Consider the following 115343-nt stretch of genomic DNA (forward strand, 5'->3'; position numbering starts at 1 on the left):
TTTAGTGATTCTGAAACGGTAGGGAAAGTGGTGCTTGTCCCTTTTGGAATATAGCTAAGAAATGCATAGTACATAGGATGTTCTCCAAAAACAACAACTGCATCATTACCTTTTTGGAAATGTTGAATGCCTTTTATATTATGAAATAATGACAATACTTCTTTTTCTAATTGAGTAGAGGATAATGCGTTCAATGAATTCACCTCACGTTTATAAATGTGAACATTGTTTGCAAGTAAATTCGGAAAAACCTTTCAATGGGAACAATGATTGGAAAGCTCTTATAGTGTATGATTGCATCTGTTTTAAGGCTTAAAAATCATGTATGATTAAGAAAAGGGAGTGAAAAGGATGAAATATAAGAAACAAGAAAAATACCCTCCTATGGAAAATAGTCATGCTATTTTAAAAGATAAAACCGTGGCTGTAGTGGGGTTAGGTGGATTAGGAAGTCATTCTGCTGCATACGCCGCTAGAATGGGTATAGGAACGATTATATTAATTGATGATGATGTGGTTGAAGAAACAAACCTCCCTAGACAGGGGCTATATACACAGAGGGATAGTGAGGATAATCTATTAAAAGCAAACGTTGCAGCAGAGCGATTGAAAATGATAAATCCTGATGTACATATTCAGAAATATGTTTTAAGATTAACAAGTGAAAATGTTTCTGAATTACTTGAAGGTGTAGATGTGGTTCTAGATGGAACTGATAATTTAGCGACTAGATATATCATTAATGATTATTGCTTTGCAGAAGATATTCCGTGGGTTTATGCTTCAGCAACAGCAGGTATCGGGACTGTTTCAAATTTCATTCCAGGAAAAACACCATGTTTTCGTTGCGTATTTGGAGATGAGACAGAAGAGGATAATGCAAGTTGTGATATAAATGGGGTTATTTTACCGGCATTGACAATGACGACATCCATTCAAGTAACAGAAGCTTTAAAAATTTTATTGGATAAGGACCCTTCCTTTGAAGAGATTCGATATAACATTTGGACGAGGGAAGAATCTTCAGTGGATATTTCAATTTATTTAGATGAAGAGTGTCGATGCCAAAAAAAACAGTTTCTGAAAAAAGAAATGGGTAGCACACGTATGTATATGATTTGTAATGGTGATTCCATACAAGTTCATACTACTTTTTCTTTGTCAGAAGCGGAATCCAAAATGAATCATTGGGGATTTTGTATATCCAGAAAGAATGACATGTTAGTGGAGGCTACTACAGGAGAAAATCAACGTATTGTAGCATTTAAGACAGGAAAGATGGTATTTTATCATATTGATAAACATACCATTCAGACGATTTTATAAAGGAGAAAAGAAAATGGAGAACATGATGCAGCTTAATATCGAAATTCAGGACCATACAGGGGACAGAAAATTAACGTTAAATTGGGAGCCAGGTGATAAAGAGGCTGAAGAGCATATGGAAGCCATGTTTTATGACTTACAAAAATCCGGTTATCGTTTTTATTCTGTCAAAAGAGTTCTGGGTATTTTCAAGAAGAAAGAAGAAGTAACACGTTATGACCCAAATTTAGGTGAACTTATTTACAAGAAACCAAAGAAACAGATTGATAAACCGCTTAATGAAGTGGCACCAGTTAAACAAGACCAATCAGATATCGAGAATAAAGAAGTTACGAAAACAAAAGAAGAAAGTGAAAAATCGCAAGGTTCCTTAAAAATGTACGAGGCAGAAAAAGAAAAGAAAACGAAATATGAAGACCATAAAAAGTACAATCCAGAAAAAGAATCATTAGATACTAGTCGTGATTATGTCGCAACTAAAAAAATGAGAGCTGGATAAGAGGGGAATACATAATGGAACAAGGAAAATTATATGAGGAACAAGTCCAGTACATAAGAGAAAATAAAGAAAAGATGTTTGCCTTTTTAAAGGATACAAAACTCGGATTTGGTTTAAATATTCCGGTTTACTTTTCAGCTATGGCTATATATGAACTAAAAAAGAAATACACTGTCGTTGCAAAAGAGATAGATACAGAAAAGTTTACTATTAAGGAATTCGGAACAATAATGGATGCTGTGACGGTAAAGCCAGAAGAAGATTATTCGCTGAAAGATGCTTTAAAAATTGAAGTGAAGATGAGTGTTATTGCAAGTTACATAAGAAGCATATATGGTAAAACTGTGTATCCTTCTGAGATTAGAAGAAAAGAACAGGCACTTCATAACACTATAAAAAGAGCTCAAAAGTGTATTGATGAATATTTTGAAACTCACGACGTGAATTATCGGGAGATAGCAGATATTATCGATATTTATGAATTACATGTTAGAGATAATGGAAGACAAGTTGATTTACACTTCGGTCATTTCGGTCTTTCTTTATGTAATGGAGCTACCTCAAATGACCTGATGCAGTACGTGACTAAGCAAAGAGTAGCATATAAAGAAAAATTTGAATTGGTTGTAGCAGGTAGTAGTAGAATCAAAAAGTTAGAAGAGGTTATTAGAAAAGCAAGCCAACATGAAAATGAACTTAAAACAATGCTTTCAACTCTTCAAGAAGAGTTACAGTTTTCGGAATATGCTATTCTTACTAAAACCAAAGAACAGCTGCAAACAGAAATGGAAGGCAAAGAAAAGAACCTAACCAGAATTTTTGAGTTCCAAGAGGAATTAAAGCATGAAAAGGTTTCTTTACCAAAACATGCTCATATAGATGTAAATAATCTAACTGTTTCCATTCTTAATTTTATATTTGAATTGGATAAGAAGCATGCTGCTGAATTTGTACAAGAATATCAAAATTACGAAAAGATAGCTGAATTTGTTTCAAATATAGAAGATGGTTTAAATAAAGATGAAATTAGGACGAAAGCACAATACAAAGATAACGTATTGCAAATAACTTCTCGCATTAAAAGTAAAACAAGAAATATATTAGAAGAAGGCAGACTAGGTTTGAAAAAACCTATCAAAAAGACAACAATGGTCTTGAATTGCGTGGACGGAAGGTTGTATCGACCATCAGGAGAAGAAGTGTTAACACCGGATGTTGTTTTATTTGAAATGATGGAAAAGATAAGAAACATCGATAAAACGTACCTAGAATCTGTTCAGAGAGCCAAGAAAATGCTTTTAACAGTTCTTTCGGAAGCAGAAGAAAAGTTGTTGTTAGAAGAAAATATGACCTTCTTAGAAGGCAAAGAAAACTATTATGCATTGTTAAATGCACAAACATATAATAACGTAGTGAAAATCCCTAAATTCATGAATGGTCCTGAAGACATTAAAGCACTGTGTATTCATCCAGAAGATTCACAAGTGCCAATGTATGATGGATTTGCTGCGATTGCTCTAGCTGTTAAAAGCGGGGACGAGGAGTACGTTTTAGAAAACAGTAATGAATTTAAGTTAGCAGATAATCTTAAAAAGAAAGTAATAAAAGTATTTAATTCTTTCATTCCAAATCAAAACTTGAGCATGGTATAAGGAATTGTTCATAAGGAAATATAACATGAAAATGCACCTGTATAATAAATAAATAGGTGCATTTTCATGTTTATAAACAATATATACATATTACATAACATGTATATACAAAGTATAAAAATAGTATATGTTTAGTATGTTTTTCATATGAATGACTTGTAATTCTTAGTTCAACATTCGATAAAAAGTATAAAAGCGGACTGAACAAAGTATTTTGAGGTATGAAAAAAAGTTTTTGTTGTTTTCACACCTTTTAAAAATGTGGTTTAAAATTATATGGAAAAATACTGAATGGAGTGGATATTATGGTAAATGAAAACTTAGAAAAAGAAAAAGTATATGGTGTTATTGGTAAGGAGTTAACACTAGACGATTTTCAAATATATCAAAGAAAAGGTTTTATTACTACGCAATCCAATTTGTTAAAATACAACGACAAATCATTTCAAATAGTGCGTTCGTTAACAAGTGATGAGGTTGATTTAATTTCGGCTCCGATGTTTAAGGTTCAATTTGAAGACGGATTTCAAACAGAAGCATTTATGGATGAAATCTTCGAAAGAAAAATCTTTGATGAACTAATTAAAGATGAAAACCTATTTCGCGACTAAAGGGAACATTATAGTATCATGACCATTACATTTCTAATGTAATGGTTTTTTTATAAAATTAATTTGTGTGGTAAAGAAAGTTACAAACTATGAAAAATAACCTAATTTAAAGAAAAAGAGCGTGTGAATAATAAGTTCACATGCTCTTTTTGAATTGTATTGTTTTTTAATATAAAGTGAAATATCCTATTCAGAATACGTAATTTTAGGTGAGAATAATTACTTTTTTAACATTTCTTCAGCTTGTCTTATTGTAATTTCATTCTTCTCATCACCGAATATCATTCTGGCAATTTCTAAAACTCGTTGTTCATCGGATAATTTAGTGACAGTAGATACTGTTCTTTCATCTTTAACAGATTTTCGAATTAGGAAGTGTTGGTTGCCTTTAGATGCAACTTGTGGAAGGTGAGAAATTGCAATGACTTGAGAATGTGTTCCCAGTTCATATAGTTTTTGTCCGATATGTCTACCAACTTCTCCGCCAATACCTTCATCTACTTCATCAAAAACAATCGTTTTGCCTTCTTCTGATAAGTTGCTAGCGATTTTCATAGAAAGAAGTACCCGTGATAACTCTCCTCCTGATGCGATTTTAGATAATGCTTGTGCGTCTTCTCCTTTATTTGCATTAAACAGAATGTGTACCTTAGAGTATCCAAATTCATTTAAATCCTCTGTTGTTTCTACGTTGAACATAAAAACAGCGTCTGGCATACATAGTTCTTTTAATTCTTTTAAAGTGTTGATTTCTAACTTTTTCGCTATAGTTTTACGATTTTCATGTAGTTCTTTGGCTAATACCAATAGAGACTCTCTCATTATCTTTTCTTCTTTTTGCATCCGAATAATATATTCTTCTTTGTTATCAAATGTATCTAGTTTTTCCGATACATCATCGAGATGCGCCAAAATGCCCTCAATCGTATCCGCGTACTTTCTTTTCATTTGCTTAATGGATTCCAAACGATAAATAACTTGATTTAAACGTTCTTCATCATATTCAATGCTTCCTACATAAGATTCTATTTCTCCCTTAATATCTTGTAATTCATAATAAGCGGATTCTATTCTTTCTGAAAGAGCTCCTAGCTTTTCATCATATTTCGAAGCAATCAATAAGCTTTCTTTTGCATCGTAAATTTCATCAATAACTGAAAGGGAATGAATAGAACTTTTTGCATTGCTAGATATTTGTTCAAAACTATTTAAAAATCGTAGTTCTTCTTCTAATTCATCATCTTCTCCAATTCTCAAATTCATTTTCTCGATTTCTTTTTGTTGAAAACGATACAAGTCTAAAAGTTGTTCTTGTTCTCTTCCTTTTGACATTAAATCATCTATGGATTTCCGTAATTCTTTGTAATGACTATATTTTTCTTGATAAGTATGCAATAAATCTCTATGGTGTTTATCAGCATGGTTATCAACCCAATGGAGATATTTATCCTCTTGAAGTAATTCTAAATGAGCTTTCTGTCCGCAGATTTCAATTAAATCCTGGCACATATCTTTAATAACCTGTGTAGATTGGATACTTTCATTTATTTTTGCGATAGAACGACCATTTGCAGAAATGATGCGCTGGATAATCACAATGTCATCAGGGGATTCAATATTCCTTTCTTTTAAAAGTTTGTCCATTTTTTCTGTTTTAAGAAAAACTGCTTTTAATTCTGCTTTATCTCTTCCTTTGCGTACGAAACTTTTACTTGTTCTTTCTCCAATGATGCTAGATAAAGCATCAAACAAAATACTTTTACCCGCACCTGTTTCGCCGGTAATTACATTGAAACCATCTTCAAAATTTATTATAGAATGTTCTATAATGGCAAAATCCTTAATTTCAATTTGAATTAACATGCTTCACCTCAGTAAATATAACTAGTTATCTATAATTCTATATCATTTTTATAGATAAATGTCTACAAATCTATCGTTTTTGGTTGGGGTATACCTGTATAAAGAGAGAATTGAAACCAACAGAGGTGATTATTCTGATTTTGCTTTTTAGTTATATTTTTATTTTTTTGAATAGGATTTTTACAAAACCTTTAAAAAATATAACTATCATGCGAATGCAAAGTCTTCAAAATAGATGATTCAATGTATTTTCAATCATCATTCGCTTTTAAATTAACTTCTGGGAGTGTTATTTTAATGAAAATTACATTAGCTCAAGCATTGCCGGTTCGTAACGCTATTTCTCGTCGTATCCAAGAACTTTTACAAGAACGCAATCGTGTTGCATTTGTAGAAGTAGAAAAAGGTGAGCAATACGAAAAACCGACTCGAAGCATTGAAGTTGTTACAAAAGAATTAGAAGAAACAAGAATGGATTTTAGAAGACTAGATGTGTCAGTTGCAGAAGAAAACTTACAAGCAACAATCCAATGGGACGGGGAAGAAATTTCACTTATAGAAGCTATTGAACTAGCAAAACAAATACGCGGCGAAGTGAAAGATTTAAAGAATTTCGGTAATCGAAAAAAACAAGAACGAAAAGCTTCTAATGGTTGGGGGAATACAGATGCAAATATTATTGTATTTGCAATGTATGAGCCAGAAGAATATCGTAAAAAAGCCTTGAAACTTGAGAGAGAAGTGACTCGTCTTTCGTTGGAAATCGAAAGAAAAAATCACTTTGTTGAATTTGAATTCGCAAATGCTGAACGGTATATTTAATTAAGTGCTAGACTGTTTGTGTCTAGCCGTAGGGGGATAACAAATACTTTTTCCCTCTACGGCTGGTCATAAGCCAGCAACCGCAGAGAAGTGTGGAAAACGCTTAGCTTTGTGCGTAACAAAAGCAGTTAACATTATTGTTATCAAATTAGTACATACCGGATATGTAAACTTGGGATGGAAACGGATAACGGTTAACGGTTAACAGGTTACGATGATTACGAATTACGGACGTTGGCATACGAAATAGGTTCTTCTTTTGTAAAAGAGATATTTTAAAATATAATTGCCCGTTCTCTGCTGGTTTTAATATGAAATTTAATTTTAAATTTAAAATAACATAGAGATTTATAAATAGATGACTGCTAAGAAAATTAGCAGTCATTTTTTGTTTGGTATAAAACGTTACAATTCAGAAAATGTTACACGAAAGCTATTTTGAACATAAATATTTTTTAAGTTGAAAATAAATTTTTGTATGTTATTCAGATTAAAAAACTAATTACCGTTACATTAATGTAATAAATGATACAGAAATGAAATGTTATGTTCATATTCAATTCATTTTTCAGATGTATGTTGAAAATGAATTTTAAGAAAGGGTGATATATTTGTTTTTAGCATGGAAAGAATTAAAACGAAACAAAATGCGCTATGGTTTAATTGCTGTAATGATGATTTTATTGTCTTTTTTAGTTGTGATGATTACCGGTCTTGCAAACGGATTATCGTATGACAATGCTTCTTTCATCAAGACAACAAAAATGGAGCATTTTGTACTCTCTGATGATGCAGAGAAAAAATTATTACGTTCTTCTATTTCAGAATCTGATGAAAAAGCAATGACGAAGGGTTTTGAAGAGAAAGAGTATGCACCATTACATATTAACATGAGTACATTAACGAAAGAAAAAGATGGAAAGAAAGTAGATGTAACGGTTGTCGCTGGACCAAACGTAACAAATGTAATTCCTGATATTACAGAAGGTAAAAATATTAAAGGAAATTCAGAAATTGTTGTAGATGAAAAGTTAAAGAAAAAAGGAATAAAAATCTCTGACAAACTACAAGACCCAATTTCAAAACAAGTATTTACGGTTGTTGGATTTACGAAAAATGCTTCTTTTAGTCATACAGGTATTGCTTTTATGAATAAAGAGTCATGGGATAAAATCGCGCTCCCAAATCAAAAAGAATTTAATACCATTGCTTTCACTAAACAACCATCAGTTAAAGATTCAAAATGGGAGATTGTAAGTAAAAAAGAATTGCTTCAGAATATCCCTGGTTATAAAGAAGAACAAGGGACATTAATGATGATAGTTGGTTTCTTATTAACAATTTCCGCATTATTAATTGCAACTTTCTTCTATGTAATTACATTACAAAAAGTAAAACAAATTGGTGTATTAAAAGCAATTGGAACAAGCAATCGCATACTAACTATGAGTTTGGTATGGCAATCTATTTTAATTTCTGCTTTTTCATTTGTAATTAGCGGAATTTCTCTATTTGGAGTACAACAAATAATGCCTGAAAGTATGCCATTTTTACTTGAAAATGCAACAATGCTTCTTTTTGGATGTGTCTTTGTTGTGATTTCTATTTTTGGAACATGCATTTCTCTTATTCCTATTTTAAAAGTTCATCCATTAGAAGCGATAGGAGGAAATGAGTAATGAATAGTATTTTAAGGCTTGAAAACGTAAGTAAAACATATGGAAAAGGGGATACACTTGTAACAGCTCTTCATCCTACATCACTAACGGTAAATGAAGGGGAATTTATTGGTATTGTAGGTCCTTCTGGTTCAGGAAAAAGTACATTATTATCAACATGCGGTGCTCTGCTTGCTCCAAGTACAGGAGATATCTGGTTAAGAGATAAAAACATTACGTCGTTTTCTCAAAAACAACTAACGGAAACCCGTTTAGAACATATTGGTTTTGTATTTCAATTTGCTAATCTTGTTCCTTTCTTAACTGTAGAAGAACAATTGAAATATATATTGAAATTACAAAACAAGTCTGGCGCGGAATATACAAAAGAAATTCAAGATTTACTAAAACACTTTGGATTATTAGAGCGAAAAAATCATTATCCAAATCAACTTTCAGGTGGAGAGCGTCAACGTGTTGCGATAGCAAGAGCATGCGTACATCATCCTGATTTGATTTTAGCCGACGAGCCAACAGCAAGCCTAGACTCAAAAAGAGGACAAGAAGTAATCCAATTATTATCGCACAAAGTAAAAGAAGAGAAAAAAGCATGTATGATGATTACACACGATGAAAAAATGCTAGCTTTATGCGATAAAGTATACACATTAAGAGATGGAACATTAGTGTAAAAGAGTTTCAGTAGCAAATTCTAAAAAATAATAGTAAAAATGACAGGTGAGCTAGAAATAGTTTATCTGTCTTTTTTTTGTTTATTTATAAAATCAGGAATTTTAATTCTGAATTCAAGAAAAGGAATTAAATAAAATGTTACAATTAACCCAGAAAAAACGAGGGGAAATTCAGAGGGATGACATTGAATAATAGCTTTTTACTAGATTATCCAGAACTAAAAGAACAATGGTGTTTTGATAAAAATCAAGGTTTAAATCCATATGAAATACTCTCAGGTTCTGATAAAAGAGCCTATTGGGTATGCGGAAAAGGGCATGTTTGGGATGCGTCTATTAGAAAAAGAACTATAAGAGGGCAAGGATGTCCGTATTGTGCTGGGCGTAGAGTTTCTGAAGATAATTGTCTTGCTACGGTTAATCCTGAATTAGCAAAAGAGTGGAATTACGAAAAGAATGAGGAATTAAATCCAGAATTAGTTACAGCAGTTGCGGGTAAAAAGGTATGGTGGAAATGCTCTTATAATCACGAATGGGAAGCTGCTATTAGAAATAGAAATAATGGTGCCGGTTGTCATTATTGTACAAAACAGAAAACGTTAAAAAAAGATTCAATTGCTTTTTTGTTGCCCGAATTGATGAAAGAATGGAATTATGAGAAAAACATTGGGATAAATCCAGAGGAAATACCGTTAAAGTCCACGAGGGTTGTATCGTGGAAATGCGATAATCATCATGAATGGGAAGATAAAATAATAAACCGCACTACTTATGAAAACAATGCTTGTCCTGTTTGCCAATCTCTTGCGTTTTTAAGACCGGATATAGCGTTAGAATGGGATTATGAAAAGAATTCATTGCCCCCAAATAATATAGCTGTAGGAAGTCATAGTGTGGCTTGGTGGAAGTGTTCAGAAGGTCATGAATGGAAAGAGCGAATCGAAAATAGGACCAAAAAACAAAACGCTAGCTGCCCTACTTGTGTATCTTTGTTTGTAAAGCATCCGGGATTATTGGAAGAATGGGATTTTGACAAAAATAAATTAAATCCAATGAAAATAAAACCAGGTTCGGGTAAAAAGGTATGGTGGAAGTGTATTTATAATCACGAATGGGAGTCGACAGTTGCCCATAGAGCACTTAGGGGACAAGGATGTCCTAAATGTAACTCACAAACTTCTTTCCCTGAACAATATATTGCTTATGCAATGGAAAAGCATTTTTCTGATGTTGAAAGCCGCAAAAAAGTGGATGGTGTGGAAGTAGATGTTTTTATTCCGTCTTTATCTCTAGGAATTGAATACGATGGCGTAAGATGGCATAAGGGCAAGTTAGAAAAGGACAAAAAAAAGGACCGTGTGTTTTCTTCAAAAGGGATACATATCATTCGAGTTAGAGAAGATGGTTTAGAAGAATTAGATACTTCTACAGTATTTAAAATTACGAAAGCACCAAAACCAGAAGATTTGCAGAATATGTACGTTCAATTAATACAGTACATAAATGAACGATTCTTTAAAAATAACAGAATTGTTCCTGAAGAACATATTCCGTACCATGAAGTATTAGAATACATAACCTATAAACAAAAAGAAAACAGCCTTGCGTTTACACATATTCACTTAGTAGAAGAGTGGGATTATGAAAAGAACGGGAATTTAAAGCCAACTCATTTTACACATGGCTCGGCTGTAGAAGTATGGTGGAAATGTGAAAGAGGGCACAGTTGGAAAAAGATTATTAATAAACGTTCAAAAGGAGAAAGTTGTCCCTATTGTTGCGGAAGAAGAGCGGATGAAATAAATAACCTGTCTGAACAATTTCCACACATTGCAAAAGAATGGAATGCAGAAAAGAATAAACCATTAAAACCACAACATATTACTCCGAAATCGGGTAAAAAGGTATGGTGGAAATGTGAAAAGAACCATGAATGGGAAGCTGTTGTTTCCTCTCGAACTTTATCAAAGTATGGTTGTCCATATTGTTCAAAGAAAAAATCTAGTGAAGAATATAATCTAGTGAAAACTCATTTTGAATTAAGTAAACAGTGGCATCCAACAAAAAATAATGGATTATTACCAGAAGAGGTAACACCAGGTTCGGGTAAAAAGGTATGGTGGAAGTGTGAAAAAAATCATGAGTGGGAAGCTGTTGTTGCACATAGAACAGGGAATAATACAAATTGTCCGTATTGTAGTGGCAGAAGGGTAACAAAGGAAAGAAGTCTATCGGTTAATAAGCCTCATTTGGTGAAAGAATGGAACACTGAAAAGAATAAGAACCTGACACCTAACGATGTCACCGTGTACTCCGGGAAAAAGGTGTGGTGGATTTGTAATAACAATCACGAGTGGGAAACTACAGTAGCAAATAGAAGCTATGGCACAGGTTGTCCGGAATGTTACAAAGAAAACAGAAAAAAATATACATAACTGAGTTAAACAAAAATAAGAAATACATTTTCTTTCAAAAACCATTGACTTAGTGTGAGGTTTGCTATGTCATAATCATATATAATTGCTATAACAGTAATACAAAATAACCCCTATCTCATAATTTTGAGATGGGGGTTTTATTGTCTTATAAATTCCGAAAGATAATCATTGCTGTGAACTGTTTCCCGTATTCTTCCCAATCGCTGTGATATTTAATATCCAAAATTTCTATGGGACGCATGGAAAGGCTTCGTATAAATTCGTTTACTTTTGTCTTAAGAACAGTAATGCTCTTTTCTTCGAAAAATTCAACTTCTAGACCTTTTGCTGAACCAAACATTATAATCAGCTCCCTTCATTTAAAGATGAATGGCTAATAACGTAAAAGAAATGAAAAATCAATTTTCCATGCAAAAGAAAATTAGAAACAAAAAAAGCACCGGAAAATTACCGATGCTTCGCCTTTATAATGTGAAATCTAAAATGCATATAATTATGCTTTAACTTTGATAGGAAGCCATATGGCTCAACAATAAAAGAGGTTACTTTTCTAACAATTGGCGTTGTAGTAAATAAACAAATTGTAATTACAAAAATGAGCAATAATCCGAAATCCCATATTGTTTCAACATCTTTTATAAAATGTTGTTTGTCCAATAAATAACGAATCCAAAATCCATGTAAAAGATATGTATACATTGTGTACGCGCCAAATTTACTGAAATACGTTTTTTTATGTGTAACAAGTGAAAAGAATGCTACACATGCTAAAAACATAACAACGAAATAAATAATTCTATATTCTGCTGCTTCTAACCCCGTATAACCATAATAGGAATAGGATTTACTAGCCCAAAGCCATCTCATAGATACATTGTGTGACAAATAAGTGTAGCTAAATAAGCTAATAAAAAAAACAACTGATAAAAATCGAATTACTTTATTTTTAAGATAGTCAAAATGCTGTTTCTTTAATAGATATCCCGCGAAAAAGAAAGGGAAAAATGTAAATGTTCGAAGCAAACTAAAATCTTTTCCTAATTCATCTACATAACCAGCTAAAACGGCGATTATAACAGATAAGATGAATGGAAAAGGCAATTTTGTAAAAAGAATTAACAACACATGCCAACAGAAAAGGCTCACTAAAAACCACATAATCCAATAAGGTGTAAAAAACGTTAATTCAAATTTTTCATGAAAAACGAATGAAACAAATACAGAATATATGGTTTCAAATACAAGATAAGGTAATAGTAATTTTATGATTAATTTTTTGTAGTGCCCAGCTTTTCGGAAATTTTTCGAAAAATATCCAGAAACCAAAATAAAGGCAGGCATGTGGAAAAAAAATATACCTACATACAATGAATTCAGCCATTCATTTGATTCAACAAAGGGTCTAATACTATGACCAAAAACAACTAAGGAAATTAACATGAATTTAGCATTATCAAAATAGTATTCTCTTGTTTTTGTGTTCATTTGTGTAACCTCCAATTGTAACCTCCAATTAAGAGATTATTAGTATTTTTATTTATTTTTCCTAAAAAATAGATAATTCAAAAAACAACAGTAAAAAACCTCTACTTAAACATCTAATGAAGTTTAAGTAGAGGATATAATTGCTATGTTAATTATCTTTAGAAGAACGTTCTTCTTGGTATTTCAATCCGAATCGTATTAATTCATATATCGCAGTAGACCGATTCGAAATCATTTCATCATTTTGGTATTTCTCCACTTTTTCTAGTAAATCCGTAGGGAATCGAAGCGGAATATTCTTTCTTTCCAAATTGGAGATACCTCCTTGTATTCTTTTTGTATATACATATTATATACTTAGTGTCTCCAATAAACAAGATATTAAACCAAAATATTCTAGAAAATCAGCATGGAAAGTAAAGGAAATACACATAAAAATTAAAATTTAAAGAAGAAATAAACATTCATTATTAACACTGAAAGAAGGCATTCTAATGAAAAAAATGGTTAGTGGTATTTTAGTTGCCGGTATATTGTGTTCCGGTTTAGCAACTCAAACAGTTAGTGCGAGTACAGATGTAAATCCAAATGGTTTAAAAGAAAAAAACGTAACAACCGCAAATAAATTGGTTCCAAATAAAAAAGATATTCAAATTATTATTGATGACATTGAATTTGTATTTGACTCGAAACCTATTATGAAAAATAACCGTGTCCTTATTCCTTTTAGACAAGTCACAGATTATATAGGAGGAGACACGAATTGGAATAACAAAACAAAAACAATGACTGTTGTATATAAACAAAAGAAAATTGTATTAGAAAATAACAAAAACGAAGGAACTGTAAATGGTTCGAAAAAGAAGCTAGATGTTCCCGTTCAAATTATAAATGGTAGAGTGTATGTTCCAATTCGTTTTGTTGCTGAAGGTTTAGGAGCGAATGTATCTTGGGATTCAAAAGACAAAAAAGTAAACATTGATATTTTTGAACAACTATACACGCATCATTTCTATTCAAATGCAAAAGGGGAATTGGGTACGCCTATAACTCCATATCAGTATGGTATAAGATATAAGCAAGGAATCGCAGAAGGACGAGAACTTGTAAGTGTTACAGATGTTCGCGATATAACAGATAATAGTGAAGACCATATGATTTTCCGAGATGGTGCGTTTAATATCGGAGGTAAGTTACAACATACATTTTTATCAATAAGAAGTAAGGTTGCAAATGGAAAAGCAACTCACGTTCAATATTATGTTAATGTTCTTGATGAAAAGGACAACATAATATTCGAAAAAGAAGGCGAACTTGCAGACGGTTCATTAGAGAAATACATGAATTATACTGGATTAAAGGTATTAGAAGATATAGGATATACAAAAACTCAAAAATAGATAACGTAAAAAATAATATAAAAAAAGCTGATATATGATATATATCAGCTTTTTTTCTACGTAAGAGTTAATTGATAATCAACGGAACCACGTATAAAACAATCTTTTTTGCAATTTGTTATACAATTTTTTCTTATCCATAATTCCCCTCCTCCGTGTCACGTAGAAGATTCACTTGCCTACATAGATAGAAATGCATCAATTTTTGCTGTAAGTTGAATTTTATCTGTATCTTCAAATTGAATACCGACTAACTCATTCATTGCCGTAATTAATTCAATTAGGGCTTCTTTTGTGTAAGTATAAGCAAAGAAACAACCAGATTCTGAATCAAATTCAATATCTTTGTGATTCGGAGAAAAAGAGAGTTTTACATCTAACAATTCTTCTAAGCTTTCGTGACTTGTAAAATCAGAATAAAGTTCACTAAAATCTCCTGAAATCATAAAGCGCTCTAATTTGTTATTTTGAATCCAAACACTAAAATCAATAATTCCAGCCATAATGTTAATTGATACAGATTTTGCATCTTCTTTTATTAGAACTTCATAATCTTTAATTGAAAACGCTTTATTATTTATTCTGAATTCTTCTAATTCAGTACGAGTAATAAGAGGACCCATTAAAAAATTAAGAAAAACCGCTGTTCTCAAAATTGCTTGTTGTGAACCTGTCCAAATTTTAAGTCGTTCTTCATCAGCATCTAAGTACAAAACATCATGTTCAGAATTAATTACATAGTCTAAATGGTCCCGAAGCGCTTCATTGGTTTGAAATCCATTAATTTTCCCATTAAAATTTTCTTCAATTATGAATTTCCCTTTTGGTAATAAAGAAGCAGATAGGGAAGGGCTAGGTATATGTATTGTTAATAATCCCAACTTTGCTTCATAGTTAGTATGAGTTGCCATGATATTTCCTCGCTTTCTGTGCGGTTCATTTCTAATAATAGAATACCAAAAACAAATTTTGAATAGGGAGAAAAAAGCGGTTTTTTTCTAAGATTTTAAACATTTTTAAAGTTCCTTGAGGAATAACTTAACTTTTATTTCAAACTTTGAAAAATAAGGGTTATTTTTGGGAAAGCATAGAAAAAAAGACTAGAAAATGCTAGTCTTTTTCAATAATAGTATATATTGTTTTAGGTTATGTATTAGCAATTTGTTGAATGCTTTCAACATAGTAACGGCAATACTCTTCATTCATTCGGATATTCGTTCTTCGTTCTAATTCAATTTGGTCAAAAATAAATAGTTCATTGCTTCTCCAACTAGCAGAATTGATTATATAACCTATACTCATACCAAACATTCCTGCTGCACAAATTACTTCTTCATGAATATAGTCATCTGTTTCTCCAAGCATATAATTAATTTCAGTTTTACTATACGACTTCTTTGGTTTGAGAGATAAAAGTAACTCACATAAAACATTAATAGCACATTCAAGTTTTTCCACGGAAGTATAATTCAGCTCGTGATATAGAGCATAGGGTTCGAAATTATTATATTCTTCGGGATTAATGCTTTTTTCAGTAAGTATTTTGTTCTGTTCTTTATCTACATAAAAGTTAAGATGTTTTGTTACAATTGGAGTTTCGGTTGCATGTAATGATATGTTATCTAATTCTTCTTGTTTCATAAATTCGTTAAACGATAAAATTTCATCTTCAATTAAACGATTCGATTTCCAACCTTCTGTTTCAATTAGTTTGGAAAAACCAACTAATAAAAACATTATCAAAGAAAATAATTCAGAATTTATTTCATTAGAGGATTGATTAAGTAAAAATAAAGAATGATGAGTTAGTTTCTCAATCATATTCTTTTGATATATCACTCCATCTTTTCTAGGAACAAAATAAAACTCCGTAATTCCGAATAATTTATCCATAAAGTCATTAGTAGGCATAGATAAAGAAAGGAATTTTTTGATTTCCATTCCTTGTTCTCGTCTTTGCTTCTTTTCAACATAGGTAATATTTTCTTCTAGAGTTTGATATCGATTAAATAAATATTTTTTAGACATAAGAAAAATTCTCCTTTGTAAAAAGGTTATTCGCCTTTTCATATTTTTATAAATAAAATCACAAAAAAGGTTGTTTGAGATGAAAAGCTGGTTAGGTTTTTCATTGCTATTCCTGAAAGAGGAATATACAGCTAGTTGTTGGTCAAAATGAAATATGAATAAACGAAAAGGGACAAGGTATTTCCTGTCCCTTTCATAATCAACCGATTGTTTGTTTAATTACGTATGTTATTTGCAATGTTGCATCATATGCTTTTGCTACATGTGTTAAGTGAGCCATAATTTTTTGTTGTTCAGCTAAGAAAGTATTTACTTCGCCGAATTGGAGTTTAACATTGAACTCGGCATCTTCCTTTGTAATTCCAAGTAACTCGATTTCTGTTTTCTCTTGGAATAGTTTTACCTTAGCGGTAATCTCATTAATGATTTTTCTGTTACGAATCATTTCGATTAGATTTTCACCAGGGAACAAGAGTTCACTTAATATCTCAATACTTTCTTGAGCATCAACAGTGCCATAAAGGGCGTCCGTGATAATCGATTTTACTTCTGTAGGTTCAGTTGCAGTTGCAGTGGCAATCGCAGTTGCATTACTCATTGTACATTCCTCCGTTAGGTATTATCAATTCAAAGCTATATGTGCTAACTTATGAGTTCATTATACGAATTTAAAACATAGAAGTGGGGGAATTCAAAAAAAACTTTATCAAATTCATAATTTTTTTTGAAAAAATTCAAAATTAAAAAGAAGAAAGGGGAAAAATGATAAAATCAATATGTATATGTCTCCAAATACAGAATCTCTTTTCTATATTATGTAAACAAAACGAGGAAATTCTACCTTTCTCTATAATTTTTTTAGAGAATACGTTTCATAGATATTAGTAATGGGGGAAATAATATATGAAAAATACAAAGAAGATAGCTTTTACAGTGCTTACTACAATTGGAATGGGGTTGGCTTTTACTCAAGTAGTTCAAGCAGATAGTGCACCTGGAGATGTTGTAGTTTCATTAGGGAAGGATTTAACGCCAGTCCAAAAAACTTCCTTATTAGAAAAAATGAATGTACCGAAAAATGCTATTTTAATAGATGTTACAAATGCAGAAGAAGATAAATACTTAGGTAAGCTGCTTCCGAAAACGACAATCGGAACAAGAGCAATTTCGTCTGTTAAAATTACAATTGGTAATCCTGATACTGGTATCAAAGTTCATGCTGATAACATCAACTGGGTTACTGAAGATATGTATAAGAATGCTATGATAACAGCAGGTGTTAAGGATGCTTCAGTGGAAGTAATGGCTCCGTTTTCTGTGTCTGGGACAGCTGCCTTGACTGGTATTTTCAAAGCATATGAAAAAACGACTGATGTAAAAATTACTGAAGACCAAAAAGAAGTTGCAAATGAAGAGCTTGTAAAAACTGCGAAACTAGGGGATTCTATCGGGTCTGAAAAGGCTGTTGAGTTCATGGAATTAGCAAAAGCGGCATTAGCAGAAAAAAATCCAGAGAATAAAGCAGAAATTGAAGCGATTGTTGATAATGCAGCAACTGAAACAGGCGTTCAATTGACGAAAGAAGAATCTGAAGGCGTAGTGACATTATTAGATAATATGAAAAATGCTGGTGTAGATTTTCAACATATAAAAGAGGGTTTATCAGTAGCTAAAGAAAAAGTGAACGCTATAATAAATAGCGAAGAAACAAAAAACATAATTCAAAAATTAGGTGACCTATTTAAAGCAGTCGTAGATGCAATTAAAAGTTGGTTTAATTAATACAAAAAATATTAGAGAATAGAATCATAAAGGTGGTAGATGGTAATATGATAAAAATAGTTTGCCGCGCATGTGGAAGCGATGATGTAAGATTAGTAAGTGAGGTATCTGGTTTGCAACATTTATATTTTCAATGTAATGAAGAAGGTTGCGAATACAATAAGGAATATGTTTTTACAGCAACTGAAGATTCTATAAAGGTTGAATGAAAAAGCAGTGAGTGAATCTCACTGCTTTTTCTATTATTGATTTTCGTTAAGGATTACATAATAGTTAAAAATCCAAACGAACTGATTGAAACAATTAAAGTTAACAAAGCGGCAGAAAATAATAATTCATTTTTGGATTTGAATTCTTTTTTCTTAGAAAATACTCTCTCAATGTATAGTAGGGGAGTGATTGTTTGAATAGAGCTGAAAAAAACCTTTTTGTCTTTTATATTCTTTAAAAAAGATGGGTGAAACGAGCAAATAGACAATCCATCTGGAGTTAAACATTCAATGGTTGTTGTTTTAGCCCTATTAATGTTTTTTCCCTTTGATACTCTATTGATTTGAATCCTCTTTATGTCCTCATAATAGATAATCTGTAGCCCTAATATGGAGCGAAGAACCAAAAAATCATCATAAAGGAATAACCTTTCGTATTTTAGTGTAAAGAAATATATGATTAGCACCAATGAAGGAAGACTCAAAAGACCGATGACTGTTTCTAAACTAAAATCGAAAAGTAAGAAAATAAACCCAATCACAAAAAGAAGAACGAATCCAATATGCGGTACTAATACATTCCGTTTGAATTCATAATTAGATTTCAAAAAAATTCCTCCTTTCGTTTCTTGTACAAATTGTGGTGTTTTAAATAATATATACAAATAAAAAAGTAAAGAAAAAATGAAATTAAATATAAGGTGAGTTTTTGTGTAAACAGAAAAATGTGTGGGGAATAATGAAAGTGCGTAAAAACAGTAATAATAACGGTTTTTACGCACTTTCATTTTCTTTATATGTTCTAATTAAGAACCACTATGAGTTGAACTAGAACCAATTCCTTTGCTAATTTTAGCAGAGCTAGATGTAGATGTACTAGATGAATTGGAATTATGTGTTCCAGAAGTAACGTTTGGATTTTTGTTTAGATTAATACCTGAATTTGAAGTTACAGGTTGTTTTACAATGTTAACTGTTTTAGGAGGCGTAGTTGGATGAATCGAATTTGTCTTATTCATAAAACCTGATTGATTTGAAATAGGGCTGCTACTACGATTTGACATTAAAAATAACCAATAAGGAAATGTTGAGCCATATGAATTTGTTGTACTAGTCGGTTTCCCGTTTTTATTTAGGTCGGCAATAAATGCTTCCAATTCTTTTTCGTTGTATTTACAATTGTTTTTTTCTAAATAATTTTCAACAGCCTTGATATCAACATTTGGATATTTAGCATAAAGATGGTCCAACTTTACTTCGCCGCAAGTATTTGTTTTCGTTTCCTTTGCTTGTTCGACTGTCTTTATGGGTTTTGTTGCTTCCTGTTGTGTATTATTAGTATTGGCACTGCATCCAACTGTAGTTGCTGTAAGAGCAGCTATAATGCCTGTCATCATCTTTTTCGTTTTCTTCATAGTAGACTCTCCCCTTTAGTAAATATAACTACATAATATTAATTAAATAGATAAATTTGTGAGATTTACCTATTTTTCTTGTTTTATCAGTAAAAAATATCGAAGTTTCCATATGTTTTTAAACAAATAAAATCATAATGGTTTACAATAGCTACCAATCAAGGAGGTGTTATATGAAGTTTTTGCGGTATATATCAATAATTTTAGGAACAATTGCAATATGTTTTACTGTTTCATATATAGTTATGCCTAAAACTATTTCAAAAAACGGATATCACATGGATTGGGAAGGAGAAAAAGGAAAGCCTATTTTGCGTATAACTACAAGTGATGGTGGAAATGGAGGCTGGATGGGAGCAATCGAAATAAAAACAAAAATACAAGAGGAAACTACCTACGTTTATATAAAAGGAATTTATAAAGGTGTTTCTTGGGAAGTAGGTCCTAATAGATATGAAGTTGGGATTCCTATCAAAAATAATAAAGTGAAAGTGATAGACAAAGATAATAAAACTCTTGCTAATTTGCACGTACCAATAAAGTTTAGAAATTAAGATTAATACTAATTAGGTGTTAGTCTTTTTTGTTGTTGGAGAGATAAAAGAGTGCTTTTACAAAAAAATAATTAAAATAAAAAACATGTTATAATTTGAAAAAGAAGCCACAGACTTTAGTTTTTATTTACAAAAACTAAAGAAAAAAGGAGAACTAACATGTACAGCTTAGAACAAAAATCACACGAATTATATAAAAATAACCGTTTTATGGACATCAACATTGAAGAACTAAAGTTATCTTTAGATGAAGTAAATCGGATGCATTTGGACGAAATGGTGGAATTATCTTCGGTTGTTGTTGGACCGCATAACGCCATTCCATTTGGGCGCAAATCGTTGGAATTGAATGGTCGTCATTATATCATGCAAAAAGTATTTGAAAACGAGGGACTTAATAACATGTCAGTTCCAGATATGATTCAAGAGCTTATAGAAGAAAAGGGAAAGGTATCAGACGAAGACATTTTGCAAAAGCATCCAATGTTATTTGATTATTTGGTTCATTATTTTAAAACACCAGAAAGGTATTTTAGAACTTATAAGATGGTCCGAAAATATGCCCATTGGAAACCTAGAAGAAAGCCATTAGTATTAATTTATTCGGAGCTAGGAAAGCGTTTCGAAGATTTAGTTGGTAAATTATTACAAGAAGTTAATATTTCCTTTACTAAATATAACTCTGGAATTAAGGGGTGTGAGCCGGATTTCATTATAGATGCATCGCATTGGATTGATGCGAAGCTAAGTGAACATACAGTTTTTCACTCAGAAACAATCAAAAAATATGAACCGCATATCGAAAAATTGACTATCATTTATCTCCGAAAAACTTCACAGTTGGAATATAGAAGAATGGTAACTCCAAAAACCGAATTAGTTCATATATCTCATTACATGGAGTCTTTATCACCAGAAAGACGCTCTTATTACAATGAGATTTTAAAAGATATAGAAGAAAAAACACTGAAACATCTAAAATAAATTCATAAAAAGGATGTTTTTACAAAGTTGGTTGCTTTTTTATTCTATTGAAAAAGGATATAATTGTTATTAACATATAAATTAACGAAATAGGAGAATAATATAATGGAATTAAAAGGTACATCGAAGTATAATATTGGAGCAGAAGTATATACAATTGAAGAAGATTACAAATACCCTCCGTGCAGTAAATGTGAAGGTACCGGTGAATTGGAATTGGTCATTGGTGGAACAGTTCCTTGTACTGATTGTTATGGTAAAAAAATCGATGAAAGTGAACATTTAGAAGTGATGTTCTATAAGCCGACAGAAAGAATCAAAATCGATACTGTTGGTATGCAAGTTACGGAAAATGAAACTGCTATAATTTATTGGGGAAAGAATGAAGAGGGTTATAGTGTGGGGATTGTTGAAAGTGAATGTTTCCCTTCATTAGAATTAGCGGAGCAAGAGTGTAAAAATCGCGGTGAAAAACTGACTGATGAATTGTAAATTGATGTAGTGAAAAATAAAGACGAATGCCTATTATAATTAATAATGTTTGTACTGAATTTACGAAAAAGTAACCATAATCCAAAAACATGGTATACTTTGAAAGTAACATAGATTTGGATTTTATCATACTATTGATATACCGAATTCATATAAAAATAAAACAAGAGAAAAAGGAGAATTAATATGAAAAAACGAACAAATATCCAGGATTCTTTTTTAAATGCGTGTAGAAAGTCTAAAACGCCTGTAACTATTTATACTACGAATGGGGTTCCTATGATGGGAAGAGTAGAAGCGTTTGATGACTTTTCAATTCTCCTAATTGATAAAGAAAATACCCAAAAACTTATATATAAGTCCGCTTTATCTACTATTGTGCCTAGTAAAGAGGTAGCATTAGTATTTAATGAAGATAAAAAACAGTGAATACAAAAAAGCAGCTTTTAAATTATAAAGCTGCTTTTTTCTTGTTTAAATTACTTTTTTAATTGTTCAATTAAGTTGTTTTTTATAATCTTGTCAGACATATCTAATCGCTTTAGTAGGGAAGGAAGAACTTTTTGACAAGATGATTTAGTAGTTTCTTTTAAAGTTTTTAAATCATAACATATTTCGTTTCCACCTCTATTATTGAAATAAAGGTCGTTAGAAACAAATCCCCCGTCCCTTAAAACAACATAGTGTTTAGAAGTAGTTAATAAATTTTCTCCAAACATATATTTTGGTTTTTCTTTTCCTAAAAGATGAAATAAAGTAGGAGCTGTATCAATCAATCCTCCAACCGTATCTACTTTTTTGATAGCATCTTTGTTTCCACCAGGAACATGAAAAATTAAAGGAATTCGTATATCTTCTAAGGATAATTCTGGACTATTTAATTCCATTCCTAAAAATTCTGCTACTAGCGGGGATTTCTTGATGAAAGTAGTATTGTGGTCTCCATATGTAATAAAGATTGATTTATCCCATAAACCACTTTGTTTTAACTGTTCAATAAATTGACCTATTTGGGCATCTACATAGTTAACAGCATGTAGGTAGTCTCCTAATTCGGTTCCTTCTAGTTTTCCAATTTCAATGGTGTTTTTGCTATTTGTAAAATTAAATGGATGGTGGCTAGATACACCAACAATAAAAGCATAGAAAGGTTGCTTCTTCTTAGATAAAATGGTTGCGGTTTGTTTTAATAAAGAACCATCGCTTAAAAAGGGTCCTAATACTTCATCGTTGTTCAATTCTTCAATACTATAGAATTTATCAAAACCTAAACTAGTATGTGCTAAATAGCGATTCCAAAATGATTTGGTATTGCCATGAAACGAATACGCTCCATATTCTTTGAGGTTATTTGCGGTTGAATCAAATGTGTTTCCAGGAAAACGAACATGAACAGAGCCAGTAGGTAGTGGATGCAGTGAAGCATTCACTAAAATTTCTGCATCTGATGTTCTTCCTTGTCCAGTTTGGTCAAATATATTGGAAAAATAGAAACTCTCTTTTGCTAATTTGTTTAGATTAGGCGTAATTTCTTGTCCATTGACAGTTTTGCCAATAACAAATGATTGAAGAGATTCAAATTGAAACACGATTATATTTTTGCCTTTTGCCATTCCATAATATGCATCTTTTGAATCGTTTTTTTGTTTTTTTGTAAACCAATTATCTATTTTTTGCAGTTCTTCTTTGCTAATGTGCTTTTTGTTTAGATAGTTTTCTTCAACATATTTCTTAATGTCCCATCCATGAAAGCCTACGATACCAGTTATTCGATAAACAGCAGCATTGGAATAAGATTGTTCAAAAATGTCACTACCATTTTTTTGTACATAAGAATGTACAGGGAGCCACATCATTGCTGCGCCTACGGTAAAAGAAAACCCAGTAAGCGATAATCGCTTTTTCCAATTGAGTGTTTTTTCTGTCTTAAATCGAGAATTAAAAATTAAACATAGAATCCAAAAAGGAATAGAAATAAACGCTGCCAAGTCACTTGGTTGAATTAAATATAAAATACTGTCTTTGATTCCAAGTGTTTGATTGGATTGAGAAAGTACGGGGATGGTAATAAAATCACCAAAATAGCGATAGTAAACTAGGTCACTGAAAAGAATCGCACTATAAAAGAAATCCATAATCAGCATTCCTAAAACTCTTTTTTGATTCTTAATTAGAAATAATACTGAAAACAGCAATATGGATGACCCTAAACTAATAAATATATGATAGTTGTTAGAGTATTTCATATTAAGTTGGTTTAAAAACCAATATTGCTTAGAAATCCATATGGCTACAAAAAATATACTGGTTATTACGGAAAATATCTTTGTTCTATTCATTTTTATCACCTAAAAGATGTTTTTATAAATTATTTATGAATTCCTTTTAGAGGGATTTCTTTGATATTTTCCAAAGAAAATGTATTGTGAAAGAGCAAATAATGATGAGGTGAGTTGTTATGAAATTAAATATTGAACAAATTAAAGAAATCATCCCGCACCGTTATCCTTTTCTTTTTGTAGATTCTATTGAAGAATTAGAACCGGGGAAACGAGCGGTAGGTAAGAAAAATGTTACAGCGAATGAAGAAATTTTTAATGGACATTTTCCTAATTACGCTGTGTTCCCTGGATGTATTACATTAGAAGCTTGTGCACAAACAGGCGCGGTTGCCTTATTATCGATGCCTGAGTATGCAGGAAAAATAGCATTTTTTGCTGGCGTTGAAAAATGTAGATGGAAGCGACAAGTAGGACCAGGAGACACTTTGATTATGGAAGTAGAAATGCTTTCAATCCGTCGTGGAATTGGTAGAGCTAAAGCAACTGCAACGGTAGATGGAGATTTGGCTATGGAAGCAGAAATGATGTTTGCTGTACAAAGATAACAAATCCAAAATTATTATGATAACTTTGGTATAGAAAAAATAAAAAGTATTATGGAGAATGGAGTCTAATTAGTAGGCTCCATTTTTTCTTGGTAAAAATCATTACGAACTAAAAGTTTTATATGGAAATTTGTTGGTTTATCATAAAAATATTCAGTGGATTTTTTGGGGTGAAAAACAGAAAAAATTAGTCGAAAAATTACACTTTTTTAGATTTTTATGTATTATCATAAGGATTTAAAAACAAGAGGAGGCTATAGCATGTCAAAAAAAGTTCTATTCGGCTTAGATAACGTGTTGATAGATAGTTATCGGAATAGAAATGGCGAAGTGGTTATCGAACCAAGACCAGGGGTATTAGAATTACTAGATAAACTACGTGAATTAAAAAAACAAAAAGAAGTTGAATATGTTTTGTTTACAGGTCTTCCAAAAAGATGGGTGAAAACCGAAGTTGATGTTTTGGGGGCGCAAAACTTTTTTGACAATATCGTTTCTAATGAAACGTATTTAGCAATTAAGCCGGGTTCTATAGAAGATAAAGTTTTTGGTATACATAGTGAATTCTACGGTTTAAAACCGTTTACTGTTATAGAGGGCGACCTTTTGCTTATTGAAGATAATCCTATTATGCAAAGAGCAGGAGAAGCCATTAAATCAGAATATGAAATGAAAGATTTAAATAGAGTAATTGATATTTGTAAGGTTGATTTTTATGAATCCATAGACAACAGAAGATATGACATAATTGATGAACTAGAGGAAACTCAAGAAAAAACGGCTTTTAATATAAAACGTATTCAAAAAATGAGAGAAAATCTAGATACAATAATGGAAAAAGGTATGCTCGAAATGGAGAAAATTTACGATAATATTGTTCAGTTTGCTTCTGATAACTTTGTTCCTTCACAAAGAATCAATAAATATCTTCCTGTAGAAGACCAAGATGATTTTGAGTCGCAGCTCCAGAGGTTGATAGACTTACATTTTTAATGAATGCCCTATTATGGGTATTTATTTTTACTTAAATGCTGTTTTTTTAACAAAAAAATCCAAAGCATGGTAGACTTTAAAAAAATTTTAGGAGGAACAAACATGTTTCATGAAGGAGAAAAGGTTTACCATAGAGGATTAAAAGAGAAGGGGACATTTGTTCGATACGATAAACTGGATACAGATACAGCGCATGTAATTTTTCTTGAAGATGGATATTACGACACAAAGAGAGTGAGTATCTCATTACTTGAAAAAGCAAAAGACCATAATGAAGTATTAAAAACTTCAAAAGGGTATATTTCCTATGTTGGTTTTATTGGTGGGGGAGATATGGCTATTAGTGTAAGATTCATAGACAACATTGATGATGCTAAGAGGTTTAAATCTTCATTTTTAGATGAAACTCCAGTTCGACTAGAATCAATTGAAGAACAAGCAGGAGAAAAAGTGCAACGTATACTTGTGAAAACTGTCCCAGTTGAAGAAGAGAAGTAAAACATTAGAAAGGTTTAACCTAGATAGAATTTTATCTAGGTTTTTTTAATTTCTGTATTTTAGTAATTAGGACAGTAAAAAAGAACTCGGTTTAATAACCAAGTTCTTTTGTGATTCATTGTCTAATTCTAATATAATTCTTCTCCATGAGCTTCTTTCCATCGAGCCCATAATTCTAAAGCACTTAATGTTGCTAATGCTTCATAGTTATTTTGAGTTACTTTATCAACATATTCTAAATCGTATAAATCATAGCAAGAATCCAATGATTGACATAGAGATTCTAGTGAATGATAGCGGCGAAGAATATCATTTTTTGATAAATTTGTTAGTTTCTCAGGTAAAGCCTGACTTCTATCATTTACCGTAGATTGAACTAAGTGGAGTGTATATTTGTTATCATGACCATCGTTTAATTCGATAAGATGTTCTGAACTACTAATAATTGCTCCTTGTGTACCAACTAAATTTTCTGCTTTCGTTTTTAACATTTCTTCTGCAAATGGTTTTTCATAATAAGTTTCAACGTTAATCTCTAATTTATTAGATTTTGATAATTTTGTTTCCTTTAAGATGAAAATTTTGTTATTTGGCATTTGTATGCACTCCTTAGTTTTTTATTATTATAAGAGAATTTTTTAATTTTAGGGAAAAATAGGTGATAAAGTTTATGCGGTTCTTCGGAAATTAAACAAAAAGAAACACGTTATATTTGCGTGTTTCTAAAATGATAAATTTGGTTTGAAATATCTTCAAGCTCGCTTTTATTAAGTAAAGCGTTGATATAACGAGTCGGAAGACTTTCATAACCACAATGTGTTCCATATAGACCTCCAGCAATAGCTCCTATCGTATCTGTATCGTCACCTACATTAGCTGCTCTAACAACAACTTCTTCGAAATCTTTAGACGTATAGCATAAGTGTAGTGCCCAAACCAAGGTATGCAGGACAAATCCATCTGAAGGAACAGAAGGGTTTATTAATTCTTCTTTGGGTAAATTTAATTGAGAGAAAGACTGTTCAATTACAATCTTAAATTCATTTCCGTTCAGAATGTTTGCTATGGCTTCTGTATAAATGGAACAACAATTAGCAGCAAGAACATCATAGTGAGTTAAACTAGATTGTTCCATAGAAATGTGCTGTGCCTTCTCTAAATCAGGTATTAATAATGGGATAGGAAGGGTCCTCATTAATGAGCCATTCCCGGCACTTTTGCCGTCTAAAGAATCATGTGCAGTTAAAGCGGCTTCTTTCCATGAATTATGCATTTTGTAGTATTTCAGTGCAATCCTTGTATTGATTCCGATATCTTTTGGACTTGAATGAAGCCAGTTCAAAAATTCATTTCCAATTTCTTCGATGGGATTGTCTTTGTTGTTTAAGATTCCTCGCGCTACGCATAATGACATAGCAGTATCATCTGTTGTTTCTCCGGGTTTCCAGTTAAACATACCTCCGCCTATCATTTCCGTAACCTTTCCTCCAAATTTATATTCAATTTGTGGTGGTTTGAGAAACTCAGTTGGAGCTCCTAGAGCATCACCAATTGCAAGCCCAAATAAACCACCTTTAATCTTATTTAGCATATGAAATCATCTCCCTCGACATAAAGTCTTGTTATTTATATACCAACAAAACAAATAGTTCCTTTAAAAAAGCTCCCCTGTATAAGGGAGCAAATATGAAATATTGTTTTATTCTTCGGTTGAAAATGGGACTTTTAATCCATCATGTAAAACAATGAATAGCTGTCCAGACTCTTCAACTATCTTGATTTGTGTTTCATTGTATTTTTCGATAAGGCTTTTGTGTTTCTCTGCTGCTTTTTCTTCGCTAAGAATAGCAAATAATTCTTTTATTTTTGCTAATAGCGGGAAAGAATACAACATATTGTTGATTAATTCGTCATACTTTTCGTCTAAATTTAAATCCCATAAATAATCCGTAAAAGAAAGACCATCTGTTTCATAAGCTTCAACCAGAGCACTATTTACTTTCCAATCACATATACTGTAGCTGCCTTGGTCATATATTTCATGGCAAGCTATAGTGAAATGATTTGGTTCTTCGAACTCTAAATCACCTTTAAATTCTACGCTAAATTCCCAACTAGTGAAAACCTTTGGATAAGAATGACCTCCTGTATCGATGTCAAATGTATCTTTAAAGATATTTGGTTCCACGAAATGTAAATGACTAAGAAAATCTACAACTTCCTCTGTGGAATTAGATAAAATCCAAAGTCTTTGTTGTTCGATAAAGTCTTTCCATTCCTTGTTAAGTCCCTCTAATAGTGTAGTAAATGTTGGTTTCATAATGATTCTCCTTAGTTTTTACATATTATAAAATAAATTCTGGATTAGGGTGATAAAAAAGTTAACATATAAATAAAAGCTGCGGGTTTGACCAGCAGCTTTACGTTTTCATTTAATTTCAATCATTGTGGATTAAAAAATAGCATAAGGATAATCAATATTATCAATGAATCCAATCTCTTTTGCCTTCTGGCGAGCTTTCATTGTGTTTTCATAACTATAAGCCCAAGTTTCTTTAAAACCGCCTAAAAAGCCTTTCTCACCGGTTACAATGAATTTCCTAAAGCTTTTTACTAAATCCCAAAGAGTTCCGCCGCCATTAAATCCTTCCATGCGACTATTTTGTTCGTCAGTGATATATAGTTTGTTACCACTGTAACTATCAACATAAAATAATTCTGTATCATAATCAAAATAGGCAATTTGATTTGTATATTGAGAATAAAAAAATCTTCGGTCAAGACTAGAAATTAACTTGATTAGCTCATTTGTATCATTCATACGTTTTAATATTTGTTCTGTTTTCATGCTCATTCTCCTTAAGTTTTCAATATTTTAACACACTGAATTCAAAATGGTGCAAACGTTGAAAATAAAAAAGCACAAGGATTAGTCATGTCCTTGCGCTTTTTTACTCTTAGTGAGGTATCTATAATTATGTCTATGAATATATTACCACAAAATAAATAGAAATCCTGAAAAAATGATTTTTTTTAATATTATTCAGAAGAAAATTATCGTAAGACAATTTAAATTAAAATAACAAAATATATGAAGTTTTAACTCGAAATGATTTAATAAAGTATAATTAGAAAAATAATAAAAAAGGGGAAATGAAAATGATGAAATTAAGTGAAAAAGCATATTATCAAGTAGTAGAGGAAATTGCGGACATTATTTTAGGTGTTCAATTTTCAGAAGAAAATATTAAAAAGTATGGATTAGCATCGGCTGCTATCTTTGTTTCTTATGATTTAGAAGGGAATTTTCAATGTACATCAATTTGTGGTGAAGGTTTGACAGTGGACTGGTGTTTAACAGATGAGGAGTTAGAACAACTGTTTCAACACATTGATAAAAATGGACTTAAGGATGAATTATTGAAGCAAATTAATTTAGTGGGATGAAAAATGGTATTAAAATAATATCAAAAACCAAAAGGAGAGAAATAATATGAAAGCAGTATGCCCAAAAAATAAAAACCATAAAGAATTTATTACAACAGCGCACGTTGTGCAAGAGTGGAAAGTAGATGCAGAAGGAGACTGGTTAAAAACGGTTGATAATTGTGTACAAGTGACCCACAAACCTAATCGTGATGACGTTTGGACATGTGCTGTATGTGGTGCGGAAGCAGAAGTAGAATAAAGTAAACTTATGATGAGCCTAATGAAAAATCATTGAGGCTATTTTTATTTTTAAATAAAAATATCTTAATTTGATACAAAGACCTAGGAATACAAGAAAGCCTTGTATTCCTCATATCATTAAAAAGCTTGCTACATTTTTTCATATATAATATGAAAAGAAACAAGTTTGAGTTTTTCTGAATTGGTGATTGGTTACTCATGTACTACCGTGCCAACCTCAACATGAGATGGACTAGACTGAAAATACATAGTTGTAGCCATAACGATTGTGAATAAAACGAAAAATCCCATAATATATTTAGAAATAGCCATGTTGTGTACCTCTCTGCTCTCTATTTTATGCTTTTATTCTATTATACAGAATGTAAATCCAAAATAAAATACCGAAAATATTTCCATTTTGAATTTAGAAAAAAGGGAAATGTATTTTTAAAGACAAATTACATTACAGTTAACTGTAATTACACTAAACTGTAAAAAGGATGATAGAAGTGGAACAAATTTATACAGCACAAGAAATAGCTGAAATCCTTCAACAAGAGGGAGATAAGGAAATGACTGTCCGAAAGGTTCGCCATTACGCAGAAATCGGATTATTGCCGGACAGGGCTATTATAAACGGAAGAAAAAGATTTACAGATGAGCACCTGGAGTATTTACGAGCTACGCGTACAATGAAAAAAACAGGTGAAAGTTTGGATAACATCAAAAGAACTTTAAATCATTTAGATGCAAATAATATTCGTAATATAGGAACACAATTAAATCATTACTCTTCGGAGACATTGATTAATACACAAACACATCACTTTAATTCAGATATTGCTTTTACATTTAGTAATCAAGTTTCATCAGAAATCAGAAGTGATATTATAGAAACAGTAACGCAAATTCTGAAATCAAATAAACTATTTTAATTTTGGTAAGGGGAATGGGAATGCTACAATTAAAACTTGCAAAATCAATGATGGAAAATGAAGAAGGAATGAATCATTTACATATTCGTGTGAATCCAGAAGAAACGTTAGAGAAAGTTGAAAAGCCAGTTGCTTTTTTTCTAGTAATAGATAGTTCATCAAGTATGAATGATTCAATAGATAGCAATGATAATAGACGTTATATAAATGGTGTGTTCAATAAGAATCATTATGAAGGAAATACAAAACTTGATTATGTAAAACAAGCTTCAGAAAAATTGATTGATATGATGAAAGATGGAGATATGTTAGGAATCGTATCATTCTCAAGCGTAGCAAGAAGAGAATACGACTTAACAGCATTAAACAAGAATGAACGATATGTAGCAAAAGATAGAATCCGTGCATTAGTAGCAAGTGGAATGACAAACGTGAGTGATGGATTAGAAGAAGCATATAAGCAAATTCCGAAAGAGTTAACAAAGACTCATCATATAAAAATCATGTTGGCATCTGATGGTGTAGCGAATTATGGCATTACAAATGATGATGGTATTGCTACGCTTGTGAATGAATACAGAAAAAATGGAATAAGTGTTTCTACAATTGGAGTAGGACTAGAATACAATAGTTATTTCATGGAGGTCATTGCGACAGCTTCAGGTGGAATGTTTTATCATTTAGAAAAAATGGAGCAGCTAAACGATATTTTAACAAAAGAATTAGAAACGCTATCGACATTGAATACGAAACAAGCAAAAGTGATGATTACCACAACTGAAGATATCAAAGTATCATCGAATTTAAATGGATATGCCGAGGATAAAAAGGGAGAAATTTTCTTAGGTAACTTATTTAATGGATTAGATGTGCTTATTGAATTATTTACAGAAAAAGAAATCGAAGTGGGCAATCGAATCGTAAATGTTCGTTATGAATACGTAAATGCTAAAGGCATTAAAAACGCTATTGAAAAAGAAATTGTTTTAAACGTTGTACATGAAGACGACATGGATGAAGTAGAAACAGACAAGGAAGTAGTGGAATTAGTTAAGAAATTGGTTGAAGCTAAAACCAAAAAAGAAGCGTTGCGTCATTATGAAGTAGGGAACATGGATATGCTGAGAGGGAACCTGCAAAATACATATAACAACATTTCGAAACTAAGTGAAAGTTACGGATTTGATGCTGAAAATATGGTATCGGATATGAAAAGCTTCGAAACAACTGTAATGACTCGCTCAATTAATAAAGCTGAAATGAAAACCATGTATATGGAAAATTATTCGTTGATGAGCAATAAATCCAAACGAGATGAGTAGAAGGAAAATAATTTCGACTATGAAGTTGTTCTAAAACAAACAGTGAGGAAGTGTATTATGTACACGAAAGAACAAAAAATACTTGCTATTGTAACGTATTTGACTGAGGGATGGGATGAAAAGGCATCAGTAGAATATCGAATTGAATATATGAAGAAAGAAGCAATGAAATATGCAAAAGGACATCCAGAGTGGAGCGACATATATGGGCATGCTTTAGCACCTATTGATGATGTTGGTATAAATGAATTAAGATGTTTAATTGATGAGATGATAACACTAGCAAGTAGTAGAACGGAATAAAAATAGAAAATTAAAACACAAGGTGTAAAAATAAAAGCCTTGTGTTTTTTTATAACTATCTTTTTTATAATGTAATGTAGTGTTATGTAAAATTGATTTTTTAATCATATATTACAAACTATTTAATGTATCTTTTTTTGTTGTGATATTTGTACGATAGAGGGGAAAGACTACGAAAATTTTAACTGTAAATGGATAAACAAGATATAATAGGTAAAAAACGAGGAGACTGAAGGATGAAAAAAGTATATAAATTTAAAAACTTAAGTGAAGATGCAAAGAAAAGGGCAACAGAGGTAGTGCATGAACAAGAAATGAATAAAGAGCAGGATTGGACTGTAGAGTGCCAAGAGATAACAGAGAACATTAAATATATTATCAATGAAGAAGTTAAATTAGATTGTGATGATATCAGTTGGGAAGAAAATTATGGTATATCATTGGATTTATCATCTGTATCGATGACTGAAGAGTATTTAAAAAAGGTATTATCCAAAGAAGAATATGATTTGCTAAAGGAATTAGAATCACTAACAGATAACTACACCGAACACAAATTATTTGATAATGATTACAACAAAAATGGATATGTTTTATTCTTTGATTATATAGAGTTTGATGAAACAGAAGCGATGGAGTTTATTATGAAGCATTCGGAAGTTGAAGAGATAAAAGTGAAATATAAATTCCCCCTTTTATTGGAAGCAACGTTATCATCTGAAGAATATAGCGAATTGGAGAATGAAGTGGCTGAATTAGGAGGAAGATTAGCAACCAAATTATCAGAAAAAGTAAATCCACATATTTCTGCTTTAGTAGATAGATTAAAGAAAGTCGTGCAAGAGGGATGTGATTACTTAGGTTCAGAAGAATATTATCATGACCAACTGGAAGCTGAGTGTTCCCCTGTAGATACCTACTTATTTAGCTATCAAGGTGAATTGATTTTAATAGATGGAGAGTATATTGATTCCAAATTTGAAGAAATTTATCATGATAGTGAAGTGTAAAAATAAACATTGTAATTAAAAAAGGCGCACATGCGCCTTTTTATTATTCGAAATTATGCTTGTATTAATTTTTCTTAACTAATACAGAATGGTCGCTAACAGTATAAGTTACATTTAACCCCATGTTTTCACTAATGAAACGAAGTGGAACAAATGTAGTGTTTTGTTTTAACTCCGGAGGAGCATCTATTTTAACATTTTTACTATTCATCGATGCGTATGTTTTATCAAGAGTTAATATAACAATAGTATCTCCATCTTTTAATGTTACTGTTTTGTCCTTCTGATTCCAAATTACATTCATGCCTAATTGTTCGCTTATCATACGAATAGGAACCATTGTTCTTCCGTTTTTGATATAAGGAGGGGATAGTAATTCAGCTAATTGATTTTTAGTATACACATCTTTGTTTCCTATAAATATTTTAACGTGTTCTTCGTTAGTATTTGATTTGTATAAAGCATCTATCTTTTCAAATGCGACCTTATTATCTGGTGTATATATCGTAATTTTAAATTCGTTTTTTCCTTCACGTAAATCTTCAGGTTTAACGCTTATATCATAAGGGTACTGATAAGATTCGCCTTTGACTTTCCCGTTGATTTGATATGTTACTTTGCCAATGTAAGGTACAAAAGTCTTAGCCCATGCCATGATTTTAATCGGTTCCGTAATTGCCTGTTTTTTATAATTCGTAACATATGTAGGAACAGTAGTTTCTTGTTTTGCAAACTCTCCATTTACAACTGAAGAAAGGAAATAATCGTCGCTTATCATGTCTTTGTAGCTTTCAAATACTTTTTTGTTATCCATAATACTATAGTCGGCTTTCTTTCTATCAGCGCTATTTGCATGTTTTAAGGTATTCATACTAAACCAGTTAATCTCTTTAAGCCTAGGGAAGTTTAACTTTGCCCCCTCATACAACATGTGCATTTTAGTGATAGCGAAATTAGACGCATCTTTTAAATCAGCAGCACTTAAATGACTTGCTCCGTATTCACTTAACATCATTGGTTTTCTATCTGAATACTTTTCATACACATATCGAATTTCTTCGATTGGATTTGTGTAATCATTAGGTGAATTTATATTAGCATTTTGGAAGTTGTTACTATAGTGATTAACTCCAACCCAATCTACATAATCATCACCTGGGTAATATTTATCAATTTCATTTTTTGGACTATCTGCTGGAGACCAAACCATAGCAACATTTGGTGCTTCTTCTTTCATCACTTTGGAAATCAATCTAAACTTCTCAATATATAATTTCGGGTTGCCATTCCATTTCACCCAATTTCCATTCATTTCAGATGCGAATCTAATGAAAATAGGAACCTTTGCAGCGTAGGCATCTCTAGCGAACTGTCTTAAGTATTGGTCATCCTTCACAGCCTCTAAACCGTTATTTGGTTCTAAAGCTAAATGAACAGCATTATTAGCATTAACATCCTTAACTTTGTTTAGCCAAGCAGTAGGGAAGTTCGTACCGTAATTATGATATGCGAAATAAACAGCGTGTTGTTTCCCTGTTTTTTGATTAAATTCTGCAAATCGATTTGAATAATTAAGGTTTTCTTCTTTCTCTATAAACGCACCAATATACATACCATTGGAAGGTTCATATTTTTGAAGTTGATAATTTTTAGGTTGTTTGTCTGTAGTCATATATAAATCCACGGAACTATTTAACGATTCTGCTATTCTTATTACGGCATAATAAGTATTCATATCGCCCATTTTATAATAAACATTAGCTTCCTTGTAATGCGTCTCTGATGCCTTTTGATATTGACCGTCCAGCTTATAAGACTCAGCTAACTTTCTTAGATAAGATGCATTAGGCTCTAAATTAACTGCGTATTGAAATTCCGTTATTGCATGTTTGTAGTCTTTCTTATTAAAGTAATCCATTCCTTTTTTGTAGTGACTATAAGCATATTCGATAGGTTTTGCATATGCCGTTGTTGCAGGAACTGTTAATGTACAAGCTAGAATAAGAAATAAAAAGTTTTTAAATTTCATAGTTACCTCCTTTTAAAGTGATTAATTGTTCTATACATAACATAGGCTTTGTAGAAATCAATGATTTTATCAATTTTGTTGTTTATCGTAAGAACAGAGAAATATAAAAAAGACCATCGATGGATATATCAATGGTCTCAGGAATGAATTGAAGAATTATGATTTGTATTCTTTGATTATGTCAGGTAAAATGATAATTTCGTCTTCATCTAGTCCAAGAAGTCTTTCTTTTCTAGGTTCCTCAAACAACATATCAAAACCGGTTTCATCATAAATATCCAAATCATATTCGTAATAATGCCCTTTGTCTCTAATTTCTACAATTACACAAGCGACATAATAAGTTTTAGCCTCATCAGTTTTGGATTGCTTTAAAAGAACCTTCTGTCCGGGAACTACAACTAATGATTCTTTGCCTCTTGCTTCGCATTTCATAGCCTCTTGTGGAAGGTTATAGTCTTTGTTACATATTTCACAGCTGAATTTTTGGATTGTTTCCATATTTTTTCTCCTTCGAATTATCTTTTTTTAACGTACATACATAATAGCAAATTATGATTTCAAAATTAGTAATAATTATTTTTTGTTTTAATAAAAAACAGCAGAATATTCTGCTGTAAAATTTGATTATATTTTTAACTATTTCCATGAAATGTGAATGCGGTTAATGAATTCATTTTTCTTTAAAGAAATGTAAAAGATAGGGTAACGATACTTCTGGTGTTTGTTCCACTTTTTGGATAAAATCTCTTTCAATATGTTCTCTAAAAGCTTTTTCAATCAAATTATGAAAATCATTTTGTGCATCTTTGTTTAGTCTTAATTCTTGTAAGGAGTCATCACCAATGGTTGTTGTATTTATATAATTTCTTTTCGAACCAGGTCTTAAAACAACGCGGCATTCCACATGCCTTACCTTTCCTCTTGGTTTGTTTTTAAAACATACATCAATAGTTGCATATATAACATCGGAATCTAGGTTAGAATCATTATAAAGAATAGGTTCAGTTTTAAAGGTATAATTAATGAATTCCATAGTACATTTCTCCTTTTTTCTTATATTTTACCTTAAAAGCTTTGTTAACGAAAAAACATTATATAAAAAATAAAACGACCCATAGTTAATATGGGTCGTTTATCTGTATGCTATATTAGTTTTTCTTTTCTTCCATGTGAGTATGATAAAGATTTGCTAATATGTGAGTTCTATAGCTTTCTAGTTTGCGGTCTTCATGTTTAGTGATACCCAGGGCTCTCAACTGTTGTACGTACCACCCTTTACTTCCAAAATATGCCATATGGTGATTCACTCCTTCAATTAGTATAACTAGTTATTTTTATAAAAAGAGAGTATTCCTTCTTGTTTAAACGATAAAACAAATTGTTTTTCGTAGGTTGAAACGCTTCTAATGACAAGAACTCATTTTTATTTAACCGTATTTTAAAGATGATGATAAAATAAAGGAAAAAAACAGGAAACAAAAGGAGAAATAAATATGTATATTAATTTTGCAACGAGAATAAGTTGGGTAAGAAAATTACAACGCGAGTTAAAAAAGAAAAAATTCTCTTTAACTTACAAACAAGATGACCATCATTTTAACGTGTATTTTAATGACCTGAAGTCTGGAAATCCGTTAAAAGTGGAATATGATTTTGGCGAAGCAAAACTACCATCTATTAAATTTTCTATTCCTAGTGCTAGGATAGAACTTATCAGCTTAAAAAGAAAATTGGCGATGGATACTGTGCTAGAGTCATTCAAAGATATGATAAAGGGAAGACATGGTGAAAACTTACAAATCTCTTTCTATTTCCAAACTTGGAATGTATCAGAAGAAGATATGGCAATCCTTAAAGAATGGATGTTGGAAAGAAAATTTGCTCCTATCTATCCAGGGAATGAGAAAATGTATATGCATGTAGATGTGCAAGAAAAAGTTACGCAACTATATACTATAAGTAAGGAAATAGCGAAAAAATTTAATGAGGATTATTATAACAAAGAGAATCCATTGATTCGTTTTTCGAGTCAAGAGTCGTATCCATATCAAGTAACATACAATTTGCAAGAAACTGTTGATAGAGAAGCAACTATTGTTTGGAGAGATAGAGAAAATGATTTTAGAATCAATTTCCGTTCACCTTATCATAGTAAAGAATTGATTGTAAGTGAATTTACATATCAAATGTTTATTGACGAATATGAACAGTTTGTTGCGGAAGATAAATTTAAAGAACTTGTCAATGACCCGAAAATGAATAAATCTATTGAAGGAAGATTAGAAAGAATAGGTCAAGATTTGTTGTATCCTAGAGTAGGTACAAAGGAATTGTTTGATTTCTTTATGGAACATTATTCAGTTGAGGAGCTAACAGAGCTATCAACAGGAATGAGTGATGTAAAAGTTTTATCGAAAACAGATTACACGGATTTCCTTGAAGCAGGGAAAGAGAAAATAAGAAAAACGTATGATTTACGAATCATACAATGTTTTGGTAAATGTCTACGTTACGAATCAATAAATATAAGTACAGAAGAAGAAAAACAGAGACAGTTTACTTTATATGACTCTTTTGAAGAAGCAAGAAAAGACCAAAAAGAATGGTTAAAAGAACAAATGTAACGACAGTAAAATTCGAGAGGCTAAGCAGCCTCTTTTTTCATTGACTAAAATGAAAAATATGGTATTTTTCAACAAAAACAAAGGGGTGTATGGAGTGGGAGAATTAGCGAAATTATATGCAGACATGTGGCAAACATACAACGAAGAAAGTGCTAATGTTGAAGAAACTATAAAAGAAAGATTACATGAAAGTGTGCTCGGAAAAGGATTAGCAAATAAAGTGGTAAATCTTTTTGGTGAAAGAGGTTCCGGAAAAATAAATATAGTTCAGAAATTTGCGCGAGAAAATAATCTTTCCTATGCTATTGTGTACGAACCTACAGAGCAAACAGAAAGTGATGTTGTGATTGTGGATGCAGAAAAAGTTAATATAAAAGAATTTTTAGTTTTTATTTTCATGAATTTAAAAAAGCTCATTGTTTTTTCAACAATTAATCTGGTAGAAGGTGTGGAAAATATAGAAGTTAAATATGATGGATACGCTGGATACAATATAATTTAAAGTACAAACATGATGAGGCAGGGAATCCTGCCTTTTTTGTTAAAGATTGTGTTTTTTAAAGGAATTGTAAAAACACGTTGAAATGTATTTAAGATTAAAACAAAAAAGCAAAAAATTAAATTTTTCATATGTATCTCCTCTGCAAAAGGGAGAGAAAATAAAAAGTCCATAAATATTATCGGCTTTTTATTTTTTTATTTTCTCGTTAAAACGGATAAAAGTTTTTCTTATTTTTCAAGTTTTCAAATTCTGAATTTGTTAGAATCTAACTATAAAGAATGAAGGAGGCAAGCAAGATATGATATTCACTAATTATATACTACCTGTTGTTGGAGTTGGTTTATCCATTGCTGCATATAAAGTAGTAAAAAATAAAAAGAAAAACAAAGAAAATAGTGCTATTAATACGGAAATTATATTTCCGACATATGAAATTCCGAAACATTTAGGGGTTCAAAAAAATCTAGATTTAGAAGAATTAGTAGAGCGTTTAGAAGAGTCCATGAATCCAGAGTTCATGCAAAGTGTGAAAGAAAGAGTCTTACGTGGGCAATTAATTGATGAAAGTCAGTATGATTGGTATCTGCTTGAATTAAAGCGTTTCTTTATCATGTCTAGTGTTTTAAAAAATGTGCCTATGTACAACGAAAAAGTCGATGAAATATGGCATGAAATGTTAATGTTTACAAAAAGTTATGAACGTTTCGGTCAAGAATTTTTAGGTGATATGATTCATCATGAACCTAATGTTGGTCAATCTATTAGAAACCCAGAATCTGAGCGAGCATGGTTTGAATATATTTATTCTGAATTGTTTGAAGTAGGAGAATATACCCGATTAATATACGGAAACTTCTTTCAATATCCAATAGATAAAGAGATTTTGAAGAAGATAGATACATTATCGGAAGATGAATTATTACATACATATTTTAATGCCAATACATATGAGGCAACAAATGTGTCTGTAAAACTTATTGCAAAGTTAAAAAAGAGAATTAGAAACATTACATATGAAACAAAGAACAGTGTTAATTCCAATGTTAAATACGGAAGCGACAGATTCAATACGAATTACCAGAAAAAAGAGTCAGACCAAAATTCAGATTTTTATACAAATAGTTTTTTATATTATTCTATGTTAACTTATGATAATGATTCATATAAAGAAGCAACCAAACATCATCATGAGGTTGATAATAACAAGGACACAGCAACTAATAAAGATTCTAGTTGTTCAGGTTGGTCATCTTGTCAAAGTACAACACCTGCTAAATCATCTTGTAAAAGTTGCTCTGGTTCACATCATTCATGCTCTAAATCAAGTTGTTCTAGTTGCTCTAGCTCTAGTTGTTCAAGTTCTAGTTGTAGTTCTTGCAGCTCATAAACGCCTAAGAATAGGCGTTTTTTTTAATTATAAAAAGGTAGTTGCAGTTATTTTGGAAATTCTGATACAAATACAACTTAACGAGGTGATGATATGAATAAAAAAATATTGTTGATGTTTGGTTCTTTCGCAGTTGCTTTAATCATTTGTATTTTTTATATAATGCAAAATAATTCGCAGCATTTCGATTCAAAAAAAGATATAATTCAGCATAAGGCATATGACATGGTTATCTATGGAGGAGGACCACAAGCTGTTGCAACTGCCATACAAGCATCTGATGTAACAAGTAACAAAAAGAAAATTTTGATGATAGTTCCTGAAAAAGAATTAGGTAGCATTCTAACAGCTGGGGCGCAAAACTTATATGATGTGCGACAGTATCAATCACAAAACTTACCTAAAGGTCTTCCTAAGAATTATCCTTGGGCACAAGGAGGTTCAATGGATACCTTTTATAAGGAGTCGTCTATTGTCTTCTCTCCAAAAACACTAACTAACATACTTAAAAACCATGTAGCAAAACAAGATAACATAACAGTTTTGTATGAACATGATATCGAGAAAGTATTTTTGGATAAACAAAAAAAGAGCATTAAATCCGTTATTGTGTATCCATTAATAAAAGATGAACATGACCGATACATATACAATACAAATCGAGCTATGAAAATTGATGCTCCTGTATTTGTTGATGCATCTGAAACAGGAAAATTAACATATATATCAGGATTGTTTCATGGGGTTGTTGGTAGGGAAGATATAAATACGGATAATAAACAAATGGTCGCAACATTGATGTTTAAATTAAAAGGTTTGGATATGGAGCATGTACAAAAACATCAAAAAGAAGGGGCTCCGTTTAAATTTTATTTTACTACTAAAGGTAGCCTTGGGATATTAGGTGGATATGAAATAAACAGTGACCCCAAGTTTAAGTCTTTTAACCAGCAGAATGAAATGTTTCGATTAAAACCATATAATGGTGGGGAAGATGGTTATTCGGGTAAAAATAAGCAAACAAACGATACCGAAATGTGGATGAATATGCTCTTGGTATATGATGTGGATGCAAGAAAAATGTGGCGTGATAATGTGATGGGAAATGGACATTATCCAAAAGATGGCGGGATGGACCCAGAAATCGCAAAGGAAAAAGCAATTGAAGAAATAAAATCAGACGAATTTATTTCCATGATTAGAAAATTGCCTGGTTTAGAAAAAGCTGAACTTATTTTTGATAACAATGGCAAACCGGTTGTTGGGGATATTATGTATTTACGAGAAAGTATTCATAGTATGAATGAAGATGGAACATTTGCATTAACTAAAAAGGATACGTTAGAACTAGGAGATGAAAAGCATTATAAACGCCGAATTGGTTTGGGTTTTTATAATTTTGATTCTAATACCTACAAAAAGGGTGAAGCCTTATCGGAACCTAGAACTGTAAGCCCCTGGTATGTTCCTTATGATGTTTTGATTTCAACACCTACCAATTTATTGATTCCTGGATATGCAGCTAATATGGACTCTTATACATGGAGAGCAATGAGGGTGTATCCAAACCTAATTGTTTTGGGAGATGCAGCGGGTGTTGCTGGAGGTCTTTATTTGGATGGAAAGTTTAATATTCAAAATCCTACAGAACAGCAAATCAAATTACTTCAAGAGGAATTAGAAAAAAGAAAAGTCATATTAAAAAAGTAGCATGGGGAGACCTATGCTACTTTTTTTTGAGGGAATATCCAGTGTAGTGCTAAATACATGAAGAAAAGGAGTGGATATAAATTGAATATTTATCGAGCTACATTTTATGGTTCTAATGGTGAAGCATTTAAAACCCTTATAAAAGCAAAAGACTTAACGTCTGCTAAGTCAGAGGTAGAAGGTGCTTTAGATAAACAAGGATACTTTGAAGTTGAAGGGAAAGGCAATCGATATTTTGTTGTTTCAAAAAACAACTTGGTGTTTGTTGAATATGAAGTATTGTTAAATGAAGATGCTTTAGGGTTCTTAGACTTAATGAAATTAGATAAGGAATCCCTTGGGAATATTTTGAATCAGATTTCGGACTTAACACTACTAGCTGTGGCTTTAAGTGATATAAAAAAATCAGAGCAAGAAATTATATTTGATGCTTTATCTTTAGATAAGCAAAAAATGTTGAAAAAGGCGATGGATGAATTATGGACAGTTTCTTTATCAGAAATATATATGGCACAAGAAATGATTTCAAATTTAGCAGCATTAAATGTGAAAAAAAGGGGAGCTTAATTATATAAAAACAAATAAAGGTGGGAAAGGATATATGCCTGGGCTGGTAGAAAAATTCAAACAAATTGAAGAAAACATCTGTAACTTTTCAGACAAAACAACAAAAAAAATACTTGAATATCATCAGACAGTTATCCTACCTGATGCAACTAAGGTTTACTATGTAATTAAAACAAATAAAAATTTGTTTAGCATAGAAGTAGTCCCCTTCAAACAACAAGATACAATGAATTCTCTCTTAAAACAAAGTGATGTCATTATAGAAAATGAAGAATTTATTGATGATATGATGTACTATCGACTTGGAGAATTAAAAAATGAATATGGAGAGATATTAGAAGGGATATTGCTAACAACCTTTACTAAGTGGTTTTATAAATGTTGGTCAAGTTGTTCGCAAATAATGCCTATACATAATTCATGTTATTTTACATGTACACAGAAAAAAGAATTGTATGATTTGAAAAACGAATACTGGGTGTTTTAGTTTTTTAAGACATACAGAATAAAAAAGAGGTTCTTGAACAATTTCAAGAACCTTTTTGTATTGTAATGACTTTTCGTAAAAAGATGAAAATTACATCTGGGATAGATACCATATAATTCGTATTATTCACCACTCCTAACTTATAAAAGCTCTTTGTTTTTTTCTCTTTCAATTAGATAATTTTCAAATCGAATAATGTTTGTGCCAATCATCGTTTGTTCTTTTAAGAAATCATCTGTAATGGTGATATCACAATTGACTTCGTATTCGTTTTGATAATATTCTTCGCTTTTGATTTTAGGAAGTGAATCGATTAAATGGACGATGTATTCAGCAGATTGAAAAACAATATTGCCTTGTTCCTCTTCTTGAAACAATAAATTAGTATCGAGTGATTGTTGAAGAAGACCTCGGTTTATTGGTTTTACAATCTCCCATTTGACCTTAATGTATTTGTCCTGTTTTTTGTACAGGGCTGCAATAATATTGACGTTTTGCTCTATTTGAAGTAGAGAAACATCTTTTGGTAATAAATTCCGTTTAATTCCCTCGCCAATCATGATGTATCACCTCTTGAATTATAGTTCTTTGATTGTCCAAACAATTATATACGAAGACTTCGAATTATAAGAAAATTCTAACGAAGCAAACGCACTTAGAAAACTAAGCTGCGTCTTTCGTAAATTCTTGTTCTTCTAATCGATATTTAGTTAAGTTACTATCAATTATATGAAACAGAACTACAAAAAATGTAATACAGACAGATTTTAAATATACGTTTGAAATGACTTGTGATAATGGAAAAGTAAAAGAGAAAATAAGTGAAACGAATAACATTATAAAAGATATTTTACTTTTACCTTCTTGATATACTCTTGCATATTTATCGCTAATCGAAAGAATTTCAGTTGGATTAAATTCTTTTGATTTTTGTAAAATAGCTGTTTCATTGCTTATTTTTGCATGTAATCTAATTCTTAGTCTCGTTTTCATTAAGTCAGATAATTTTTTCATAAAGAAAATCATCATAAGAAAAATTGTGAGAAAAGACAAAATGACGTTTTCTGAACTTATTATAGACAATAAGACAAGAAGTAAAAAAACAAGAGTGGCTGGAATAGTCATAATCCTTTTGAGAAGCATGGTAAACCTCCTTTATTTTCTAAATTAATTATACATGATTTTTCCTAAGAAAAGTAAATATAAGTTTTTGGGATTATCAAACTATTGTTTGATAAATTAAGTTATAATATTTTTGAATTTATTTTTACTATGAATATAAAGAATTGAATCATAAATTAGATTGAAGAAAATAGAGTATATACAACTCAAGGAGGAACATAAAATGAATACAATTATGGATAAACATTTAGCAGATGCTATTTCCGTAGAGGTAAATGTAACGCCGGAAAAAAGAGAAGAGATTCTTGCAAGATTTCCAGCGCCAAAATTACCTGAAAAAGAAACAGCATTTAATATTAATGAGAAAAAACCAGGTCAATATGCAGAAAAGGTTACTGTTTTACTAACTACACATAGCGTAGAACCAACTTCAAATGGTGGAAAGTGGTTAAAGATAGAATTTAGTAATAATAATGGTAAAATCGGCGCGAAAATGTGGGACAGAAATGGAAGTTTAAATAGAACTGTAGAGTTATTGGAACAACATTCCGTATTTCAAGTTAGTGGCAAAATTGAGCAATACCCTCCAGAAACAGGACCTAAATCAATTGTCATTGAAGGTATTAAGCCTTATTTAGAAGAGGTTAGCGCATTTGAATTGATGCCATCAACTGAAAAATCTATTGAAGATATGACAGTAGAGTTTGTTACATACCTTGAAGAAATACAAGAACCTTATCGTTCTGTGGCATTAAAAGGATTAGAAATGTATTGGTCAGAGTTTTCTATGAAACCTGCTGCAAAAGGGCATCATCATGCTTATTTAGCAGGACTGTTAAAACATACTTTAGGTCTAATTCGAATTACTCGTTATATACGCGACCAAAAAGCGAATCCGTTCGATGCGATGAATTCATTAATTGATATTGCATACAGAGAAAGCAGAAAAGAAAGTATTAATAATCTAAGTTTAGAAGTGCCTCTTAGAGATAGAGATATGGTTTGGCATGGCAAAGTAGAGCACTTGCGAACAGTATTCAATGACTTTGTAAGAAGAAAAGATGTAGAAGCAAACTTTGACCTTTTAATTCTAGCTGTATTATTCCATGATATGGGAAAAGCACTTGAATACTTTAACGCTGGAGAAAACTCAATTGAAAAATGGCGTTGGTTATATCCAAATGCTGATTTTAGCGCATATAAACCTAAACAATCAGGTATTGCTATGGACCCAATTGGCGGAGGAACAGGTCATATCATTCTTAGTACCATGTTATTGCAACGCGTATTAGTTCAAGAAAACATCGCAATGAAAATTGAGGATATTGGGAAATTAAATCATTGCATTGCTGCCCATCATGGTAAATTAGAATGGGGAAGTGCTGCTTGGATGGAACAACCAGAAGCATTTCTTATTCATTTTGTTGATGCGCTAGACGCGACTTGGGAAAAAGCAGACCCAATTAATTAGGGATTTAAATGCAGAAAAGGAAGAGTTCTTCATAATTCAGAACTCTTCTTTTTCATTTTACAAAGAAAAGTTTTACATAACTAAGAAATTAATGTGTATAATTTCAGAAAATAAAAAATGAGGTGTAAAGGATTATGAAATTGCAAACTTTTATAAAACAACTAGAAGAAAAAAATGCTAAAGGATATTTAGTAGGTGGGGCAGTAAGAGATAAGTGGCTTGGTAAAATACCAAAAGACTATGATTATTGTGTTACTGGTATCTCCAGAAAAGATTTTGAAGCACTATTCCCTTATGCAAAGATGAATGGACCGAAGAGAATTGTTATCATAAATGGAATTAAAAAAGAAATAGAATTTCCTGTATATCGAATGGAAATTCAAGGAGAAGTTTGTGAAATATCATTAGGTAGAAAAGATGTTCAATTTGGGGACTCACATAACGATGTGTATGCTATACCAGACCCAAATATGAGCATTGAAGATGATTTGGCTAGAAGGGATATTACAATTAACTCAATGGCAATCGATTTACATACAGGGGAGTTGATTGACCCTTACAGTGGTAAAGAAGATTTAGCAAAAGGAATTATTAGAAAAACAACAGATGCATTCAAAGAAGACCCATTACGTGTTTATCGAGCAGCTCGTTTTGCGAGTCAATTCGGTTTTGTGATTGAAAAAAACACTTTAAAAGATATGGGAGTTCTAAAAAATAAATTACACGCATTAAAGGTAGAACGTGTAGTTGGGGAAACCAATAAAGCATTACTATCTGATAATCCTTCGGTTTATTTTAGAAACTTAAAAACGGTTAATATTTTAGATGTTCATTTTCCTGAAATTAACGTATTATCCGAATATCCACAAAGCCCAGAGCATCATCCAGAAGGCGATGTGTTTGAACATGTAATGCAAGTTTTAGAAGCAGCTAGAGTATTTGCACAAAATATGCCAAATGTAGAAAATGAAACTCCTGAACAAAGAGAAAAACGTGAATTAATGGTTATGTATGGTGCTTTGCTTCATGATGTAGGCAAGGCAGTTACGAAAGGAATTCACAAAACGAAAGGAACGCCAACATACATCAGGCACGAAGCAGCTGGTGTACCTATTGCAGAAGCATTTCTTGATAGATTACATCTGCAAGGATTGAAAAAACCTGTATTGTTTGGCGTAGCGAAACATATGATTATGCACAAAGATATCGGAGTTATGAAAACTACAAAAGTAGTAGATTTCATAGAAGGAAAATTTGAACCGCGCAGTTTAAAGAATGATGAAAAAATCATGGCGGAAGATTGGTTAAAGGAAAAAAAGAAAAACGTTAAAGAACACATTGGTAAAATGAAAGTCTTTGAACGAGCTCAAGGATTAATAAACACTATGGGAATCGAAGAGTATATTGCTTTGTGTGCTGCTGATGTTGCGGGAAGAATAAGAGATTCAGAAAAACTTCCACAAGTATTAGATGTATTTCTACAGTTCTTTAAAATTTCAAAAGAAAGTAACTTACAACAATTAGATGTTATAGGAAATCGACTATTTGATATTATTGTTAATCCAGAAGAGGCTGAAAAGCTAAAAGACGAACTATATATTGTAAATAAACATAAGGAATTTCTGGAAGAGTATTCAAAAAAAACGAAAGAAGTAAAAATACTTGTGAATAAAGAAGAATTAGCGGCACTTCACAAGGGATACTTTGTAATGTCTCCAAAAGGGCAATCGTTTAGTATCCATGATTCAAAAGATATTGACTTGGGATATCAGATTCATGCGAAAAAGAAAGAAATCAGAACGAAAATTGTAGAAGAAATTAGAACGAAGAGTGAAAAAAATTAAACATATAGAAACAAATTGGCGCAATGAAAATTGCGCTTTTTTATTTATAAATACATAAAAAAATCGTTATTTATATAAAGCTGATTTAAATAGAAAAGAGGTTATCATATGTCGGTAGGAGTAACAGAACAAATATTTTATACAATAATATTCTTCTTATTAGGTCTTCTATTTGGCTCATTTTTTAATGTAGTGGGCTTAAGAGTGCCGAAGGGTGAATCTATTGCTTTTCCAGGTTCCCATTGTACAGTTTGCGACAGAGATTTGAAGTGGTATGAATTAATTCCTGTTTTATCTTATGTATTTTTACTAGGGAAATGTAGAACATGTAAAACTAAAATTTCACCATTATATCCAATTATGGAACTTATAACAGGTATTTCGTTTGCTTTTACTTGTTATGTTTTCGGTTTAACACTTACAACTGTATTTGTAATGTTAATTGCGTCCATGATGGTAATCATTACAGTATCAGATATTACAACTCAGCTAATCCCAAATAAAATTTTATTAGTGTTTTCTATTGTGTTAATTCCATCGTCTTTATACATTAAAAATGTTACTTGGCAAGGGGCTTTGATTGGTTTTGCAGCTGCTTTTGGAATTAATCTTTTTATTCTTCTAATCTCTAAAGGAAAAGGAATGGGAGGGGGAGACATTAAGTTGTTTTTATTATTAGGGACAATTTTGGGTTGGAAGGCATTTCTCACTCTGTTTTTTGTTTCTGTAATAATTGGGGTATTTGTTGGTCTAGGTTTCAAAATCACAAAAGGGGCAAAAGAATTTCCGTTTGGACCTTCTATAGCCTTAGGAACAATAATTACTATATTTTATGGGAACGGGATTATTAATTGGTATTTAGGATTAATTTTGTAAAAGTAGGATAAATCATTAATTATAGTGTTACGAGAATTTTTAATACTTTCATTAAGAAACAATTCCTGTCATTCAAGTTAATTTTAACGAAACAAAAAGGCGTGTTTTTGAGCTAATTTTATATATTTCTCCTCTAGTGTTAAGAATTCTTTTTCTTTTTTCATGAGGAAAACGAACTTTATTTAATAAAATAAGGAGAAAAGATAGCGGATAGAGTCATATATCTAAACGCTGTCTTTTCTCCTTTGTTATTTTAGGTTAAATGAATGTTGGTTTAACTTTTAAACATAAAAAACAGAAACGAGGTAGCATGTAAAGTGGACAAAATCCCCAAATTAACTATATAACAACTTATTCCGTCTTTTGAGAATTCGGAAAAAAATCATAGAAACACGAGGTTACGATTTTCCTATAAACGAAATTAATAAAATCTTTAGGAATATCACCTAAATATATAGATTAAACATATTTGATAAAGGCGGAGAAAGGTTCTGAAATAACAAATTCAGATTAACCCGAACTTCTAAAATAAAATTTTTAAAAACCCACAATAAACGTGCCTTTTTGCTATATTCATAGCTAGGCATAGGTAAATACCTTTTTTATTAGTCATGAGCTAAAAAATGGCTCATTTTGCAGTACATTACTTTAAGACAATTGAAGTTGTAGCGGAGCGCTCCTTGTGTGATTTGGTAGGCAAATCATAGATTGTATTTTGACGTAAAAGTTTTCCGTTGAGTGTCCCGTCCACTCCGGCTGTGGCTCACCCCCACAAGAGTAACCCGTTAGAAGGGTGTTAGTATATTCCCAGATGCAAAAGACCGTCCCTGTCGCTATTTAGCGAGGCAGAATAGAGTGTGTTCTTGTGGTAAGACGCTAGGTAAAGCAGGACCTTGGGCTAGTTGAAGTTTAAGTTTATATGCTTAACTTCAGCACTCTATAGTATTCGTACTCGACCGAAGCGCCAAAATGCTTTTAGTAAAAAACTAAAGGAATTTTATGCAGTAGGTATTTTTCTATACAATCTTTTTGTTTAAAAAGGTAGTTATTAATTCATTAGAAGAATTAATAACCCTTTTTTAGAAGTGAAATTTCACGAACAACTGTTCCTCTTAACAGGGGGCAGTATCGTTTCCCCTCTCTCTTCACACCAAAACCATTTTAATTTAATTTGTTTCATAATTTCTAAGTTATTTGTTTCAAAAAATTAATTATAAAAAACAAATAATAAATGAAACATGGGACAATTGATAATGTAACCTAAGAAACAGTTCATGATAAAATAACAAGAAACTATGTAAATAATAACCGTAACCAAATGTAGAATTTAATCAAAAATAACATTTTAAGAATATAATTCAGAAAATGTAGGAGTGGTAGATATGATACATGTTATTCCTGGAGGAGATTTATTAGAATCTGATTGCAATGTTATTGCTCATCAGGCTAATTGTTTTAGTAAAATGAAAAGAGGTTTAGCAAATAAAATACGAGTAAAATACAAAGGTGCATATGAAGCAGATTTACAGTACCCTTTATCTCCTGATATGAGATTAGGTAGAACAAGCTATTGGACAGATGAACATATGTATATATTTAATTTGTATGGTCAGAAAGGATATGGTACTGATAAACAGTACACAGATTATCGAGCACTGACATACGCTATGTTAGAAATGCTAGAGATAATTCAAAAAGTTGAATTAGAAAATCCGAATTTTAAAGCAAAAATCGGAATGCCTTATTTAATAGGTTGTGATTTAGCTGGTGGCGAGTGGTCGAAAGTAGAAAAAATCATCCATAAAATATTTGTAGAAATCGGAAATCGGGATATATTTTTATATGATGTAAATAATAAAAGCCGGTAGTACGAGGGGAAATCCGTCCATTTTGGGTGGATTTTTTTATTTTTAATTTTTTTCTGGATTTTTTATGTTTTTTGGATTTGAAACTGTTATTATTATGAATAATAAAAAGAATATGCTGTAGGAGAGAAATAATATGAAAAAAATCGTTGTATCATTCTTAGTGTTATCAGGAATAATGGCGGGTTGCGCAAACGCAACACAGGATAAAGCAGTCCTCAGTGAATATCAACAAAAACATAATGAAGAAACAAAGGTTGAAAAGAAAGAGATTATAGCAGTAACGAAAGAAAATGGGAAAGAGAAGCTTGAAAAAAAAGAAGTAGAAGTAAATGAAGAAGATGAAGGAAAGCGTGTAATGAAACGTGCCTTAGAAATGAAGAAATTCTTTGAAGGTAAGTGATTATACGTGGATGTGCTCTGTTAATAGAAAAGTATTAACGGTTAGAGCAACTGAATATAACTTAAATCAGGGTGACAAAATTAATTTCGACTTTCGTTCTTGTAAATAAGGAATTATGAATAAAAAAAGTAAAAGAAATAACAAACATCTCCTTGCCTTCGGTTCTAGCTGTGGCTGGGAGAATGTTTAATGTTTTATATCCAGTTTTGAAGAGTGTTTTTCAAAACAGGAGCTTGTCTAATGAGAAGACAGGCTTTTTTTTGCATATTTTTAAGAATGTTTTATTTTATTCGTAATCTTTATTGGAAGATACAGAGAAAGGAGATGAACATCGTGGTCACTCAAGTTATTGATGTATGTATTGTTGTAACGATAATATGTTTCATATACACGCTTATTAAAAAGACGGAAGCATTTAATATTACAATAGGATTACTTATTCTGTTTTTGATGTATTTCGTAACTGAAGCATGTGGTCTAGCATTAACAGCAACTATTTTCAAACGTATTTTTGAATTGAGTTCGTTTGGGTTGGTTTTAATTTTCCACCCAGAATTAAGGATGGTTCTAAAGAAAATAGGTGGCATTACTAGTATTCCTACAGAAAAAAAAGAAATTACATCCTCTATGGAAGAAGCTGTATTTTCATTAGCCAAAGATAAAGTAGGAGCCCTTATCATTTTCGACCCAGAGGAGAAAGTTACATTTCAAACAGATGATATGGTGAAAATAGATGCTGTTTATTCTAATGAATTATTAGAAACAATATTTTTCAAAAATACACCTTTACACGATGGAGCTGTTATTATTCAGAATGGAAAAATAGCTTATGCTGGATGCAAACTCCCTTTGACCGCGAAAAAGAGGGAAGATTATAGTAACTTAGGAACTAGGCATCTAGCAGCATTGGAAACAGCTGAAATGTTTGATGTAACAGGAATAGTAGTATCAGAAGAAACGGGTAATGTATCTATTGCAACCAATCGTGGAATACGAAAGGTAGAGAGCAAAGAAAAATTCAGATTGTTTTTTAAGAAACAAAAAAAGAACATGTTTAAGAAATTAACGAAAAAAAATTAGAATGAAAAATAAATCAAAAAGACCTTCTTGCTATGATATAAGAAGGTCTTTGTTTTTATCGATATTAGACTTCAACAGTTTCTACGGATTCATCTTCAATGGTTTCTTCATTTTCGTCGTTTGGCTCAAAGTTTGCTTCCACAAATGCTTTTATTTCCTCTATATCAAAGGAAGGTGTCCCGGTTTCGGTTAAAGCCCATCGTGCAGTAGACTTTTTATTAGGTCCTCTTTCGATTAATAGGGTATGGTCGAAGCTATCTTTTACGTGTTCGTTGTGACTTACTAATAAGATTTGCTGGAACATCCCATTTAAGCTGCGCAGCATTTCAAGCATGGCATCTTGACGTGTTTCATCAAAAGCAGATGTTACCTCATCTAAAGCAATCATATCAAAGATAGCTTGGGATGTTTGTTCTACAAGTAATTGGGAAACAGCAATACGTTGAAGTAAAGCAGCTAGTTTTTGCTCTCCGCCAGAGAAGATTTCTAGTGGGTGTTTTTCTCCATCACGATACAAGTAAATATTATAGAATTCGTCTAATTCTACAAGGTTATATAATCCATCTGTAGCAACTTCAATCATATCAGACATTTTATCAGCAATTTTTGGAGCCAATTCTGCAAGAGTATCCTGTTTGTATGCTTTATATAATTCGTCTAATTTTGCTAATTCTATAATCTCTTGTTGCTTATCTTTTAAAGCAATTTGCATGTTGGTATTCTTTTGCATTTCTTCCTGAATGGATTCTATAGAATTGGTGGTTTTATCAATCTGAGATTGAATAGTATAGCGATTATCTTTTGTTGTATCAATTTTGGAACGTATATCATCGATTTGTTTTGAAAGAGAATCATGATTTTCTTTATCGAAATCCAATTGTTCTCTTTCTGTGCATAGGTTATGTATATTTGATTTAATTTCCGAAAGTTGATTCAGAATATATGTAATGCTTTCTTCTAATTTCGAAATATCTTGAACCTGATTCTGAAGTTGAATGATTTCCTCGTAAATAGGTGTTAAAGATTGAATCTCTTCATATAATTTTTTATAACCTTCAGCATCAAACTCAACTGTTTCTGGATATTGATTTCTTTGTTGCTGTAATTCTTGTAAGGTGCTATTTTGACGTTGGATTTCTTGATTAGCAACGTTAATCTGGGATAATACGCCACTTTTTTCTCGTAATTTTAATCGATAGGATTCTAGTGTTTGTTTTAATTGGTCTAGATGCTGCTTGTCCTTTAAACCTTTTTCTAAAATTTCATCATAAAGAACTTTCATTTTGGCTGTTTCTTGAATGATTTCTTGGCGCTTTTCTTCTAAGTGGTGTAATTGATTCCCTAAATGCTCTCCTAAAGGTCTTTTGCAAGTTGGGCAGGGAACTTCTTCTCCAAGTTCTCCAAATTTCTGTTTATCGCTCATGATTTCTTTGTAAACATTTTTATTCACATTTAACATTGTTTGAAGTTCTTTTCCTTTATCCCTTGCAACAGCCAATGTATCCTCTAATTCAGTAATCTCTTGCTCTAGTTTAGTATAGGAAGATTCTACTTCATCAAACATAGCTAGTTTACTAGAAGCTTCTGAAGATAGATGTTCATAATGTTGAATGTTTTTATAGACCTCATTTATTTGTTTTTGTAAACGATGAATTGCTACAAATTGTTCTTTTGCTTCATTTAAATCATCTTTCTTTTGCAGAAGTGAAAAGTAATATTCTTTCTTGTGTGCAATTTCGTCTAAACGTTTTTTCTTATTTTGTAGAATTTGTAGATTGTTTTCTTCTGTTTTCAAAGAATGTTCTGTGAGAGTTGTTTGTTTTGTCTCCAGGTTAGAAATCTCCAAAGAAAGCTTTTGAAATGATTCAAAAATCTTATCGCTTTTTTCTTTTTCAAGAGAAATCTTATCGCGTTCTTTTTCTAAATTAAGAATGTCTTTTTCGACTGATTTTTGTTGTTTTTTTAATTCTTTTTCTTGTTCTTTTATTTGTTTAAGCTCTTCAATTAGTACGGCTTCATCTCGTAAATGACGTTTTGCTTCATTGATTTCAATTTCTAATTTTTTTCTATCATCTCTCGACTTTTTGGCAGTCTCATCAATAGTTTCGATTCGAAGTAATTTTGAAATCATCGCTGCACGAGGCGCGTCTTTCATTTGTGTTAGAGCATCGAAATCAAATTGTGAAGCGTAATAACAAACACGAAAGGCTTCTTGGTCCATTCCAAACAAATTGCGAATATAAGAATTGATTTGTGTTGTTCCTGTTGCTACACGGTTTTTATTTTTTTCTACATAGTTTCTAGATTTTGAATTAACTAAATCACGACGAATACGATAAAAATCACCATTAAAAATAATGTCCGCTACTCCGTATGTAGGTGCATTTTTAGGAGATTTATGCATTTTTAATTGATTTTGATTAACTCCTTTGTATTTTCCCCAGAGAATCCAGTCTAATAAATTAAATAAGGTAGATTTTCCGGCGCCATTTACGCCCCGGAAACCGATTAATCCAGAAAGAGGGAAATAAATTTCTTCGTTTTCAAATTGTCTATAATAAGAAAGTTCTAAACGTGCTACTAACATTCCGATTCCTCCTAAACAGGGCTTGTGTATTGTTATTAAGAATTGTTTTTCTCGTACATCTCCGCAAGACGTTCGTAACCGATTTTTGTTAGTTTTTCTTTATCGAATGTTCCATCGTCTTCGACACGTTTCATAAAAGTAAGGAAGCCGGCAAGGACCCCTTCGAATTTATTTTCGTTATCTTTTGAAGTACGAGTTCCAATACTTTTTTCGGTTTTATTTTTCAAATCTAATTTAAAGTATAGGCAGTCTTGAGTAAGTTCTTTTACGCTATCAACGTCAATTCCAAGCTTATATTCTTTTGGAAGGTTGGAGATTCGTAGGCGTACAATGGCACCAAATAAATCCTTAGATTGTAAACGTTCAATTATGAGTTTATTCACTTCTTCTAGTGTTTTCTCAGCAGCATTGATTTCTTTTAAATCATACATTGGTCTTACTTTTAGAGGGATATCACGAGTAATTACATCTTTTGTTTTTTTATGAATAGCTACCATAATAATTTGAGGCTTGTTATCTACTTCACCAAATCCTAAGCGGTCAGTGGAGCCGCTATATCGAATGTTATGTCCGAAATCAGTTGCTTTGTGATAATCACCCAAACAAAAATAGTCCATTTTGCAATTAATTAACTTATCGAGATGAGTAACTAATGTATTTTCGGAATGCTCAGCATAGTGAGGGATAGTTGTTACTCCTAGGTGAGTCATACCAATGTTGATTTTTCCTTCGACGGGAGCTATTGCATCAAGAGATTCATTCATTGCATCTTGGTCGTAGCTACTTGGTGCGCAATGAACAACAACATTATGTTCTGGAAGTTCTACGGATTCATAAATTCCTCGATATGCTGTATAAACTTCTGGTAACTTTCCGATTATTTCTAAATATGTACCCGTCGCGCTTTCTGTTGGTAAATTATGATTTCCTACGATTTCAACATACTTTATGCCATGTGGATTCAGTCGTTCAATTTGATTCATATAAGTTTTTAGCACGTATGCCTTTTTATAACCCCAAGAGTCCGTTCCATCACCTGCATGTAATACGGCATCTACTTTATACGCTATTGCAATATCTATTACTTGTGCCAAAGCTTTATCAATGTCATCTTGGCGTACATTTACGTCAAATTCATTTTTTTTATCAACACGTAAAGCGCTATACTCGTTGTATCTACTTGCATTCCCAGAATAACCGTTATGAGTATCTGCAACATGGATAAAAACAAAATAATCATCATTATTAAGAATATTATTGATGAAGTCTTCTCCGATTGTTTTGTCTAAAACAGTTTCAACGTATTCTTTGCTTAATACTTGGAAAGGAAATTCTACTAAATTCATAAAATTTAATTCTCCTTTTCTTGTTTATGTATTTAATTTCGGGATAAGTATAGCATTTTTAATGAATTCAAAATTGGAAAAACGTAAAAAGATATAGAGTACATGAAAGTAAATTGAGAATGATAAACTTAGAAAAAATAAAAAAAATCCAAAATCAAACAAATCATTTTTGAATTTTTGTATAATCAATGAAATAAGAATCATAGGTAGGTAAAAGATGGAGTTTGTATATGATGGTAGTCACCTAATTCAAAACGAAATAGATGAAGAAAAAATATTCAGTTACACTAATGGCGTTTCTTTGTGGATGATATTTAATAATATAGAGAATACAAGAAAATGCTTAATTAAGTTAGATGATGAAGTGATTGCTGAGTTTAAGAAAGTAACAGAAGGCGAAGCTTTTGTACAAGGTATGATTATGTACGCGGAAAGACAAGGTGAGTTTTTCGTTAAGGTGGATAAGCAACCGTTAGTTGTACAAGATTCAGAATTACAAGCTGAATTTGTTAAACTCAGAAATGAGATGGCTAAATTAAAGAACGAAAAAGAAAAAGCCCAAGCATTAGCAGGGAAGTTAATAAAGGGTATTATGAAAGATAAGGCAGAAAATACCGAGCAAAAAATAAGGGGTATACTTGAAAAACATGTTCAAGAAATATAGAAAATAGAGATTGTTAGTTTTTCTAACAAAAAATGAGGGAATTGCATTATGGAAAAGAAAGATGAAATTGTACAATACTTTGTAGTAAACAAAGAGTTAGAAATGAGTGCGCCTAAATTGGGTGCTCAAATTGCTCATGTTGCTACAATAATGACATTAAAATATCAAAATGAAGAAGACTTTCAGAAATGGATTAATGGTAGCCAAACCAAAATCCTGTTAGGTGGAAAAGAAACACAGTTAAACAAACTTATCGAACAAGGTTTCGATTTTATTATAGATGAGGGTAGAACAGAGATTCCAAAAAACTCCTTGACCGTTGTTGGGTTGAAACCTATGTTGAAATCAGAGGCTCAACAATATATTAAACGGTTAAGATTATATAGATAGGTTAATAATGTGGAGGGATTAAGTTGGAAATATGGCTCACAGCAGATTCCCATTTTTCACACAAAAATATTATTGCTTATGAATCGCGCCCATTTGTAAATACAGAAGAAATGGACGAAGGATTAATTGAAAGTTGGAATGCTAACATTAAAGAAAATGATTTGGTTTTCCACATGGGAGATTTATTCTTTGGTAATAAAGAAAAGCAATTTGAGATAGCTAAAAGATTGAATGGAAGAAAAATATTAATTTTAGGTAATCACGATAAATTATCTAACAAACGTTACATGGATTTAGGTTTTAACCCTTATAAACAATACATATTTGAAGATTATTTATTTACGCATCATCCGCAACAAGAAAGACCTTTAAGTGTATTAATTGAAAATACTCATATTAAAGGCAATGTACATGGACATATTCATTCGAAAAAAATGGATAATCAATTAATTTATTTATGCGTTTCAATCGAGCATGGCTATAAGCCATTTCATATAGATGAAGTAAGAGAACATTTCTTAAAAAATCAATTCGTTGCTTAACGCCTTATGCGTTTACATAGATAGAGCCATAGTCCTTCCGAAGCTAGATTAATAATCTAGCTTTTTTATTATTTCTAGCGAGAATCATCTCTCCTTAAGAGTGAAGTGGTAGGTGGGGGAGGAATAAAAGTTAAAACAAAAAGAACATCATATTATTAGATGTTCTTTTTGTTTCCTTAAATATTCAACTTTTCAGCACGAATAATGAAAGATTTATCTTCTGCGCTTTCAAGCGAAAAAGAATTTCCAATTCCATCTATTACATCAATCACAATTTGCAGATGTTGCCAATAAGAAAAGTTTGAGGTGTGCATATAATAGGGTGTGTCTAAAATTTTGCCTATTTGCTCATCGCGACTACCAAGATAAAATTCACCTGCTTTCATACAGATTGGCGAAGTTCCGTCACAACAGCCTTCTGAATGAATAAATACAAGTTTACCATGCTGTTTTCGCAATTGTTTAATTAATGATTGTGCTTCTTTTGTCGCAATGACTTTTTGCATCTTAGAAGAATCCCATTGAACCTTTATTGTAACCAACTAAAATACATTTTGTTTGTTGGTAGTGAGAAAGCATCATCAAGTGATTTTCACGACCAATACCAGATTGTTTGTAACCACCGAATGCAGCATGTGCTGGATATTGATGATAAGTGTTTGTCCAAACACGACCAGCTTGTATTGCACGACCTGCGCGGTAAGCAATTTCTCCATTACGAGACCATACACCAGCACCTAATCCGTATAATGTATCGTTTGCGATTTCAATTGCTTCTTCAAAATCCTTGAATGTTGTTACAGATACTACTGGACCAAAAATTTCTTCTTGGAAAATACGCATTTTGTTGTTACCTTTGAACACAGTTGGTGCTACATAGTAGCCTTCTGATTGGTCGCCTTCTAATTTATTTTGATAACCACCGATTACTAATTCAGCGCCTTCTTCTTTGCCAATTTCAATATAAGAAAGAATTTTATCTAATTGTTGTTTAGAAGCTTGTGCACCCATCATTGTTTCAGTGTCTAGAGGGTTGCCAATTTTAATTGCTTTAATGCGTTCGATTACTTTTTCCATGAATTTATCGTATATTGATTCATGTACTAATGCGCGTGAAGGGCATGTACAAACTTCACCAGAGTTAAGGGCAAATAATACGAAACCTTCGATTGCCTTATCTAAATATTCATCATCTGCATCCATTACGTCAGGGAAGAAGATATTTGGTGATTTACCACCCAGTTCTAATGTCACTGGAATAATGTTTTCTGTTGCATATTGCATAATAGAACGACCTACTGCCGTTGAACCAGTGAATGCAATTTTAGCTATTCTTGGATTTGTTGCAAGTGGTTTACCTACTTCTAAACCTGTTCCTTGGACGATGTTCAATACGCCTTTTGGTAAAATGTCTTGAATTAATTCGATTAATACACATATAGAAGCTGGTGTCTGTTCAGCTGGTTTCAGAACGATACAGTTACCTGCTGCTAAAGCGGGTGCGATTTTCCAAGCAGCCATAAGAAGTGGGAAATTCCAAGGAATAATCTGCCCAACTACACCTAGTGGTTCGTGGAAATGATAAGCTACTGTATCACCACTAATCTCACTAATACCGCCTTCTTGTGCACGAATAACGCCAGCGAAATAACGGAAGTGGTCTACTACTAAAGGAATGTCTGCATTTAGAGTTTCGCGTACTGCTTTACCATTGTCCCAAGTTTCAGCAACAGCAATCATTTCTAAATTTGCTTCGATACGGTCTGCAATTTTATTTAAAATTTGTGAACGGTAAGCAACAGTTGTTGCGCCCCAAGCACCTTTTGCTGCATGTGCTGCATCAAGTGCTAACTCAACGTCTTCTGAAGTAGAACGAGGTACAGATGTAAATACTTTCCCTGTCACTGGAGAGATTACGTCCAAGTATTGACCTTTTACTGGTGCAATCCATTCTCCGCCGATGAAATTTTGATATTGTTCTTTAAAGTTTACTAAAGCGCTTTCAGTATTTGGGTTTTTATAAATCATTAAGTGTTACCTCCTGTAAAATTTTTAAAATGTAATTATAAATATAAATAGATATTTTAGTGAATTTTCGGAGTTCATCGTCACTTTGTTTCCTCGAAAAGGGCATAAGGTTATGTTAAACTTTTGATAAATTCATTTAATGAAATAGCACACTTTATTGTACCTGTGTTGAAAAAGTTAAATTTTTTTATGATGCTTTTTATCATAGGCATTTTCTTCCTATGTAAGTGTTTCCATGAAAAGAAAGTAATCCCTTTTTGAAATTAAAAAGGATGCATTTAACTGCATCCTAAAAATAATTTTTTTATTTTTTCTTCTTTTTAAATCTTTCTTTGAAATCTAGAACAATTGTCACCTTTGAAAATAATGCTTTGAGCAATTGCTCTTTTAAAGAGAAGGCTTCTTCATGAAATCCTTTTTCTTCTAAGAGCGCAACTAAATCCTCCAAAACATCTTGTCCTGCACCAAAAGTGGCTTTAGTAGCATTTTGAGTAAAGTAAACATCTTTGAGTTGGTCCCAATTTCTAAAGCGAACTAAATCATCACTATCTACAATATTAAATCGTTCACGAATAAAATTTGAAAAAATCTCAAGAGATTCTTTTCCAGCTTTGGACCTTCCAAAATCTAAAGAAACATTGTGACGTTCCTTTGCTAGTAGGATTTTTTCTCCAGCTCTTTCAAGATTTTTGATAACTGACATATCGTGAAAACTGCGTCTGTTCCATGCCCCATAGTCATAAACTAGATATAGGCTTGAATATGATTGTTCGTGAAAAGTGCTCATTGTGGTAACTTTAACAATGTTGTCATCTAGACATATATCGGATTTCTGATAAGAGTTCCAATCAATAAAATTGGAGAAAATAATCAATCTGTTATCAGAAAATTGTGGTTTGTTAAGTCCTGTTTGAAATTCAATCGTTAATCCGTTATGAATGTAAGTCTCCATAGAATTACCCCCAGTTTTTTTACAATTTTAGCATAAAATTTTAAGCGGGGGGATAATAATGTCTTTAATTAGCTTTTAAATAGTCATTCTTAAGTTCTTTGATTTTAGATGATAGTAAAAGTGATTGTACATTTTCATCCATGAGCCTTGAAGCAAATAAGTCGAAATAAGGATTTGGAGCTGTTGTGTAATACAAAACTTCGAATTTTTGGCTTCTTTCGTTGAAGACGCGAGAAATACTTTCTCCAAGTAATTTAGAAGGGTTAATGATGGAACATTGTGGTCCATAAAATTCTTTGATTTCTTCTTCTAAAAGGGGATAATGTGTACAACCAAGAACTACGTATTTTCCTCGTTCCGTGCTTAAACCAACAAGTTGATTTGCAACGGTATTCTTTCTTGCTTCTTTTGAAAAATATTTGTCCGATTCAATCAGATGAACAAAAGAAGGACAACCGATTTCACGAACTGATTGTTCAGGTAGTTGATTTTTATAAGCATGGCTTTTTGCTGTTAAATTAGTTGCTAAAACATCTATTGTTTCTTTAATTTGTTTGGATTTAATATAATCTGTTGCAGCGTCTACAACGCTTAAAACAGGAATATTATAAATATGTTGCAGTAATTCTTTGGTGTAAACTGATGCAGTGTTACATGCTATAATGATGGTTTTAAAATCATATATATAAGATAATTGTTTGAAACAATTTAAAACACTAATAATAATTTGTTCTTTTGTTTTATCTCCATAGGGTGAGTTGGCACTGTCTGCTAAATAAACAAATTCTTCTTTAATATTATGTTTTTTTAATTCCCTTAAAACAGTTAATCCACCAACTCCAGAATCAAAAACAACGACTACTTTTGGCTTCCATTTCATTGCTATTCCTCGTTTCTGTCCCGAATACATTTATAAATAAGTTTTAAAAAAAAGGAAAATATCCTTAAATAATATTGAGTAGAAAAAAGTAAATTTTTCAGGAACATAATTTGATTTTATTAAAAGGATGCATTTATACTAAATTTAGATTAAGAAAATTATTTCGAAAAGGGGGATTATTTTGAATATAGGTGTATTTATGGAAGAGAAAAATAAGTTTTATCTGTATACGTTTTATAATTTTGTTGAAAAGTTACCTTTAGAATCTCTAGGGAATGCAATGGTATCACTGGAAAATGAGGGGTATTACACAATCACAGAAATCAAAAATAGAAAGATAAATCCACTAGACTTTTTTATAATTAGAGAAAATAAGATTTTAGAAAATCCTTTCGAATTAAGCACTTTACAGATGGCTAGCTTGTTTGGAGAAGCGACAAGGGAGTTTGAATTAGTAGACAACATAGTATACAAGGACCCTGAATTTAAAGAGTTTTCGGAGGAATTGATAAAGAAAGGGTTTTATCGAGCGGATAACATTAATTTTAAAAGAGCGATGATGAGGGACAAATTTGAAAGAAGAAATAAAAGAACAATTTAAAAGGTGGCGTTAAAAAATTTTCAAAAACGGAATTTAAAATAAAAACTATTTATTTTTTGATTAAAAAGAAAGAAAACACCAATCATAGTATTGGTGTTTTCTTGTTTATTTTACAAAGAACTCTTTGTTTTTTACGCTAACAGATAACTTTGTTATATTATCAGATTCAATTAACTTGTCGGCAATAAGTGTTTTCAATTTATCAATTTCACGTTTCATTGGTCGAGCGCCCATTTCAACGTCATACCCTTTTTCTGCAAGTAATTCAATCGTAGATTTACTTAACTTTAATTCAATTCCTTTGGTAGCTAATTTTTGAATTAATCCATCGGAAAATTTCTTAGCAATGTCTATCATGTTTTCTTTAGTTAAGCGATTAAATACCATAACATCATCAATACGATTAATAAACTCTGGGCGATAGTGGTCTTTTAGTCTTGCTTTGACTTTTTTCTCAAGTTCTTGTTCAGGAGTTGTTTCCTCAGTGTCGTAGCCTAATGCTGTTTTTTTAGAACCATATAAGTCACTACCCACATTTGAAGTCATAATGAAAATACAGTTTTTCGCATCAATAGTGCGACCTTTAGCATCCGTGATACGTCCTTCGTCGAAAAGCTGCAAGAATAAATCTGTTACTTCTGGATGTGCTTTTTCTACTTCATCGAAAAGAACGACACTATAAGGATTTTGACGAATTCCTTTTGTTAATTTCCCCTCGTCTTCATATCCAACATAACCTGGTGGGGAGCCAATTAACTGAGAAACAGTGTGTTTTTCTTTGTACTCACTCATATCAAGACGAATAAGTTTATTTTCATCGCCTAAAAGAAGCGTTGTTAAAGCTTTTGTTAATTCAGTTTTCCCTACACCCGAAGGTCCTAACATCATGAATACGCCTATTGGTCTATTATCATCTTTTAAGCCAAGGTGATTTCTCTTAATGGCTTTGGCAAGAGTTTCAATCGATTTATCTTGTCCTTTGACATGTTGTTTAAGTTCGATTTCTAAAGAACGTAATTTTTCTACTTCTTTTTTCGATAATTCTTTTGTAGGAATGCCTGTCCATTGATTTAAAACGTGCGCTAGGTCATCTTTGCTAATTACGTTAGCTTTTCGTTTGCTAGTTTCTTTGCGTTTTAAAGTTTTGTGTAAACTTTGTTCTTTGTTAATTAATTTTTTTGCTTCCTCGAAATTATCTGAACTTAAAACTGTTTCTTTTTCTTTATCAACGTTGATAATATTGCTCTGTGTCGCTTTTACGGTTTCTTCGATGTCCGTGTTAAGAAGACTTCTATGTGCACATGCTTCGTCAATTAAATCGATAGCCTTATCAGGTAACATTCTATCATTTACGTATTTTTCAGTAAGAGCTACCGCTTCGTAAATCATTTCGTCCGGAATTGTTACATCATGGAACTTTTCATAATTGTTTTTTAGTCCTCGAAGAATTTCAATGCTATTTTCAACAGTAGGTTGACTAACTACGACTTTTTGCAACCTTCTTTCTAAAGCTCGGTCTTTCTCAATATGAATTCTATATTCATCGAAAGTAGTTGCACCGATAATTTGAATTTCTCCTCTAGAAAGGGCGGGCTTTAACATTTGAGCTCCATCCATACTTCCATCTGAACCACTTCCCATAATAGTATGGAATTCATCTAAAAATAGTATGATGTCTTTTCTTTCTCTTGCCTCTTCTATAATCTTTTTTAGTCTGTCTTCAAATTCTCCACGAAACTTTGTCCCAGCTATTAAATTTCCAACAGGAATAGAAATGATTTTTTTGTCTCTTAGATTAGAAGGAACTTCTCCGCTAGCTATTTTTTCCGCAATTCCTTCAACAATAGCAGTTTTTCCAACACCTGGTTCGCCTACTAAAATCGGATTATTCTTAGTACGACGTTTTAAAATTCTAAGTGTATTTTCAATTTCTATGCTTCTTCCAATTAAAGGGTCCAATTGTTTTTTGCGGGCTTTCTCTGTTAAGTCAAAACCGAATTGAAGCGCAAATATTGGCTTGTTTTCCGTAGATGAAGCGGTAGTTTTTAAAGAATTAGGACTTTCTTGTTTAATAGAAAGAGAGATTTTTTCTAAGAACTCAACCTTTTCTTTTCCCTTTAATTTGAGTTCGCCACTTTCTAATTTCACTCGTAAGCAATGAGCGCAAATATGAAGGGGTTGCCCGTTCATGTTCGTAATTTTTTGTAGAGTATATCTTTCTTCGCAAACTTGACAAATAAACTGTTCCATATTAGTTAACCTCCATCTATATTAATTGGTTGCATTTAACGTACATTACGAAAGGAGCTATATATATGGTTAATCTGTTGGTAGGATTAATCTCTTCAATTTTGATATTAATTTTGTTTTCATTTTTGGAGAGAAAAAGAGTTTCTCATATCGGGAAAACAAAATACTTATTTATTTTAATCGTTACGTTTTCTGCGTATATATCAGACGCTACAAATGACCTATTCATTTGGACATTGTGGTTGTTGATGTTCTATACAGTGTTAGACGACCTGAAAACTCAAACAATCTTTACTCCTATTTATTTAGTTGTTATAACTTGCTTGTTCTTTAAGGGTCATACGATTGAAGAGTTCATATATGCCGTAATATTATTTGTGATTTTCCTATTATTTTCTAAGAAAACAAAAGAAACCTTTTTTTCTATAGGTGACTGCTTTGTTATTTTTGCACTGGTTTTTTGGATGGGGAAATTGGCTACTGTAGCGTTGTTACTTGCTGCTATTTTAGCAGGTGCGATATTGCCAATAATAAGCATGTCGTCGAAAGGTAAAAAGGAATACTATCCGTTTTCTGTTTTCCTTGTGATTTCTTCAATTATTGTTCTAAGTAATTGGCATGTAGGAATGATTATAATTGTAGGATTTATTATGAATTTCATCATGTTATGTTTGAAGTTATGTTCCTTTTTAAAAAGAAAAAGGGAAAGTGAAAAACTTTGATATCCAATAAAATAAAAAAGGATTTGCAATATCTTTCCACAATAAAAGGGGAGAAGAAAACCACAATTAATGGAGGGCATTAAAATGGAATTAGTGACACTGAGAGTAAAAACGAAATCTATCCCTAATAAAATTGGGTCTGCAATTGCTGGTATGACTAAAGAAGGTAAAAGTGTTGTTCTACAATGTATCGGTAATGGTGCGATTGGACAAGCTACTAAGGCTATCGCAATTGCAAATAAATTCGTATCAAAAGAAGGATTTAAATTTATTTCTGAGCCAGTATTTATCGATTTAGAAATTGATGGAAAAGAACGTACAGGTATGAAACTTCTTCTTTCAACGGTTGAAGCTCCTGTTCAAGAATCAAACGAATAAAAAAAGAGCACAAATTCTGTGCTCTTTTTTTATTCCTCTGTTTTTTCTGAATTTGAAGATTTAATTTCTGTTTGGCTAGATATTTCAGGATTTTCTTCAACATGTTCAACTGTTTCAGTATTTTGATTTATGTCTTCGGTTTTTGAATCAGTATCTTTTAAAACAGTATTCTCATCTTTTTCTATTGGGTATGTATTTTCATCGCTATTTAAGAAATTCTCAGCAACTAATTTATCTTTTTTTTCTATGTTAATATCAGAGATATCATCTTCTAATGTAAAAATAGTGGATTGTTCATTTTCCACTTGAATTACTTCTCTACTAATTGTTTCATCAACATTTTCTGAATGCTGAAGAGGTGATTCGGAATTTAAGAAAACTTCAGCTTCTTCTTGTTTTTGTTTTAATTTTGCTTCTCTCTTTTTTTGTATTAAATCCACAATTTTTATATAATCTTCGTTGTTAGGATAATTCTGCGGAATTTCGTTCAAATAATCAAAGTCCTGATGTCTTTTTAATACATCTTCTACAATGTGTTCGCCCGGATATTTAGGGTCGGTTCCCGGTAGAAATAATGCAGGGTGAGGTTGATTCATGGTTTGTTGTTGAGTTTGGTTAGAGAAATCATTGTTTTCTTCTGTTCTAGTTTCGTCTGGTGAAAATGGTTGTTCATTATTAAGTGGTGGTGTGGTAGATTCTGGTCTTTTAAAACTATCACTTTCTTCTTCGGAATAAACTTCAAATAAACCTATATAATCCGAGCGCAGAAAAGCTCTGTCATATCCACGTTTAAAAGCCATTGTCGGTTTAATTCCCTTTGACCAACCTTTCGTATTCTCATTATTAGATTCTCCGATTTCATATGAAATCTCACCATCTGGAAATTCTACGGAACACAAATATATAACATTTCCCGGATTAGATATTTGAACCTGTAATTCTGGTTTTAAGAATTTTGCCCCAGTAAACTTTCTAAGAAGCAAAACCGCTTCGTGTTTCATTATGATGTTTCCATCCATTGTGGTCCAAGTATGTTTAGCAATATCAATGACTTCATTTATCTTTTTTGTATTTCCATCTTTGCCTATTAATTCTCTTTCGAATATTTCAAAATTAGACATTTTGAATTCCCCTTCCTAATGTAGACTTTTACGTATAATGCAATGTATATTATATAGAGAATGAAGAAAAGATGGTTAAAAAATAAAAATTAGTTTTTTTTCACACAAAAAAAATTATTACGTTAAAATAAAGAAAAAAAAGCAGAAAAAGGAGAATTTATTATGTTATTAAATAATTTCCAAAAAACAGTGGTAGAAATGGCAACATCTAAGGCGAAGGTTGGTATTTTAAAAGATAAATTACATCAAGCAGTTATTAGAAATGATTTTGAAGCTGTAAAAGAAATTAAAGAACAACTAGTTGGATTTGTAGAGGTAAACCTTGATGGATACGGCGAAAGGGGTTCTGGTAAAACTTCAGGTACAATTGAGGCAGCAACAATGGCTGGACTTGCAGCGTTATATATTAACCCAGCTCAATGGGTAGATAATGCTGATGCAGTAGGTATGCCTAAAGTAATTGAAGTTAACGGAAAAAAAGTAACTAAAAACATGGTTCGAGACTTTTTCCCTCAATTGAAATTAGATGAAAATGGGGAAAGAATGATTCGCGAAGACGGCGGATATGTAATTGACTTCGAAGCTGTTAAAGAATACATCGCTAACTATGAAGACCTAATGGTTATTTATAAAGGAGATGTTAATCAGTGTCCAGGACTAGTTGTAATTTGGGATGAATTTAACCGAATCGTTGCTCAAGACGTGCAACAACTTATGTATTCAGTGATGCTGAATCATAAAATAGGTGATTATGCATTCCCGAAAGGAAGCTTCTTTGTTGCTTTAACGAATCCAAATACGGGTGATTATAATGTATCATCAATTATGGAAGAGGAAGCGATGAAAGATAGATTCTGTCACGTACAAGTTGAAAATAGCATAAACATTTTCAACGGATACATGATTAAAAATAAATTCCACTGGTCAATCAAGGCTTTAGCAAATGCTAATCCTGAAACAGTTCAACCAGTTGGTGAAGATTATGATTTAAACATTAAACCTTCTAACCGTTCAATGGAAATGATGTCATCTTTACTAAATTTCACTAACATTGAAACATCGTTAGAAAATGGTGATTTCCTAGAAGTTGTTGCAGGATTATTAGGAACTATATATGCTGCACGATTATCTGAAATTATGGAAAAAGGTGCAGAAAAAGTACCAACGGGTGAAGAAATCATTACTAAATATGATGAATTCCGAGAAATGGTACAAGCTGCAAAAAATGAAAATCGTCAAGATTATTTAAATCAGGCGAAAGAAAACTTCTTAAGTATTATGACAGAGCCTGAAACAATTGAGAAGTACGAAATGAGAGCTACAAAAAAATCAGATGGTACGGTAATCATTCCAGATAGCTTGGATAATGTTTTTAAATTCTTCCAAGACGTTCCGGCTGAATTCCGAGTAGCGATGGTGAAACAATTTGTGGAGATACCAAAGGTACATCCTGTAATTGCATTGCATCAGGAACTATACAATTTGGTTAAAGAAGATATTAAGCGCTCTAATCAAAAAGGTAAAGCTAAATCTGAGGCAAGCGTACAATTAAGCAAGTAAAAATAAACTATATGAAAGCCGATTGTATTGCACAATCGGCTTTATTACAATAAGAACAAACAAAAAAGGAGAAAAAAGATGATGACAAATAAAAAATTCAAGTTTTCGAAATTATATTTTGCTGCATTAAATTTAAATAAAAAACCATATACAGCGGACAAAGAACTTACTGAAGAAGAAAAAGAAGCGATGATAAAACAAGTGGAAAAAGATTTGAAAATTGCTATGAGGGAAGCTAATGCTCTTTTAAGCGACGATTTGGTATATTTGATTAGAAAGCAAGGATTCTTTGCGTCTATTGCAGTAGATATGAAAAAAGTTGTAACGATGGAAGTTCCAATTGCAGCGGTGAATGTTTTAAATGCAATCTCGCATTTATACATCAATCCTATTACATACCCGAATCTTGAGAAGAAAGAAAGAATAGCTGTTCTTATACATGAAATTTTACACTTAGCTTTATTCCATGTATTCCGTTACCTAGATTTACCAGATGATGAAAAACATCATTATTTATGGAACTTAGCTTGTGATTGTGCAATCAACCAGTTAATTCCAAACAATAACGAAATCGCTCTTCCAAAAGGAGCTATCTTCCCTGAAACATTTAAACAATGGGGAATTGATGTACCAAAAGGATTATCTGCTGAAGAATATTATGAGTTCTTAAAAGATAATCAAGATAAAATCCCAGAAGATATGAATGGCGGCATGGATAACGAAGATGGTGAAGGTGAAGGGAAAGATGGAAACGGAAGTCCAAATCAAAACGGTGGAGGAAACAAGCAAGGTAAAGGTAAATATAAAAACTGGCATAAAAAATGGGGAGAAACAAAAGGAAGTAAAAAAATTAATGAAGCTGCTGTTAAAAACAGTGTACGTAAAGCTTACACAAGAGAAGCAGGTTCAATTCCAGGAAACCTGAAAAGAGTAATTGAAGAAATTATAGAAAGTAAAATTCCTTGGACTCAGATGTTTTCTAAATATACCGCTAAGTATTTGAAAGCAAGTTACCTTACTACTTTTAAAAGAGAAAGTAGAAGATTAGGTGCGCTAGCTAAAGGTCGAAGACAAAAAAGAAAGTTATCGGTAGTTCTTATTGCAGATACATCAATGTCAATTGGAGATGAAAATTTAGCACAGTTTTCAGGTCATATGTTAAAAATTTGGAAGTCGGGTGTGAAAGTTACAGTAATTGAGGCAGATGCAGAAATCACAGACGTTTACGAATTTAAGGGTAAACTTAGCAGAGTTAACTATTCTGGTGGAGGAGGAACATCGTTTATTCCGCCATTTGAATACATTCAAAAAGAAAGAATGGAAATTGATTTGGTAATCTACCTAACAGATGGTTATGGTGATGCACCAGAGAAGTTCAATATCCCAACTATTTGGTGCTTAGTTCCAGATGGTAAAAAGCCTTCAACACCTGGTGGTGGAGAAGTCAAATGGGGTGATGTTGTGAAAATGAACTAATAATAGAAAGTAAATCAAAAAGCGGCTGTATGAGCCGCTTTTTTTATTTACGTTTGAAAAGCTTAGTTAAAAATGGGAAGAAAAGATAAATCAAAATTAATAATACAGCAAAGCTGAATACCAAGACATAAGGAGTAGGGTTGGTATGAAATTGAAATTTATCTCTCAGTTCCAATACTACTTTACCCTTTACTGATTCATAAGGGAATTTTCCGTAAACGCGACTATCTGAACTATTATTTCTATTATCGCCCATAGCGAATATTTCATTTTTATTTACTTTGTAACTAATATCAGCTGGGATATCCATTGATTCTTTTATATAATCTTCTTTTTGTAATTTTCCATTAATAAAAAATTGAGGTGTATATCCATTTTTTTCATTAGGAGCAACGAAATCTAATACATCCCCTGGTGTGCCTATTACTCTTTTAATGATGTATTTAGTTTCTTTTTTTGTCACTAATTTTACAATAACAACGTCACCGTGTTTAGGTGTAGTAAAGTTGTAACTAAGTTTATCAGTTATAAGAAAATCCTTGTTTTGGAAAGAAGGAATCATTGAAGGACCGCTAACCAAATTAGTTTGAATAACATATGTTCGCAAAAATAATGCAATAATTAATCCTAATATTATAGGAAAAATAAAACTTGTGATGTACTTTTTAAAATGAGACGTAAAAATCCACTCCTAACTTAAAAAACACTACAAACGAGGTGATATAAATTGAATATATTTTTAACTGGCTCTAGTGCATTAACTCCGTTAGACAAATTTGAAATAAAAACTTATTTAGAAAACTATGTAGCACATCATAATATTCATGTAATGTGTTATCGCAGTTTAGAAAATGAAATTTTATCATTTTTTATCGAAAATGATGAATATGCTTCTCAACTTCACTTATATTCATTCCAACCAATGGATTCCCTTCCGGACAGTATTAAACATTCTATTCAATACTTAAGGGAAAAAGGAAGCTATTATAATTCATTCGGAATAGAAGATGTATTGATAAAACGTTCAGTTTTCGAAAATACATGGAGAAAAATGCTTGAAAACGCAGATTTAGTCATGTGTTTCTATAATGGTGACAAACCAACTGCCCTAATTCCTATAGATATAGCAGAAGAACAAGGAATAGATGCAATGACGTTTGAATTGCCTGGTTTTGATGAAACCAAATTAGACTTACCTATAGAACAAAAAGTAAAAGTCGTTGAAAAGAAAGAAAAGCAAACTAGCTAGAATGAGCTAATCTGCTTGCAGCAGAAGCAATAATAGCACAAACTAAATCATCAATGAAGGTTGAACATACGCCTTCTTTTTTTCCATCAAGTTCTTTGATAATCCCAGGTTTCGTTTTGTCTAAGAAACCAAAATTCGTAAAGCCAATTGAACCATATATATTAACGATAGAAAGCGCTAAAATTTCGTCTATTCCATATAAACCTGCATCTGTTTCAATGATAGATTGTATGGGTTCTCTAAATTGTTTTTCTTCAACTAGTCTATCAATTTCTATTCCTGTTAAAATAGCGTGTTGTGCTTCTCGTTTACTTAATACTGCTAGAATGTTTTCTACGCATATGGAACGTGTTAAATTCGGGTAATAATCTTTCTGAATTTCTAATAAAATATCAGCCATTTTTTCTAGAGTTGCACCTTTTTCTTCTAATAGTTGAATACAAAGTTCTTTCATATCTTATAAACACTCCTTTCTTTAAATGTGTTTTATCTTTGAGAATCGGATAAAATTGTTTGTTCTTTATCTAATATAGGATTCGTACAAAATTTCAAGAAATTTAATATTAAGTGTTGAAAAATAGACAATGAATTTCACTTTTTATAAGGATGGGTGATAAAATGAAAACATTTATAATTTCTTTGATTCGAATGTTTATTGTGGGAGGGGCTTCTCTCGCGTTAGTCTTATATCAAATTGATAACTATTTAAAGTCATCATACGGGATAGAAAATATATATATCTTAGTATTTGTTTGTTCCTTTATTCCGCTTTTATTCACTTTGACTGTAGAATTTTACTGTTGGTTTGGTAGAAGAGATAAGCAAAAGAAAATTAATGATACAGTTTATTTAAAAGAAACAATCACAAAAAAGCCCTTAACTAGATAATTCTAAGTTAAGGGTTTTTTTATTGAAATTTAATATTACAGTAGGACATAAGTGTTCCTTTAATTCTTCTATGTCCACATTTATATAGTCATCTAATGCCTTATATTCTCCCTTTTCAACAATAGCGAGTCTATTTGTTTGAGGTTGCCTTTTAAAGATTTGTTTTTCTGAGAAATAAATAGCATGCTTAAAGGCTTCTTCTGCTCCAGGGTGTAGTAGAAAATAAAATTTCATATCTTCAAAAAAAGTTAGTTTTTCTTCATGGCTTTTTTCGTCATATAAGTCTTTATAAAGAATAATAAGTTCCATATCTATATCTGAATGACTTTTTTTAAACCATTCAATTACAGAGCAAAAAAGAATAGGTTCTCTTAAAAAGGGGATTTTCAATTGGCTATTCATTGATTTGAGAATAGACCTTGTTGTTGAGTCCAGAATCTTTTCATACATAGGATGCGTAAAAAATATATAATCTGGATAATAATCATCTGTTAAATTAGCTAATTTTTTAGGCGTTCTATTAATTAATCCCATTTTATGTGAGAGTAAAAAGTTATGAAATGAACCTTTGAATGCTAGGTTTTTAATTTTTTCTTTCAATTGAGAAGCTAACAAAAACACCTTGTAGTGATTTGACTTTTGTAACCATTCAATTTCTTTCATTAGTCTTGCTTGTTCACTTTCGTCGATGCATTCATCAATGTGCTTGAATATGTCCTTTAATAGCATATCATTTTTATTGTCACTTTCTTCTGATGCTATTTCCCAATTAGTAGGGAAATGTGGAATAGCAACTGGATAAGAAAAGAATGAGTCATAACTTGTTACAGATTGAACATTGAATGTATGAAAATATTCAATATCTGAATCCTTAAAAGGTATTTTAGGAATATCACTTACCGTTTTTTCAGTGAAAAAATCAATAATTTTTTCGTTTTTTCGGTACCAAATTTCAAATCCTAATCTTTCGAAGTAATCGAAAGCTTCTTCGTTTAAGAAGGGTATATGTTGAGCATGTACTATATCAGACAGACGTTTAACTGTGTTGTATTCGAGGTTATTTCTTGAAACAAATAGAAAAGGGATTTTATTGTTAGAGAAAGGCATAAAACATTGCATTTCTGTAGTTAACATTAGGTTAATATTGTACTCTTTAGACAAATGTATCCATTTATGTTTATTAACAGGTTTTTGATGTTGTTCTGCTAAGACTAGAGTGCCAATATTCCTTTTATTTGCTTCTTTGAATATTTCTTGAATATGTGCATTTGGGATGCAATATTCATATTTGTTAATTGTTACTTTATCGCAAATAAACATTGGAATATCTCCCTTTTTTAATACTTTTACTAAGATTATTATACTGATTTTTCAAATCAATTACTTATTATTTCATGAAAAAGTGAAGGTTTTTAAACTAAAATTAAAAAAGGATAGATAATTGAAATTGCGAGAGGGGGCAGGGTTAGAAATTAACCCGAAAAGATGACTATTACCTTTAAAGACGAAATACATAGACTCAAAAAAGCATCTTTACACTTCGATTTAGTTCCTTTAGATGAGGACGAAACCCCAAAATTAGATACATACTTTGGTGGTAAGCCATATGTTACAGATGAAATAGAAATTCATGAATGTAAAAATTGCAAAAAGAATATGGAATTTATTTGTCAGTTTATGATGCCTGTGAAAAATACAGAAAATAAAAAACTATATTCTTTTTATTACTGCTTTGATTGTGTCAAAGAAAGAGGCGAAGGAGCCTACGCAATAAACATATATACAAATCCTTCGTTAGATAAAATGATAAACACAATTGAATATCAATCAAATGTTCCATATAGTGATGTTAGGTTTTTCCCGGCTTATGAAATGCCTGAATGGGAATACTGTGAAGAAAGTAATCCTGAATTCATTAGAAAATTAGAATCTATGTATGGTGAAAAAGCATTCGATGTGTATATGCAATTGGAACAAAGAGTAAATGATTATGTAATTGATACAGGGTTTAAGTTAAAAGGATATCCAAGCTTTATAGACTTTGATGAAATACCTAAATGTTCAAAGTCAAATCAGTTAATGGAGCCTTTTATTCAAATGGAAAGTATTCCTGAATTAAATATGGATTGGTTAGGGAAAGATTCACATTTAATTTTATTTAAATCTCCACTGTATGACGAATTTGCATTACGTACTATTGATTTCCAAGAATTCGATGAATCTTTAGAAGAAGACATATTCGAAGACGCGGATGAGGATGACGATGTTATTAATATTTAAAAGGATGGACAATTAGTCCATCCTTATTTTGTTTTGTCTATGATTTTTCGTTCGACTTCTATGAATTTTCCATCTTTGTAAACCTTTTTAACGCTTATGTAAGGCTTATAATAACTAGGATACATGTTTGCATCATCTAAATATATTTTTTCATAAATGAAAAGGTTGTTTGCATCTTTATGGGCACTGTCAAAGATGTTTTCTGTAGTGTAAATCTTTTTCACTTCCCCATTTTTATCAATTTGAAAAACATATCCATGTTCATTTTTTTTCTCAATTTTGTTGTTCTTTTCAGGTAGTTCAGTGAATTCATAGGCTACAAAGAGGGTTTTATCTCCGGAACGATAAATTTTATCTGTTTCTTTTAATGAAGTAATAATTGTTGGAATGCTTGAAGTATGGATTAACTCCTTCTTGTTTGTTTTTGCATTCACTATGTATATGTCTTTAGAAGCTCCAGTAGTTTCAATTTTAAGTTCTTTACTAGAACTAGGAACAATAGTTATGTCATTAGAAACACGTATACTATTTTTCGGATTTTGTATATTCATAGAAGAATTTGTTTCCTTATCGTTCTGGATGAAAAACCAATAATATGTAAACGATAATAATAGTACAAAAAACAAAAAGATTATAGAAATAAAAGTTTTTTTACTCAAAAAAATCATCCTCCTTAAAACTAATTAAGTTTACGACATAAGGTACATAAAATCACTTATTTTCTTTAATTTAATGTCGTTATTCCATAGGGGAGGGATTTTATGTTAAGCATTGTTATTATCATAGCGGCTATTTTATTCGTTGTTACAGCCAATATAGTATATAAGAAACTACAGGAAATGGGGGTAATTTCTACAAAATATCATCCATATACAAATGAAAAAACAAAAGAGTTTTATTGGGAATTTATTAGGGTGTATTTTTTTGTCACATGTACAATTGTTTTTCTAGTAAGTGGTTACTTTGTACTATTTATAGAATTACTTATTATAACGTTGTTGCAAATAATGGCTGCTTATACAATACACAAACAAGATAATTCTAATCACAAAGAAAAAATTGAAGTGATTTTTGATGAGAAGGATTTATTAGAACAAAAAGAGTTTCTCATGACTCTAAAAGAGAATGAACGAAAAAAAGTGGTAAATACAAAGAAATTGGTTTTTCACAATGATTATCTTTATTTTAGTAAACGTAGAAGAATCTTGACTCGTGAAAAAATGTACAAATATATTCATATCAGTAATATTAAGAAACAAGATAGGCTAATTATTATTAACTATGGCTTCTTAGGATTGCCCATGTTTAAGAAAAAGTTATATATTCCTAAGAAAAAAGAGAAGTCATTATTAAATATCTTACATAAAATTGAAAACAACAAAAGGAATGCCGGATTTTTTCAAAAAAAATCACAAAATAATAATAAATAAAATACAGAATAACCTTCCAAATTCAGAAAAAACGCCTTGTTTTTTGTGGATTCTGTATTTATAATTGAAATAACGATTAGATACGTGAGTAAATCCAGAAAAACAGGCGAATAAGGAGGGATGGAGCATCTTGCTCCGATTGAATGTACAGAAACATTAAGGGCATCGCTAAAGAATTAGGCATTAGAGGCTGGAGTTTGCTAATGGAAAATGATGATAGAATGTATATTTCAAAATTCGACCCAGTAGAGAAGCGGAATGATGATGAATATCGGGTATATTTCTTTATCACGGATGAAGGTATTCAAATTGTTAGAAGATTTGTCATGTACAGTTCGAAATATAAAGAGAATATTGAAACGGATAATAAATTCTATAAAGAAGCGGAATCGATTTTAAATACATACTATGAACGATATAAAAAAAATCATGAAAAAGTAAGCTAATACATAATTAAAAGGGATTTAAAATACATAACCGAAATACATAACCTATGAAATTCAGAAACTTGGAATCGTAATGCCAAGTTTTTTTCACACATTTTTTAAAACACTGTTAAAATTGACTTGTGTTTTAAGTGATGAGGTGAATAAAATGCTTAATGAATTAATATTGATTGGTCGAATTGGCAGCCAGCCGGAATCGACAGAGACTAAAAATGGTACAAAGTTGGTAACGATTTCTTTGCCATTATTCCATTCTTATACACCGGAAGGTAGAAAAACTGAATGGATTCAATGTAGAGCTTTTGGAAAATTAGGTAACATAGTGGAAATGGCTAAAAAGGGAGTATTAGTAGCCGTAAAAGGGGAAATTCATAATCCAACTTGGGAAGATGAAAATGGAAATAAGAAAAGTAGAGCTTACGTTGTGATTGAATCGTTTCGTTTTTTGGAAAAGAAAAAAACAGACGATGGGGAATCGTCTGAGCAGGAAAGTGCCAATGACAGCAATGAAATTCAAGCTCCTTCAATTGATGATGATATAGATGGTTTTTTGAACGGATTTTAATATTTAAAATGATGCGTAAAAACGCATCATTTTTTTATTGATTTTATAAGTTTACTTGGGGTTTATATTGAGTTTATCCTATGTATCGATTTCTGGATATGGTAGGGTCTTTCTCACCCAAAATAATAAAAAATACTAAAAAAAAAGCAAGTGTTAGAAAAAGAAGAAATTTAAATTGTGCCTATAAAGAACTTTACAATTCAGAAAATTATGTTAAAAAGAAGGTTGAATTTACATTGAGAGGGGGAATTTTTATCAAAAAAATAATTGCTACTTTGGGATTTGCGGCTCTTGTTACAATCGGCTTTAATAATCAAGCATATGCTGCTGAAAAAGATGTAACTAAGAAAAAAGTAATTATCATTTTCAAAGATAATCAATCTAAAAATAGAACTGTCACTTTAAATAATAATGGGGAAGTTGGTCGAGATTTCAAAAATATCCCGGCAATATCTGCTGAACTTACTAAAACAGCTATTAATAATTTAAAAAGAAATCCTGATGTTCTATCAGTTGAATACAATAAAGAAGTAACGTTACTAGAAAATCCAAAGACAAAGAATGTATCGGCAAAATCAATCAACTTAGCAAAACAAACCGAGAGTTATGGAATTAATAGTGTAAAAGCAAAAGAAGCCTGGAAAAAAGGAATAACAGGAAAAGGCGTTAAAGTTGCTATTCTGGATACAGGGATTGAGTTCTATCATAAAGATTTAAAAATCGAAGGTGGAATATCTTTTGTTAAAGAGGTGTTGGATAATGGGACTTTAAGTAAAGGATACGATGACTTTAACGGACATGGAACACATGTCGCAGGAATTATTGGTGCAAAAAACAATAATATCGGAACAGTTGGGGTGGCTCCAGACAGTAAATTGTACGCAGTTAAAGTTTTGGATGGAAGTGGAGATGGAACTATAGAGGATATAGTGGCAGGAATAGACTGGTGTATAACAAACCGTATGGATGTAGTGAATTTAAGTATAGGCTCCCCAGAAGGTTCTCCAACATATCAGGCTATTGTTAAGAAAGCTAAAGAAAAAGGGGTAATAGTTGTTGCAGCTAGCGGAAACGATAATTTAAAGGATAATTCAGGTGTTGACTATCCAGCAAAATATCCCGAAGTGGTTGGGGTAGCAGCAGTCGACAAATATAATAAACATGCTGATTTTTCATCAGTTGGTCCCGAAGTGGATGTAGCTGCTCCAGGTGTAAGCATATTAAGTACCTATATAGGTGGAAAATATGAATATATGAGCGGAACTAGTATGGCAGCTCCATATACTACAGGCGTGGTTGCTTTGTATAAAAGTGCATATCCAAAAGCAAAGGTCGAAGATATACTGAAAGTGATGTATACGAATATCGTGGATGTAGACAGAAAAGGGTTTGATAATAAAACAGGAAGAGGTTTGGTACAAGCTCCTACAACTTCGGGAGAAATACCTATAGAATTTAACTCTAAAATAACCACATTTGGTGATAATTATTTATATGCTTCTCCAAAAGATGGTGCAAAGATGTCTGCTAAAATAGGTCCGCAACTTTTACAAGCCGTACAAAAAGAAGGGGATTTTATTTTAGTTAAAACTTGGTTAGGTAATAGATATATTAAAACTAACTTATATGTAGAAGGCATCAAGAATGTTGTAACTAAAAAGATTACATTGAGTGAAAATGCGAGCTTATATTCTTATCCTTTTGAGTCTTACAAAACAAAAGTGGTTATTAGTCCTCAAACAGTGTATTCATTAGAAGAGATTAATGGATGGTATCTTATTAAAACTTGGGTAGGGAATATGTATATAAGACCTCAAAATGCAATTGTAGAGAATTACAAAGAAGTCATGAATTTACCTTTTAAAGAATCTTTATTTTCCCAACCAGATTCTAAATATAATACTGGAACGACTATTGGTCCACAAACAGTTACCGCTATGGATAAAAGAGGCTCATATTATCTAATTAATACAGGGAATGGTGCTTATTGGGTATCACCTAAATATCCGATAATCGGAAATATAGAACAAATAACGGAGAAAATAACCTTAAAAGAAAGAAAAGATTTATATAGTCTACCTTTTGAAGATAGGAAAACAGGGGCAGCCCTCTCAGCTAACCAAACAGTTGAAGCATTTGAAAAATGGGGAAATTGGGTGCATATTAAAACATGGTTAGGAGATAAGTGGATTCAACAAAAATAATAACAATATTTTTCATCCTAATGGGTTCGACTTTCGAGTACAAAAGGGTTAAAGAATATACCAAAAAGCAGTCCAATTCAGATTAATTGGGCTGCTTATTCTTATTTTTTTGTAAGTTCATCTTCGTATTCTTTTTCTGGTTTTGTATTAAGAAATTTATTCATGAGTGCCTCCGCTTGTTCGAACTTTCCGTTTTGTATGTGAAAATAAATTTCTTGTTTATCGTTGCCGGTAAGTTCAGGAGTATTCGCAATGAATGATTTTAATTTGTTATGTAGCTTAAAGAATTCTTTCAAATCATTTTGAAAACGAAACAGTTCTTTTTCTATGTCATTCATAAGGTTTGATAGTTTTTCAGGTTTTGATTCTTGTAAATCAATTACTTTTCCTTCAAGTCTGTTAGCTGTAAACAAAAATTCTTTGGGATAAAAAACATTTGTGTTTAAAAACGTTTTAAATCTTCCAACTTCATAATTGATTTTTTTAATGAGTTCATCTTTCTTATCGAATTCTTGTTTTGTTTTGCTTTTTACATTTTGTAAAGAATAATTGATGTTTTCTATGTTTTTTTCAAGCGTTGTATCATCTATTTTGCCGTCTAATGCTTGTTCTAGTATTTCTTCTATGTTTTTCTTAATTTGTTGTACTTCTTCTTTGTTCATCTTTTTCTCGTTGCTAGGTTTGTTAATCTCTTTTAAATGTTCATTTAAAGAGACAAGCAATTGTTGTCTTTTAGAGTTTTGTAGTAAAATTTTATTTTTTCGCCTCATCTTTAGTAAGAAAAATGTAACAAGAATAAAGATTGCAGCAAATAAAATGAATAAATAATCCATTTTAATCTCCTTTATAGTTAAAACTTTTCAGATAATCTTTTGATTTGAAGTAGCCAAAAAGCTAAAGTCTTCTCATCTATGTCTGGGATGTCATGAAAAAAGAGATTGCATGTTCCTTCATCTTCAAAGGCATGATATTTCCAAACGTTTTCATTTGTTTCGATACCGAAGTAATAGTATTTATCAATTCTTCCTAAAGTTACTTGTTTATCCCCAAATTGTATTCCAGAAGGGGGAATAAACGCATAATTAGGAGAGTTTGGCAAAAAACCACATCCATTGTTTTCAAAATCAATTAATTGTTTTGCTAAGTCTTGTTTGTCTTTAAAAAAATCACTATTATAAATTTTTTCTTCCCTTGTATTCAAAATAAATTCCTCTTTTCAGTAAAAAGTATTTAAAAATGTATATAATTATGTTACACAACAAAAGAAAAACAACAAAAGGAGAAATGACAAAAGATGACTAAAAAATGGGTTGAAAAACCTTATGATGTAACTAAAGCTAAAATTTTACAACAAGAAGCAAAATTAACTTCATTAACTTCTAAATTGTTAGTTTCAAGAGGGATTGAAACTGATAAACAAGCCCAGTTATTCCTAAAACCAAATTTCAACGAAGACTTACATAACCCTTCTTTGTTAGCAGATATTGATAAAGTAGCAACGAGAATTTACAAAGCCATTCAAAAAATGGAACGCGTTCTTATACACGGCGATTACGACGCGGATGGGGCGACGACTACAGCCATATATGTGAAAGGTTTTAAATTGTTAGGGAAACAAGTTGATTATTTTCTTCCGAACCGTTTTAAGGATGGATATGGAGTTAATGTTAACAATGTTGAGAAATTTGCAGAGTATGACCTTATTATTACTGGGGATACAGGAATTAAAGCTTATGATGCTATATATGAACTAACTCATACGCATCAAAAAGATGTAATTGTTACTGACCACCATGAGCCTGTAGTATTTCCTATTGGTGAACGTGATAGAATCCCAGAAAAGACAAAAGTGATTGAAAATGAACATGAAGTTATGGCAATACCAGACTGTTTTGCGGTTATTAATCCGAAAAGAATAGACTGTGAATATCAAGGGAAAGATTTATCGGGCGCTGGTGTAGCTTTCAAAGTAATTGAAGCAGTATTTGACTACTTGCATTATCCTAAGAGGGAATTGTATCAAATGTTGGATTTGGTAGCTTGCGGTTTAGTACCTGATATGGTTCCAATGTTTAATACGAAGACTGATAGTTTTGAAGTTAGAAACTATGTGAAATTAGGGTTAAATATTATGAATAAGAGTCCGAAAAGATGGGTGACAGCTGTACAGGAATTGAAGGAAAAAGAAAAAAACAAAAACAAACCTAAAGGGAAGGCGCGACCAATTGTTGCAATGGATTTAGGTTTTACCTATGGTCCGTTATTAAATGCAACTGGACGTTTATATGACCCTACACCAGCAGCAGAGTTCCTTATGGAAGAAGATGAAGAAAAAGTAAATGAACTCGCTAAACAGCTTCATGAAATAAATTTAGAAAGAAGAAAGTTATCTGCGGATAACGCATCTGAAATCTTAAAATTCCTAAAAGAACAGAACGAAGAATATATTGATTATGGAATCGTTGTAACTTCTCCTAATCTTCATGTTGGTATTACAGGCTTAGTAGCCGGTGAAGTATTGAAGGAATATTATCGTACAACAATTGCATTAGCGCCATTTATAAATCCAGATGGAACAAAAGTGTACAAAGGTTCAGCTCGTTCGATTCATGGAATTAGTGTTTTGGATGCTTTAATAGATGTAGAAAAGGAAATGGGACCATACATTTATGGGGGGCATGAACAAGCAGCTGGATTAACGTTAAAACCAGAACAATTAGATTTATTCCGTGAGCTATTCCGTTTAGCTGTAAAGAAACAAGCGGATAAATTTGGTCCAGAAGTATTTGAGCCTAAAAAGTTTTACGACGCAAAAATTCAATTCGAAGAAATTAATTTTGATTTAATAAACGAGTTGAACTTATTCGAACCGTTTGGTATGGGTAACGAAGAACCTACATTTTATGCTGGAGATGTTTTTATTGAAAGTATTAAGGTTCTACGTGATAAAGAAACACAGAAAGAAAAAGCTTTGAAATTTAATTTTGTTCAAGATGGACAATTCATTGAAGGAATAACTTTTTCTAAAATTAAAGAGTTGGAAAAACAGTATGAAAAAGCATTAGAACGAAATTCAATGGTACCGTGTGAAGTGTTGGGTATTCCTCAAATTAATGAGTGGATGGGTAGGATTACGTTCCAATTCAAAGTTGAAGATATTAAAATTGAACCTTCTCTGTAAGAGGAGGTTCTTTATGTTCAAGTCTTGTCGGTATAAGTCGAAAGCTAATTATAGGAAATCTAACATTTTAGATAAAATTCAAGGGGGACGGTAGTATGAGCGATTTGTATCCTTATTGTTCTAAATGTGATACGGAGTTAAATGAGGAAGAAAAAGGGTTGAATAGAAAGTATGACAATCTTTTTTATCCAATTTGTAAAAATTGTTTGGGTAAACACACTAAAACAATTATTGATATTGCTAATTCAGAAAATGAAGAAGTTTACTAAAAACTTAATAATAAAAAGCTCCAGATAAATAATCTGGAGCTTTTATATTAACGGAAATTTTTAGTAGAACGTTTATGCATTGGGTCGATAACAAATTTCTTTTCTTCTTTAAGTTGACGTGGAGCGATACCATATACGTAGCAAACACCGTTGATGAAATCTAAAATTCTTTGGTCCATACCAGCTTCAAGTTCATCAAGCATGATGATAACAGCTTTATTTGCAAAGATTGCTTCTGCAATTACTTCAGCATCTTCCATATCATGTGGTGCAGCAATTAGTACATTTGAACCTTCGTCTACAAATACATTAGAATTCAAGAAATTTAAATCTTGACTAGGGTATTCTGTATTTAAAGATAGATTATTTCTTCTTACAGTTTCCATAGATACGTTTGGCTCCTCTCTTTTTTCTAATTCTTGTTGTTCCATGAAGCCAGGACGCAACATGTTTAAAAGTGTGTTTTTCAACGTAAAATCCCCCTTGGTTTTGGTTTTGTATGTTTTGCTAAATCTTATGTGATGAACTAAATTCAAAAGCAATCACATGATATCTAGACAAATTCTTCATTTGATGATTTAATTCTAAAAGCTTAAAATCCTCTTTTTTTCTGTTTTTATATTTTTGAGGGTGGTGTATATTATGGATAATAGGGGTTTTATACCAGGTGTCTGGGAAGAAGAAATTAACGTTACAGATTTTTTGAATTTAAATAGTAAGAAATGGAGCGGTCCTATTAAAAAACAAGTGCACGAGTTGTTTTTCGATGAAGAGTATGATGTATTAAAGGACGAAAATAAAATTTTTACGTTTCTTGTGCCCCTCCAAAAAGAGATTTCAATGGTATATAATAAAAAACACGTTCTGTATTTAGGTGAAAAAACATATTCCAATTATACAGAAACAAGTGATAGAAAAAAGTTTTTAGAAATAGGATTAATTTCACCAGAAAAAGAAGAGGAAAAATGGGCTTTTGTACAACCAGAATTATGTACTGTTCCCCTTTATGGAACTAAAGAGATTGTAAGAACATTGAAACAGTATGTGAAGGACTTAGACAAACAATTTCAAACACAAGAGTGGACACATAGAAAAATTAGCCATCATCGTTCAATTAAAGCAATACAGGAATATGAAGAATTTGCATTAAAACATGGTGTTAACGTAAGAAAACCTTGTACTAGTGCAGTAGAGGTAGCAAATAGTTTGTGGATGACTTCTTTATATTCTTTATTGGAAAATCCTGAAGTTTCATTTTCTTTTCATTCTATTTTTTCCTTTTTAGATATCTTTATAGAAAAGGATATACAGAAGAAGAAATTGAAAGAACGAGAAGCACAGCTTTTAGTAGATGAATTATATTGTAAATTGGCTGCATTAAGGGGAATTGCAAAATGTTCAGGAATATTTGATTTTAGTGTTACGATGGCAAGTTCAAAATTAAATAAAACAAGTTATAGGTTATTAGAAAGTGCGCTTGAATATAAATATTTTAAAATTCCTTTTCAATTAATATTCAATACAGAAGAATTTCCAAAAGAAATTTATGAAAAGGTAGAAGAGCTTTTCAATATAAATCATCCTATTTCTATTTCACAGAGCTTAAGAAAAAGAGATGCGAATAATTTATCTTTAACATCTGCGCATACATTCTTCAGAAATTTTGAGGATATTACAATGCATTTTGCAAGTTTCGATTTACAGAAAGCTTTTGTGGTTGCTTTAAATGGAGGGAAGGATGTTGGTACAAATTCCAATGTTCAACAGGTTACAAAAGCATTGGATAGCAAAAAATTAGATTTTGACTCTGCTTTAATGCAATTTGAAATGTTTTTAAAATATTACATCACATTGTATACAGAGTATATAAATACGTATGCTTATTATTTTGATATGTTTCATGATTTTCCATTTAGACAGTCGATGATATCAAGCTACCCATATTATCTTATGAATGTTGCATATCATAATGTTTCACCGGTTGTTAATTTGTTGACAGCTATATATGAGGAAGCATTTGAGTTGAAGACAAATAAAAAAGGTTATATAGAAGAAATTGTACCTCTTACTGATAATAGAGAAGAATTCATAGGCGCGAAATTAAATGAAATTATACATAATGAAACAAAACGAATGTTGTTCTATAAAAATGGTCATTATAATATTTTATTTTTTGCAGAATGCCCGTTTTTTAAGAAAGAAGATAGATTTGATACACACCTTTTATCACCAATGTCTTTTTCCAAGACATCTTTTTCTGGATTTCAATTAGTAGAAGAGAATGAATTTGAAAAATTCTTTAATGAATTTATAAGTTCTAATTACACTCATATTAGAATCCGTAAAAAATAGGTTTTTTAAACCTATAACCGTTTTTTGGTCTATAATGAATTTAAAAAAAACAAAGGAGAATTGCATATGAGCAAGTTTCAATACATAAGCTATGATGATGCAAAAACAGAAATTTACGTAAATAAAATAATCACTATGGATGAGCTGCTCATCTATTTGCAAAAAACAAAACAATTTAGGGTTGATATTCTTAAGAAATTTAATCCTAAAGTTGTAAAAGAAGATGGAACAATTGATTTGAAAATGAGTTCGGAGAAAAATGGGAAGATTAAATTGAGATGTATCGGTCATGATACAGCAAAAGATAATTCAACTAATATTCTCTTATCATCAAATAAAATTAGTTGTTTTAGAGGAGGTTGTTTGTGCTCAGGAAAAGGATTAAATATAGTACAGGTATATTTAATCTTTAAATTGGGTGTAGACCCTAAAGTCGTATTAAACACAGAAGCGTATAAAGCAATTGGTAAAGAACGTTATCGAGCAATTGCAGAACTTATGGAAATGAAAGGTTATAAAATCCTTCAAGTTACGCAAAGAAAACGTATGACAAAAGAACAGAAAGAAGCTAAATTAAATCAAGAAATATTAAATTTAGCAGCTGACCTGTATCATCAGGAGTTTCTAATAAGCGAAGAAGCACAAAATTATTTCTTCGAAGCCAAATATGAAGAAGTAGATAAAAATGGCGAGAAAGTAGAGAGAAAAGGGAGAGCTTTTCAATACGTTAACGGGAAAGAATATGCAATGGAACAAGTAAAAAGGTTTAAAGTAGGATTTGCTCCTGAATCGTTCCCTGCAACATGGTTATATGATAAGCTGGCTCCAAATTACACAACCGAAGAACTTCTAAGAACGTCGGTAATAAGATGGGTTGAATTTAAAGATGAAAATGATAAAGTACGCGAAGCGAAACCTTTTGATTTTCATTCTCATGCTGTAGTTCTACCTTACTGGAATAGAAGACATGTAACCAATCTTTACTCTAGAGCGTTGCATGCAACAAATGAATGGAAACATTTGAGGTTGGCAGGTTCTGTAGATGTTCCTATTCATTTTGAAGAGGCTACAAGACATGCTGTAGTAAACATTGTTGAAGGTGAAATGACTTGGTTTACTAAGATTCTATTTGGGTACGAAAATACCCTTGGGAATCGAGGAACTAATGGATTGTTACCGGAACACGTAGCAATGTTAGTTAAAGTAAGAGAGGAAAGCGCGGGAGAATACTGCCAAACTATCGTTCTAGCTTTCGATGGAGATGAACCGGGAAGACAAGCTACTCTTAAAACAGGTGAAATGCTTGTTAAAGAAGGATTCACAGTAAAGGTTGTATTAATGCCAGAAGGAATGGACCATAATGACATTCTATTTGAGCATAAGGAAAAAGCGAAATCTATCTACGCTAAATTGTACGCTGAAACGGTTTCTTTCCATACTTTTGTTGCGTTATCAAAGGTAAAAGAGAAAATGGAAGCTGCTGCTGACCAAGTACATAAATTAGTTGAAATTAAACATATTATTCTTCAAAACGGAATTACTAGTCAAACAGAGTTGCGTTTAATTGCAGAAGAATTTGCTGCTAAATCAGGAATTCCAGTAGAAGATATATGGGGAGAATGGAAGAAGGAAAATAAAAACGAAGAAGCTTTTCATAAAGAAAACTATGTATTTATGACAAATGATATAGAAAGTTATTATCTTCTTAAATTTGCTTTTAAACAAAAAGCAACTTATGTAGAAGACTTATCATTTTCATTCGTCAGAAATCAAGAAATAAAGGCGAAGAACATAGTAGTTGATAAACTTAATTACAAAGAAGAAGAATTAGAATTGATTGAACAATTCTGTGACGTAAATGAAATTAGAATGCTGACATTTTCTGATTTAAGTGAAGTTATCGAAATTAAAATCGATAATAGTGCTTTGATTAATCAGATGCTAAAGTAACAATATACACATAAAAGAGAACAAATTGTTCTCTTTTTTTATTTTTATGTTATAACAATTAGGAATATTTCTCTTTTATAGTAAAGAAGGTGATTGTCGATGAGAAAAATCATGTATTGTGAAAAGCGTGACGGTCAAAGAGTTCTCTTTGAGAAAGTAAGAATCGTTAACGCTGTTTACAAAGCTTTTGAGGCATCGAAAGAAGGTAATAAAATCATTGCCCAAAAGATAACAGAGACTATCATGGAAAATATTTTACGAATTCACCGTGATAAGACTCCGACAATCGAAGACATTCAGGACTTAGTTGAGGATACGTTAATTAGTCATAATTTCCGTTCCACAGCAAAAAAATACATTCTGTATAGAGAAGAGCGTGCTAAGTTGCGTGTAATTTCTTAAGGATTTTACAAAGAGAAAGTGTGAAAACTTTGTCTTTGTAATAAAAAACAACCGATATATTTTCGGTTGTTTTTTATTTTCAATAGAACCTTCTAAGTATGTATGACTATTGTAGTTTTTGAATTACTTCAATAGATTTTTGACCTGTTTATGTACTTCTTCTATGCTTTTTGTAGCATCTACAATTACATATGGATAAGGACAAATATTTTTATAGTAATAGAGATAACCTTCTCGTACTTTCTCGAAAAACTCAACATTTTCTCCATCAAGTCGGTCTTGTTTTTCTGTTCTTCCGGCTAAGCGTTTCATAGCAACTTCAGTCGGTAGGTCAAAGAAAATTTCAAGCGTAGGGTATGTATCTTTTACGATAGGGTGATTCAATTCCCAAATTCTCTCCATACCTAATCCCCTAGCATTCCCCTGATAGGCAACACTACAAGCAACCGAACGTCTTCCTAAAACAGGAATACCAGATTCTAAAGCAGGTTGAATCGAATTTTCAATGTTATCCGAACGAGAGGCAGCATATAAAAAAGCTTCAGCCATGCCAGTCATTCCATTTGTATGAATTTCATGTTGAGCCTTTTGGAGTAAATTTGTTGTACGTCCACTAAGAGAATCTGTGTGTAATAGTGGAAGCAATAAGCTAATTCTTTCGCTATTAGACAAATCTTTTTCCAAAATTACAGAACGAATAATTTCAGCATGTTCCGTTCCACCAGGCTCTCTAGTCAATAAAGCGTTTGGGTAATCTCTTTTTATAAGTTCAAAAATAGTATCTTTCCCGGAGCCATCTGCCCCAATTAGATTTTTATAATCTTTCATAGGTAGTATGTGGTTCATTATTCTGAATTTCCCCTTATTTTTTATTAACACTAACATTAACACATTAATTCCGAAAGAGGAAAGAGGGGATTATGCCTCTTCTCCAAACAACCTTTTTGCTTCATCATCACGTATTGGGGTAGGTCCACCTAAAATATGACGAACCACCTGTAGCTTTACAGCATTATATGTTTCGTTTGTATGAATCATTTTAATAAAAACATAACCTTTGTAATCTGGAACTTTTTCAAGTTGTTTCCCGGTTTTACTTTCAACCATTTCAGATATGATTTTTACATCTTTAATGTAGTCTTCAAATTGCTTATTTTTCATTAATCCAGACAGCTTCTCCCTTACGCTTAATTCCTGCCCAGGGTTAACAACAATTACATACCATTTTAACGGAAGTTGTTCTTCCATATTAATCCCTCCACTTATATATTCTTAAGCTCTTTTTTTTAAAAAGTTTTATAAAATTCCTATTGTTTATGAATTTCAGTCGTTTGTTTTGAAAATATTCATAAAAAATCGCTATTTTTTTAAAATAATATACTTTTAAGTACGTTTTAAAAGGGAAAAGCGATAAATTAAAAAATAAATAAATTAAATAGGAAATGCCAACAAATTCAAAATCTATTTTGATATACTTAATCCAGAAAAGGGAGGAATTCGAAATGACTGATATTAAAATTGTTGATAAGAATCAATCTTATGATGCTAGTAATATCGATGTTTTAGAAGGTCTTGAGGCGGTCCGAGTAAGACCAGGTATGTATATCGGTTCAACATCTGCGCGCGGTTTGCATCATATGGTTTGGGAAATCGTAGATAACTCTGTGGATGAACATTTAGCAGGTTTTTGCAGTGATATTAACGTTACAATCCATACAGATAACTCTATTACTGTAGAAGATAATGGACGTGGAATCCCGGTTGATTTACATCCTAAATTCGGAAAACCAACAGTAGAAGTTGTTTTAACTGTATTACATGCTGGCGGTAAGTTTGGCGGTGGCGGATACAAAGTATCTGGTGGACTTCACGGTGTAGGTTCTTCTGTAGTTAACGCTTTGTCTGATGAAATGACAGCGAGAGTTAAACGAAATGGAGAAATATACGAAATTAAATTCGAAAGAGGTAAAACGGTACAACCTCTAAAAGTCGTTGGTAATTTAGCCAATGCAGATGATACGGGAACAATCACTCATTTCGTTCCAGATGGAACAATTTTCAAAGAAACATTAGAATATGATTTTAAAACAATATATACAAGAATGAGAGAAAGTGCATTCTTAAATCCTGGATTAACAATAAGAGTTACTGATGAACGTGACATTGACCCAGAAACTGATAAACCTGTATCAGAAACTTTTTGTTATCATGGAGGGTTGGTTGATTATGTTAAATTCCTTAATCAATCTAAAACACCATTGCATGAGGATATTTTCTCCGCGACAGAAGTGAAAGATGGGGTAGAAGTGAACTTAGCATTGCAGTATACGGATGCTTATCGTAACGATGGTATTTTTTCTTATGTAAATAACGTAAAAACAGCAGAAGGCGGAACTCACGAAACTGGGTTTAAAACAGCATTAACTGCAACAATAAGACAATACATTCAAGTGAATGAGTTAATTAAAGGAAAAGAGTTTCCTAATGGTGAGGATATGCGTGTAGGTTTAACAGCAATTATTTCTGTTAAAGTTCCAGACCCACAGTTTGAAGGGCAAACTAAGAATAAATTAGGAAATTCAGAAGTTGCGCCAATTGTAAATGCAATTGTCTCAAAACAGTTAGACAAATTCCTTACTGAAAAACCAAATCAGGCAGAAACAATCATTAAAAAAATTATTGATTCATTTGAAGAGCGAATGGCAGCAAGAAAGGCTCGTCAAGAAAAACGTGCTCGTAAAATGACAGGAGAGTATGCTTCTTTAGATATGCCAGATAAGCTTGCAGATGTAAATTCTAAAACCCCTGTTGCTGAACGTGAAGTATTCTTGGTTGAGGGTGATTCAGCTGGTGGGTCAGCTAAACAAGCTCGTGACCGTATGACACAGGCAATTCTACCATTAAGAGGTAAAGTAATTAACACTGAAAAAGCATCAATCGACAAAATTAACGAAAATAATGAAATTGACTTCATGAGAACTGTAATAGGTACTGATTTAGACGAGTATTTCGATTATTCAAAGTTACGTTATAACAAAATTATTATTATGACGGATGCGGATGTTGATGGTAAGCATATTCAAGCATTATTACTAACTTTATTCTATCGTTATATGAGACCTCTTGTGGAACGTGGACATATTTATTTAGCTCAACCACCTCTGTACGGTATAAAACGAGGAGATAAAGTTTTAAGATATTGCTATTCTGAGGCGGAAAAAGAAGCAGCGCTGAAAGAATTCCCAAATGCGAATGTACAACGTTATAAAGGTCTTGGAGAAATGAATCCAACACAATTAAAAGAAACAACAATGGACCCACAAACAAGAACGTTGTTACAAATTACTGTAGAAGATGCAGCTGAAGCAGAAAACTTATTCCATACATTAATGGGTGATGAAAGTCATCTACGTAAAGATTACATACAAAAATTTGGACGTAAGGCTAGTTTAGACCTGTAGTACATACATAACTTAAAGCTCGAACTTGTAACATATACATATTTAAGGAGTGAAATTTGGATGTTATTAGAAGAGAAAATCAAAGAACTGCCAATTACTAATGCCTTGGCTGATGGTTGGATTGACTATGCAATGAGCGTAATTATTTCCCGTGCGCTTCCAGATGTACGTGATGGATTAAAACCAGTACACAGACGTATTTTACATGCGATGAACGAATTGAACAATGCATATAATAGACCATATAAAAAATCTGCTCGTATTGTAGGGGAAGTAATTGGTAAGTATCATCCTCATGGTGATTCAGCGGTTTATGATACAATGGTTCGTATGGCACAAGCATTCAAAATGAGAGTTCCATTAGTGGATGGACACGGAAACTTTGGTTCTATTGATGGTGATTCTCCAGCTGCTATGCGTTATACGGAATCACGTATGGCTAAAGTTTCACATGAACTTCTTCGAGATATTGATAAAAATACAGTGGATTTTCAAGATAACTTTGATGGAGCCGAAAAAGAGCCTGTAGTATTACCAGCACGTTTGCCTAATCTATTAATCAATGGAACAGAAGGTATTGCGGTAGGTATGGCAACATCAATGCCGCCACATAATCTAAGAGAAGTGTGTACTTCAATCATTGAACAAATGGATAATCCAGAAATTACAATTGAAGAGTTAATGGAAATTGTAAAAGGTCCAGATTTTCCAACAGGTGGAACAATTTTAGGTGATGAAGGGATTAAAAAAGCATTCTCTACAGGTAGGGGCTCTATTACTTTACGAGGAACGATTGAAAGAGAATTTGTAGATGGTTACGAAGCAATCATTATTAAACAAATTCCTTACCAAGTAAATAAAGAAAAATTAATAGGGCAAATCAAACAGATTCAAAGAGAGTATCAACAAACTCAACGTGATATGAAAAAGAAAAACGCTAAAAAAATTGTACAAAAAGGGATGGACTTTATTTACGACATTCGCGATGAAACTGAAGGGGAAAATAGCCATGATAAACTACGAATAGTTATTCAATTAAAAAATGGCGTAAACCCAGACCGTGTTGTGAAGTATTTGTACAAGCATACTCAGTTACAACAATCATTTGGAATTATTAATCTAGCTTTAGTTCCTACTAAATATGGAATGGAACCTAAAGTGTTGAATTTAAAGGAAATGATTGAACAATACATTAAACACCAACGTGAGGTTATTCAACGTCAGTTGCAGTTTGACTTGGATAAAAAAGAAAAAGAAATGCATTTATTAGATGCAGTCATTAGAGCTATAGGAAATATTGATGAAACTGTACGAACAATTAAAGCAGCAAAAACAAAAGAAGAAGCTATTGAAGGATTATATAACCTATTGGGTGTTGATGAAAAACAAGCAGCTCATATCTTAGCAATGAGATTACAACGTCTAGCTAATTATGAAGTAGATGAACAAAGAGCAGCACATAATCAAGTAGATTTGGAAATTAAAAACTTAAAAGAAAAATTAGCATCTCAAGAAGTAATGGATAGAATTATTAAAGAAGACCTTCAAGAAATGATTGAAGTATATGGTGAAGACCGTGCAACTGTTATCGCTCCTCCAGCTGATGCAATTAGTGATGAGGAATTGATTGAAAGAGAAGACGTTGTTGTTACAATGACGAGAAATGGTATGGTTAAGCGTATTCCTCAGGCTCAATATCGTGTACAACGTAGAAATGGTCGCGGTGTAAATGGTATGGGCACATTCGATGATGATAATGTAAAACACCTACAAATCGCAAATACACATGATACGCTAATGTTCTTTACAAACAAAGGTCTTGTTTACAAAACAAAGGCATATCAAATCCCACTAACTAACAAAGATTCAAAAGGCGTTTCTATTAGAACAATTTTTGATATGCAGGATGATGAGTATGTACAAGCAATTCTTGCAATTGAGGAATTCAACTCAGAACAAACTGTAGTATTTGGCACAAAACAAGGGATTGTAAAACGTACACGTTTAGTAGAATATAATCGTTCTGCTCGTAATGGTATCTTAGCTATCACGCTTAACGATGGTGATGAAGTTGTAAATGTAGGATTAACAAGTGGCGATATGTACGTAACTGCGATAACTCGTTACGGTAAATCTATTACGTTTGAAGAAAGTAACGTAAAAGTTGTTAGTCGTAGTGGTAAAGGTGTAAAAGGTATTGATTTAGCGCCTAAGGATGAGGTTGTATCTTTATCTATTCACCGAGGATTTTCACAATTATTTATTGCTACAAGTAATGGTATAGGAAAAAGAACTCCACTTTCTGAATTCCGTATCCAAAAACGTGGTGGTAAAGGTGTACGTGCTATTACAGTTAAAGATGGACTTGTTATTGGAACTTGCGTAGTAGAAGAAGACGAACAATTAATTCTTTTAACAAAACAAGGTATTATTATAAAAATGTTAGCTAAAGAAATCTCTAGTTTTAGTCGAAACGCACAAGGCAGTAGTGTTATTAACCTAAAAGATGGGGACGAATTAATTGCTGTTGATAGAAATTCGGAACAAGAAGATGAAGAAGTAGCTTTAGAAGATGAAGCTCAAGAATAAAAATATGTAAGTAAGCAAAGAGGACCTTTTAAAATTTTAAAAGGTTCTTTTTGTTTCTAAAAATAGATATTTCTTTTTGGAAAATATCAAAAATATTCGTTTTAAGTATACAATGTCTTAGGATTATTAAAATACTTAAACAAGTTTTACATAGGAGAGAGGCGATTAAATTGGCACAACTTTTTTTTAAGTACGGAGCCATGAATAGTGGCAAATCTATTGAAATTCTAAAAGTGGCACATAATTACGAAGAACAAGATAAATCTGTAATGATTTTTACATCTGCTATTGACAATCGAGATGAAATAGGTTATGTATCATCCCGAATTGGCTTAAGAAGAGAAGCAATTCCAATCTATGATAAAACAAATGTATTCGAAATTGTAAAAGAGCATAATGAAGCAGTGAGTTGTGTATTAGTTGACGAGGTGCAATTTACAAAGAAAGAACAAATTTTACAGTTTACAAAAATCGTAGATGAATTAAACATTCCGGTAATGGGTTTTGGATTGAAAAATGATTTTCAAAATGAATTGTTTGAAGGTAGCAAGTATATGCTTTTATATGCAGATAAAATTGAAGAAATGAAAACAATTTGTTGGTTCTGCGAAAAAAAGGCTTCAATGGCTTTAAGAGTGGATGAAAATAAAAAACCGGTGTACACCGGGGAGCAAATTCAAATCGGAGGGAATGATTCTTATTATCCTGTTTGCAGGAAGTGTCATAAGAATCCACCCCTATAAACCGTTAAAATGTGTTTATTTTCTGGATTTAAGTTAGTATTTAATATACACTTTAATTCTATTCCTAAATCCAAAATATTTTTGGAGTTTCTGAATTTGTATGCTATACTTAACGGGTAATCTGGAAAAGTAGTTTTTTTAAACGAAAGGAAGAGATATTAATGCAATTAGTAAATGGTATTGTAGGTGCAATAACTTTGAAGTCTTCGCCACAAAAAGGAACGCCATTCCTTGAAGTTGTAGTCTATTCATTAGACCATCAAACTGAAGACGGAAAAAATAAGCCTGTATATATTCGAGTATGGGAACCTTTCATTTCTGAATTCCAGAAACGTTTAAAAGTAAAAGACCGAGTTCAATTACCTATTGATAGATTTCGTGAAAATCTTCAAATTAATCAAGAAGGAAAACCGGTTAGTTACTTAAATGCAAACTTCTCAATGTTCTCTTATTTATATAGCGGCAATGGAAATGCTAGTAACGGAAATGGTAACAACGGTAATGCTAGTAACGGTAATTCAAATAATGGTAATTATAATAATAACCGTGGTAACAACAATGGCGCAAATAATTTCAATAATCAACAGAATAATAATCAATACAATAATCAAAATCAGAATCAGAATAATAACCAAAACCAGTTCAATAACCAATCACAAAACACTGGGCAAGGTAATTTTGGAAACAATAACAACAACGCAAATAATGTTGTTACGAATCCTCAATCTCAAGTTGATGCAATTGAATCATTCCTTGATAGTATTTAATACATAATCGAATTTTTGTGAGATACATACAGTGAAAAATGGGTGCTTTTAATAGCATCCATTTTTTTTATTTATTTTAGTAAAAGGATAATAAAGAAACTGAACAAAATACAGACATAGAACTATAGATAAAGTAGGGATGGTAATGAAGAAAAGAATACATGCAGTGTGGACCATTCTTTTGGTTATCTTTTTCTTTTACTTACTATATCAATCAACGTTCGCTTGGAACGAAGAAGTAACTACTCCGGAAACAACAACTACACAACTGCCAGAAAACAAAACGGCGTTTATAGTAATAAAGGATACGCATTACGGAGTAAGACGTTCTGGAATATCATCAGTACAAAAAAGTTTAGAACTATGGAAATTTGATGAAAAAAATGAACAAGTGCTATTAAAGCATAAAAATTTGTTACCGACAGAAAAAACACAGATGATGGTGTTGTATGATAGAGGATACGATTCATTCGCACATCATTCGGATGTATTATCATTAGTCAATTTCCCTTATGAACACTTTTATAATGGAGAAGAAATTTTTGAAGTTCATGGTGTAAAAAAAGATGGAGAAGTTTATTTAACTTATAAAAATAAACGAATTCATCTAGCTCCTGGCGAATCTTACCATACTGTTTCAAGTGAAGGTTTTAAAGTTACTTGGACAACCATTAAGAACTATGGATTGTATGATAAGAGTCAGTTTGATATCAAGGGTAAAAAAGTTAAGGACAAGAATGGCGAAGTGATTCCTCAAGAAGTGGATTTAGGGCGTTTAGAAACAAAAGATTTAGAACCAACAGAGAAAAAAGAATATGACACAAAACCTCTTGTAAACGTAACGAATTAAAAAAGGAAAGGCTCTGAATTGAAAAAAACAGAGCCTTTTCTTTTTTTAGAAAAATAAATGATATGATTTTGAAATTAAAAACATAACCGAAAGGAGATGGTTCCATTGTTAAAGATTGATGGAGATACATTAAAGAACAGTCTAGTGACTATTAAAAGTATCACTGAATCAAAAGCAATTCAATCAAAAGAAAAATTTGATTTTAAATCTTTTGAAGTAGAAAATCATTCATCAAAAGTTGCTGCGGTGGATGGAAGTAACCATAGTATTCCGGGTGTTAATTTTGTTATTGCGGCGCTTCGTTCAGGTTATCTAATATATCAAAATGGTGAAATTGCAGAAGAAAAAATTAGTAAGATACGCTTAGAAACATTAGTGAATTCAAATGATGATAATTTAGGTTTCTTAAAATTATACAAAGAATACTTTTTTGATTTAACAGGTGAATTTCCTGAAGATTATTTGGAATTTGAAAAAGCTGCGGAAAGACTACGCACAATTATGGAGTGGAAGAATATTTCTGAATTAGTAGAACAATTGGGTAGAGGAGATATCATTATTTTTGATGGTTCTTTTATTTCAGGAGCCATTTCTACAAATAAATTATTCTTCGAAACACTTGTATCAAAAGCAAAAGACAAAGGCATATCTTTAATGGGTCTTTCAAAAGATACAAGCCTTTCGATAGATAGTGTGCCTATTCCATCTATCTTAAGAGATGCAGCGAAAGTACAAGCTAAAAATAAGAATTGGTATGTATACATAGAGGAAGAAGATACTTATTTTGTGAAATTTACAAAAGAAAAAGACCTTATTTTTCGATTTGATGTAGTTTATCCAGATGATATGAGTGTAGAAGAAGTATTAAGTAAGGTTGGTGCTTATGCTTTTAGTACCCGAACATTAGGATATCCATTCCCAATGCAACGAATTCATGACGAAGTTCGAATTTCTCAAATGGATAAAGAAAATTGTTTTTCAGTTTTAAAAAATACTTGGATTAGTCAATCCAATCCGCAGAATTCAGAAGAACTACGAAAAGTGATTTCAGAATTTAATGAGCTGTTTTTTAATTATCACAAGCAATTAGATGTCATGTCGAGTGGAAGATAATAATAATTGGAGGAATAATAGTGAAATCTATCTTAGAAGCATCAAAAATCGTTGGACATATTAATGGCGAAAGTTTAGAAAAAATTACATTTGTTGCAGACCAGAGAAAGAGAGATGGGAGTATGCAACGAATTACACTTGGGGAGATGTATGTCGCTGTAGACCGATATACACATGAACGATTTTTATTACGGGTAAGTACCACTAAATATGGTCAACATTCTGCATTTAGAACCGAAAGTGCAAGAGCATATAATCAAGTTATTTCAACAACATTTGAAAATGAACACTTAAATTTCAATGAAATATATCAAGATGATAGACCAGAACAAAGATTCATAGAAGCTGAATGTGAATATGTAGGATATATTGATTTGGATGGGAAATTTGGACCTCCAAAACATTTGCCGTCAGATGATTCTCCAGTGAGAAAATTAGATGAAAGTGACTTAGATTTCATGGAAAATTTCTTAGGGGATGTTCCATTTGGAAAACTACGTTCAGGTTCCAATGTTTTAAGTGTTCCAGTAGGATTATTTGTAGAGCTAATACCATATCATATGGGAGTTTTCGCAAAAACCGGTGGAGGTAAATCGAATTTTGTGCAGCGTTTATTAGCTGGTTTCTTAGACCTTCCTGGTCGCGCAGGAATTCTGTTATTAGAACCTCATGGAGAATATAAACAGAATCTAATTGCGCATCCTAATGCAGCTGGTAACTTAGAAGTCTTTGAAATGAAAGAAGGAGCACCAAGAAGATTACGTATCTCTTATTCTGATTTATCTGTGACAGATTTAATGAATATTAAAAAACAGGTAAATTGGACAGAACCACAAGAACGTTTTATGAGAGATGCAGAAGAAAAGTTGGGTAGGGATTGGTTTAGATTTATCGTAGAAACGCCGGTTAAATGGGATGATGTAATGAATACTGATGGTACACTTCAAAATGGTGTTACGACAGTTCTTAAAGAGCATTTCCCTGGTACTTTTGAAGATACAATGCAAGTTGCGAAATCCAAATTATCTCGTATTAAAAATGCACCTTTTTTAACAAGAGACCCTAATGTAAGTGATATTAAAGAAATCATGAAGATGCTGGATGATGGAAAAATTGTATTAATTGATTTGGTAGGATTAGAATCAGCTCAAGAATTATTAGTATCAACAATATTAGCTTCTAAAGCATTAAAACGACGTAAACACATTTATAATACTGATAGAACAAAGTGTGAAGGATTACCTCCTATTGGTATTTTGCTAGAAGAAGCACAACGTGTATTAAATAAAGATGCAAATCATGACGGAAATACGTTTGCAAATATTTGCAACGAAGGTCGTAAGTTCCGAGTAGGATTAATACCGGTTACACAACAACCAAAAAATATTGATGCAAATCTAATGTCACAGATTAGTACATTGTTTATCTTATTAATTACTGATGAAAATGATTTTGAAGCTTTAAAGAAAGTATCGGCTAAACCTATTGATAAATTAAGACAGGAAATTAAGGGTTTACAGCCAGGTGAAGCTATTATATCTTCGCCAAAGTCGCCTTTTGCACTTCCTGTAAAAGTGGATTTATATGACGATTACATAAGAGAGTTAAAGAAAAAGAAAATACATAGCGCAAAAACAGTTAAAAAACCTAGCTTCGGATTAATGATGTAATGAAAAGAACTCGCTTGTTTAAAGCGAGTTCTTTTGTATATATAAAGCATAATGTTTGTATTAATCAAAGTTAACGTGGGACATATGCTTCCTTTTTGCTTTATTTTCGATTGTTTCTAGATATATATTTGTTGTTGCGATGTTGGAATGACCAGCATTATCTTTTACAACAGCCAAAGGTACGTTTTGTTCCAATAAAAAAGTAATATATGTATGACGGAACCAGTGAGGGCTTACATCTGGGTTCTTTTCTGCGATGTGAGCAGCTTTTTTTACTATTTTATATAAATTATTGTAACTCATAGGTTTTATGTTTTCGGCTACTTTCACTCCAACTGGTGAAAATAGAACAGGTATTTTACGTAATTCTCTTTCTGTTAGGTCGTATTTATTTTTTACACTCTCTTTGTGTTTAATAAAGAGTTCTTTTATGGTTGCACTAAATATAGGTATTTCTCTTGGCTTGTTTCCTTTACCTAAGACTTCAACATGTAGAATTTCATCTTCTTCGAAAAAGCTTCCAAATGTTACACCGGTCAATTCGCTTGCACGCATTCCTGTCCCGAAAAGAAGCCAACCAATTAAAGAGTTTCGTGTTTTTAAAAATTCAAAGAAACTTTTGTTTCTAGGAGCATCTTCTACGAGTTCTTCAAAAAATCCGATTATAATTTTAGCATCTCGTTCAGTTAACTCTCTTCGTTTAGCGATTTTTTTACCTTGATTTTGCTCCTGAACATCTTTTGAACTAAAATGCCCCTTAATAGATTTAGGTTTGTAATTTTTCACTCTTCCTGAAAAGTCTACAGAATAGAATTTCATATCTGCCCCAAATTTAAGTAGTCTCCGGAAAAAATCTAACTTTCTAATGGATGTGCGGATAGCATACTTTTCTTTAATATAATCGCAATACATTTTTACTTCAGGGTCTCCGATGCTTCGCAAGGAAAATTGATTGGTTTGTAAAAACTGAACTAAAGTTTTACCATCGTTTCTATAAGCCCTTAACGTATGTGGAGAAAGTGGTTCATAAGTGTCATCGTTTTTTCTTAATTCCATCTGAAAGAAAAATTCAAGGAATTCCCAATCATTTGTATCCTTTAAGGTTATTGCTCTATTTTCATCTAAAAAACGGTCTTCGTTGAAAATCTGAGAGATATCCACTTCGTTTTTGTTTTGATTATCATTACTATGAGCTGGTAATTGGTTCATAATATCACTCCCTTACATCATTTTATCAAAATTATCTTTAATAAACATTCGTTTGAACTCATTTTTTATAATTCTTTTTTTATAATTTATTTCATTCAAAAAGGACAATTTATTTTTCCTTGAAAATACTAGGGTAGTAAGAACAAAATATTATTTTTGTTATTGATAAATAACGGATTCTTAAGAGTTTTAGGTAATCTGTTTAAAAAATATGAGCTTGCCAAAAACGAAGATTAAAAAAAGTAGGGGAAAGAGGTGAATGGGAGTTTTTTTTAACTCCTATATAATGACAAACATCGATAAAAACGCTGAAAAAAAGAAATTTGATAAAATCATCACTGACATTGAAACTGTACTGGACTGTGGTTGGAAGGTACCTCCTTTTGGAGCTGTTGTTTCTGCAAAGGAAATTAGAAAACAATTAGCTACTTTGCAAAAAGCTGTTAGCGACTCTGTAGAAGAAGCAGAGCACATCGTAGCTGTAAAAGAGAAAATATTAACGGATGCAAGAGCAGAAGCAGAAGAAATCATTCGTCGTCGTCAAATTGAAATTTCAAAACAACCTATTTTAAAAGAAGCAGAAAACATAGCCAAAAAAATGTTGCTTCAAGCTAAAGAAGAAGCAGAAAAAATGGTGCGTCAAGCTCAAGAATTCCAACAAGAAATTAAAGAACGAACATATCGTTATGCAGATATGGTCTTTAACGAATTAGATAGAGGGTTAAGTGATAAACGTAAAGATATCATGCAAAATCGTCAACAATTAAAGGCATTAGTAGAAGCTGCTAATAATCCAAATGCTAATAACTCAAATAAAGAAGAAGTAGCAGCAGAGCCTAAAAGAAAATTATCATAAATTAGAAGAAGACACCTTTTATTTTTAAAAGGTGTCTTTTTTTAAAAAAATGTGGATAAAAATGGACAAATAAAACACATAATGTTACCCTCTTTAAGCTTTAAGGGAGGTGTAGGTTTATGAAATACACAAAAAAATTACTTTCTAGAGAAAATAGAGATTATTCCAGCGAAGTGTTTTATGGAACTTTGTTCGAAATGCTTAATAATGAGAAAACACTAGAAGAATATGTAGAACAAATCTTAACAAGCTTGAATAAAATTGAAGGACCGATTCATGTTGTGCGTAGGAATGCACAATCAATTGATTTTTTAACGGAATCGGAAGAGTATGAAAAAGATAAAGTTATGAATTCTGAAGTTTATAAAAAAATAAAAGAGACTAAGAAACCTTTCTTCTTTCATAATTTATCAGAAGAAGGCGATGAATATTATGCTGGATTTCCATTAAACTTAAAGGGGAAGTTTGTTGGAGCAGTGCTTGTTGAAAAAAAACAAGAAATCAAACAATGGAAGGAAATATATGTAGCACTACATATGTTGGTATTCGGCTTTAGATATTTTACTCTGATAGAAAAAGAAAGAGAAATGAATATAAGAGATGTTATTACAGGTCTGTACAATGAAAAATATTTTTACACTCATCTTGAAATTGAACAAGAGAAGTATCGTCGTTACAAAACACCTATGACATTAGTTCTTTTTGAGTTAAAGAATTTCGCAAAAATTGCAGATGAATATGGATTTGAAGTAGGAGAAAAAATATTACAAAACTTAGGTGCAGCGGTAGCAAAACAAAGTCGTAGCGTTGATATGCCAGCGAGAATAGAAAGAGGTTTATTTGCCGTTCTTTTAAGTAACTCCCCAGAATTAGGAGGAGAAGCAATCGCTAATCGTGTTAATAGATGGATTGGAGATGTAGTAGAGGTTAACGGAAAAGAAGTAAAAATAGATGTAGGTTATTCTTATGTAGAATATCAATACTACCATACAAGAGAAAGTTTCTTCACGGAAACGTATGATAAATTAAAAAAGGAAGAACAAGAGGGCTAAATATAGCCCTTTTTTTAATTTTAATGTATATGTCTTGATTTTTGTATATACATTGTATATACTCAGTCTATAAATAACATTAGATAATTCGTGAAAATAAGAGGAGCAGATATATATGGGATACAAAGACTCAAGAAATGAAATCATAGAATTAGTAGAAGCAAAATATCCTTGCATACAAGTAGTATCAGAAGATGATGTACCGGTTATAAAAACATTTGTGAAAATAGCAGAAAATAAAATGACAGATATAGATTACGATGTTATTACTTGGAATATAGCAACAGGGGTGGTTTGTGAATACGGGGAATATGACAAAAAGGGATTTTTGACAACTCCTGATAAGTCGCTAGAAGAAAAGGTAACTAAATTATTTGAATTCATAAAAACGTATAAGAAAGATGCGATATTTATTCTTCAAGACTTTGATTTTATTATAAAAGAACATAAGAATTTTTCATTTAATTTAAAAGATGCTGTGCAAAGTATTACATTACCTTTAGAACAAGGAGAGAATTTAAAACGACATACTTTTTCATCTATAACTTCTTTGAAACATATCGTTATTTCATCGGCAACACAATATATACCTGCGGAGTTGGACAAACTTGTAAATCTAGTTCATTTCGGAATGCCTGGAAGAGAGGAAATTGAAACAGTTATAGATAAAGTAGCAGAAATCGCTAACCAAAGCATTTCAAAAGAAGAACGAGAAAATATTATCTCCGCTTCTTTTGGATTGACTGAAACAGAATTAACAAATGCTTTATTTAAATCTATTGCTAGTAGTGATAATAAAAAAATCAATTCAAAAAGTCTATCTTCTCTAAAGGCACAAATTATTAGAAAAGGCGGTTTGGTAGATTTCGTAAACACTGATGTTGGTGGAATAAACAATATTGGTGGGATGAATAATCTTAAAGACTGGATAGAAAAGAGAAAAATTGCTTTTAATAAAGAAAAACGATTAGCTAGGAAACTTCCATATCCTAAAGGGATATTATTAACAGGAATCCAAGGTGCTGGTAAATCACATATGGTTAAGGCAATAGGAGAACACTTAGGGATGCCACTTATTCGTTTTGATATCGGAAAAGTAAAAGGGAAGTATGTAGGAGAAAGTGAAGAGAATATGCGCAAAGCTATTTCTTTAGCTGAAGCAGTATCTCCATGTATTCTTTGGATAGATGAAATTGAAAAAGCTTTTCCGGACCCAAGAAACATAAATACACACGAGGTTTCAAAAGGGCTATTGGGCTATTTCTTAACTTGGATGCAAGAAAAGAAAAAACCAGTTTTTGTAGTAGCAACAGCAAACAATATTGATACTTTGCCTCCTGAACTTCTTAGAAAGGGTCGTTTTGACGATTTATTTTGGGTGGATTTACCGAAGGATGAAGAAAGAAAGCAAATCTTTGAAATACATTTGAAAAAAATTGATATAGACCCAAGTGAAATGGATTTAACTGAAGTTGTTGAAAAATCAAATGGTTATTCAGGAGCGGAAATAGAAGCAGCAATCCACGAAGCGAATTTCCATTCTGCTTATGATGATAAACCACTTGATACAGAATATATAAGTGCAGAATTAAGTAAAACTACTCCAATTAGTGTGGTTCGCGCTGAGTCTATTAAAGAAATGAGAGATTGGGCAAAGAAAAACAAAGTAAGACCTGCAAGTTAAGGAAACGTCATAGTATAGAATGAAAAATCCACGCCTATAATTTAGGCATGGATTTTTTTAATGCGATAGTTTTAACCGACGTGTTGCTCTTCTTCTGTTTTTTCTTTTTCGCCTAATTCAAGAACCAATTCTTCTATTTCTTTGGTTTCTACGAATTCTTTGGTTACGGTGATTTTGCGAACTTCTTCTCTTACAGGCATTTCGTATGAAATATCTAATAAAGTGTTTTCTATAACAGAGCGTAATCCTCTAGCACCAGTTTTCTTTTCTAGAGCAATGTTTGCAATTTTTTTAATAGCATCATCGGTAAAGATTAATTCTTGGTCATCTAACTCAAACAGGCGTTGGAATTGTTTAATGATTGCGTTTTTAGGTTGAGTTAATATGCTTATCATTGTTTCCTCATCAAGATGGTCAAGAGTTGCAATAATCGGTAATCGACCAATTAATTCTGGAATAATTCCAAATTTCACTAAATCTTCTGGTGTTATTAGGTGATGATAGTTATCTGTCACGTCTTCGTTTACAACTTCTTCGATTCCAAATCCAATTGATTTTGTGTTTTGTCTCTCATTAATAACATCTTGAACGCCTTCAAAGGCTCCACCTACAATAAATAAGATATTGGAAGTGTCCATTTGTATCATTTCTTGACTAGGATTTTTTCTACCAGCTTTAACGGGAACATTAGATACTGTTCCTTCTATTATCTTCAGAAGTGCTTGTTGAACACCTTCCCCGGAAACATCGCGAGTAATAGAAGGGTTTCCAGATTTTCTAGAAATTTTATCTATTTCGTCTATGTATATAATTCCTTTTTGAGCTTTTTCTAAATCGAAATCAGCAGATTGTAGAAGACGTAGTAAAATATTTTCAACATCGTCACCTACATATCCAGATTCGGTAAGTGATGTTGCATCAGAAGCTGCAAAAGGAACATCTAGCATTTTAGCTAAAGTTTCTGCTAGGAAGGTTTTACCACTACCAGTCGGTCCAGCAACTAAAATATTACTCTTTTGAATTTGAATATCGTCTTTAGAAGGGTAATATATGCGCTTATAATGATTATAAACGGCTACAGAAAGAACCTTTTTGGCTTTTTCTTGACCAATTACATGTTTGTCTAAGAATGCGCGAATTTCGGGCGGTTTTGGTAGTTGGCTTTGTTGTGCCTCGTTTTCAAATTCTTCTTTTTTCTTTAAATTTTTATCCAAGATATCGGAACATACATCTACGCATTTTTCACAAATAAATGCTCCGGGTCCTTTAATAAGTAGTACATCTTCTTTCTCTATTTGCCCACAAAATGAGCACTTAATAGATGATTTGTGTCTGTCGCTCATACTTTGAAGTTTCACCTATTGCGGCAGGTTAAACTCCTTTCACCTCACTTACTTACAAAAAATACTTTACATAAAACAACGTTCTTAATGTTCTTAATTTCTTGTTCATCATTAAAATTTTCATCACAATTAAATGTATTCCTTTTACGCGAACAAAAATCCAAACTAAAATGCTTCAAAAAAGTAAACGGTTTAAATTTGAAAACATGAACAAAAAAGAGTCGTTTTAAAAAACGACTCTACTTTGTCCATAGTTGGAAATTATCTAATTTGAAATATTGTCCTGGCGCTACAGTTTGTTCAACAATTTCATTTTTTCCATGTATACGGTAATTTATTTTATATTTACTTAATATAGAATTTGCTTCTTCTTCTGTTTTTCCGATGAAATCTGGAATGTAATAAGCATTTCCATCTTTAATCTTACTTGTTATAAGAGTGACTTCTAGCTTTCCGGATTCATAAGAATATTTTTGGTCAGTGACAACTTCGCCTTTTCCATCATGTTTTACAGTTAATTTGTCACCAAATTTTTCATGCAAGTCTCGTTCAGCATCTTTATAAAGTTTCCATGATGTATCAGGAACATCAACAGGGTCTACTTGAGCTGCCTCTTTAGAGTCTTTAGTAGTTGTTTCTTCGGAATCATCTTCGTTGTTTTCAATATCTACTGTAGGAGATACACCTTCGTAACGAAGAATTTCAGTCATTACATCTTTAGCAATTGGGTTAGCTGCATCACTACCAAATTCAACACCTTTAGGTGCCTTAACACTGATAATAATTGCATATTTTGGGTTTTTATAAGGATAAAATCCTATGAAACTACCAATAATTTTCCCTTTAACATATCCTCCGTTTTCTACGTACCAAGCACTACCTGTTTTTCCTCCACCATCATATCCTGGAACTTGAGCTGTTCTACCAGAACCTTCTTCCATGTTGGTTTTTAGGTATCCTCTCATCTTAGAAGTTGAATCTTCAGAGAAAACTCGGTCCTTAGGTTTTTGAGGTGCATATATAACGTTATTATTTTTATCTGTTACTTGTTTAACTAAAGTAGGAACAAGCTTATGACCACCATTAACAATTTCTGAAAATGCCGTAATCATTTGTACAGGTGTAACCATAATACCTTGTCCGAAAGAAATATTTGCTCTTCTAACTGGGTCCTGCGATAATGACTTCTCTGTAGGTCTGTTATATGATGCTTGCTCACCAGGTAGTTCAATACCAGTAGCTAGACCAATTCCCGTTTTATCAAAGGCTTCAACTATTTGTTTGTTTGTCATACTGTTGGCAACGTTAATCATACCAACGTTTGAAGAGTTTTTAATAATCCCTTCTAATCTTTGAGGACCCCAACCTTGACCTCTGTTCCAATCTCGAATGCGCGTTCCGTTAACATATGTTGTTCCTGTAGGGAATACTTCATCACCTTTTAATGCCCCAGAATCTAATGCCGCAGTCATAAATACTGGTTTGAAGATAGAACCAGGTTCATAAAGGAAATTCGCAGGGGTAGTTGTCCAAGTTTTAGGATTAGATTTTTGGTACTCATTCGGGTTGTAAGTTGGATAACTTGCCATCGCTAGTACATCACCGTTATTTGGGTCCATGATAACAGCGTGAATTTCTTGTGGTTCTAATTTTTCTGTTGCTTCTTGAAGGCGTGTTTCCAAAACATGCTGCATGTAAGAATCAATTGTTAATTGAACATTTTGTCCATCAACCGGAGATACTACGTTTTGAGAACCCACCGGAATAACTTCTCCAAAAGGTGTCATTTCGCCTAGTCTATATCCATTTTTACCAGCAAGGAATTCATTCATTTTAATTTCAATTCCTGCTCCTGGTTCCGAGTTATTATTTACAAAACCTAGGATGGTTCCTCCTGTGTTTCCGCTTGGATAAAGACGTTTAGTTGTTTGTGAAATTTGGATTCCTCCCACGCCACTTTGTCGAATGAGCTTAGCTGCATTAGGTGGAACTTGCCTAGCGATAACTTTGTACTTAGATTTCTTGTCTTTAAGTAATTTTAAAACGTCATCGTAAGATAATTCTTTAATATTCTCAGAAAGAACTTTAGCAACCTTTTCTTCGTGTCTTTTAGAAACGATAAGGTTTGGGTTAACCGCAACGTCCTGCATTACTAGGCTCATCGCTAAGATGTTTCCTCTTTTATCAAGAATGTTTCCGCGCTCAGGAAGTAAAACTTCCTCACGAACCCTTTCTTTGATAATTTCAGCCTGTAAATCATCGCTTTTAATGAATTGAATGTAACCCACTTTCAATATAGCAATGATGAAGAATCCGAAAACTATGCGAGATAACCATATCAGCTTAAATTTTACGTCCCTGTTTTCGATTGGTAATCTCTCCTTTACCTTTATTTCATGAGCTATGTGCATTAGTTTTTCAATTTTTTTATAAAACCCTTGAAAGGAGATATTCTTGTTTTTAAAGTTTCATTATTTATTTACGTTAAATGTAGTGAAGTTTCGAATTCGTGGGGGGTAACGTAATGAAAGACGATAAAAATACTAAACGTAAAAGCAGACGTTTATCGAAATCCGAAGAAGAAAAAAGAAGTCAAATATTATCCGAAGTTCTAGATAAATGGGTTTGTGTACGAGATAAATATTCAGATGATAAAAAGTTCTACTTTGTAAAACATGTTTTGGGAGAAAGAGGCAAGACTTCTCGTATTAAACAAATATTAATAAGTGGATATAAAGAGCAGGATGGAATCTATGAAATTTCAGATTATGAAGTAGGATATGTATTTGATGCTATTACAAAATCTAAAACAATTGAAATCAAACCTAAAAAATTCGATTTAAAATATGGATTGTATTCAGAAAATGAATTCGCAGAAACATATGAAGATTTATTGGAATATCTAGTGGATGAAGGCTGCGTGACTGAAAACGAATTATACGCAATGTTAAAAGGTAATAAGTTTCACTTGAATTTAACAGAAATTCAGTTATCTTATGTACGGAATTTCCGGAATGTTAATTAAGGAGGCGTGAACATAAATGAGAGAAAGTGTTTATAAAAAGGACATTAATAGGGTAGAAGTATCTGGAGAAATCAGAAACTTACCTGAATTCGTAAGATATATTCAGACAACAGAAGGTGTAAGACCTTTAATATCTTTTGATTTAATGTGTTATAGAAATAGAAAATCAGAAGGTGAAGAGTGGCAACTTGATGAATTAAAAATAGTTCTATTTGATAATGAAGCTTTTTTGCAAAATGCAAAAGAGGGAGATAGATATCATTTTATTGGTGAATTACAAAGTCGTAACTACAATCGTGTGAATGAAGAAATGGATGAATTATATGCATTAGCAGTTGAAAATTATCACGCAATTACTGGCTCATATCCTTGTGAAAATCAGCCGACTAACAAGAAAAAAGAACCAATTGATTGGAGAAAATTGATTCAATTCACTTTAATACCAGATGCTCCAGAAGATTCAATGTTTGATAGAGATATGGTAAAAGGGAAGTCTCAAGAAACTCCATTTATTTACGTTGTAAATGCCGATGGAGAAGTAACTAAAGAGAGCCAACATGTTACTTATGAAATTGTAGCAGTACAAAAACCGATAAAATTGGAAGAACCGGTAGATGTATTAGAAGGTGATATTAATAGAGTTAAAATGTGTGGAAGAGTAACTAGAAATCCATTTTTTAACTTTTTAGGACAAGAAAAACCAGTAGCATTTGTGAATTTCAATGTAGGAACTAAATCTGACTTCTTCTCTGAACATATGTTTTTTAATAATGCTATTGCATGGGGAAAAAATGCAGAAGCTATATTTCAGGAAGTAAAAGAAGGAGATTATGTTTTCTTCAAAGGTCGCTTGCAAAGTAGACCATATGTAAAGAAATTCAGAAAACGTTGGACGACTCCAGGTGGAAATAGAAAGAAAAAAGATATTGAGCTTCCATTAAAAACAAGAGAAGTTTCTATTTCATACATAGAAAAACAAATTAAGAAAAATAAAGACTCTTCTCCTTATAAAAAGTAAAGTAAGGCTTTTTCGCTTTTCCTTGCAAATACATGGTGTTTGAAAAAGAGGAGAGAGCGTTCATGGACCGTTTAATATTACCTTTAATGATGTATAAGGAATCTGGTAGTGCGGCAAAGGGGACTAAAAAGAAACACTTAGTTGTCCCAACATGGAATCATTTATATCAAATTCGAAATAGTAAAAAATTTCTAGATTCATGGGCATTAAAACATAAAGAAAAAATTGAAATATTGACTCGCCAGTGGATGTTAGAAAATGATTGGGAGACAACACATGATACAAAAGTGTATGTGGATGTGTGGATTTATTGGTCAGATGCACGGGAAAGAGATTGTCATAACATAGATAAAATTATAATGGATGCTTTTGAAGATGCGGGAATTTATGACAATGACTGCAATGCTTTAGTTAGGTACCAAGATTTTGATATTGACATGCAAAATCCAAGAGTTGAGGTAGAATTTACTGTAGGAAGCCGTTTTGTTCGTAAAGAACAAGTAGAAAAACAGAAAAAACAGAAGAAGCTTGAAGAAAAAAGACGGAAATCAATTTGATTCCGTCTTTCACTATGTTTACAGAAGGGAGGCAAGTGCAGTAGGCACACATTTATGAAAAAAAGAGATATTTTGAGTTTAATACGCCTTGATGTTCAAAGAAAAAACAAACCAAAGAAAAAACTTGATGATTTTCTTCTTGGTGAAGAAGACCAACATGAAGAAATTATGCATGCAAAAAGAAAAAAAGACGACTCAGTAAAGAAAAAATCAAATGTAATGGAAGAAGAAATAGGAGCTTCCAAACAAGATGAAGCTGCGGTAAAACCAAATATAAGACAGTTGGATTGGGGAACTTTAAGTAGAATGTCCCTTCGTGAGCAAAATATTGAATTAAAGCGTGAATATATTTCCCTCTTAGAGAAACTTGAAGAGGTAGCTGCTAATGTCGCAAGCGAAAAAGGTGGAAATAGTGAAAAAGCTATCAAAATAGAAAAACATAAAAAAGATATGAAGTTATTAAGAGATTTTCTAAGAGAAATTGTTGGTTTGATTCCAGATGGTTATGAACTAAGAATGCAAATGGATACCACATCATGGAGTGTGGCAGATGTAGAAGATGAAATTCTGAATAAAATTAAATCTCTCGTTTCAAAATTAAAGTTTACCGATAAAATTATTGAGGAAGAAACAAAAAAAGTTGCTGCGCAAAAACAATTTTTAGAAAATGAATTAATTAGAGCAAGAGAAAGAATTAAAGATTTAGAAGGAATGATTTTAAACGGAAGTAATTCTGAAAGTTCAGTGCAGGGAACAACTTTAGAGAAACAACCTCAATCACAAGAGTCTTATCATAATAATCAGGTTCCTTCAGATGTAGTTCAAGTTAAGCAAGAGGATATTGTAGATAATAAAATGACGAATAAAGAAGCTCCGCAACAACAAGTTACACAGAAAAGAAATCCGTTTGAACAAACCAATTCTAGCAATAGTTCTAATTCTGGGATGTCTTCGGGTCAAGGAAGCGTAAAGATTCCAGAAATACCGGAAGAAGTACCTAAATATTTATTTATAGAGACAGAGAGATATTTAGAAAATTTCCCTGATGAATGTAAGTTTACATTAGAGGTTATTGGTAGAACCGGGGTATCACGAAATGCAGAACTAAAAAATGAAATGGAACAATTAGAAGAAGGAAAGAAATACTTCTTCCCTAACAATCAGTATGAATATGGTTATTTAAATAATGCTGTTAAAACATTAAAAGACCGACAATTTATTACTAGTAAGGAAATTAATTTGGGTGCTAGGGGATACAAATTTTTAGTTTACGAGTTAACCGATATTGGAAAAGCGGTTTATTATAAATTCACTCAACAACAACCGGTAGAAGCAGAAATGCACAAAATGTTGGGAGACCATAAATCATTAGAACATGGATATTTAATTCGTGAGGTTGCAAATGAATTCAGAGCAAAACATTATACGGTACATGAAGACCGAGAGTCTTGTACGTACAAATTAGAGGATGGTAAAAGAAAGGTATTTGACTTGGTAATTGAAAAAGATGGTCAAAAGCAACACATAGAAGTTGAAAGAGGAACACATAATGATGATGATTTCTTTAAAGCTATGGATAAAATTTATCAAATTACTAGCGAATTTTACTTTGTTGCACCAAATGAAAAGATTTTATATCAAGTCACAAAAGGAAAGGTATTTAAATGGATAACGGACCGACTTGGAGGTTTCGAAAATGCAAAAGGAAAGATGAAAATGCACTTTTCTACTATTGAAAAAATCAAAAAGAGTGATGAGCCTTGGGAAGTATTTGCTCTATAATTTAAACTCCTTCATTGTAAGGGGTTTTTATTTGTGTTTGGAATAATTTTTGTTCACTAATTCAAGATGGAAGAAGGAAACTTCCTTTGCGTCACCATAAAATATTCAAAAAAACTTGCATTTTGCTTGTTTTATGTTACTTTTTCTTGAAAGTTGAGGTGATAAATATTGAGAGGGAAAAAGCTTAAAAAGCGAAAATTGATGATGTTTGGTATTGCTATTTTGATAGCTGGATTAAATATTTCTATGTATGCTGGAAACTCTGAAAAGGAAAAAGTGGTTATTGTTCGAGGAGATATTGATGTAAATAGAACTTTAGGAGAGCAACTAGAACAATTTACGACCATTGAAATAAAAAAGAATGACTCTATGAAAATGGGAGATTCTGTTGTTAGAAGTTTAGGTGAATTAACAAATAAGCGAATTTCGGTACCTTTAACACAAGGAAGTCCAATTCCAAAATCTGTATTGTTGGATGGGAAAGGCATTGGGCAATTTGCTTCATCAACAAGAGTTTATCAAACAGTATATAAAATTACTGGAGGTGTAGCTCAGCTACCTAAAGGGATTAAAACTGGCGATAAGATTGATATTAATATCATGACAATAAGCAATGATAACAAAAAGGAAAAAAGACTAGATGTGTTTATGAGAGATGTAGAAATTCAATCTTTAACAGAAGCGGATGTAATTATTAAGGTTAGTCAAGATGATTTCAATAACTTAACAATGGCAAGTGAACTCGGAAAATTTGTTTTACAACTTCCTGGACAAAAATCAGTTCCAAGTTGTAATGAACTGTCAGAAGAAGATAAAGTATCAAAAGAATGTTATAGAGATGCTGATAAACCAGGTACAGTAACATCTACAGACATATTAAAGAAAATTCAAGCTGGTGAAGTAATAAATCAAGCAGACATAGATGAAGCGGAGAAAGTGAAAGAGAATTTACCAAAAAAAGATGAACAAGAATTATCTAATCCTGACCAAGAACAAGGAAATCAAGACGTAAAAACTCGAAAAAATAGAGATGATTTAATAAATAGCTTTGATAGATAATTAAACTTAATCGAAAGGAGGGATTATATGCCTAAAAAATTTATTAATCTTTATATTGTTGATAATAGTGAACAATTTACTGGGAAACTTGAAGAAATTTTCTTTGAAAGAAGACATTTAGGGATTAATGTAATTGGTTCGGCAATCAAAAATAGGGCTTGTGTAGAGGATATTAAGAATACTAGGCAAGCGGATGTCTTCCTTATTTCTGCATTTCTTCCAGACAAAATGGGAATAGAACTAGTAACATATTTAAAGAAAAATGTAAATCCGAATGCAAAATTCATAATAACAGTAACGAGTAACACAAGGAACTTGGTTGAACAAGCTCTTAGTGCGGGTGCAGATGCATTTTTACAAAAACCATTTAATCCAACAAAAGTAGTAGAACTAATCTATGAATTGTGTGGGAAAGAATTTGTAGAAGAAGAGGAAGAAATTGAAGAAAACCATTATCAAGATTACCAAGGAAAATATGAAGAAGAGGAAGAAAATGAATTTGTAGTAGAGGATGATGAAGAGGAAGAGGAAGACGTAGAAGATATCTTTAAGCAAAAAAGTAATTTCCATGTAGATTATGATGATGAGGAAGAAGAAGACGAAGATGATAATGATGCAGAAGATATCTTTAAACAAAAAAGTGATTTTATGGATACGCCTAAACCTAAGCCTCGTATAAAAAAAGATGTTGCGCAAATGTTTAGTGGTCCGAATGCAGGAAATAGTCTTTTTGGAGGCGTAGCAGATTCCAATAAACCAAATAAAGTAGTAACATTTACTGCTCCAAAATCTTCTGGAAAAACAACTACTCTTGTAAATGTAGCTGCATCTATCAAAAGAAATTCAGAATATGACCCTAAAATTGTAATTGTGGATTTGAGTCTTGTATATCCGTCTGTGCAATTTGCTTTGCATCATGAGGATTTACAATTAGCCAAAAAAACTATTTATGACCTTATGGATGATATCTATGAATTGGATAAAGAGCTTCTTCGAAAAGCAACAATTGTACATGAACCAACCGGAATTCATATCATCGATACGCCTTTTCAATCTATTAGGGACTTTACTCGTGTAACAAAGGATAAAATTAAACAACTGATTTTATTCCTGAGAGAAGAATATGATGTGGTTTTAATAGATACTTCTGGAAATATTAGAGATTATACAACAACAATTCCAATGTCGATGTCTGATATAAATATTATTTTATTCCAAAGTGATTTTACAAGTCTTGTACAAACCAGAAAATTTATAGAAATGGTTCAATTATTAGAAGAGAGTGTCGATAGAAGAATATTGGATAAGACAATGTTAGTTTTAAATCGTTATGACGAAGGTAATAGTTTATCTGTCGACAAAGCAAGAAGCACAATTCTAGATGTGGAAGGATTAGAACTTAACATTCCGCTTCATATCCCTGAAGAACCTGAAATGACAAAATACACTAATAAAGGTGCGTTTATTGTTGATAAGAATGGAGCAACTAGTGAAAAAATAAAAGAACTTGCAGCAATGATTTATCCATTTTACGCGGGTGGGGATAGTTCAAGAAGAGGAACAAAAAAAGAAACTAAATCTTTGTTTGGCTCATTCATGAACAAATTCAAGAAGTAATATAGCCTCCATCAAATTAGATGGAGCTTCTTTTTTACCCATCATTTACAGGAGGTGAAAAATATATATGATTCAAAATATCACGGACGCTATAAGTACGTATCCTGTACAAGTTATAGGCATTATGGTTTTGTTGCCCATTTTGGTACTTATGTGTTATGAGTATTGGTACAATAAAAAACATGAACTAGAAAAACGTGTGAAAACTTATTTAGAAAAAGATGCTGATAAAAAATTTATTGATGTAGCGGTTCGGCAAACAAACAAATATTTAGGGGATAAAGGAGACAAGATACAATTAAAGTTGGAGCGCTCAAATATTCTCTTTAAAAAAGAAGAATATTTAACATTTATGATAGCAGGGATGATTATAGGTGCTTTAGCAGGATTTATATTATTTCCATTTGGAGGAGCATTTAAATCACTTGTATCTTTTATTCATGCTCCTTTGATTCAAATATTTTTTGCTAGATTATTAGCAGCGGCGGCATTCTCCTTTTTAGGTTATTTTACTCCTGAGGTATGGATACAGTATTTAATTATAGATAGAAGAAGATTATTGGATGAACAAATTGAAGACGCAATGTTACAAATTGCAGAAGCTCTTCGTGCAGGTTCTGGTATAAACTTAGCTATTAAGCTTGCTGGAGATGAATTAAAGTATCCAATGAAAGATGAATTTACTAGGGCTTACCAGGAAATAAGTGCGGGTAAAAGTTTTAACGATGCAATGGATGATTTGAAGGACCGTGTAAACCTAAAGGATTTTACAATGGCAATAAACGCGATACAAATTCAATATGAAACAGGAGCGGAGTTAGAACCCCTTTTAAGAGAAATCGTTAAAACCGTTGGGGATAGAAAAATATTAAAAAAAGAGCTTCAAAAACAAATCACTAGTAGTAAAGGAACAGCAATAATTCTGATGACTGCTCCTTTGTTGTTTAGTATTGCATTTTCAAGTATGAATGCAGAATCTTACGGGCAAATGACAAAAACTCCATTCGGAATCGTAATGATTCTAGTAGGAATTGTTTCTTATTTAATAGGTTCAGCAATCATTTTGAAGATTCTTAAGGATATCTCTAAATTAACATAGAAAAGGAGGGGAGGAATTGTTTACAAATATTGTATTATTCATAGCGATGGTTGTATTTGTGATAATGTTGTTAGAAACTTGGTTCCCGGACAACGAGAAAATAATGGTGGAACGTTTAGAGGGATTCAAAGTATATAGTGCTTCAGAAAAACAGATTCAAATGAATTTACCGTTATATGAAAGAATTTACAAAAGTATAGAAAATGTATTAATACGTTATTTTGGAGAGCAAATGTCAAAGGGAAAAGGTTTTGCACCTTTGCGATTAAAGCTTTATCAGGCTGGATTAGACATAGACCCTATTCAACATAGAACAAAAAGAATTATTTTGGCTTTGTTATTTGGTGGTTTGTCTATGCTTAGTTACAATTACAGGTTAGTTGTAATTGTAACGGTTATTGGACTTATTTTTCCGGATTATCAATTAAGAAAAAGAATAGATGAAAAAAGGTTTAAAATCAAAGAAGAATTGCCTGATTTTTGTGATTTATTAGCTGCTGTTTTTCCTGGCTGTAATGGTTTTGAAGATGCAGTAAATAAAATTTGTGCTAAATATGATACCATTATTTCAAGAGAATTCCAGAGAGCAATGGATGAAATAAATGCAGGTGTAAGTAAGAAAGAAGCGCTTAGGTCTATGGCTACTCGTTGTGGAATCAGTCAAATTGATACATTGGTGGCGCAAATAATTCAAACTGAAATGCTAGGTACAGAAATGGCAGAGACATTAAAAGTTCAAGCTAAAAAAATGAGAGAGTTAAAAAAACAAAACGCTGAAATTAAAGCTCGTAATGCTAATCTTACACTGCTATTGCCTGCTTTCTTTCTATTAATAAGTATTTTAATTGTTATAGCAGGACCTTCAATTCTGCAATTTATGCAAGTAATGAATGCGTTTTAAAAAGATGTCAATTGATTGACATCTTTTTTTTATGAAAAAACAGTAAAAACTTGATTTCCAATTAAAACATGTTATTAACACTCCAAGAATGAGCTTTGTAGGAAGGAGTGTTAATATGGACAACAATTTTTTTGATGAAGGTTTTTTTGATGAGCTATTTGAAAAAAGGGATAGCAGTAAATCCAAATCAAAAAATAGGCATCATGACCAAGAGCAAGTTAAAATGGTTGATTTTGATGATTTAAGTACATTAGCAGAAAACAAAATTAGGAAACAACAACAAAAAGAATTAAAGGAACTAAAAAATAGAATTTCTTCTCAATTGGCAAATCAAACAACAAACAAAAAGCTGTTTGGGACAACAAACAAAAAAGAAATTGTTTGGTTAGAGAAAACAATTCAAGGTATTATTCAAAATTCTGGAACCGAATTACCTAGAACATTGCAAAAAAAACTTACGAGAGAAATGGTTTTAGAAATTACTAGTTTGGGAAAAATCCATGAATTAGTTACAGATAAAACAATTACTGAAATAATGGTCAATGCACCGGACGAAGTATGGATTGAAAGAGAAGGGCAATTAATTTTAACGGATATAAAGTTTGTTGATGAAGAGGAAGTAAATGAATTAGCTAATAAAATTGCAAATAACGTAGGTAGAAGTGTTAATACAACAAACCCTATTGTAGATGCGCGCTTACCAGATGGAAGTCGTGTACATATTGTACTTCCTCC

Annotated in this window: 116 protein-coding genes (2 of these 116 running past the window's edge); 75 read left to right on the forward strand and 41 right to left on the reverse strand. The window is 31.9% G+C overall.

Going from position 1 to position 115343, the window contains the following annotated elements:
- Nucleotides 1-194: the 5' portion of a hypothetical protein gene (locus tag PDL00_RS01190; protein WP_270725573.1), read on the reverse strand. Its footprint begins 124 nt before the window's first position; the window shows 194 of its 318 coding nt (coding positions 1-194); the start codon lies at nt 192-194; its stop codon lies off the left edge, out of view.
- A gap of 157 nt (nt 195-351) precedes the next feature.
- Between PDL00_RS01190 and PDL00_RS01195 the strand changes: the two genes are divergently transcribed.
- The 4 genes from PDL00_RS01195 to PDL00_RS01210 all read left to right on the forward strand — a co-directional run bounded on the left by PDL00_RS01195 (nt 352) and on the right by PDL00_RS01210 (nt 4088).
- On the forward strand, nt 352-1326 hold the full coding sequence (locus PDL00_RS01195) for a HesA/MoeB/ThiF family protein (protein ID WP_270725574.1): 975 nt from the start codon (nt 352-354) through the stop codon (nt 1324-1326).
- A gap of 13 nt (nt 1327-1339) precedes the next feature.
- A complete protein-coding gene (locus PDL00_RS01200; RefSeq protein ID WP_270725576.1) occupies nt 1340-1825 on the forward strand; it encodes a hypothetical protein in 486 nt (161 codons plus the stop codon).
- 14 nt (nt 1826-1839) lie between these two features.
- The gene (locus tag PDL00_RS01205; protein ID WP_270725578.1) at nt 1840-3477 is read left to right on the forward strand and encodes a hypothetical protein; all 1638 of its coding nucleotides are present in this window, start codon (nt 1840-1842) and stop codon (nt 3475-3477) included.
- A 305-nt stretch (nt 3478-3782) separates the two neighbouring features.
- Entirely contained in the window at nt 3783-4088 is a 306-nt protein-coding gene (locus tag PDL00_RS01210; protein ID WP_270725581.1) for a hypothetical protein, read from the forward strand.
- Nucleotides 4089-4307: 219 nt separating this feature from the next.
- Here PDL00_RS01210 and recN read toward each other — a convergent pair whose 3' ends face one another.
- Nucleotides 4308-5951 (reverse strand): DNA repair protein RecN, encoded by a 1644-nt coding sequence (gene recN, locus PDL00_RS01215; RefSeq protein WP_270725583.1) that lies wholly within the window; start codon nt 5949-5951, stop codon nt 4308-4310.
- 297 nt (nt 5952-6248) lie between these two features.
- On the opposite strand from recN, the gene PDL00_RS01220 reads away from it, so the two are divergent.
- The 4 genes from PDL00_RS01220 to PDL00_RS01235 all read left to right on the forward strand — a co-directional run bounded on the left by PDL00_RS01220 (nt 6249) and on the right by PDL00_RS01235 (nt 11558).
- Nucleotides 6249-6773: a hypothetical protein gene (locus PDL00_RS01220; RefSeq protein ID WP_270725585.1), complete on the forward strand. Its 525-nt coding sequence runs from the start codon at nt 6249-6251 to the stop codon at nt 6771-6773.
- Between the two features lie 611 nt (nt 6774-7384).
- Entirely contained in the window at nt 7385-8452 is a 1068-nt protein-coding gene (locus tag PDL00_RS01225) for an ABC transporter permease (RefSeq protein WP_270725587.1), read from the forward strand.
- Nucleotides 8452-9123, forward strand: coding sequence for an ABC transporter ATP-binding protein (locus PDL00_RS01230; protein ID WP_270725589.1), 672 nt, complete (start codon nt 8452-8454; stop codon nt 9121-9123). The genes PDL00_RS01225 and PDL00_RS01230 overlap by 1 nt, the downstream gene beginning before the upstream one ends.
- 179 nt (nt 9124-9302) lie before the next feature.
- Nucleotides 9303-11558 carry a zinc-ribbon domain-containing protein gene (locus PDL00_RS01235; RefSeq protein ID WP_270725591.1) on the forward strand — a complete coding sequence of 752 codons (2256 nt, stop codon included), beginning with the start codon at nt 9303-9305 and terminating at the stop codon, nt 11556-11558.
- A 148-nt stretch (nt 11559-11706) separates the two neighbouring features.
- Here the strand turns inward: PDL00_RS01235 and PDL00_RS01240 are convergent, their stop codons facing one another.
- From PDL00_RS01240 to PDL00_RS01250, 3 genes are all read right to left on the reverse strand, one after another.
- Nucleotides 11707-11901, reverse strand: coding sequence for a hypothetical protein (locus PDL00_RS01240; protein WP_098006403.1), 195 nt, complete (start codon nt 11899-11901; stop codon nt 11707-11709).
- Between the two features lie 107 nt (nt 11902-12008).
- Nucleotides 12009-13046, reverse strand: a complete 1038-nt coding sequence (locus tag PDL00_RS01245; protein WP_270725595.1) for an acyltransferase family protein — start codon at nt 13044-13046, stop codon at nt 12009-12011.
- A 148-nt stretch (nt 13047-13194) separates the two neighbouring features.
- Nucleotides 13195-13356, reverse strand: coding sequence for a hypothetical protein (locus PDL00_RS01250; RefSeq protein WP_270725596.1), 162 nt, complete (start codon nt 13354-13356; stop codon nt 13195-13197).
- A 184-nt stretch (nt 13357-13540) separates the two neighbouring features.
- On the opposite strand from PDL00_RS01250, the gene PDL00_RS01255 reads away from it, so the two are divergent.
- A complete protein-coding gene (locus PDL00_RS01255) occupies nt 13541-14446 on the forward strand; it encodes a copper amine oxidase N-terminal domain-containing protein (RefSeq protein ID WP_270725598.1) in 906 nt (301 codons plus the stop codon).
- Nucleotides 14447-14625: 179 nt separating this feature from the next.
- On the opposite strand, the gene PDL00_RS01260 is transcribed toward PDL00_RS01255, so the two are convergent.
- The 3 genes from PDL00_RS01260 to PDL00_RS01270 all read right to left on the reverse strand — a co-directional run bounded on the left by PDL00_RS01260 (nt 14626) and on the right by PDL00_RS01270 (nt 17072).
- A complete protein-coding gene (locus PDL00_RS01260) occupies nt 14626-15357 on the reverse strand; it encodes a hypothetical protein (protein ID WP_270725599.1) in 732 nt (243 codons plus the stop codon).
- 235 nt (nt 15358-15592) lie between these two features.
- Nucleotides 15593-16474 (reverse strand): hypothetical protein, encoded by an 882-nt coding sequence (locus PDL00_RS01265; protein ID WP_270725600.1) that lies wholly within the window; start codon nt 16472-16474, stop codon nt 15593-15595.
- Nucleotides 16475-16673: 199 nt separating this feature from the next.
- Nucleotides 16674-17072, reverse strand: a complete 399-nt coding sequence (locus PDL00_RS01270) for a hypothetical protein (RefSeq protein ID WP_270725601.1) — start codon at nt 17070-17072, stop codon at nt 16674-16676.
- Nucleotides 17073-17377: 305 nt separating this feature from the next.
- Here PDL00_RS01270 and PDL00_RS01275 point away from each other — a divergent pair, with 305 nt between their 5' ends.
- Both PDL00_RS01275 and PDL00_RS01280 read left to right on the forward strand, forming a co-directional pair.
- Nucleotides 17378-18256 (forward strand): DUF1002 domain-containing protein, encoded by an 879-nt coding sequence (locus PDL00_RS01275; protein ID WP_098007398.1) that lies wholly within the window; start codon nt 17378-17380, stop codon nt 18254-18256.
- Nucleotides 18257-18303: 47 nt separating this feature from the next.
- The gene (locus tag PDL00_RS01280) at nt 18304-18465 is read left to right on the forward strand and encodes a hypothetical protein (protein WP_270725604.1); all 162 of its coding nucleotides are present in this window, start codon (nt 18304-18306) and stop codon (nt 18463-18465) included.
- Between the two features lie 53 nt (nt 18466-18518).
- Here the strand turns inward: PDL00_RS01280 and PDL00_RS01285 are convergent, their stop codons facing one another.
- Nucleotides 18519-19073 (reverse strand): DUF6585 family protein, encoded by a 555-nt coding sequence (locus tag PDL00_RS01285; RefSeq protein ID WP_270725606.1) that lies wholly within the window; start codon nt 19071-19073, stop codon nt 18519-18521.
- Nucleotides 19074-19271: 198 nt separating this feature from the next.
- Complete coding sequence (locus PDL00_RS01290) at nt 19272-19880, reverse strand: hypothetical protein (protein WP_270725608.1); 609 nt, start codon at nt 19878-19880, stop codon at nt 19272-19274.
- A gap of 173 nt (nt 19881-20053) precedes the next feature.
- Between PDL00_RS01290 and PDL00_RS01295 the strand changes: the two genes are divergently transcribed.
- The 4 genes from PDL00_RS01295 to hfq all read left to right on the forward strand — a co-directional run bounded on the left by PDL00_RS01295 (nt 20054) and on the right by hfq (nt 22339).
- On the forward strand, nt 20054-20434 hold the full coding sequence (locus PDL00_RS01295) for a hypothetical protein (RefSeq protein ID WP_098879636.1): 381 nt from the start codon (nt 20054-20056) through the stop codon (nt 20432-20434).
- A gap of 159 nt (nt 20435-20593) precedes the next feature.
- On the forward strand, nt 20594-21418 hold the full coding sequence (locus tag PDL00_RS01300) for a hypothetical protein (protein WP_270725610.1): 825 nt from the start codon (nt 20594-20596) through the stop codon (nt 21416-21418).
- 105 nt (nt 21419-21523) lie between these two features.
- Nucleotides 21524-21910 (forward strand): hypothetical protein, encoded by a 387-nt coding sequence (locus tag PDL00_RS01305; RefSeq protein WP_270725612.1) that lies wholly within the window; start codon nt 21524-21526, stop codon nt 21908-21910.
- Between the two features lie 186 nt (nt 21911-22096).
- Nucleotides 22097-22339 (forward strand): RNA chaperone Hfq, encoded by a 243-nt coding sequence (gene hfq, locus PDL00_RS01310; protein ID WP_098006994.1) that lies wholly within the window; start codon nt 22097-22099, stop codon nt 22337-22339.
- Between the two features lie 50 nt (nt 22340-22389).
- Here hfq and PDL00_RS01315 read toward each other — a convergent pair whose 3' ends face one another.
- Nucleotides 22390-24249: an LTA synthase family protein gene (locus PDL00_RS01315; RefSeq protein ID WP_270725615.1), complete on the reverse strand. Its 1860-nt coding sequence runs from the start codon at nt 24247-24249 to the stop codon at nt 22390-22392.
- A gap of 119 nt (nt 24250-24368) precedes the next feature.
- Between PDL00_RS01315 and fabZ the strand changes: the two genes are divergently transcribed.
- From fabZ to PDL00_RS01330, 3 genes are all read left to right on the forward strand, one after another.
- A complete protein-coding gene (fabZ, locus tag PDL00_RS01320; protein WP_270725617.1) occupies nt 24369-24797 on the forward strand; it encodes a 3-hydroxyacyl-ACP dehydratase FabZ in 429 nt (142 codons plus the stop codon).
- 261 nt (nt 24798-25058) lie between these two features.
- Nucleotides 25059-25790 (forward strand): hypothetical protein, encoded by a 732-nt coding sequence (locus PDL00_RS01325; RefSeq protein ID WP_270725620.1) that lies wholly within the window; start codon nt 25059-25061, stop codon nt 25788-25790.
- A 102-nt stretch (nt 25791-25892) separates the two neighbouring features.
- A complete protein-coding gene (locus tag PDL00_RS01330; protein WP_098006551.1) occupies nt 25893-26288 on the forward strand; it encodes a hypothetical protein in 396 nt (131 codons plus the stop codon).
- 128 nt (nt 26289-26416) lie between these two features.
- On the opposite strand, the gene PDL00_RS01335 is transcribed toward PDL00_RS01330, so the two are convergent.
- The 4 genes from PDL00_RS01335 to PDL00_RS01350 all read right to left on the reverse strand — a co-directional run bounded on the left by PDL00_RS01335 (nt 26417) and on the right by PDL00_RS01350 (nt 29136).
- Entirely contained in the window at nt 26417-26884 is a 468-nt protein-coding gene (locus PDL00_RS01335) for a hypothetical protein (protein WP_270725625.1), read from the reverse strand.
- A gap of 110 nt (nt 26885-26994) precedes the next feature.
- The gene (locus tag PDL00_RS01340) at nt 26995-27879 is read right to left on the reverse strand and encodes an ADP-ribosylglycohydrolase family protein (protein ID WP_270725627.1); all 885 of its coding nucleotides are present in this window, start codon (nt 27877-27879) and stop codon (nt 26995-26997) included.
- Nucleotides 27880-27987: 108 nt separating this feature from the next.
- Nucleotides 27988-28608, reverse strand: a complete 621-nt coding sequence (locus tag PDL00_RS01345) for a hypothetical protein (RefSeq protein ID WP_270725629.1) — start codon at nt 28606-28608, stop codon at nt 27988-27990.
- Between the two features lie 132 nt (nt 28609-28740).
- Nucleotides 28741-29136 (reverse strand): hypothetical protein, encoded by a 396-nt coding sequence (locus PDL00_RS01350; RefSeq protein ID WP_270725631.1) that lies wholly within the window; start codon nt 29134-29136, stop codon nt 28741-28743.
- A 311-nt stretch (nt 29137-29447) separates the two neighbouring features.
- Here PDL00_RS01350 and PDL00_RS01355 point away from each other — a divergent pair, with 311 nt between their 5' ends.
- From PDL00_RS01355 to PDL00_RS01380, 6 genes are all read left to right on the forward strand, one after another.
- Nucleotides 29448-29735 (forward strand): hypothetical protein, encoded by a 288-nt coding sequence (locus PDL00_RS01355; protein WP_270725633.1) that lies wholly within the window; start codon nt 29448-29450, stop codon nt 29733-29735.
- A gap of 46 nt (nt 29736-29781) precedes the next feature.
- The gene (locus PDL00_RS01360; RefSeq protein WP_270725635.1) at nt 29782-29976 is read left to right on the forward strand and encodes a hypothetical protein; all 195 of its coding nucleotides are present in this window, start codon (nt 29782-29784) and stop codon (nt 29974-29976) included.
- Nucleotides 29977-30469: 493 nt separating this feature from the next.
- On the forward strand, nt 30470-30895 hold the full coding sequence (locus PDL00_RS01365) for a MerR family transcriptional regulator (RefSeq protein WP_270725637.1): 426 nt from the start codon (nt 30470-30472) through the stop codon (nt 30893-30895).
- Nucleotides 30896-30915: 20 nt separating this feature from the next.
- Nucleotides 30916-32217, forward strand: coding sequence for a vWA domain-containing protein (locus tag PDL00_RS01370; RefSeq protein WP_270725639.1), 1302 nt, complete (start codon nt 30916-30918; stop codon nt 32215-32217).
- A 57-nt stretch (nt 32218-32274) separates the two neighbouring features.
- A complete protein-coding gene (locus PDL00_RS01375; RefSeq protein ID WP_270725641.1) occupies nt 32275-32520 on the forward strand; it encodes a hypothetical protein in 246 nt (81 codons plus the stop codon).
- A gap of 236 nt (nt 32521-32756) precedes the next feature.
- A complete protein-coding gene (locus PDL00_RS01380; RefSeq protein WP_270725643.1) occupies nt 32757-33530 on the forward strand; it encodes a hypothetical protein in 774 nt (257 codons plus the stop codon).
- Between the two features lie 64 nt (nt 33531-33594).
- Here PDL00_RS01380 and PDL00_RS01385 read toward each other — a convergent pair whose 3' ends face one another.
- From PDL00_RS01385 to PDL00_RS01400, 4 genes are all read right to left on the reverse strand, one after another.
- The gene (locus tag PDL00_RS01385) at nt 33595-35559 is read right to left on the reverse strand and encodes a stalk domain-containing protein (RefSeq protein ID WP_270725645.1); all 1965 of its coding nucleotides are present in this window, start codon (nt 35557-35559) and stop codon (nt 33595-33597) included.
- A 156-nt stretch (nt 35560-35715) separates the two neighbouring features.
- The gene (locus PDL00_RS01390) at nt 35716-36060 is read right to left on the reverse strand and encodes a hypothetical protein (protein WP_270725647.1); all 345 of its coding nucleotides are present in this window, start codon (nt 36058-36060) and stop codon (nt 35716-35718) included.
- Between the two features lie 172 nt (nt 36061-36232).
- The gene (locus PDL00_RS01395) at nt 36233-36595 is read right to left on the reverse strand and encodes a hypothetical protein (RefSeq protein ID WP_270725649.1); all 363 of its coding nucleotides are present in this window, start codon (nt 36593-36595) and stop codon (nt 36233-36235) included.
- A gap of 115 nt (nt 36596-36710) precedes the next feature.
- A complete protein-coding gene (locus PDL00_RS01400) occupies nt 36711-36857 on the reverse strand; it encodes a YflJ family protein (protein WP_098879652.1) in 147 nt (48 codons plus the stop codon).
- Between the two features lie 198 nt (nt 36858-37055).
- Here PDL00_RS01400 and PDL00_RS01405 point away from each other — a divergent pair, with 198 nt between their 5' ends.
- The 6 genes from PDL00_RS01405 (at nt 37056) to PDL00_RS01430 (ending at nt 42839) form a co-directional block, all read left to right on the forward strand.
- A complete protein-coding gene (locus PDL00_RS01405) occupies nt 37056-38186 on the forward strand; it encodes a hypothetical protein (protein WP_270725653.1) in 1131 nt (376 codons plus the stop codon).
- Nucleotides 38187-38280: 94 nt separating this feature from the next.
- Nucleotides 38281-38688 (forward strand): hypothetical protein, encoded by a 408-nt coding sequence (locus tag PDL00_RS01410; protein ID WP_270725655.1) that lies wholly within the window; start codon nt 38281-38283, stop codon nt 38686-38688.
- A 298-nt stretch (nt 38689-38986) separates the two neighbouring features.
- Entirely contained in the window at nt 38987-40075 is a 1089-nt protein-coding gene (locus tag PDL00_RS01415; RefSeq protein ID WP_270725657.1) for a hypothetical protein, read from the forward strand.
- 93 nt (nt 40076-40168) lie between these two features.
- Complete coding sequence (locus tag PDL00_RS01420) at nt 40169-41785, forward strand: FAD-dependent oxidoreductase (protein ID WP_270725659.1); 1617 nt, start codon at nt 40169-40171, stop codon at nt 41783-41785.
- Nucleotides 41786-41866: 81 nt separating this feature from the next.
- Entirely contained in the window at nt 41867-42352 is a 486-nt protein-coding gene (locus PDL00_RS01425) for a FliG C-terminal domain-containing protein (protein ID WP_270725661.1), read from the forward strand.
- A 34-nt stretch (nt 42353-42386) separates the two neighbouring features.
- Nucleotides 42387-42839 (forward strand): hypothetical protein, encoded by a 453-nt coding sequence (locus PDL00_RS01430; protein ID WP_270725663.1) that lies wholly within the window; start codon nt 42387-42389, stop codon nt 42837-42839.
- A 140-nt stretch (nt 42840-42979) separates the two neighbouring features.
- Here PDL00_RS01430 and PDL00_RS01435 read toward each other — a convergent pair whose 3' ends face one another.
- Together PDL00_RS01435 and PDL00_RS01440 are read right to left on the reverse strand one after the other, a co-directional pair.
- Nucleotides 42980-43399, reverse strand: a complete 420-nt coding sequence (locus PDL00_RS01435) for a hypothetical protein (protein ID WP_098006434.1) — start codon at nt 43397-43399, stop codon at nt 42980-42982.
- A 103-nt stretch (nt 43400-43502) separates the two neighbouring features.
- Complete coding sequence (locus tag PDL00_RS01440) at nt 43503-43853, reverse strand: hypothetical protein (RefSeq protein WP_270725666.1); 351 nt, start codon at nt 43851-43853, stop codon at nt 43503-43505.
- Nucleotides 43854-44184: 331 nt separating this feature from the next.
- Between PDL00_RS01440 and PDL00_RS01445 the strand changes: the two genes are divergently transcribed.
- The 7 genes from PDL00_RS01445 (at nt 44185) to PDL00_RS01470 (ending at nt 51500) form a co-directional block, all read left to right on the forward strand.
- Complete coding sequence (locus PDL00_RS01445; RefSeq protein WP_270725668.1) at nt 44185-45432, forward strand: HD domain-containing protein; 1248 nt, start codon at nt 44185-44187, stop codon at nt 45430-45432.
- Nucleotides 45433-45566: 134 nt separating this feature from the next.
- Nucleotides 45567-47276, forward strand: coding sequence for a CCA tRNA nucleotidyltransferase (locus PDL00_RS01450; protein ID WP_270725670.1), 1710 nt, complete (start codon nt 45567-45569; stop codon nt 47274-47276).
- Nucleotides 47277-47384: 108 nt separating this feature from the next.
- Nucleotides 47385-48152 carry a prepilin peptidase gene (locus tag PDL00_RS01455; RefSeq protein WP_270725672.1) on the forward strand — a complete coding sequence of 256 codons (768 nt, stop codon included), beginning with the start codon at nt 47385-47387 and terminating at the stop codon, nt 48150-48152.
- Nucleotides 48153-49534: 1382 nt separating this feature from the next.
- Nucleotides 49535-50020: a hypothetical protein gene (locus tag PDL00_RS01460; protein ID WP_270725674.1), complete on the forward strand. Its 486-nt coding sequence runs from the start codon at nt 49535-49537 to the stop codon at nt 50018-50020.
- Nucleotides 50021-50153: 133 nt separating this feature from the next.
- Nucleotides 50154-50420 (forward strand): hypothetical protein, encoded by a 267-nt coding sequence (locus tag PDL00_RS01465; RefSeq protein ID WP_270725676.1) that lies wholly within the window; start codon nt 50154-50156, stop codon nt 50418-50420.
- A gap of 10 nt (nt 50421-50430) precedes the next feature.
- The gene (locus PDL00_RS34815; protein ID WP_442868311.1) at nt 50431-50529 is read left to right on the forward strand and encodes a hypothetical protein; all 99 of its coding nucleotides are present in this window, start codon (nt 50431-50433) and stop codon (nt 50527-50529) included.
- Between the two features lie 224 nt (nt 50530-50753).
- Nucleotides 50754-51500 carry a diadenylate cyclase gene (locus tag PDL00_RS01470; RefSeq protein ID WP_170953168.1) on the forward strand — a complete coding sequence of 249 codons (747 nt, stop codon included), beginning with the start codon at nt 50754-50756 and terminating at the stop codon, nt 51498-51500.
- A 64-nt stretch (nt 51501-51564) separates the two neighbouring features.
- Here the strand turns inward: PDL00_RS01470 and PDL00_RS01475 are convergent, their stop codons facing one another.
- Together PDL00_RS01475 and PDL00_RS01480 are read right to left on the reverse strand one after the other, a co-directional pair.
- Nucleotides 51565-54087: an AAA family ATPase gene (locus PDL00_RS01475; RefSeq protein ID WP_270725680.1), complete on the reverse strand. Its 2523-nt coding sequence runs from the start codon at nt 54085-54087 to the stop codon at nt 51565-51567.
- A gap of 35 nt (nt 54088-54122) precedes the next feature.
- Nucleotides 54123-55433, reverse strand: coding sequence for a metallophosphoesterase family protein (locus PDL00_RS01480; RefSeq protein WP_270725682.1), 1311 nt, complete (start codon nt 55431-55433; stop codon nt 54123-54125).
- Between the two features lie 217 nt (nt 55434-55650).
- Between PDL00_RS01480 and PDL00_RS01485 the strand changes: the two genes are divergently transcribed.
- From PDL00_RS01485 to PDL00_RS01495, 3 genes are read left to right on the forward strand one after another with little or no spacing between them, the layout of a single operon-like run.
- A complete protein-coding gene (locus tag PDL00_RS01485) occupies nt 55651-56097 on the forward strand; it encodes a hypothetical protein (protein ID WP_098517630.1) in 447 nt (148 codons plus the stop codon).
- A 48-nt stretch (nt 56098-56145) separates the two neighbouring features.
- Complete coding sequence (locus PDL00_RS01490) at nt 56146-56487, forward strand: aminoacyl-tRNA hydrolase (RefSeq protein WP_270725685.1); 342 nt, start codon at nt 56146-56148, stop codon at nt 56485-56487.
- 23 nt (nt 56488-56510) lie between these two features.
- Entirely contained in the window at nt 56511-57029 is a 519-nt protein-coding gene (locus PDL00_RS01495; protein WP_270725687.1) for a metallophosphoesterase family protein, read from the forward strand.
- Between the two features lie 176 nt (nt 57030-57205).
- Here the strand turns inward: PDL00_RS01495 and PDL00_RS01500 are convergent, their stop codons facing one another.
- The 4 genes from PDL00_RS01500 to murI all read right to left on the reverse strand — a co-directional run bounded on the left by PDL00_RS01500 (nt 57206) and on the right by murI (nt 60889).
- Nucleotides 57206-57535, reverse strand: coding sequence for a DUF779 domain-containing protein (locus tag PDL00_RS01500; protein WP_270725689.1), 330 nt, complete (start codon nt 57533-57535; stop codon nt 57206-57208).
- A 1-nt stretch (nt 57536) separates the two neighbouring features.
- On the reverse strand, nt 57537-59057 hold the full coding sequence (gene exaC / locus PDL00_RS01505; RefSeq protein ID WP_270725691.1) for an acetaldehyde dehydrogenase ExaC: 1521 nt from the start codon (nt 59055-59057) through the stop codon (nt 57537-57539).
- Between the two features lie 304 nt (nt 59058-59361).
- Complete coding sequence (locus PDL00_RS01510) at nt 59362-60009, reverse strand: hypothetical protein (RefSeq protein ID WP_270725693.1); 648 nt, start codon at nt 60007-60009, stop codon at nt 59362-59364.
- A 64-nt stretch (nt 60010-60073) separates the two neighbouring features.
- A complete protein-coding gene (murI, locus tag PDL00_RS01515) occupies nt 60074-60889 on the reverse strand; it encodes a glutamate racemase (protein ID WP_270725695.1) in 816 nt (271 codons plus the stop codon).
- 181 nt (nt 60890-61070) lie between these two features.
- On the opposite strand from murI, the gene PDL00_RS01520 reads away from it, so the two are divergent.
- On the forward strand, nt 61071-61490 hold the full coding sequence (locus tag PDL00_RS01520) for a hypothetical protein (protein WP_270725697.1): 420 nt from the start codon (nt 61071-61073) through the stop codon (nt 61488-61490).
- Between the two features lie 105 nt (nt 61491-61595).
- On the opposite strand, the gene PDL00_RS01525 is transcribed toward PDL00_RS01520, so the two are convergent.
- Nucleotides 61596-63740, reverse strand: a complete 2145-nt coding sequence (locus PDL00_RS01525; protein ID WP_270725699.1) for an ATP-dependent Clp protease ATP-binding subunit — start codon at nt 63738-63740, stop codon at nt 61596-61598.
- Between the two features lie 65 nt (nt 63741-63805).
- On the opposite strand from PDL00_RS01525, the gene PDL00_RS01530 reads away from it, so the two are divergent.
- Both PDL00_RS01530 and PDL00_RS01535 read left to right on the forward strand, forming a co-directional pair.
- Nucleotides 63806-64462: a hypothetical protein gene (locus PDL00_RS01530; protein ID WP_098517636.1), complete on the forward strand. Its 657-nt coding sequence runs from the start codon at nt 63806-63808 to the stop codon at nt 64460-64462.
- Between the two features lie 84 nt (nt 64463-64546).
- Complete coding sequence (locus tag PDL00_RS01535; protein ID WP_270725701.1) at nt 64547-64840, forward strand: stage V sporulation protein S; 294 nt, start codon at nt 64547-64549, stop codon at nt 64838-64840.
- 29 nt (nt 64841-64869) lie between these two features.
- Here the strand turns inward: PDL00_RS01535 and PDL00_RS01540 are convergent, their stop codons facing one another.
- Complete coding sequence (locus tag PDL00_RS01540) at nt 64870-65961, reverse strand: hypothetical protein (RefSeq protein WP_270725703.1); 1092 nt, start codon at nt 65959-65961, stop codon at nt 64870-64872.
- 162 nt (nt 65962-66123) lie between these two features.
- On the opposite strand from PDL00_RS01540, the gene PDL00_RS01545 reads away from it, so the two are divergent.
- Together PDL00_RS01545 and PDL00_RS01550 are read left to right on the forward strand one after the other, a co-directional pair.
- Nucleotides 66124-67521: a hypothetical protein gene (locus tag PDL00_RS01545; protein ID WP_270725705.1), complete on the forward strand. Its 1398-nt coding sequence runs from the start codon at nt 66124-66126 to the stop codon at nt 67519-67521.
- A 78-nt stretch (nt 67522-67599) separates the two neighbouring features.
- Nucleotides 67600-68997 (forward strand): vWA domain-containing protein, encoded by a 1398-nt coding sequence (locus PDL00_RS01550; protein ID WP_270725707.1) that lies wholly within the window; start codon nt 67600-67602, stop codon nt 68995-68997.
- Nucleotides 68998-69040: 43 nt separating this feature from the next.
- On the opposite strand, the gene lepB is transcribed toward PDL00_RS01550, so the two are convergent.
- Nucleotides 69041-69682 (reverse strand): signal peptidase I, encoded by a 642-nt coding sequence (gene lepB / locus PDL00_RS01555; RefSeq protein WP_333563527.1) that lies wholly within the window; start codon nt 69680-69682, stop codon nt 69041-69043.
- A gap of 42 nt (nt 69683-69724) precedes the next feature.
- On the opposite strand from lepB, the gene PDL00_RS01560 reads away from it, so the two are divergent.
- Nucleotides 69725-70246, forward strand: coding sequence for a flagellar motor switch protein FliG (locus PDL00_RS01560; protein WP_098007391.1), 522 nt, complete (start codon nt 69725-69727; stop codon nt 70244-70246).
- On the opposite strand, the gene PDL00_RS01565 is transcribed toward PDL00_RS01560, so the two are convergent.
- Together PDL00_RS01565 and PDL00_RS01570 are read right to left on the reverse strand one after the other, a co-directional pair.
- The gene (locus PDL00_RS01565) at nt 70239-70700 is read right to left on the reverse strand and encodes a phosphatidylglycerophosphatase A family protein (RefSeq protein ID WP_098007390.1); all 462 of its coding nucleotides are present in this window, start codon (nt 70698-70700) and stop codon (nt 70239-70241) included. The two genes, PDL00_RS01560 and PDL00_RS01565, sit on opposite strands and share 8 nt — an antisense overlap.
- A gap of 422 nt (nt 70701-71122) precedes the next feature.
- On the reverse strand, nt 71123-72454 hold the full coding sequence (locus PDL00_RS01570) for a hypothetical protein (protein ID WP_270725711.1): 1332 nt from the start codon (nt 72452-72454) through the stop codon (nt 71123-71125).
- Nucleotides 72455-72619: 165 nt separating this feature from the next.
- Between PDL00_RS01570 and PDL00_RS01575 the strand changes: the two genes are divergently transcribed.
- On the forward strand, nt 72620-73414 hold the full coding sequence (locus tag PDL00_RS01575) for a hypothetical protein (RefSeq protein ID WP_098007210.1): 795 nt from the start codon (nt 72620-72622) through the stop codon (nt 73412-73414).
- A gap of 23 nt (nt 73415-73437) precedes the next feature.
- On the opposite strand, the gene PDL00_RS01580 is transcribed toward PDL00_RS01575, so the two are convergent.
- Complete coding sequence (locus PDL00_RS01580) at nt 73438-74073, reverse strand: hypothetical protein (protein ID WP_270725714.1); 636 nt, start codon at nt 74071-74073, stop codon at nt 73438-73440.
- Between the two features lie 102 nt (nt 74074-74175).
- Here PDL00_RS01580 and PDL00_RS01585 point away from each other — a divergent pair, with 102 nt between their 5' ends.
- The 4 genes from PDL00_RS01585 (at nt 74176) to PDL00_RS01600 (ending at nt 78059) form a co-directional block, all read left to right on the forward strand.
- Nucleotides 74176-74844, forward strand: a complete 669-nt coding sequence (locus tag PDL00_RS01585) for a hypothetical protein (RefSeq protein ID WP_098517642.1) — start codon at nt 74176-74178, stop codon at nt 74842-74844.
- Nucleotides 74845-75047: 203 nt separating this feature from the next.
- The gene (locus tag PDL00_RS01590) at nt 75048-75290 is read left to right on the forward strand and encodes a hypothetical protein (protein ID WP_141462954.1); all 243 of its coding nucleotides are present in this window, start codon (nt 75048-75050) and stop codon (nt 75288-75290) included.
- 148 nt (nt 75291-75438) lie between these two features.
- A complete protein-coding gene (locus PDL00_RS01595; RefSeq protein WP_270725719.1) occupies nt 75439-75855 on the forward strand; it encodes a single-stranded DNA-binding protein in 417 nt (138 codons plus the stop codon).
- Nucleotides 75856-75935: 80 nt separating this feature from the next.
- Nucleotides 75936-78059: a S8 family peptidase gene (locus PDL00_RS01600; RefSeq protein WP_270725721.1), complete on the forward strand. Its 2124-nt coding sequence runs from the start codon at nt 75936-75938 to the stop codon at nt 78057-78059.
- Between the two features lie 101 nt (nt 78060-78160).
- Here PDL00_RS01600 and PDL00_RS01605 read toward each other — a convergent pair whose 3' ends face one another.
- Entirely contained in the window at nt 78161-78892 is a 732-nt protein-coding gene (locus PDL00_RS01605; RefSeq protein ID WP_270725723.1) for a hypothetical protein, read from the reverse strand.
- A 17-nt stretch (nt 78893-78909) separates the two neighbouring features.
- Complete coding sequence (locus tag PDL00_RS01610) at nt 78910-79260, reverse strand: DUF3964 family protein (RefSeq protein WP_270725725.1); 351 nt, start codon at nt 79258-79260, stop codon at nt 78910-78912.
- A 93-nt stretch (nt 79261-79353) separates the two neighbouring features.
- On the opposite strand from PDL00_RS01610, the gene recJ reads away from it, so the two are divergent.
- Nucleotides 79354-81240, forward strand: coding sequence for a single-stranded-DNA-specific exonuclease RecJ (gene recJ, locus PDL00_RS01615; protein WP_270725727.1), 1887 nt, complete (start codon nt 79354-79356; stop codon nt 81238-81240).
- Between the two features lie 95 nt (nt 81241-81335).
- Complete coding sequence (locus tag PDL00_RS01620) at nt 81336-81509, forward strand: hypothetical protein (RefSeq protein WP_176543836.1); 174 nt, start codon at nt 81336-81338, stop codon at nt 81507-81509.
- Between the two features lie 47 nt (nt 81510-81556).
- On the opposite strand, the gene sepF is transcribed toward PDL00_RS01620, so the two are convergent.
- Entirely contained in the window at nt 81557-81979 is a 423-nt protein-coding gene (sepF, locus tag PDL00_RS01625) for a cell division protein SepF (RefSeq protein WP_098007172.1), read from the reverse strand.
- Nucleotides 81980-82151: 172 nt separating this feature from the next.
- On the opposite strand from sepF, the gene PDL00_RS01630 reads away from it, so the two are divergent.
- The 3 genes from PDL00_RS01630 to PDL00_RS01640 all read left to right on the forward strand — a co-directional run bounded on the left by PDL00_RS01630 (nt 82152) and on the right by PDL00_RS01640 (nt 86213).
- The gene (locus tag PDL00_RS01630) at nt 82152-83861 is read left to right on the forward strand and encodes a pyruvate formate lyase family protein (protein ID WP_270725731.1); all 1710 of its coding nucleotides are present in this window, start codon (nt 82152-82154) and stop codon (nt 83859-83861) included.
- A 66-nt stretch (nt 83862-83927) separates the two neighbouring features.
- Nucleotides 83928-85811, forward strand: coding sequence for a toprim domain-containing protein (locus PDL00_RS01635; RefSeq protein WP_270725734.1), 1884 nt, complete (start codon nt 83928-83930; stop codon nt 85809-85811).
- Nucleotides 85812-85910: 99 nt separating this feature from the next.
- Nucleotides 85911-86213: an ATP cone domain-containing protein gene (locus PDL00_RS01640; RefSeq protein WP_098007169.1), complete on the forward strand. Its 303-nt coding sequence runs from the start codon at nt 85911-85913 to the stop codon at nt 86211-86213.
- Nucleotides 86214-86336: 123 nt separating this feature from the next.
- Here PDL00_RS01640 and tmk read toward each other — a convergent pair whose 3' ends face one another.
- Both tmk and PDL00_RS01650 read right to left on the reverse strand, forming a co-directional pair.
- Nucleotides 86337-87059 carry a dTMP kinase gene (gene tmk, locus PDL00_RS01645; RefSeq protein WP_270725736.1) on the reverse strand — a complete coding sequence of 241 codons (723 nt, stop codon included), beginning with the start codon at nt 87057-87059 and terminating at the stop codon, nt 86337-86339.
- A gap of 72 nt (nt 87060-87131) precedes the next feature.
- Nucleotides 87132-87461 carry a transcription termination/antitermination NusG family protein gene (locus PDL00_RS01650; RefSeq protein WP_098007167.1) on the reverse strand — a complete coding sequence of 110 codons (330 nt, stop codon included), beginning with the start codon at nt 87459-87461 and terminating at the stop codon, nt 87132-87134.
- 254 nt (nt 87462-87715) lie between these two features.
- Here PDL00_RS01650 and PDL00_RS01655 point away from each other — a divergent pair, with 254 nt between their 5' ends.
- The 7 genes from PDL00_RS01655 to PDL00_RS01685 all read left to right on the forward strand — a co-directional run bounded on the left by PDL00_RS01655 (nt 87716) and on the right by PDL00_RS01685 (nt 97406).
- The gene (locus PDL00_RS01655) at nt 87716-89674 is read left to right on the forward strand and encodes a DNA gyrase/topoisomerase IV subunit B (RefSeq protein ID WP_270725738.1); all 1959 of its coding nucleotides are present in this window, start codon (nt 87716-87718) and stop codon (nt 89672-89674) included.
- A gap of 60 nt (nt 89675-89734) precedes the next feature.
- On the forward strand, nt 89735-92263 hold the full coding sequence (gene gyrA / locus PDL00_RS01660) for a DNA gyrase subunit A (RefSeq protein WP_270725740.1): 2529 nt from the start codon (nt 89735-89737) through the stop codon (nt 92261-92263).
- A 170-nt stretch (nt 92264-92433) separates the two neighbouring features.
- Entirely contained in the window at nt 92434-93006 is a 573-nt protein-coding gene (locus PDL00_RS01665) for a thymidine kinase (protein WP_098007335.1), read from the forward strand.
- Nucleotides 93007-93167: 161 nt separating this feature from the next.
- Nucleotides 93168-93773, forward strand: coding sequence for a hypothetical protein (locus PDL00_RS01670; protein ID WP_270725743.1), 606 nt, complete (start codon nt 93168-93170; stop codon nt 93771-93773).
- Nucleotides 93774-93918: 145 nt separating this feature from the next.
- A complete protein-coding gene (locus tag PDL00_RS01675; RefSeq protein ID WP_098007068.1) occupies nt 93919-94623 on the forward strand; it encodes a hypothetical protein in 705 nt (234 codons plus the stop codon).
- 105 nt (nt 94624-94728) lie between these two features.
- Complete coding sequence (locus PDL00_RS01680; RefSeq protein WP_270725745.1) at nt 94729-95736, forward strand: DNA double-strand break repair nuclease NurA; 1008 nt, start codon at nt 94729-94731, stop codon at nt 95734-95736.
- 20 nt (nt 95737-95756) lie between these two features.
- Nucleotides 95757-97406, forward strand: a complete 1650-nt coding sequence (locus PDL00_RS01685) for an ATP-binding protein (protein WP_270725747.1) — start codon at nt 95757-95759, stop codon at nt 97404-97406.
- A gap of 60 nt (nt 97407-97466) precedes the next feature.
- Here the strand turns inward: PDL00_RS01685 and PDL00_RS01690 are convergent, their stop codons facing one another.
- Nucleotides 97467-98615, reverse strand: coding sequence for a tyrosine-type recombinase/integrase (locus tag PDL00_RS01690; RefSeq protein WP_270725749.1), 1149 nt, complete (start codon nt 98613-98615; stop codon nt 97467-97469).
- Nucleotides 98616-98874: 259 nt separating this feature from the next.
- Between PDL00_RS01690 and PDL00_RS01695 the strand changes: the two genes are divergently transcribed.
- The 3 genes from PDL00_RS01695 (at nt 98875) to PDL00_RS01705 (ending at nt 102207) form a co-directional block, all read left to right on the forward strand.
- On the forward strand, nt 98875-99471 hold the full coding sequence (locus PDL00_RS01695; protein ID WP_270725751.1) for a hypothetical protein: 597 nt from the start codon (nt 98875-98877) through the stop codon (nt 99469-99471).
- Between the two features lie 119 nt (nt 99472-99590).
- The gene (locus PDL00_RS01700; protein WP_270725753.1) at nt 99591-100523 is read left to right on the forward strand and encodes a GGDEF domain-containing protein; all 933 of its coding nucleotides are present in this window, start codon (nt 99591-99593) and stop codon (nt 100521-100523) included.
- A 115-nt stretch (nt 100524-100638) separates the two neighbouring features.
- Nucleotides 100639-102207: an AAA family ATPase gene (locus PDL00_RS01705; RefSeq protein ID WP_270725755.1), complete on the forward strand. Its 1569-nt coding sequence runs from the start codon at nt 100639-100641 to the stop codon at nt 102205-102207.
- Nucleotides 102208-102278: 71 nt separating this feature from the next.
- Here the strand turns inward: PDL00_RS01705 and clpX are convergent, their stop codons facing one another.
- On the reverse strand, nt 102279-103550 hold the full coding sequence (gene clpX, locus PDL00_RS01710) for an ATP-dependent Clp protease ATP-binding subunit ClpX (RefSeq protein WP_270725757.1): 1272 nt from the start codon (nt 103548-103550) through the stop codon (nt 102279-102281).
- A gap of 239 nt (nt 103551-103789) precedes the next feature.
- Complete coding sequence (locus PDL00_RS01715; RefSeq protein WP_270725759.1) at nt 103790-105961, reverse strand: penicillin-binding transpeptidase domain-containing protein; 2172 nt, start codon at nt 105959-105961, stop codon at nt 103790-103792.
- A gap of 113 nt (nt 105962-106074) precedes the next feature.
- Between PDL00_RS01715 and PDL00_RS01720 the strand changes: the two genes are divergently transcribed.
- The 9 genes from PDL00_RS01720 to PDL00_RS01760 all read left to right on the forward strand — a co-directional run.
- Nucleotides 106075-106575, forward strand: coding sequence for a hypothetical protein (locus PDL00_RS01720; protein ID WP_270725761.1), 501 nt, complete (start codon nt 106075-106077; stop codon nt 106573-106575).
- A 16-nt stretch (nt 106576-106591) separates the two neighbouring features.
- Entirely contained in the window at nt 106592-107593 is a 1002-nt protein-coding gene (locus PDL00_RS01725) for a single-stranded DNA-binding protein (RefSeq protein ID WP_098006828.1), read from the forward strand.
- Between the two features lie 62 nt (nt 107594-107655).
- Nucleotides 107656-108150 carry a RusA family crossover junction endodeoxyribonuclease gene (locus PDL00_RS01730; protein WP_205753406.1) on the forward strand — a complete coding sequence of 165 codons (495 nt, stop codon included), beginning with the start codon at nt 107656-107658 and terminating at the stop codon, nt 108148-108150.
- A 54-nt stretch (nt 108151-108204) separates the two neighbouring features.
- On the forward strand, nt 108205-109932 hold the full coding sequence (locus PDL00_RS01735) for a hypothetical protein (protein ID WP_270725765.1): 1728 nt from the start codon (nt 108205-108207) through the stop codon (nt 109930-109932).
- A 168-nt stretch (nt 109933-110100) separates the two neighbouring features.
- The gene (locus PDL00_RS01740; protein WP_270725767.1) at nt 110101-110991 is read left to right on the forward strand and encodes a hypothetical protein; all 891 of its coding nucleotides are present in this window, start codon (nt 110101-110103) and stop codon (nt 110989-110991) included.
- Nucleotides 110992-111018: 27 nt separating this feature from the next.
- Nucleotides 111019-112608 (forward strand): response regulator, encoded by a 1590-nt coding sequence (locus PDL00_RS01745; protein ID WP_270725769.1) that lies wholly within the window; start codon nt 111019-111021, stop codon nt 112606-112608.
- A 67-nt stretch (nt 112609-112675) separates the two neighbouring features.
- Entirely contained in the window at nt 112676-113707 is a 1032-nt protein-coding gene (locus tag PDL00_RS01750) for a type II secretion system F family protein (RefSeq protein WP_270725770.1), read from the forward strand.
- Between the two features lie 16 nt (nt 113708-113723).
- Nucleotides 113724-114608 carry a type II secretion system F family protein gene (locus tag PDL00_RS01755; RefSeq protein WP_270725773.1) on the forward strand — a complete coding sequence of 295 codons (885 nt, stop codon included), beginning with the start codon at nt 113724-113726 and terminating at the stop codon, nt 114606-114608.
- Between the two features lie 115 nt (nt 114609-114723).
- On the forward strand, nt 114724-115343 hold the start of the coding sequence (locus PDL00_RS01760) for a CpaF family protein (protein WP_270725775.1). Its footprint extends 838 nt past the window's final position; only the first 620 of its 1458 coding nucleotides appear in the window; the start codon lies at nt 114724-114726; its stop codon lies off the right edge, out of view.

Origin of the sequence: Bacillus cereus group sp. TH152-1LC (assembly GCF_027710505.1) — a bacterium.
GTDB lineage: Bacteria > Bacillota > Bacilli > Bacillales > Bacillaceae_G > Bacillus_A > Bacillus_A mobilis.

What these genes read in the sequence shown, in the direction of transcription:
- PDL00_RS01675 (WP_098007068.1), top strand. Translation starts at nt 93,919, where the DNA reads ATGAAGAAAAGAATACATGCAGTGTGGACCATTCTTTTGGTTATCTTT.
- PDL00_RS01345 (WP_270725629.1), bottom strand. Translation starts at nt 28,608, where the DNA reads ATGAAACCAACATTTACTACACTATTAGAGGGACTTAACAAGGAATGG.
- PDL00_RS01325 (WP_270725620.1), top strand. Translation starts at nt 25,059, where the DNA reads ATGTCAAAAAAAGTTCTATTCGGCTTAGATAACGTGTTGATAGATAGT.
- PDL00_RS01670 (WP_270725743.1), top strand. Translation starts at nt 93,168, where the DNA reads ATGCAATTAGTAAATGGTATTGTAGGTGCAATAACTTTGAAGTCTTCG.
- PDL00_RS01540 (WP_270725703.1), bottom strand. Translation starts at nt 65,961, where the DNA reads ATGTCTAATTTTGAAATATTCGAAAGAGAATTAATAGGCAAAGATGGA.
- PDL00_RS01370 (WP_270725639.1), top strand. Translation starts at nt 30,916, where the DNA reads ATGCTACAATTAAAACTTGCAAAATCAATGATGGAAAATGAAGAAGGA.
- PDL00_RS01375 (WP_270725641.1), top strand. Translation starts at nt 32,275, where the DNA reads ATGTACACGAAAGAACAAAAAATACTTGCTATTGTAACGTATTTGACT.
- PDL00_RS01690 (WP_270725749.1), bottom strand. Translation starts at nt 98,615, where the DNA reads ATGAACCAATTACCAGCTCATAGTAATGATAATCAAAACAAAAACGAA.
- PDL00_RS01525 (WP_270725699.1), bottom strand. Translation starts at nt 63,740, where the DNA reads ATGGAACAGTTTATTTGTCAAGTTTGCGAAGAAAGATATACTCTACAA.
- PDL00_RS01510 (WP_270725693.1), bottom strand. Translation starts at nt 60,009, where the DNA reads ATGGAGACTTACATTCATAACGGATTAACGATTGAATTTCAAACAGGA.
- PDL00_RS01195 (WP_270725574.1), top strand. Translation starts at nt 352, where the DNA reads ATGAAATATAAGAAACAAGAAAAATACCCTCCTATGGAAAATAGTCAT.
- PDL00_RS01480 (WP_270725682.1), bottom strand. Translation starts at nt 55,433, where the DNA reads ATGAATTTAGTAGAATTTCCTTTCCAAGTATTAAGCAAAGAATACGTT.
- PDL00_RS01565 (WP_098007390.1), bottom strand. Translation starts at nt 70,700, where the DNA reads ATGAAAGAACTTTGTATTCAACTATTAGAAGAAAAAGGTGCAACTCTA.
- PDL00_RS01460 (WP_270725674.1), top strand. Translation starts at nt 49,535, where the DNA reads ATGATACATGTTATTCCTGGAGGAGATTTATTAGAATCTGATTGCAAT.
- gyrA (WP_270725740.1), top strand. Translation starts at nt 89,735, where the DNA reads ATGTTATTAGAAGAGAAAATCAAAGAACTGCCAATTACTAATGCCTTG.
- PDL00_RS01570 (WP_270725711.1), bottom strand. Translation starts at nt 72,454, where the DNA reads ATGTTTATTTGCGATAAAGTAACAATTAACAAATATGAATATTGCATC.
- PDL00_RS01575 (WP_098007210.1), top strand. Translation starts at nt 72,620, where the DNA reads ATGACTATTACCTTTAAAGACGAAATACATAGACTCAAAAAAGCATCT.
- PDL00_RS01435 (WP_098006434.1), bottom strand. Translation starts at nt 43,399, where the DNA reads ATGATTGGCGAGGGAATTAAACGGAATTTATTACCAAAAGATGTTTCT.
- PDL00_RS01205 (WP_270725578.1), top strand. Translation starts at nt 1,840, where the DNA reads ATGGAACAAGGAAAATTATATGAGGAACAAGTCCAGTACATAAGAGAA.
- PDL00_RS01465 (WP_270725676.1), top strand. Translation starts at nt 50,154, where the DNA reads ATGAAAAAAATCGTTGTATCATTCTTAGTGTTATCAGGAATAATGGCG.
- PDL00_RS01475 (WP_270725680.1), bottom strand. Translation starts at nt 54,087, where the DNA reads ATGTTAGTAGCACGTTTAGAACTTTCTTATTATAGACAATTTGAAAAC.
- PDL00_RS01280 (WP_270725604.1), top strand. Translation starts at nt 18,304, where the DNA reads ATGATAAAAATAGTTTGCCGCGCATGTGGAAGCGATGATGTAAGATTA.
- PDL00_RS34815 (WP_442868311.1), top strand. Translation starts at nt 50,431, where the DNA reads ATGTGCTCTGTTAATAGAAAAGTATTAACGGTTAGAGCAACTGAATAT.
- PDL00_RS01595 (WP_270725719.1), top strand. Translation starts at nt 75,439, where the DNA reads ATGCTTAATGAATTAATATTGATTGGTCGAATTGGCAGCCAGCCGGAA.
- PDL00_RS01720 (WP_270725761.1), top strand. Translation starts at nt 106,075, where the DNA reads ATGAAAGACGATAAAAATACTAAACGTAAAAGCAGACGTTTATCGAAA.
- PDL00_RS01655 (WP_270725738.1), top strand. Translation starts at nt 87,716, where the DNA reads ATGACTGATATTAAAATTGTTGATAAGAATCAATCTTATGATGCTAGT.
- PDL00_RS01590 (WP_141462954.1), top strand. Translation starts at nt 75,048, where the DNA reads ATGGAAAATGATGATAGAATGTATATTTCAAAATTCGACCCAGTAGAG.
- PDL00_RS01415 (WP_270725657.1), top strand. Translation starts at nt 38,987, where the DNA reads ATGATATTCACTAATTATATACTACCTGTTGTTGGAGTTGGTTTATCC.
- PDL00_RS01735 (WP_270725765.1), top strand. Translation starts at nt 108,205, where the DNA reads ATGAAAAAAAGAGATATTTTGAGTTTAATACGCCTTGATGTTCAAAGA.
- recJ (WP_270725727.1), top strand. Translation starts at nt 79,354, where the DNA reads ATGACTAAAAAATGGGTTGAAAAACCTTATGATGTAACTAAAGCTAAA.
- PDL00_RS01305 (WP_270725612.1), top strand. Translation starts at nt 21,524, where the DNA reads ATGGAATTAAAAGGTACATCGAAGTATAATATTGGAGCAGAAGTATAT.
- PDL00_RS01620 (WP_176543836.1), top strand. Translation starts at nt 81,336, where the DNA reads ATGAGCGATTTGTATCCTTATTGTTCTAAATGTGATACGGAGTTAAAT.
- PDL00_RS01730 (WP_205753406.1), top strand. Translation starts at nt 107,656, where the DNA reads ATGGACCGTTTAATATTACCTTTAATGATGTATAAGGAATCTGGTAGT.
- PDL00_RS01405 (WP_270725653.1), top strand. Translation starts at nt 37,056, where the DNA reads ATGTATATTAATTTTGCAACGAGAATAAGTTGGGTAAGAAAATTACAA.
- PDL00_RS01705 (WP_270725755.1), top strand. Translation starts at nt 100,639, where the DNA reads ATGGGATACAAAGACTCAAGAAATGAAATCATAGAATTAGTAGAAGCA.
- tmk (WP_270725736.1), bottom strand. Translation starts at nt 87,059, where the DNA reads ATGAACCACATACTACCTATGAAAGATTATAAAAATCTAATTGGGGCA.
- PDL00_RS01360 (WP_270725635.1), top strand. Translation starts at nt 29,782, where the DNA reads ATGAAAGCAGTATGCCCAAAAAATAAAAACCATAAAGAATTTATTACA.
- PDL00_RS01745 (WP_270725769.1), top strand. Translation starts at nt 111,019, where the DNA reads ATGCCTAAAAAATTTATTAATCTTTATATTGTTGATAATAGTGAACAA.
- fabZ (WP_270725617.1), top strand. Translation starts at nt 24,369, where the DNA reads ATGAAATTAAATATTGAACAAATTAAAGAAATCATCCCGCACCGTTAT.
- PDL00_RS01440 (WP_270725666.1), bottom strand. Translation starts at nt 43,853, where the DNA reads ATGAAAAAATTATCTGACTTAATGAAAACGAGACTAAGAATTAGATTA.
- PDL00_RS01355 (WP_270725633.1), top strand. Translation starts at nt 29,448, where the DNA reads ATGATGAAATTAAGTGAAAAAGCATATTATCAAGTAGTAGAGGAAATT.
- PDL00_RS01490 (WP_270725685.1), top strand. Translation starts at nt 56,146, where the DNA reads ATGGAAAAGAAAGATGAAATTGTACAATACTTTGTAGTAAACAAAGAG.
- PDL00_RS01715 (WP_270725759.1), bottom strand. Translation starts at nt 105,961, where the DNA reads ATGCACATAGCTCATGAAATAAAGGTAAAGGAGAGATTACCAATCGAA.
- PDL00_RS01605 (WP_270725723.1), bottom strand. Translation starts at nt 78,892, where the DNA reads ATGGATTATTTATTCATTTTATTTGCTGCAATCTTTATTCTTGTTACA.
- PDL00_RS01650 (WP_098007167.1), bottom strand. Translation starts at nt 87,461, where the DNA reads ATGGAAGAACAACTTCCGTTAAAATGGTATGTAATTGTTGTTAACCCT.
- PDL00_RS01240 (WP_098006403.1), bottom strand. Translation starts at nt 11,901, where the DNA reads ATGTTTGGTTCAGCAAAAGGTCTAGAAGTTGAATTTTTCGAAGAAAAG.
- PDL00_RS01640 (WP_098007169.1), top strand. Translation starts at nt 85,911, where the DNA reads ATGAGAAAAATCATGTATTGTGAAAAGCGTGACGGTCAAAGAGTTCTC.
- PDL00_RS01390 (WP_270725647.1), bottom strand. Translation starts at nt 36,060, where the DNA reads ATGGAAACAATCCAAAAATTCAGCTGTGAAATATGTAACAAAGACTAT.
- PDL00_RS01455 (WP_270725672.1), top strand. Translation starts at nt 47,385, where the DNA reads ATGTCGGTAGGAGTAACAGAACAAATATTTTATACAATAATATTCTTC.
- PDL00_RS01265 (WP_270725600.1), bottom strand. Translation starts at nt 16,474, where the DNA reads ATGTCTAAAAAATATTTATTTAATCGATATCAAACTCTAGAAGAAAAT.
- PDL00_RS01530 (WP_098517636.1), top strand. Translation starts at nt 63,806, where the DNA reads ATGGTTAATCTGTTGGTAGGATTAATCTCTTCAATTTTGATATTAATT.
- PDL00_RS01210 (WP_270725581.1), top strand. Translation starts at nt 3,783, where the DNA reads ATGGTAAATGAAAACTTAGAAAAAGAAAAAGTATATGGTGTTATTGGT.
- PDL00_RS01380 (WP_270725643.1), top strand. Translation starts at nt 32,757, where the DNA reads ATGAAAAAAGTATATAAATTTAAAAACTTAAGTGAAGATGCAAAGAAA.
- PDL00_RS01750 (WP_270725770.1), top strand. Translation starts at nt 112,676, where the DNA reads ATGATTCAAAATATCACGGACGCTATAAGTACGTATCCTGTACAAGTT.
- PDL00_RS01230 (WP_270725589.1), top strand. Translation starts at nt 8,452, where the DNA reads ATGAATAGTATTTTAAGGCTTGAAAACGTAAGTAAAACATATGGAAAA.
- PDL00_RS01200 (WP_270725576.1), top strand. Translation starts at nt 1,340, where the DNA reads ATGGAGAACATGATGCAGCTTAATATCGAAATTCAGGACCATACAGGG.
- PDL00_RS01300 (WP_270725610.1), top strand. Translation starts at nt 20,594, where the DNA reads ATGTACAGCTTAGAACAAAAATCACACGAATTATATAAAAATAACCGT.
- PDL00_RS01335 (WP_270725625.1), bottom strand. Translation starts at nt 26,884, where the DNA reads ATGCCAAATAACAAAATTTTCATCTTAAAGGAAACAAAATTATCAAAA.
- PDL00_RS01635 (WP_270725734.1), top strand. Translation starts at nt 83,928, where the DNA reads ATGAGCAAGTTTCAATACATAAGCTATGATGATGCAAAAACAGAAATT.
- PDL00_RS01315 (WP_270725615.1), bottom strand. Translation starts at nt 24,249, where the DNA reads ATGAATAGAACAAAGATATTTTCCGTAATAACCAGTATATTTTTTGTA.
- PDL00_RS01290 (WP_270725608.1), bottom strand. Translation starts at nt 19,880, where the DNA reads ATGAAGAAAACGAAAAAGATGATGACAGGCATTATAGCTGCTCTTACA.
- PDL00_RS01695 (WP_270725751.1), top strand. Translation starts at nt 98,875, where the DNA reads ATGGGAGTTTTTTTTAACTCCTATATAATGACAAACATCGATAAAAAC.
- clpX (WP_270725757.1), bottom strand. Translation starts at nt 103,550, where the DNA reads ATGAGCGACAGACACAAATCATCTATTAAGTGCTCATTTTGTGGGCAA.
- PDL00_RS01260 (WP_270725599.1), bottom strand. Translation starts at nt 15,357, where the DNA reads ATGGCAACTCATACTAACTATGAAGCAAAGTTGGGATTATTAACAATA.
- recN (WP_270725583.1), bottom strand. Translation starts at nt 5,951, where the DNA reads ATGTTAATTCAAATTGAAATTAAGGATTTTGCCATTATAGAACATTCT.
- PDL00_RS01395 (WP_270725649.1), bottom strand. Translation starts at nt 36,595, where the DNA reads ATGGAATTCATTAATTATACCTTTAAAACTGAACCTATTCTTTATAAT.
- PDL00_RS01295 (WP_098879636.1), top strand. Translation starts at nt 20,054, where the DNA reads ATGAAGTTTTTGCGGTATATATCAATAATTTTAGGAACAATTGCAATA.
- PDL00_RS01430 (WP_270725663.1), top strand. Translation starts at nt 42,387, where the DNA reads ATGCCTGGGCTGGTAGAAAAATTCAAACAAATTGAAGAAAACATCTGT.
- PDL00_RS01385 (WP_270725645.1), bottom strand. Translation starts at nt 35,559, where the DNA reads ATGAAATTTAAAAACTTTTTATTTCTTATTCTAGCTTGTACATTAACA.
- PDL00_RS01350 (WP_270725631.1), bottom strand. Translation starts at nt 29,136, where the DNA reads ATGAAAACAGAACAAATATTAAAACGTATGAATGATACAAATGAGCTA.
- PDL00_RS01700 (WP_270725753.1), top strand. Translation starts at nt 99,591, where the DNA reads ATGAAATACACAAAAAAATTACTTTCTAGAGAAAATAGAGATTATTCC.
- PDL00_RS01400 (WP_098879652.1), bottom strand. Translation starts at nt 36,857, where the DNA reads ATGGCATATTTTGGAAGTAAAGGGTGGTACGTACAACAGTTGAGAGCC.
- PDL00_RS01275 (WP_098007398.1), top strand. Translation starts at nt 17,378, where the DNA reads ATGAAAAATACAAAGAAGATAGCTTTTACAGTGCTTACTACAATTGGA.
- PDL00_RS01450 (WP_270725670.1), top strand. Translation starts at nt 45,567, where the DNA reads ATGAAATTGCAAACTTTTATAAAACAACTAGAAGAAAAAAATGCTAAA.
- PDL00_RS01600 (WP_270725721.1), top strand. Translation starts at nt 75,936, where the DNA reads ATGTATCGATTTCTGGATATGGTAGGGTCTTTCTCACCCAAAATAATA.
- hfq (WP_098006994.1), top strand. Translation starts at nt 22,097, where the DNA reads ATGAAAAAACGAACAAATATCCAGGATTCTTTTTTAAATGCGTGTAGA.
- PDL00_RS01445 (WP_270725668.1), top strand. Translation starts at nt 44,185, where the DNA reads ATGAATACAATTATGGATAAACATTTAGCAGATGCTATTTCCGTAGAG.
- PDL00_RS01550 (WP_270725707.1), top strand. Translation starts at nt 67,600, where the DNA reads ATGATGACAAATAAAAAATTCAAGTTTTCGAAATTATATTTTGCTGCA.
- PDL00_RS01535 (WP_270725701.1), top strand. Translation starts at nt 64,547, where the DNA reads ATGGAATTAGTGACACTGAGAGTAAAAACGAAATCTATCCCTAATAAA.
- exaC (WP_270725691.1), bottom strand. Translation starts at nt 59,057, where the DNA reads ATGATTTATAAAAACCCAAATACTGAAAGCGCTTTAGTAAACTTTAAA.
- PDL00_RS01420 (WP_270725659.1), top strand. Translation starts at nt 40,169, where the DNA reads ATGAATAAAAAAATATTGTTGATGTTTGGTTCTTTCGCAGTTGCTTTA.
- PDL00_RS01545 (WP_270725705.1), top strand. Translation starts at nt 66,124, where the DNA reads ATGTTATTAAATAATTTCCAAAAAACAGTGGTAGAAATGGCAACATCT.
- PDL00_RS01340 (WP_270725627.1), bottom strand. Translation starts at nt 27,879, where the DNA reads ATGCTAAATAAGATTAAAGGTGGTTTATTTGGGCTTGCAATTGGTGAT.
- PDL00_RS01330 (WP_098006551.1), top strand. Translation starts at nt 25,893, where the DNA reads ATGTTTCATGAAGGAGAAAAGGTTTACCATAGAGGATTAAAAGAGAAG.
- murI (WP_270725695.1), bottom strand. Translation starts at nt 60,889, where the DNA reads ATGAAATGGAAGCCAAAAGTAGTCGTTGTTTTTGATTCTGGAGTTGGT.
- PDL00_RS01485 (WP_098517630.1), top strand. Translation starts at nt 55,651, where the DNA reads ATGGAGTTTGTATATGATGGTAGTCACCTAATTCAAAACGAAATAGAT.
- PDL00_RS01245 (WP_270725595.1), bottom strand. Translation starts at nt 13,046, where the DNA reads ATGAACACAAAAACAAGAGAATACTATTTTGATAATGCTAAATTCATG.
- PDL00_RS01255 (WP_270725598.1), top strand. Translation starts at nt 13,541, where the DNA reads ATGAAAAAAATGGTTAGTGGTATTTTAGTTGCCGGTATATTGTGTTCC.
- PDL00_RS01270 (WP_270725601.1), bottom strand. Translation starts at nt 17,072, where the DNA reads ATGAGTAATGCAACTGCGATTGCCACTGCAACTGCAACTGAACCTACA.
- PDL00_RS01585 (WP_098517642.1), top strand. Translation starts at nt 74,176, where the DNA reads ATGTTAAGCATTGTTATTATCATAGCGGCTATTTTATTCGTTGTTACA.
- PDL00_RS01220 (WP_270725585.1), top strand. Translation starts at nt 6,249, where the DNA reads ATGAAAATTACATTAGCTCAAGCATTGCCGGTTCGTAACGCTATTTCT.
- PDL00_RS01630 (WP_270725731.1), top strand. Translation starts at nt 82,152, where the DNA reads ATGGATAATAGGGGTTTTATACCAGGTGTCTGGGAAGAAGAAATTAAC.
- PDL00_RS01500 (WP_270725689.1), bottom strand. Translation starts at nt 57,535, where the DNA reads ATGCAAAAAGTCATTGCGACAAAAGAAGCACAATCATTAATTAAACAA.
- PDL00_RS01235 (WP_270725591.1), top strand. Translation starts at nt 9,303, where the DNA reads ATGACATTGAATAATAGCTTTTTACTAGATTATCCAGAACTAAAAGAA.
- PDL00_RS01725 (WP_098006828.1), top strand. Translation starts at nt 106,592, where the DNA reads ATGAGAGAAAGTGTTTATAAAAAGGACATTAATAGGGTAGAAGTATCT.